This window comes from Kitasatospora sp. NPDC059160, from assembly GCF_042755465.1.
In the GTDB taxonomy this organism is placed as follows: domain Bacteria; phylum Actinomycetota; class Actinomycetes; order Streptomycetales; family Streptomycetaceae; genus Kitasatospora.
This window is the reverse complement of the sequence record NZ_JBHZCN010000009.1, coordinates 1-109504: the sequence shown is the minus strand read 5'-3', so window position 1 is coordinate 109504 and position 109504 is coordinate 1. Positions and strand designations below refer to the sequence as shown.

The following is a 109504-nucleotide window of genomic DNA, read 5'->3' as shown; positions in this document are numbered from 1 at the left end:
CGCGGCGAGTTACGCCCTGGTGGCGTCCACCGAGCACGGCTGGAGCAGCCCCGGCGTGCTCGCACCGTTCGCCGGCGGCGTGCTCCTGCTGCTCGCCTTCGCCGCCGCCGAACGCCGCACCGTCGACCCGCTGCTGCCGCCCGGCTTCCTCACCGACCGCCGCCGGGCCACCGCCCTGGTCGCCGTGATGGCGACCTCCGCGGGCACCGCCCTGGCCTTCGTGCTGCTCTCGCTCTACCTCCAGCAACTGCGCGGCTGGAGCGCGGCCGACACCTCCGCCGCGTTCGTGCCGTACGCGGTCGCCCTGCTGCTGTCCGGGCGGCTGGCCGGGCCGCTGACCGCCCGGTACGGTCCGGTGCCGGTCACCGCCGCGGGCCTCGCCCTGGAGGCGGCCGGACTCGCCCTGCTGGCCGGGCTCGACCCCGCCAGTGGCTACCCCGCCGGGTTGCTGCCCGGACTGCTCCTGCTGCCCGCCGGCGCCGCCGCGTCCTTCGCCGGGGCGGCCGTGCTCGCCACCGGCGGGGTGGCGCCCGAACGCACCGGCCTGGCGGCGGGCGTCCTCAACACCGCCATGGAGCTCGGCCCCACCGCCGGGCTGGCCGCCCTGATGGCCCTCGCCGCCACCCGCCCGACCGTCGTCGGCGGCTACGCGGCGGCCTTCGCCGCGGCCGCCGCCGGGCTGGCCCTGACCGCCGTCGCGGTCGCGGTCCTGCCCCGGGCCGGTGCCACCGGTGTCACCGGGGCCACCGGCGAGGTCACCACCGAGACCATCGCCGAGACCACCATCACGACCACCACCAAGAGCACCACCAAGACCACAACCAAGAGCACCACCCACACACCTGAATGCACCACTCGGACCAAGGAGTTCAGCTCATGAGCACGCGTTTCGCCGACAAGTCCGTCCTCATCACCGGCGGCGGCAGCGGCATCGGGCGGGGGATCGCGCTCGCCTTCGCCGGGGAGGGCGCCCGGGTCGCGGTCGCCGGGCGCAGCCTCGGCCCGCTGGCCGAGACCGTCGAGCTGATCGAGCGGGCCGGCGGCAAGGCCGTCGCGCTGACCGGCGACGTGACGAACGGCGAGGACGCCGCCCGGCTGGTCCGGGAGGTCGTCGAGCAGTTCGGCGGACTGGACGTCGCCGTCAACAACGCCGGGGTGTTCGGCGCGGCCGGTCCGGTCGCCGACATCGACGAGGACCAGTTCCGCTGGGTCTTCGAGGTCAACGTGACCGGCACCCTGCTGGCGATGAAGCACCAGATCGGCCACATGCGGGCCCACGGCGGCGGGGCCATCGTCAACGTCTCGTCCAACCTGGGCGTCCACAAGCGGGCCGAGGGCGCGGGCGCCTACAACGCCAGCAAGGCCGCCGTCACCGCGCTCACCCGCTCCGCCGCCCGTGACCACATCGGCGAGGGCGTGCGGATCAACACCGTCAGCCCGGGCCCGGTGGACACCCCGATGTCGACCCGCCCCGGCGAGAGCGACACCGCCAAGAGCGAGCGGATGAAGGCCGAGGTCCCGGTCGGCCGGGCCGGCGCGGTCGCCGAGATCGCCGCCGCCGTGCTGTACCTGGCCTCGGACGAGGCGGGCTACACCGTCGGTGCCGACCTGGTGCTGGACGGCGGCGTCACCGCCTGAGCCCGCCCGTGACGGCTCCGACGACCCCTTCGCCAAGGGGTCGTCGGAGCCGTTCGGCGTTCCTGGAGCGGCTGTTGCGCGCACGACCGGCCGAAATCTGACGCGAACGCGTAATCCCGGGGACACCGGTTGATCACCGCGGGGTTCCCGCGCCGTCGTTCGGGCAGGACACGGTTTCGGCCGGAACCAACACACGAAAGGCGGACGTGCCACCGATGCCGACCGCACCGCACCCCGTGCCCCTCGCGGGCCGTCGAAGCCGATGGGGCGAGCACGGGCTCGCCTGGGCCTTCCTGCTGCCCTCCCTGGTGGTCTTCGTCCTGTTCATCGGCTATCCGCTGGGACGGACGATCTACCTCAGCGGACACGCCAACGACCTCTTCGGCGCGCCCTCCCGCTACGTCGGCTTCAAGCACTACACCGACCTGCTGGCCTCCGCCGACTTCGGCCGGACGCTGGTCACCACCGCGCTGTTCACCCTGCTCACCGTGGTGCCCGGGGTGCTCGGCGCGCTGGTGCTGGTGCTGCTGCTGGAGAACCGGATCCGGGGCGTACGGCTGCTGCGCTCCGCCTTCGCGCTGCCCTTCGCCTTCTCGGTGGCCAGCGCCTCGGTGGTCTTCGCGGTGTTCTACAACCCGGCCAGCGGGGTGCTGAACGGCCTGCTGTCGCACCTCGGCCTTGGGCCGGTCGGCTGGTTGACCGAATCCCGGTACGCGCTGTTCTCGGTGGCCCTGACCACGGTCTGGATGAACCTCGGCTACAACGTACTGGTGCTCTCGGCGGGCATCGGCTCGATCCCCGGCGAGGTCGTCGAGGCGGCCCGGATCGACGGCGCCTCCGGCCTGCGGCTGGCCCGCTCGATCACCGTCCCGATGCTCGGCCCGAACCTGTTCTTCCTGACGGTGGTCTCCACCGTCCACGCACTGCAGAGTTTCGGCCAGATCCACATCCTCACCAAGGGTGGGCCGGACGGCTCCACCCGGACCCTGGTCTACTCCGTCTACGAGAAGGCCTTCGCCTACGGCTCCAGCGACTTCGGCACGGCGAGCGCCCAGGCCGTGGTGCTGCTGCTGGTCGTCCTCGCCTGCACGGCCGTCCAGTTCGGCGTCCTGGAGCGGAAGGTGCACTACGCATGAGCACGGTCGTCACCGAGGCCGAGGTCCGGGCCGATCCGCCCCGTCCGCGGGTCCGCCCCCTCGCCGGACGCTCCCCGCGCGACCTGCTGGGCCGCGCCGCCGTCTACCTGCTGCTCGCCGTCGCCGTGGTCACGGTGGCCTTCCCGGTGTACTACGCGGTGGTCGGCGCCTTCATGGAGCCGTCCGAACTCGCCTCCTACCCACCGGCGTTGGTGCCCCACTCGGTGACCGGCCGGAACTTCTCCGGCGCGGTGGACACCATCCCGCTGTTCCGGCAGTACGCCAACTCGGCGATCACCGCCACCGCCATCACCCTCGCCCAGCTGGTCACCTCGATCCTGGCCGCGTACGCCTTCGTCTTCCTGCCGATGAAGGCGCGGGCCGCGGTGTTCGGGCTGTTCCTGGCGACGCTGATGGTCCCCTGGGAGGCCATCATCATCCCCAACTACCTGACGCTGTCAGGCTGGGGCCTCGGCAACACCTACTTCGGCCTGGTGCTGCCGTTCCTCGCCTCCGGCTTCGGCACCTTCATGCTGCGCCAGGCCTTCCGCCAACTGCCCGGCGAACTGCGCGACGCGGCCCGGATCGACGGCGCCGGGCACTGGCGGTTCCTGTGGCGGATCGTCGTGCCGCTCAACAAGCCGGCCCTGGCCGCGCTGTCGATCTACGTCTTCCTGTCGGCCTGGAACCAGTACTTCTGGCCGCTCATCATCACCCGCACCGCCGAGATGCAGACCCTGCAGATCGGCCTCACCTCGCTGCGCGACGCCGAGATGGCCGACCCCGGCCTGATCCTGGCCGGCGTGGTGCTCTCCCTGCTGCCCACCCTCGCCCTGGTGGTCTTCGGCCAGCGCTTCATCGTCCGCGGCCTCACCGCGGGCGCCGTCCGCTGAGCCCGCACCCGCTCCGCCCGTACATCCCGCCGTACATCCCGCCCGTACATCCCGTTCGTCAACCGGAAAGAAGAAAACCCTCGTGAAGAAGAGTGCACGCGCGCTCGCGGCCCTGCTGGTGGCCGGCCTGTCCCTGACCGCCTGCAGCTCCAGCGGCTCGGACGCCGGCTCGGGCGGTTCCGCCGACGCCGGGGCGCCCGGTGCCCAGGCGCTCGACCAGGCCTCCGGCGTCACCACCGTCGAGTTCTGGCACTCGATGACCGGCAAGAACGCCGACGTGCTGAACGGCCTGGTGAAGGACTTCAACGCAGCCCACCAGGGCAAGATCGAGGTCAAGGCGCAGTTCCAGGGCAAGTACGACGAGCTGGTCACCAAGTACAAGGCCGCGGTGCAGCAGAAGGGCACCCCCGCCCTGGTGCAGGTCTACGACATCGGCACCCGCTTCATGATCGACTCCAAGCAGACCGTCCCCGCCCAGGCCTTCGCCGACAAGGACGGCTACTCGCTGGACGACCTCGACCCCAACATCCGCAACTACTACTCGGCCAACGGCAAGCTGGTCTCGATGCCGTTCAACTCCTCGATGCCGCTGCTCTACCTGAACACCGACGCCTTCAAGGAGGCCGGCCTCGACCCGGCGCAGCCGCCGAAGGACCTCAACGAGCTCGGTGACCTGGCCAAGAAGCTGACCAAGAAGGACGCCGACGGCAAGACCGTCCGCTACGGCTTCGGCGCCGCCATCTACGGCTGGTTCGTCGAGGAGCTGCTCGCCGAGTCCGGCACCATGTACTGCGACAACGACAACGGCCGCAGCAACAAGGCGGGCAAGGTCGTGTTCGACTCCGCCCAGGGCGCGCAGATCGTCCAGTGGTGGGCCGACCTCGTCAAGGGCGGCTACGCGGCCAACACCGGCCGGGTCACCGACGACGCCCAGGCCGCTTTCAAGTCCGGCACGGTCGCCATGCACCTGGAGTCCACCGGCGTGCTGCGCGGCTACACCGAGGCCGCCAAGTTCGGCGTCGGCACCGCGCCCTTCCCGAAGGTGACGGCCGCCGACCAGGGCGGCCCGGCGATCGGCGGCGCCTCGCTGTGGATCAGCGGCCCCGGCCACTCGGACGCGGAGAAGCGGGCCGCCTGGGAGTTCGAGAAGTTCGCCACCAGCCCGGAGCAGCAGGCCGTGTGGCACACCGGCACCGGCTACTTCCCGGTCAACAAGAAGTCCCTGGACGACCCCAAGGACAAGGAGTGGGTCGGCAAGTACCCGCAGTTCCAGACGGCCATCGACCAGTTGAAGGCCACCAAGCCCACCCCGGCCACCGCCGGCTGCCTGCTCGGCGTGATGCCGCAGGCCCGCAAGGGCGTGGAGACGGCCATCGAGCAGACCGTGGCCGGCAGCAAGACCGCCCAGCAGGCGCTCGCCGAAGCGGCCAAGGAGCTCCAGCCCGCGATCGAGAGCTACAACAGCTCGGTCGGCTGAGGCCGGTCACCCGCCCAGACCGACGGCCCGCCCGGCGCACCCCGCGCCCGGCGGGCCGTCCCCGTCCCGGGTCTGCTCCGGGGCGTGTCCTGCGGATCGGGCCCCAGGCCGGGACCGCGACGCCAGGGCCCGCCCTACGCCGAGAGCGCGGCGCCGTCCTCGGGCAGCACGCACGCGCCCGCCAGCTCGTCCAGCGACAGGTCCAGCGCGAACGCCAGCGCCGCGATGGTGAAGAACGACGGCGTCGGCGCCCGCCCGGTCTCGATCTTGCGCAGCGTCTCCGCCGAGACACCGGCCACCGCCGCCACCTCGACCATGCTGCGCTCGCCACGCGCCTCGCGCAGCAGCGCCCCGAAGCGCTCCCCACGCTCGCGCTCCCACGGGGTCAGCGGAGTCCTCACCATGCCGTCGAGTCTAGGGCCTGTCCGGCAGGCCCCGCCCGGCGCTCCCTAGTGCGACCACGGCTGCTGGTAGTCCATGGGCCAGTTGGGCAGGGGGACCGGGCCGCCCGGACGTGCGGTGTTGAGGGCGAGGCAGAGGATGACGACGGAGGTCGACCGCTTCTGGGTCCAGGAGCCGAAGACCTCGGGCCCCTCCGCTTCGCACGAGCCGTCCCGGGCGCTGTCCCGGATGACCTTCGCGACCTTGTACTGCGCATCGGTCTTGGAGCAGCCCACGATCTGTAGGTCCGGTCTGGAGGACACGCCGCGATCGTGCATGCAGTCGCCGACCTGGGCGACGTCGGCCTCGGTCTCCTCCAGCTGACCGGCGACGAGCACTCCGACGGTGGCCAGAGCGACAAAGATGAGCGGCGCCCGCACGGCCTTGCCGAACCGGCGGAGCCGCGAGGAGGGGGGCGGCTCGGAGGCCTGCAGGTGCGCATGGGCAGCGCGGAGCAGCGGCGAGGTCACGTCGGGTCCTTGTGATCAGTTCATCGGTATTGCGGCGCCGAACAGTAGCGGATCTTGTGCCGGGCGGTCGTGGCAATTTCCGCAGCCGTCCGTGCACCGGCCGCCAGCGGCGCCCGACGTCCATCGACCGTGATACAAATACCGGTATAAGAATTGGATCCAGGGGAGAGGTTCACCATGGTCGAACTCAAGTCGGACGCCGCCCTCGACGCGATGCGCGAGGCCGGGCGGGCGGTCGCCAACGCGCTGGCGGCCGTGCAGCGGGAGGCGGCGGCGGGCGTGAGCCTGCTGGAGCTGGACGAGGTGGCGCGGGGGGTGCTCACGGCCGCCGGGGCGACCTCGCCGTTCCTCGGGTACCGGCCGGCCTTCGCGCCGGTGCCCTTCCCCGCCGTCATCTGCGCCTCGGTGAACGACGCGGTCGTGCACGGCGTCCCGGACGGCTACCGGCTGCGCGACGGAGACCTGGTGAGCATCGACTGCGGGGCCGTCCTGGACGGCTGGTGCGGCGACTCCGCCGTCAGCTTCACCGTCGGCCCCGCCCGGCCCGAGGACGCCGAGCTGATCGATGCCACCCGGCGCGCCCTGGAGGCCGGGATCGCCGCCGCCGTGGTCGGCAACCGGATCGGCGACATCGCCCACGCCGTCGGAACGGTGGCCCGCGCCGGACGCTACGGGCTGCTCGACGGCTACGGCGGCCACGGCATCGGCCGCCGGATGCACGAGGACCCGCACGTCCCCAACGAGGGCCGCCCCGGCCGGGGTTACCCGCTGCGCCCGGGCCTGGTGCTGGCCATCGAGCCGATGCTGACGGCCGGCGGCCGCGACGACTACGACACCGACCCGGACGGCTGGACCCTGCGCACCACCGACGGCAGCCGGGCCGCGCACATCGAGCACACCGTCGCCGTCACCGAGGACGGTCCGCGGATCCTCACCCTGCCGTAGTCCCCGGCGGGTGACGGACGTTACGCCGTCCCGCCCGTCCCACCGGAGTAGCGTGCGGGGCATGACCGATCAGGACTTCACCACACGGGTCACCGTACGCGGGTACGAGACCGACACCCAGGGCCACCTGAACCAGGCCGTCTACCTGCAGTACGCCGAGCACGCCCGCTGGGAGTACCTCCACGCGGCCGGCATCCGCCAGGCCGAGCTGGTGGCCAAGGGCGTGGGCCCGGTCGTCCTGGAGACCACGGTGAAGTACCTGCGGGAGCTGCGCGCCGGGGACACGGTGGAGATCAGCTGCGCGTTCGTCTGGCGAGGGGGCAAGACCTTCCAGGTGGTGCAGCGGCTGACCCGCGAGGACGGCGTGCTGGCCGCGGAGGTCACCGGCGTGGGCGGCATCCTCGACCTGGTGGCCCGCCGGCTGGTCGCCGACCCGCGCGAGCCGCTGCGCGCCCTGGCCTCGGACCCGGGACTGCTCGGCCTCTGACCTCCCGTCCGCCCCGCCCCGCCCCGCCCCGTCCCGCCCCGCGCCGGGGCGTCAGGCGGGCCGGTGCCGCCCGGCGGGCACGGGTGCCGTCCGGGGGTGGTCGGCGGCGGCGATCAGCGCGGCCAGCCCGGTGGTGACCGGCACCGCCGCGACCAGTCCGATGCTGCCGACCAGGGTGCGGGCGATCTCCTCGGCCACCAGTTCGCTGGTGGCCACCGACACCAGCGTCCGGTGCGCGACGGAGAACAGCAGCAGCAGCGGCAACGCGGCCCCCGCGTAGGCGAGCACCAGGGTGTTGACGGTCGAGGCGATGTGGTCGCGGCCGATCCGCATGCCGGTCCGGTACAGCCGGCCGGCGCCCATCGTCGGGTCGGCCTCGTGCAGTTCCCAGATCGCCGAGGTCTGGGTGACCGTCACGTCGAACAGCACGCCGAGCGATCCGATCACGAACCCGGCGAGCAGCAGGCCGCGGATCTCGATGCCGGGGTAGAGGCCGTGGACCAGCCCGGTCTCCTCCGAGGTGTCGCCGGTCAGCCGCGCCCAGGCGGCGAAGACCAGGCTGAGCACCCCGATCAGGACCAGCGACGCCAGCGTTCCGAGCACCGCCACCGAGGTGCGCGCGGAGAGCCCGTGGCACAGGTAGAGGGCGATCAGCATGATCGCGCTGGCGCCGACGATCGCCACCAGCAGCGGGTCCGAACCCCGCAGGATGGCGGGCAGGATGAACAGCGACAGCACGGCGAAGCTGATCGCCAGCGCGAACAGCGCGGCGACCCCGCGCCAGCGGCCGATCACCACCACGACGACGGCGAACAGCCCGGCGAGCACGCCCATCGGCAGGTTCCGGTCCACGTCGACGACGCTGTAGCGCAGCTCCACGGGGGCGTTCGGCGCTGAGGTGAGGACGACCCGCTCGCCGACCTCGTGGCGCCGCGACTCGGACGGGTGGACGACCACCGTGAAGGTGCGGCCCCGGTCCGGGCCGTCGGTGACCTCGACGGTCTCCTGCCGGCAGGTGCCCCGGTCGGCGGGGCCGAGGTCGGCGCAGGGCAGTTCCTGGAGCCGGGTGACCAGGCCCTGCCGGATCTGCTGGTCGAAGCCGACCCCGGTGTGCTGGTGGGCCGGGACCCCGCCCGGCCAGAGCACCACCAGGCCGACGGCGACGGCGACCGCGAACGGGATCAGCACGGCCGCGACCACCGTGCGCAGACGGGCGGAGACCGGCGCGGCGGGCCCGTGGCCGTGGCCGTGGGCGTGGCCGTGCCCCACGGGCGCGGCGGGCCCCTCGTGCCGGTGCTGCTGCTCCTCGTGCGCGTGATCGTGATCGTGCTCGTGCACGAGCGCGTTCCCGTCGTGCGGGTTCCCTGCCGTCACCTCACGCCTCCTCAGTTCTCCTCCACAGCACCCGAAATCATCGGCGTCCGGCCCGCCGTCACCCCGCAGGACACGAACGGTCGGCGCGCCGCCGCCGGGTGCGGGACGGCCCCCGTCCGCCGTCGGGGGATTGCCCCACCCCCGATCGACCGGCTGGCGGCATGGGCCCGATTCCCCTGCCGCAGCAGACTCTTGGGCATGTCGAAGCTCACCGGTACCACTCTCGCCACGCTGGCCGTCACCGTGCTGACCGCCCTTCCCGCCGCCGCCGCCGTCCCGGAGCACTCCGGCGCGGGCGGCCTCGACTGGACCACCTGCCAGGGCCCGGTCGACCCCCGCCAGCAGTGCGCCGACCTCACCGTCCCCCTGGACTACAACGACCTGGACGGCCGACAGATCACGCTCGCCGTCTCCCGGATCGCCACCGCCAAGCCGGGCCTGCGCCGCGGTGTGCTGCTGACCGTTCCGGGCGGGCCGGGCGGTTCCGGGACCGGCCTCCCCACGAGCGCCGTCGGGCGCCTCCCGCAGTCCGTCCTGGACCGCTACGACCTGGTCGGCTTCGACCCGCGCGGCGTCGGCGGCTCCACCCCGGTCAGCTGCGGTCTGGACCACTCCGACCTGGCGATGGTCAAGCTGCGCCCCTGGCCGGCCGCCGACGGCTCGATCGACACCAACCTGGCCACCGCCCGCCGGGTCGCCGAGACCTGTGCGCGCAACGGGGGACCGGTGCTGCGCAGCATCTCCACCGCCAACGAGGCCCGCGACATCGACCGGATCCGCCAGGCCCTCGGCGAGCGCAAGCTCTCCGCCTGGGGCACCTCGTACGGCACCTACGCGGGCGCCGTCTACGCCACCATGTTCCCCGGGCACACCGACCGGATCGTGCTGGACAGCAACGACGACCCGGACCCGTCGAAGGTCGGCCGCGGCTGGCTGGCCGCCTTCGGCCAGGGCGCCGAGGACCGCTTCCCCGACTTCGCCGCGTGGGCCTCGGCGCCGGACAACCCGGACCGGGTCGCGGACACCCCCGAGCAGGTGCGCCCGCTGTTCCTGGACCTCGCCGCCCGGCTGGACGCGGCCCCGCTGCCCTGGCCCGGCGCCAACCCGGCCGAGCTGAGCGGCAACGTGCTGCGCGAGTCCATGCTGAACAGCCTGTACGCGGACGCCAAGTTCCCCGACCTGGCCCGGCTGATGCTGGCGGGCCTCGGCCGCCGCCCGCTGCCCGCCCCGGTGGTGCCGCCCGACGCGGCGGTGCAGAACACCCTCGCGGTCTCCGTCGGCACGCTCTGCAACGACGTTCGCTGGCCCGCCGACCCGGCGGCCTACGCCAAGGACACGGCGGCCGACCGGGCCGCCCGGCCGCTCACCGCGGGCATGCCGGTGAACGTGATGCCCTGCGCCTTCTGGCCGTTCGCGCCCGCCGAGCCGCCGGTGCGGGTGACCGGCCGGGGGCCGGCGAACGTCCTGCTGGCGCAGAACCTGCGCGACCCGGCCACCCCGTACTCCGGCGCGCTCAAACTGCGGGCGGCGTTCGGTGACCGGGCGCGGATGGTGACGGTCGACTCCGGCGGCCACGACGTCTACCTGGCGAACGGGAACGCCTGCGGCGACGCGGTGGTGACGGACTTCCTGGTGACGGGCCGCCGCCCGGCCGAGGACGTGTACTGCCCGGCCGCCGACTGACGCCGACTGACGCCGACGGGGGAGGAGCAACGGGCCGTGGACGAACGGCCCTTACTTCTGCGTGTACCCACGTTCGACCCTCACACATGAGTCGAACCTGTCGCGATTTTGTGACAATAGTTCGCCAACAGGCCCCCCACGGTGGGGATTCACGGCCGTAATGTTCGAACTATGTCACCGAAGAGCCGCATACCTGCCCCGGACCCGGGCGACACCTGGGTCCCGCGCCCGAGGCGCCGTGAGACCCCGCTCGGAATCCTGCGCCATGCGGCCACCTTCCTCGGCTCCAGCGTGCTGGGCGGCGTCCTGCTGGCGGGGCTGATCCTCCCGGGGGCGGGCGCGATGGGCCTGGGCGCCAAGAGCGGTGCCGAGGGCTTCGAGAGCATCCCCGACGACTTCAAGACCCCGCCGCTCACCCAGGCGACCCAGATCTTCGACGCCAAGGGCGGCCTGATCGCCAAGGTCTACGAGCGCGACCGCACCGTCCTGACCGCCGAGCAGATGTCGCCGCTGATCCGCAAGGCCCAGGTGGACATCGAGGACGCGCGCTTCTACGAGCACGGCGCCGTCGACCTCAAGGGCGTGCTGCGGGCGATCACCAAGAACGCGGAGAGCGGAGCCGCAGTACAGGGCGCCTCCACCCTCACCCAGCAGTACGTGAAGAACGTCAACGTCGAGATGGCCGGGGACGACCCGGTGGCGGTGCGCGAGGCGCAGCGCAAGACCCTGGGCCGCAAGATCCAGGAACTGCGGTACGCCATCAAGCTGGAGGAGGACCTCTCCAAGGAGCAGATCCTCACCAACTACCTGAACATCACCTTCTACGGACACCAGGCGTACGGCATCCAGGCCGCCTCCCAGCGGTACTTCAGCAAGGACGCCAAGGACCTCACCCTCCCCGAGGCGGCGATGCTCGCCGGGCTGGTGCAGAACCCCACCCAGTACGACCCGAAGCTGCACCCGGTGGCCGCGCAGAAGCGCCGGGACACCGTCATCGACAAGATGGTGGAGAACAAGCACATCACCGCCCAGCAGGCGGCCGAGGCGAAGGCGGCCCCGCTGGGCCTCAACTACAAGGACCCGCAGAACGGTTGCATCACCGCCCAGGCCGGCATGGGCTTCTTCTGCGACTACGTCCGCCACGTGGTCAAGCAGGACCCGGCCTACGGCAAGAGCGCCGCCGAGCGCAAGAAGCTGTGGGACACCGGCGGGTTGAACATCTACACCACGCTGGACCCGGAGAAGCAGGCCGCCGCCCAGCACGCCGTCTCCACCAAGGTGTACGTCACCGACCCGGTCTCGGCGGCGATGACGATGGTCGAGCCCGGCAGCGGCAAGATCCTGGCGATGGCCCAGACCCGCCCGTACGGCCTGGCGAAGGAGAAGAACCAGACCGTCGTCAACCTCAACGTGGACGCGGCGATGGGCGGGGGCATCGGGTTCCAGCCCGGCTCCAACTTCAAGCCGATCGTGGCCGCCGCCGCCCTGGAGGCCGGCCTGTCGCCGACCCAGCAGTACGACTCGCCGAACCGGATGGACTGGCCGACGATGAAGACCTGCGACGGCACCTGGAAGAACCTCAACAAGGGCAGGAAGGAAGGGACGATCCCCAACGAGAGCCCGAGCGAGAAGGGGCCGTACCAGCTCAAGCAGGCGATGGCGCTCTCGGTCAACACCTACTTCGTGCAGATGGAGCAGGAGATCGGGCTCTGCGCCGTCAAGCAGATGGCCAACAAGCTGGGCGTGACCGGCAAGGCGAGCGGCGACCCGTTGCAGGAGGTGCCCGCCCTCGGCCTGGGCACCCAGGAGGTCAGCCCGCTGACCATGGCCAACGTCTACGCGACCTTCGCCGCCCGGGGCTCCTACTGCGCGCCGGTGGCGATCAACCGGATCACCACGGTGGCCGGCAAGGACGTCCCGGTGGCCCCGGCCCGCTGCGACCAGGTGATGTCCCCGGACACCGCCGACGTGATCAACAGCGTGCTGCTCGGAGTGACCGAGAAGGGCGGCACCGCGCGGGACCTCCGGCTGGACGACGACCGCCAGATCGCGGGCAAGACCGGCACCACGGACGAGAAGAAGTCGGCCTGGTTCACCGGCTACACCGGCAACCTGGCCGGCTCGGTCTGGCTGGGCAGCCCGGGCGTCAAGGTGCCGATGCGCAACATCCGGATCGGCGGCCAGTACCAGCCCGAGGTGTTCGGGGCGACCGGCCCGGGGCCGATCTGGCAGCAGGCCATGAGCGACGCCGTGCGGTCCATGCCCGAGCAGGACTTCACCACGGTCCACATCCCGGACCCGGTCCGCCCGACCCCCGGGTGCGGCACCCCCACCGGCTCGCCGTCCTCGGCGACCTGCACGGGGGCGCCCGGCCCGGGCTCGACCGGCCGCCCGCGCGGCAACTCCCCGTCGGACGGCGGCGCGACCGGCCGCTCGGCCCCCACCACCCCGCCGGACTCCCCGGACCCGTCGGACCAGTGACGCCCGCGGCCCCGCATGAGTACCCGTACTCATGCGGGGCCGCGGCCCGTCGGCGGACGATGGGCGCCATGCCGCACAGCTTCCTCGGCGTCCCCGCCGTCCTCTGGCCCTCGATCGGCTACCTGGCCGGTTACCTGGTGATCGCCGTCGCCGCCGCCCGCGAACTGCGCGGCGGGGTGAGCGCGGCCAACGCCGTATGGCAGTGGACGGCGGTGGTGTGGACGATGCCGGGGTTCCTGCTCGCGATGGCCGCCAACCCGTTCCCGGACGGCACGGCGGCCCGCTTCCTGTCCGCCACCGCGCTCGGCGCGGCGGGCAACGCGGCCCTGCTGGCGCTCACCGCCCACGCCTTCGGGCTGCGCTGACACCTCCCGCCGAAGTCGGCGCTACCGCGCCTCGACCGGCTCGCCGGTGTCCTGGTCGAGGTTGAACACCCGCCGGTAGGAGTCGGTGACCACGGTGATCCGGGTGCGCCCCGTCCAACTCGCCGTCACCAGCCGGGCGTCGTCCGGGCCGCCGCCGACGTCCGCCAGCAGCCAGCGCCGGGCCGACCAGCCCTGCCCGCTCTCCAGCAGCACCTGCCAGTGCTCACCGGCCTGCGGCCCGGAGCCGTACGAGCGGTGCACCACCACCAGCGAGCGCTCCGCACCGGCCGGCGCGTCCTCCCGGCTGCGGCTCTCGGCCGCCGACACCTTGTGCGCGGCCAGCACGCCGAGCAGGAACACCACCCCGGCGGTCACCGTGACCGCCCGGGTGGCGGCCCGTACGGCGGTGCGGCGGTCGCTCAGCCAGGCGGCCGCGATCAGCGCGCCGAGCGCGCCGCCGAGCATCAGCTCCGGCCGGTTCAGCAGGTCGGCGACCAGCATCAGTCCGCCCGAGCGGCTCTCCCACTGGCCCTCGGTGTACAGCAGGACGGCCGCCGCCCCCGCGGCGAGCAGCAGTCGGGCCAGCAGCCGCCTGGCCCGCGGCGACCGGCGGCGCCGGTACCGTTCGGTCCACTCGTCCATCGTCCCCCCGGTCATGTGCTCACAGCTCCATGAGGAGTTTCCGGCCCTCCGGCCAGTCGCCCAGCCCGGAGTCCGCGTTGAGGTGCCCGTACGCGCCCGGCTCGACGTAACGTGAGCCCCAGGCCCGGGCGAACTCCCGGGCCCGCTCCGGGGTGATCCACGGGTCGTCGGTGGAGGAGACCACGACGGTCGGGAACGGGAGGCGCTCCAGCCTCACCGGCCGGAAGCCCGACACCTCCGGCACGTCGGCGTTGTCCACGTCGGCGGGGGCGACCAGCAGCGCGCCCCGCACGGCGGCGGTCCGCTCGGCGGCCGCACCGGCCGCCCAGTCGGCGGCGGTGACGCAGCCCAGGCTGTGCGCCACCAGCACCACCGGCCCGTCGGCGGCGGCCGCGGCCACCGCCGCGTCCACCCGCGCCACCCAGTCCGCCCGGTCCGGGTGGTCCCAGTCGGCCTGCTCGACCCGGCGGAAGGCCTCCGGGTCGGCGGCCTCCCAACGGGTCTGCCAGTGCTCCGGGCCCGAACTCTGGTACCCGGGGAGAACGAGGTAGGTCGTGCGATCGGTCATGAGCTCCTCCGGGGCGGTTCCGGCCGCGGCCGGTGGACGGCCGGTGGACGGGTCGTGGACGGTCGGTGGGCAGGCAGCACGAGAGTCTAGGCCTCGCCCGCAACCTCCCCACAGCCGGGCACCGCACCCACCGCCCCACCCACCCCCGCCCCGGCGCGCACGGCTTGCGGCCGGCGCGCGCGCCGGGTGGTGCGCCGCCGTACGCCTGGTGCGCCCTGTTGCCAACGGCGCGGCCGGTACGGGAGGTTGGTGCGGGCCCGGGTACACCTGGCCCGCCGACCTCGCCTTCGCCGACGTCGACCCGGCCGACTACGTCGCCCTGGTGATCCCCGGCGGCCGCGCGCCCGAGTACCTGCGCAACGACCCGGACGTGCAGCGGATCGCCCGGCACTTCTTCGCCGGGGACAAGCCCGTCGCGCAGATCTGCCACGGCCCGCTGATCACCGCCGCCGCCGGGGTGCTCGACGGCCGCCGCACCTCCGCCTACCCCGCGCTCGCCCCGGACATCAAGGCGGCGGGCGCCGAGTTCGTGGAGGGCGAGGCGGTGGTGGACGGCGTGGTCGTCTCGGCCCGCGCCTGGCCCGACCACCCGGCCTGGCTGCGCGCCTTCATCGAGGTCCTGCGCACCAAGGCCCCGGTGTCCTGACCCACCGCGAGGGCCCGTCCTGGGCCCGGCCCCCGGCCGTACCCCGAGACCTCTCGGGGTACGGCCCCGGGCCACGGTCGGGGTAGCGGGCCCTCCGGGAGGCTGACGACGGCTGCGGACCGGTCCTGCCATGGCGTCAAGGCCCATGGAAACAGTCGGAGTTGACGCTCCGGCGCCCTGACCCAGGGAGACCGGCATGACCGCCGATCCGACCGCCCCGGTCCGGAGGCTCCGTCGTCCGCTGCTGCGCGCCGCCGTCACGGCCACCGCGGCCGCGGGCCTGCTCGCCACCCTCGCCCCGGCAGCCCTCGCCGCACCCGCCGCACCGCGCCCGGCCGCCGACTGCCGCGGCGCCCTCCACCTCACCGCCGCCGACCCGGCCGACCGGACGGACTCCGCCGCCGGCCGGGCCGACTGGGCCGCCGCGGACGCGGCCCTGGCCGGCCTCACCGGCCCGGGCTACGCCACCTCCGCCCTGGCCGCCGTCTGGGAGGACGGCCGGCTGGAGTGGCGCAACGCCACCGGTGTCGCCGACCGCGGCAGCGGTGGCCCCGCCGACCCCGAGGGCCGGTTCCGGATCGGCAGCGCCACCAAGACCTTCGTCGCCACCACCCTGCTCCAACTCGTCGGCGAACACCGGCTGGACCTCGACGACCGGCTGGAGTGCCTGCTGCCCGGCGTGGTGCCCAACAGCGCCGCGATCACCGTCCGGCAACTGCTCGACCACACGAGCGGCGTCGCCAACTACACCCAGGACCCGGCCTTCGAGTCCACCGACGAGGGCTGGCTGAACGGCCGCCGCTTCCGGCCCTACTCCCTCCAGGACCTGGTCGACATCGCGAACACGTACCCGCCGGCCTTCCCGCCCGGCCAGGACTGGGCCTACTCCAACACCAACTACGTGCTGGTCGGGATGATCATCGAGAAGCTCACCGGACACAGCTGGCAGCAGGAGGTCACCCGCCGGATCATCCGCCCGCTGCACCTCACCGGCACCTCGATGCCCGGCAACTCGCCCTTCGTCCCGGGCCCGCACGCCCACGGCTACCTCAAGACCGCCGAAGGCCCGGTGGACGTCACCCTGCTCGACCCCTCGATGGCCGGGTCCGCCGGCGCCGGCATCTCCACCACCGCCGACCTCACCACCTTCCTCGGAGCGCTGCTCGGCGGCCGGTTGCTGCCCCCGGCCGAACTGGCCGAGATGCAGCGGACCACCGCGAGCGGCGGGGGCCGCGGCTACGGCCTCGGCCTCCAGCGGGTGGACACCCCGTGCGGCACCTTCTGGGGCCACGCCGGCGGCATCCCCGGGTACAACACCCTGATGCTCGGCTCGGCGGACGGCAGGCGCCAGTTCGCCTCGGTCGTCACCGCCTACGACGTCGGCGACGGGAGGGCCGCCACCGCCGCCTGGAACCGGCTGACCGCCACCGCCCTGTGCGGCCCGCAGCAGTCGCCCGCCGCTCCCGCCCCCGCCCCCGGCCTCGGTCCCGACCTCGCCCTCCCCGCGCCCTGACCGTCCCCCTACGCTGACCGGCGACAGTGCAGCCGATCACCACCAGGAGGACCAGTCATGGCAGAGCCGCTGATCGCCACCGTCGGGGGCAAGGTGCCCGCCGTCGACCCGGGCGCCTTCCTCGCGCCGAACGCCGTCGTGGTCGGGGACGTCAGCGTCGCCGCCGGGGCGAGCGTCTGGTACGGCGCGGTGCTGCGCGGCGACGCCGAGTCGATCGCCGTCGGCACGGGCAGCAACATCCAGGACAACTGCACCCTGCACGCCGACCCCGGCTTCCCGCTGGTGGTCGGCGAGCGGGTCTCGGTCGGCCACAACGCGGTGCTGCACGGCTGCACCGTCGAGGACGACGTCCTGGTCGGGATGAACGCCACCGTCCTCAACGGCGCCCGGATCGGCGGCGGTTCGCTGGTCGCGGCGGGCGCGGTGGTGACCCAGGGGATGGACGTCCCGCCCGGCTCGCTGGTCGCGGGGGTCCCGGCCAAGGTCCGTCGGGAGCTGACGGAGGAGGAGCGGGCCGGGATCAAGGCCAACGGCGAGGGCTACCTGCTCCTCGCCGAGGCGCACCGGGAGGTCTAGGCACGCCGGGTCGGCGGTCCGCCGCTACAGCCGGTCGTAGACGGCGGACAGCCGGCGCAGCACCTCGGCGGCCCGGTCCAGGGCCTCCTCGTCGTAGTCGTCGAGGTCGGCGTGCAGGGCCTCGGCCAGAGCGGCCTGGCGCTGCTCGTGCCGGGCCCGGCCGTCCTCGGTGAGGGCGACCAGGACGGACCGCTTGTCCTCGGGCGGGCGGGTGCGGGTGACGTAGCCGGCGGTGACCAGGCCGTTCACCAGCTGGGTGGTGGCCGGGCCGGTGGTCTCGGTGCCGGCGGCGAGCTGGGTGATGCTGAGCGGCCCCCGCTCGGCCAGGGTGCGCAGGGCGCGGGCGTGGGTGAGGGACAGGGCGCCCGGGGTGCGGGTGGCGCGCCCGCGCAGCCGGGAGTCCGCGGCGCTGAGCCGGTAGGCGGCGCGGGCCAGGCGGTCGAGTGCCTGGGCGCGTTCGGGCGTGGGCGGCGGTGCGGTCGTCATGGTGGGTTCCTCCTCGGCGGGTTGACAACAGACTAGCCTCAGTACTTAATAGATAAGTACTTACTCGCTAAGTACTTATCTACACCGCTCCAGGAGGAGACCGTCATGACCATTCGTTCGACCGGCCAGAACTGGGCCCTGGACATCGCCCTCGCCCAGGGCGGCTTCGACGCGCTGCACCCCGAGGCCGTCGGGACCATGGAGCAGCTCGGCCACGACCACACCGACTTCGCCAAGGTCTTCGCCCTGGTCAGGAGCGGTGCCATGCTGCCCAAGGCGTGGGCGACGGTGGCCGGCCAGGCCGAGGAGCGCGCCGCCCACCACGAGCGCGCGGGCTTCGCGCAGACCGCCGCCGACCTCTACCTGCGGGCCGCCGTCATGTGGGGCCGGGCGCAGTACTCGATCTTCGACGCCACCGACCCGCGCAAGGCGGTGCTGCGCGCCCACGCCGACCACTGCGTGGACCGCCTGGGCGCCCTGCGCGACGGCCGGGTCCGCCGGGTGGTGCTGGACTTCGAGGGCTCGACGATCCACGCCCTGCTGCACCTGCCCGCCGGGCGGGTCGAGAACGCGCCCGCCGTCATCCTCGGCCCCGGGATGGACATGATCAAGGAGGACTACATCTGGGCGGCCGAGCGCTACTACACCTCCCGCGGCATCGTCGCGCTCTCCATCGAGGGCCCCGGCCAGGGCCAGACCCGGGCCGGCGGGCTGACCGTCGAACTCGGCAACTACGAGCGGGCGATCGGCCGCTACCTCGACCACCTGGCCGAGCTCCCGGAGGTCGACGCCGAGCGGATCGGCATGTTCGGCATCTCGATGAGCGGCTACTGGGGCTCCCGGGCCGCCGCCACCGACCGCCGGATCGCCGCGCTCGCCGCCTTCGAGGCCGTCACCGGGGACTTCGCGACGATCTTCGAGCGGGCCCAGCCGACCTTCAAGAACAACTACATGTACATGGCCGGGTACACCGACGAGGAGGCCTTCGACCGCGACCTCGCCCACCGCATGCCGCTCGGCGACCTGGTGGCCGAGATCACCTGCCCGGTGCTCTACGGGATCGGCGAGTTCGACGAGCTCACCGACCTCACCCAGGCCCTGGCGAGCTTCGAGCGGGTCCGGGCCCCGAAGGAGCTGCGGGTCTACGAGGACGAGTTCCACCCGCTCGGCGGGGTGGCCGCCGAGGCCTTCCGCTTCGGCGCGGAGTGGCTGGAGCGCGCCCTGGCCGGCGAGTTCGCCGACCCGGGCCGCGACGTCCGGCACTACGTCCACCGCGACGGACGCACCACCGACGGCTCCGCCGACCCCACCTGGTGGCGCGGCGCCGCCCCGACGGAGCTCACCGCGCTGCGCCGCGGCTGACTCCTACGGGGTCGGCGCCGAGGCCGGGGTCGGGGCCGGCGTCAGTGGCACGCCCGTCCGCTCCGCCGACGGTTCCACCGGGACCGGGGCGGGCGGGCGCCGGTCGGCCGCCCAGGCCAGCACCGCGACCACGGCGCCGGCCGCCGCCAGGCCGGCGCCCACCAGGGTCGGCGAGGTCCAGCCGAGCCCGGCGGCCAGGGCCAGCCCGCCGAAGTAGGCCCCCTGGGCGTTGGCCAGGTTGAACGCGCCCTGCACCGTCGCCGAGGCCAGGGTGGGCGCGCTGCGCGCCTTCTGCAGCACCAGGGTCTGCACCGCCGGGACGATCGCGAAGCCGAACAGGCCGATCAGCACCACCGTGACGGCCGCCGACCAGCGGGCGTGCGCGGTCACCGCGAACAGCGCGAGCGTCGCCGAGAGCAGCAGGAAGGAGACGCAGACGGTCGGCCGCAGCGCCCGGTCGGCGGCGAACCCGCCGATCACGTTGCCGAGCGTCATCCCCACCCCGAACAGCGCCAGCACCCCGGTCACCGAACCGGTCGCGTACCCGGAGACCTCGGTGAGCAGCGGCGCGATGTAGCTGTAGCAGGCGAACATCCCGCCGCAGCCGACCATCACGGTGGCCAGCGCCAGCCACAACTGCCCGCTGCGGAAGGCCCGCAGCTCGTGCCGGAGCCCGGACTGGCCGGGGGAGGGGAGGGCCGGCACCAGCCGGGCGATGGCGAGCGTCCCGGCGGCGGCGATCACCACCACCACCAGCATGGTGGCCCGCCAGCCCAGGTGCTGGCCGAGCAGGGTCGCGGCCGGGACGCCGACGATGTTGGCGACGGTCAGCCCGGAGAACATCACCGCGACCGCCCGGGCCCGCCGGTCCGGCGCCACCAGCTCGGCGGCGGCCACCGCCCCGGCGCCGAAGAACGCGCCGTGCGGCAGCCCGGTGATCAGCCGCGCGGCGGCCAGCGTCCAGAAGTCGGGGGCCAGCGCGCACAGCAGGTTGCCGGTCGCGAACAGCCCGGCCAGCGCCACCAGCACCGCCTTGCGGGGCTTCCCGGCGGCCAGCGCGGTGAGCAGCGGCGCGCCGACCACCACCCCCAGCGCGTACGCGGAGATCAGCCAGCCCGCCTGCGGGATGGAGACGTGCAGACTGTCGGCGACCTGGGGGAGCAGCCCCATGGCGGCGAATTCGGTGGTCCCGATGGCGAAAGCGGTGACGGCCAGCGCGAACAGCGCGAGAGGCAAGGGGTGGCTCCGGGGTGATGCCCGCGCCCGGCGGGGTGCGCGGCGGGTGCGTGGCGAGGGAATTCGTTCGTCGAGAATCCTAATCGGCCCGGATGACGTCCCCGTGAGGCCCGTGTGACGAATCGGGGGCGTGCGGAGCAGGGGGCTCGCCTCGGCGGCCCCCGCGCGCAAGACTGGGTTCATGTGCCGCAACATCAAGACGCTGCGCCCGCCCGTCACGCCCGACGCCGGCGAGGAGGACTTCCACGCCGCCGCGCTGCAGTACGTCCGCAAGGTGTCCGGTTTCCGTGCGCCGGCGGCCCACAACCGGGAGGCCTTCGACCGGGCGGTGGACGCGGTCGCCGAGGCCACCACCCGGCTGCTCGACGAGCTGGAGGTGCGGGGCTCGCACGCCCGTGCCGCCGGGGCGACCGTCTGAGACGCGAGGAGCAGGATCCGCCGATGAAACCCGTCGACCGTTACGCCCTCACCTTCCCCGGCACACCCGGCACCCAGGCCCCGCAGGACGTGGTCGTGGTCGTCCGGACCAGCGCCAAGGGCCCGGGCGGGCACCCCGTCTACGAGGACGCCAGCGGGATCGTCCGGGCCGAGATCAGCGAGGCCGGGGAGGTCCGGATGCTCGCCAGCGGCGGCCACCAGACCCCGCACCTGCCGGTGCACGCCCACCCGCTGCCCTGAACCGCCTCGGACGTCCCGAGCCGCCGAGCCGCGCGATCCCCCCGAAGCGCGGGTCGCGGGCGCGCCCGTGCGGCACAATCGGCCCATGACCACAGCGATTTGGCAGGGCACCGTCGTCGCCGAGAGCGAGGACACCGTCCTCGTCGAGGGCAACCACTACTTCCCGTGGGAGGCGGTCCGGGCCGAGTTCCTGCGGCCCTCCGACACCACCACGGTGTGCAGCTGGAAGGGCACGGCGAACTACTACACGGTGGAGGTGGCCGGGCAGGCCAACCCGGACGCCGCCTGGTACTACGCGGACCCGAAGCCGGAGGCGGAGCACGTCCGGGGGCGGGTGGCCTTCTGGCGCGGGGTGGAGATCACCGAGTAGCGGCAGCCGCGCCCCCGCGTGTCCGAGCCCCGCGTCCGACCCGAGTGTCCGGCCCGAATGTCCGGCCCCCGTGCCCGGTCGGCCGGACGCGGGGGCCGCGCCGTTGCGCGCCGGGGGCCGTCCCGTTCCGTACGGGGGTGCGGTCAGCCGCCGAGGGCCGGTGGCGGGGCGACCGCTCCGTGCCCCGTCTTGACGCCGTTCACCATCGCCTGGTGGACGGCCCGCGCGGTGCTCTCGTCCGTCGCGGCGACCGGGCTGCCGGACACCGTGTACCAGTCCAGCGCCCCGGTGTACTGGACGGTCAGCCGCGCCTCGCCGTCCACCCACGTGGTGTGCACGGTGAGGTCGCCGGAGATGGGGCCGACCTCGGTGGTGGTGACCCCGCCGGGGCCGCTGATGATCGACTGGGTGGTCCAGGTCGCCCACGAGGTGCGCGGGTCCGCGGGCGGCCGGGTCTGCCGGTCGGTTTGATCGTGTTCGGTCATGCGCCTATCCTCCCCCGCCGGTGCGCCACCATCCGGGCAGCGACACCTGCGGTCACAAGGACCGCCCGGTACCGCCGGGCGGTCGGATCGGTGTGGCGGACGGTCAGGCCCGGTCCGGGCCCCTCGCGCCGGGTTCGTCCAGGATGGGGTCGCCCTCCGCCTGGGAGGTGTCCTGTGCGTGCAGGTTCTGCATCGAGGTGACGCCCTCCTCCGGATCGGCGGCCCGGACGTCCTCCTCGCGGTCGGTGCTCACTGCGGAGCGTTCGCTCATGTCGGTCATCGCGGGCTCCGTCTCCTCGGCCGGCCCCGGCGCTCCCGGAATCGGGCGCGGTCGGGCCGGGTCTGTCCCTCGCCCCTCCAGCCTGCCCCCGCCCCGGCGCCGGGGCCAGCCGGGTGACCCGCGCACCCGGCGGCCGGCGGCCGGGGGCCGCCGGGCGGCGGGCACCGGGGCGCCGGATCACCGGAGTGCAGGACCGCCGCCGCGCAGGATCACCAGGTCACGGGCAACGACCGCATCCCGTAGATGAACGACTCGGTGCGGAACGCGCGCTCCCCGGCCGGCCGCAGCCCCGGCAGCCGCCGGAACAGCGTCTCCAGGGCGATCTGCAGCTCGGCGCGGGCCAGCGGCTGGCCCAGGCACTGGTGCACGCCGAAGCCGAAGGCCAGGTGCCGCCGGGCGTCCCGGTCCAGGTCCAGCTCGTCCGTCGACCGGTGCCCGGCGCCGCCGAACACCGCCTCCTCCCGGTTGGCCGTGGACAGCATCGCGATCACGCCCTCCCCGGCCCGGACCGTGACCCCGCCCAGCTCCACGTCCTCCACCGCCACCCGGGGCAGCCCGGTGTGCACGATGGTCAGCAGCCGCAGCAGCTCCTCCACCGCGCCCGGCAGCGCGGCCGGGTCGGCGAGCCTGGCGACCTGCTCCGGGTGCTCCAGCAGCAGCGCGGTGGACAGCGCGATCATGTTCGCGGTGGTCTCGTGCCCGGCGACCAGCAGCAGCACGCCCGTGCCGGCCACGTCGTCCGGGCTCAGGTCGTCCCGCGCCGCGAGCCGGCTCAGGACGTCGTCCTCCGGTTGCGCGCGCTTGCGGGCCGTCAGGTCGCGCAGGTAGTCCTGGACCTCGTCCTGGGCCACCCGGAGCTCCTCCACGGTGCTGTCCCGGCTGAGCAGGGTGCGGCTCAGGCCCTGGAAGCGGTCGCGGTCCTGGTACGGCACGCCGAGCAGCTCGCAGATCACCAGCGAGGGCACCGGCAGCGCGAACTCGGTGACCAGGTCGGCCGTGGTCCGGCCCGCGGTCATCCGGTCCAGTGCCTCGTCCACGATCCGCTGGATCTCCGGGCGCAGCGCTTCCACCCGCTTGACCAGGAAGTCCCCGGTGACCATACGGCGCTGGCGGGCGTGCTCGGGGTCGTCGAGGCGCAGGAAGTTCGGCTTGCCCGTGACCAGCTCCTCGCGGGCGCCGGCGACCAGCAGCGGGAAGGCCGGGTGGCGCACGTCGGCGCTGAACCGGCGGTCGGACAGCACGGTGCGGACCTCGGCGTAGCCGGTGACCAGCCAGCAGGCGTCGCCGTCGGGGAGTTCGGCCCTGGTCATGGACGCGGTGGCGGCGGCCTCGGTGTACACGGGCGGCGGGCCGAACGGGCAGCCGCTGGAGTGCGGGGCCGGCAGCAGCGGGACGGCGGGGGCGGTGGGTGCGGCGGGGGCGGTGGGTACGGCGGTCAAGGCGGGGGTCTCCTCGTGTCGCGGGTGTCCTCGTTGGGTTGCCGGGTGCAGGGAGGCCTCCCGGCGGCCTGCGGGGCCGCAGGTGGGGACCGTCAGACCTCGGCCTCGGCGGGCCCGTCCTCGGTGACGCTGATCGCCCGGCCCGGGCAGAGCTCGGCGGCGAGTCTGACGTCGTCGAACTGCTCGGGCAGCAGCACGACCTGGCGAAGTGTCACAAGGCTGTCCCGCTCGTCCTGGTCGAAGACCGCGGGCACGTTCATCACACACATTCCGGAGCTGCAGCAACGGTCCCGGTCGACGCTCACCTGCATGTCGGCACCTCTCGCCAGGGCGCCGCCGGCTGCCCGGCGGCCGCCTCTCGTTGTCACGGTCAACCTAGCCGCCGCTGGTCCGCCTACGGAGCGGTAGGGCGGACGGATCGGCAAGAATGGCCGATTCGGCTCCTGCGTGAACGCCCTTGCCGCGCAATGCGTTTCAACCGGCGCCAGGCCGTCGGACGGGGCGGCGCGGACGGCCTCACAGGCCCTCGGCGGCGGCCAACTCCCTGACGGCGGCCACGGTGTCGGCCTCGGCGGCGCTCTTGTCCGGCCGGTACCGCACCACCCGGGCGAACCGCAGGGCCAGCCCGGCGGGGTAGCGGGGGCTGCGCTGGAGGCCGTCGAAGGCGATCTCGACGACCAGTTCCGGCCGCACCCGCACCGTGCGGGCGTCCCGGTCGACCTCCCGGGCGAGCAACTCGGCGGTCTGGCAGGCGAGCGTGGCGTCGGTCAGCCCCTTGAAGGTCTTCCCGAGCATCACCCACGGGCCGAGGCCCGGCTCGCCCGCCGCCCGCGCCCCCAGGTGCAGATTGCTCAGGAACCCCTGCCGCCGGCCGCTGCCCCACTCCGCCGCCAGCACCACCAGGTCCAGGGTGTGCCGGGGCTTCACCTTGATCCAGCCCGCCCCGCGCCGCCCGGCCGCGTACCCGGCCGCCGGGTCCTTCACCAGCACCCCCTCGTGGCCGAGCGCCAGCGCCCCGCGGAAGAACGCCGAGGCCTCCGCCCGGTCCTCCGTCTCGATCCGGGCCACCCGCAGACCCTCCGGCACCGCCCCGGCCAGCGCCGCCCAGCGCTCCCGGCCCGGCCGGTCCACCAGGTCCGCACCGTCCCGGTGCAACAGGTCGAAGAACCGTACGCTGAGCGGGACTTCGGCCCGCAACCGGTCCGGATCCCGCCGGGTGGCGGTACGCGCCGCGGTCTCCTGGAACGGACGCGGCCGCCCGTCCGCGCCCAGCGCGATCGCCTCGCCGTCCAGCACCGCCGACCGCAACGGCAACGCCAGCGCCGCCTCCGCGACCTCGGGGACGCGCGCCGTGATGTCCTCCAGGCCACGGGTGAACACCGCGACCTCCCCGCCGTCCCGGTGCACCTGCACCCGGATCCCGTCCAGCTTCCACTCCAGCGCCGCCGCACCCGTACGCTCCAGCGCCGCCACCACGTCCGGCGCGGACGCCGCCAGCATCGGCCGCACCGGCCGCCCCACCTCCAGGCGGAACCCCGTCAGGGCCTCCGCCCCACCGGCCAGCGCGGCCCGCGCCACCGCCCGCGCCGACCCCCGGAACATCAACGCCCGCCGCACCGCCGCCACCGGCACCCCGGCCGCCTGCGCCACCGCGTCCCCGACCAGCGCGTCCAGGGCCCCCTGCCGCAGGTCCCCGACCAGGACCGCCCGCAGGAACCTCTGCTCCACCTCCGTCGCCCGCCCGAACAGACCCGCGAGCAGCCGCCGCCGCTCGGCCTGCGCCCCCGCCCCGTGCACCCCGGCGATCCGCTCCAGCTCCCGCTCCACCTCCCGCACCCCCAGGGAGGCCTCCACCGCCGGCGCCGGCAACTCCCGCAGGGCCGCCCACCCCACCCCCGTCCGCAAGCGCTGCGCCTCACCCGACAGCAGCACCACCGCCGCCGCCCCCTCCTCGGCGCCCAGCTCCCGCAGGCACCCCGCCAACAGGCCCACCTTCGCCCGCCGCCCGGGCTCCGCCGCCACCTCCCGCGACACCTCCGCCAACCGCCGCAACCCCATCCGCCGCCACCTCCACCCCCAGCATCCGCGCGGCCCCCCGACCCCGCACCCCGACCGCCCGGGCACGTAGCCTTTCCCGTCCAGCAGTTGACCGGTGAGGGGGAGCGTCCGTGTCGATCGAGTTCGTGCGCCGGTCGGACGGCCTGGCCTACCGCTACCGCCGGGACGGCGAGTTCAACGGGCGGCCGTCCTTCAAGCGCCTGGACCTCGACGTGTGGTGCCGGTGGCTGCCCGAGCGGGGCTGGTGCACCGTGGACGCCGACGGGACCGCCAACGGCTGGCCGCTGTCCGGCCGTCCGGGCCAGGGGCCGTTCCCGCCGCTCGGCCCCTGGCGCAGCTGGAAGGCCGGCAAGTCCTACCTCTACGACCTGCGCCGCACCGAGGAGCTCGACGGGCCCCCGGCCACCGGACCGTTCGAGGACGGAAAACCCGAGGCGGACCGCCGCACCCCGCGGCCATAATGGCCGCGCCCGCCGCCGCCCCGTTCCGAGGGGCGAACCGTCGGCAGGGCGGGAGACGGGGGAGATCCTTGGCACGGCACGCCGCACGCACGGTACTGGTGGCCCTGGCGCTGCTCGCCCTCGCGGTGGGCTGCACGGCCGACCCGGGCGTTCGGCCCACCGCGTCCGCTCCGGTGCCCAAGGCGCCGGCCACCGTCCCGCCGGAGGCCGCGACGGCCTGGCGGCCGCTCGCCCCACTGTCCGGCGAGCAGCTGCGGGCGGCGCTGGCGCCCGTCGCCGAGCTGCCGCCGGGCACCACCACCGAGGACGAGGCGCCGCCGTCCGACGCCACGGTGGCGACGATCGCCAGGGCTGCCCAGCGGAAGCCGGCCTGTGCGCCGGTCCTCGACGCCATGATCGAGCAGTCGGCCGACTCCGCCCGGCTCACGTACGTCACCGGCGACAACATCCTGGGCAACCGGACGTCGGTCCAGCTGGCCGGCGTCCCCGGCGGCCGTGCGCGGGCGGACTTCGAGGCGCTGCGGGACGCCGTCCACGGGGGCGGCTGCACGAGCCTCCGGTTGAACGACCGGTCCGGCGCCGAGCCGCTGGAGGTCGAGCCGGTGGCCTTCCAGGCCTTGGAGGTGCCGGTCGTCGGCTTCCGTCTCCTGTCGCCCACCGGGGCGATGGACGGCCGGGGCGGGTTCACCCGGCTCTACCTGTACGCGGCGGTCGGCGACAACCGCGCGGTGTTCTACAAGGGCGACGACACCGCCCTCGCCCCTGCCCTGCCCACCGGTCTGGTGACCGCGCAGATCCATCGGCTCGTCACTGCCGGGGCGTCGCCGGAGCCGACGCCCATAGCCGTTACTCCTTGACAGGGTGCGTAATACTGTAACGCGCGCGGTCCCGAGGCGCCGTCGGAGCGGGCCGCGCGGCGTCCCTTCCCAGCAGCTCGGAGCACCGCATGCACCCCTTCCTCGACCACCCGGGGCCGCTGGCCTTCGCGCACCGGGGCGGTGAGCTCGGGCACCCGGAGAACTCGCTCGCCGCGTTCGAGGCCGCCGTGGCGCTGGGCTACCGCTACCTGGAGACGGATGTGCACGCCACCGCCGACGGTGTGCTGGTGGCCTTCCACGACTCCCGGCTGGACCGGGTGACCGACCGGGCCGGGGCGGTCGCCGAGCTGCCGTGGGAGACCGTCCGGCGGGCCCGGATCGGCGGCACCGAGCCGGTGCCGCTGCTGGAGGACCTGCTCGGGGCGTTCCCCGCGGCCCGGTTCAACGTGGACGTGAAGGCGGCGCCCGCCGTGCGGCCGCTGGTCGAGGCGATCCGCCGGACGAACGCCTGGGAGCGGGTCTGCGTCGGCGGCTTCTCCGACAGCCGGATCGCCGCCGTGCGCGCCGCCGCCGGCCCCCGGCTGGCGACCTCGCTGGGCCCGCGCGAGGTGGCCCGGCTCCGGCTGCGCTCGCTGGCGGGCCCGCTGGCGCGGGGCGGGGCGCCGTTCGCCGGGCTGTGCGCCCAGGTGCCGGAGCGGCACCGGGGGATCAGGGTGGTCGACCGGGCCTTCGTCCGGGCCGCCCACCGCCTCGGCCTGCAGGTCCACGTGTGGACTGTGGACGATGCCACACGGATCCGGTCTCTCCTCGACCTGGGTGTGGATGGCATCATGGCGGATCGCATCGACGTCCTGAAGGGCGTCCTCGGCGAGCGCGGCTGCTGGACGGACGGCAGCACCGGCTCCAGCACAGTGAAATAGGAGCCCATGAGCACCACGGACCACCTGCCGGACGACGTCTCGTCGCCGCCGGCGGCCGCCGACGACGGCCGTGCCCTGCGCCGGATGCAGTTCGGCTGGTACATCAACGACTGGGCCAACGCCGCCTTCTCGGCCACCGTCCTGACGGTCTTCCTGGGGCCGTACCTGACCGAGGTGGCGAAGAACGCCGCCGACGCGTCCGGCGACGTGCACCCGCTCGGCCTGGCGATCCGCGCCGGATCGTTCTTCCCGTACACGGTCTCCTTCTCGGTGCTGATCTCGGTCGCGGCGATGCTGCTGACCGGTACGGTCGCCGACCGCACCGGGCGGCACAAGGAGCTGATGTGCGGCTTCGCCTACGTGGGCGCGCTCGCCACGATGGGGATGTTCTTCCTCGACGGCGACCGCTACCTGCTCGGCGGCGCGCTGCTGGTGGTCGCCAACATCTCGTACGCGGTGTCCGTGGCGCTCTCCTACGCCTACCTCCCGGGCCTGGCCACCCCCGACGAGCGCGACGCCGTCTCCTCCAAGGGCTGGGCGTACGGCTACGCGGGCGGCGGGCTGCTGCTGATCGCCAACCTGGCGCTGTTCCAGGGCCACGAGGCGCTGGGCCTCTCCTCCGGCACCGCCGTGCGGATCTGCCTGGCCTCGGCCGGCCTGTGGTGGGCGCTGTTCACCCTCGTCCCGATGCTCCGGCTGCCCTCCCGGGCCGGCGTCGTCCGGGCGCGCGCCGAGGCCGCGCCGGACCAGCCGGCCGCCGGCAGCCTGCGCGAGCTCGGCCGCACCCTCAAGAGCATGCGCAAGCACCCGCTGACGCTGCTCTACCTGGCGGCCTTCCTCTGCTACAACGACGGCATCCAGACCGTCGTCTCGCAGGCCTCGCTGTACGGCAGCGAGGAACTCGGCATGGAGCAGGGCACCCTGGTCATCGCGGTGCTGATCGTCCAGATCGTGGCGATCGGCGGCGCCCTGCTGCTCGGCCGGATCGCCCAGCGGCACGGCGCCAAGAAGACCATCCTGGGCTCGCTGGTCGGCTGGGTGGTCACGCTGGCCCTCGGCTACTTCATGCCGGCCCATCAGCCGGTCTGGTTCTACGTCCTGGCCTGCATGATCGGCCTGGTGCTCGGCGGCAGCCAGGCGCTCTCGCGCTCGCTGTTCTCGCACCTGATCCCGGCCGGCCGGGAGGCCGAGTACTTCAGCCTCTACAAGGTCAGCGACCGCGGCACCAGCTGGATGGGCCCGCTGGTCTTCGGCCTCGCCTACCAGGTCACCGGCAGCTACCGCTCGGCGATCATCTCGCTGCTGATCTTCTTCGTGATCGGTTTCGCCGTCCTGGTGAAGGTCCCGGTCCGCCGGGCCATCGAGGCGGTCGGCAACCCCGTCCCCGAGCGGCTCTGAGTCCGTAGTCCGCTCCTCCGGGCGGCCGGGTGCTCGGCCCGGCCGCCCGGAGGAGCGGAGGAGCTCAGGGGCCCGCGATCAGCCGGCCGATTCCGTCGAGGAACTCCTCCAGGGTGGCGGCGGCGGGTTCGAAGGCGCCGTCGTGGGAGGCCGTGGTCGACCTCCAGACCCGTCCGGTGTGTCCGGTCGCGAACAGGTGGCCCGCGCCGTCGCTGCCGAAGACCAGCGCCAGGCGCTCGCCCTGGATGACGGGGACGCCGTACTCGCGGACGTGCCCCGTCACCGCGCCCGGCGGGTGGATGAAGTAGCCGTTGTCGAGATCGGGCAGGGAGGCCCGGTCGAGCACCCCGTAGAGCGTCGCCAGGTCGGGGGGCACCGGCAGCAGTTCGCCGAGCGCGGCCGCCGCCCGCCGACCGGACTCCGTCGCGTGGACCAGGGCGTTCTCGCCCGGCGGGAAGCCGTACCTGGCGGCGAAGGACCGGGTGAACCCGGCGAGGGCCGCGCCGGTCTCCTCGCACCAGGCCCGGAGCCACTGCGGGTCGAGCTGCGGACCGGGCAGCGGGGTGGGGTTCCTGAGGTCGATGGTGACGGACCGGCGCCACCCGGCTCCGGCCCGGGCGGTGCCCGGCCGCCCCGTTCCCGCCTCCTGCTCCTGTTCGGCCCCGAGGTCCTCCGATGCGCGGGCACCCAGGGCGCGCAGCCGCGCCTTGCCGGCCTCGTCGGCCTCCTCGGTGCCCGGGTAGAGGGCGGTGTACCGGCCTCCGTCCTCGTCCTGCCAGCTGTAGCTCTGGTACTGCTCCGTCGGTTCGTCCACCGCCGGAACCTCCGTTCCGTGCTGTCGGGATGACCCACCGTAGGCGATGGGGTCCGGTGCGGAGAAGCCCTTCACCCTCCCGGGTGGAACCGGGGAAACGGCCCGGGGATAACTGCCGGAGTGGAGTGTGCGGCGGGTGGTGTTGGCCGGGGTGGAGATCGGCGGGCGGGCGACGGGGCGGCATGCTGGCCCGAGCCGTTCGACCAGCGAGGAGACCGAGTTGAGCACCGCCGCCGTGAACCGTTGGAGCATCAGTGCGCCGCAGGAGGGGGACTACCCGCGCTGGCGCGAACTCTTCCGCGGGTACTGCGAGTTCTACCGGGTGCCGATGCCGGAGGAGAAGGCCGAGCTGGTGTGGTCCTGGCTCAACGACCCGGAGCACGAGGTGGAGGGGCTGCTGGTCCGGGACGGCGCGGGGACGCCGGTCGGCTTCGCGCACTTCCGGCCGTTCGCCCGGCCGCTGCACGGCACGGTCGCCGGGTTCCTGGACGACCTGTTCGTCGCGCCCGAGGTGCGCGGCGGCGGGGCGGTGGACGAACTGCTGGCCCGGCTGCGGGAGATCGCCGCCGAGCGCGGCTGGAGCACCGTGCGCTGGATCACCGCGGACGACAACCACCGGGCGCGCAGCAAGTACGACCAGGTCGCCACCCGGACGATGTTCGTCACCTACGACATGGCCCCGGACGGCCCGGGCCGCTGAGCCCGGCCCGCTGAGTCCGCTGAGTCCGCTGCGCCCGCTGCGCCTGTCGAGTCTGCTGCGCCCGGCCCGCTGCGCCCGCTCGGCCCGCCGGGGCGGCCGACCGGAGCGCTCGACCGGATCACGTGACCAAGTCGCCGGACATTCGTTCGGAGTTTCTGTTATCGGCGTTCCGCCGGGGGGTCTCCCAGGTGTCGGCACCCGACCAGCCGACCTGGACAGAAAGCAGTGGCCACGTGAACAGCGACGACAGGACGACCGTCATCCCGGCGAGCGGCGGCGGCGACGGCGGCGCCGACGGGAGCGGCGGCCCCGGCCGCCCGGGTGGCCGGGCCGCGCGGCGGGCCGCCCAGCGGCACACCGGCCACGGCCGCCGGGGACGTCGGCGCGGCGGGTTCGTGCCGGTGACCGCGGTCGTCGCCGCCGTGGCCGGGACGGGCCTGATCGCGGCGCTGGCCGGGGCGGGCTACGCGGCGTACGGCGGCAAGCAGAGCGACCGGGACCTCGCCGGGCAGGCCGCCGCGGCCGACTCGCTGGTCGCCGCCGAGGTGGGCACGCACGAGGGCATCCAGGTGCCGGGCGCCGGGGGAGCGGGCCTCGCGGGCGCGGTGCCGCCCTCGGGCAGTCCGACGGCGACGGGTCCGTCGGCCACCCCGAGCCCGTCGGCCACCGCGACGGCCACCGCCTCCCCGACGGCCCAGCCCACCGCGACGCCGACCCCGACGGCCACCGCCACCGCCACCGCCAAGCCGAGCCCGGCGACCACCCGCCCGAGCGCCAACGCCGCCGCGGGCACCGCCCAGCGGGCCGCCGCGGCCCCGGCGGGCGGCGGGTCGTCCCCCGCGTTCGCGCAGCAGGTCGTCGACCTGGTCAACGCCGAGCGGGCCAAGGCCGGGTGCGGCCCGGTCGCCGCCGAGCCCCGGCTGGCCAGCGCGGCCCAGTCGCACAGTGACGACATGGCCAACCGCAACTACTTCGACCACGCCAGCCCGGAGGGCTACCACGCCGACCACCGGATCGAGGCGGTCGGCTACCGCTGGAGCACCTGGGGCGAGAACATCGCCCGGGGCCAGAGCGATCCGGCGGCCGTGATGGAGTCCTGGATGAACAGCCCCGGCCACCGCGCCAACATCCTGAACTGCGACTTCAAGCAGCTCGGGGTGGGGGTGCGGACCGGCGCCAACGGCCCGTGGTGGACCCAGGTGTTCGCCGCCCCGGCCTGACCGGCCCCGCCCCTCGTTCCCGTTGCTCGCCCCTGAGCCCTGTCCCCTGACCCCTGCCTCCGCTCACCCCGCCTCCGCTCGCCCCCGGTGGCCGGTACCTCCGGCCACCGGGCAGTCCGATTTTCCGATTCCGCGCACATTGTTGTTATCTGATCACTCCCCACAGGTCTCCGAGGAGGCAGCGGCGGACGGAAACACGGCAAGACGGAGTGCGGACCATGAACGCTGATGTGCAGAACAGGACCGGGACGACCCTGGTACGCGCGGCGCAGGCAGGTGACCGGCAGGCCCAGGAGGCCCTGGTCGCCACCTGGCTGCCGCTCGTCTACAACGTGGCCGGCCGCGCCCTGCGCGGCCACGCCGACGTGGACGACGTGGCCCAGGAGACCATGATCCGCGCCCTGGACGGCCTGGACGGGCTCCGCGACCCGGAGTCCTTCCGCTCCTGGCTGGTCGCCATCACCATGAACCAGGTCCGCCGCCGGCATGCCGCCGGGCAGCAGCAGCCCACCGTCGGCGGCCTGGACGAGGCCTGGGAAGTCCCGGACCCCCGGGCCGACTTCACCGACCTCACCATCCTGCGCCTGGGCCTGTCCGGCCAGCGCCGCGAGGTGGCCGAGGCCACCCGCTGGCTGGATCCGGACGACCGTGAACTGCTCGCCCTGTGGTGGCTGGAGGCCGCCGGCGAACTCACCCGCGCCGAACTCGCGGAGGCCCTCGACCTGACCGTGCCGCACGCCGCCGTGCGGGTCCAGCGGATGAAGAAGCAGCTGGAGGCCGGGCGGGTCGTGGTCCGCGCTCTCGGCGCCTACCCGCGCTGCCCCGAACTCGTCGAGGTCACCGCCGGGTTCGACGGCACCCCGAACTCGGTCTGGCGCAAGCGGATCGCCCGGCACATCCGCGGCTGCGCCGGCTGCGACGGCCTGGGCCGCGACCTCTTCCCGGCCGAGGGCCTGCTGGCCGGCCTCGCGCTGGTCCCGATCCCGTCCGCCTCGCCCGCGCTGCTGCACCTCCAGCACACCGCCGCGACCGCCGCGGCGGGCGCCCACACGGCGGCGGCCGGTGCGGGATCGGGCGCGGGCGGTACGGCGGCCGGTGCGGCCACCGGCGGTGGCGCGCACGGCGGTTGGGCCGGCACCGCCGCCCGCAAGGCCGCACTGGCGGGCGGTACGGCCGCGGCGGTGGCCGTCACCACGCTGGCCCTGGTCTGGTCGAACCCCACCGAGCCGCCGCACCCGGCGGTGCCCGAGCCCACCGTCCCGGCCGCCGCCCTGGACACCCCGGTGGCCCTGCCGGCGACCGTCCCGGACACCCCGACCGCCACCCCCACGCCGACGCCGACCCCCACCGGGACCCCGACCCCGACCCCGACGCCCTCGCCCACCGCCACCCGGTCGACCCCGGCCGCGCCCCAGCCCAACCCGGAACGGCAGCTGGTGGACCTGGTCAACGCCGAACGCGCCAAGGCGGGTTGCGCCCCGCTGCGGATCGACCCCCGCCTGCACGCCTCGGCCCAGAAGCACTCCGACGACATGGCCGCCCGCGGCTTCTTCGACCACGTGAACCCGGACGGCGTCCGCACGGACGCCCGGATCACCGCGGCCGGCTACCGCTGGTCCCAGTGGGGCGAGAACCTCGACCGGGGCCCGACCACGGCGGCGAGCGTCTTCGCCCGCTGGATGGACGGCGGGATCCACCAGTCCAACATGCTCGACTGCGGCTTCAAGGACATCGGCGTCGGCGTCGCCACCAGCTCCGCCGGCACCCTGTGGACCCAGGACCTGGGCGCCCCGATGTCCTGACCGGCCCGCCCCCGCTCCGGCCCGGAGCGGCCCCGCCCGGGTCGGTCCGGGCGAGCGTTTCCGGCCAACCTTTGACGTGGGCATGCTGGCTGCTCTGGAACCCTCTTGGAGCGTTCCAATCCTTGCTACTGTCGCACCGGTTCCACCACCCCGGCGCCCGCACGGCCGCCGTGCGGGGCCCTACGGACCTGCCGACAGGACTGGTGTGAAGTGACAGAACTACGTGACCGACTGCTCGACCGTTCGTCGACCGCCGCCCTCCGAAGCCGACTCGCCGCCCTGGCCGGGGCGCTCGCGCTGCTGGTGGCCGTCCTGGTCGGAGCGGGTGCCGCACCCGCCTCCGCCGCACCCACCGGGGCCTCCGCCGCATCGGCCTCCGCCGCCAAGGCCGCTGCGGCCGGGCCCGGTTGGATCTGCCGGGGCGCGCCCGTCACCCCGGGCTACGTCCTCACCATGCACACCAACAACGGCTGCAACGGCGCCGGCATGTGGTACCAGCAGCCCGCACGGGACGGCATCTGGACCTGCGCCACCTCGCCGATCCCGGCCGGCTACGTGCTCTCCGGGCACAACCCCACCGGCTGCGACGGCTACGACTCCTGGTACATGCGCCTGCCGGTGGACGGTCTGTGGACCTGCGGCACCTCGCCCATCCCGCCGGGCTACGTCCTGACCGCCCACGTCGCCAACGGCAACGGCTGCACCAACATCGACGCCTGGTTCATGCAGCTCGCCAGGGACGGCATCTGGACCTGCGCGGGTTCTCCGATCCCGCCCGGCTACGTCAACACCGGCCACCAGGTGCCCGGTTGCGGCGGCATCGGCTCCTGGTTCCAGGTGGTCGCCCGGCCCGGACTCCAGGTCTGCCCGTACCAGCCCGTCCCGGCCGGCTACCGCCTCGGGGCCTACGTCAACACCGCCTGCAGCGGCCTGGGCGGCTGGTACCTCCTCCGCGCCTGACCCGACCCGGGCCCGGGGAGGGGAGCCGCACGACGGCCGCACCCACCCTTCCCCGGGCCCGCCCCGAGAGTCCGGGGAAGGGCTACGCGGGGGTGACCGGGGCCAGGCCGTCCGCCGAGCCGGTCACGTAGCCGGTGGCCTGGCCGACCACGCCACCCGCGTCCCCGACCTGCCCGGGCACCGCGTCCGGGGCGCTGGTCAGCGGACCGGGCAGGCCCTCCTGGCCGCCGATCTCGCTGGCGTGCGCACTCGGAGCGGTCAGGGAGGCCACCACGCCGACGGCGAGCGAGGCGACGGCGAGCATGCTGCGCTTCTTCATGGCCGGTCCAACGAAAGCGCGCCGCAAGGGTTACGGGCGGCCCCGGAGCGTCGCGGCCCGGGGAGGCGCCCGGGGCGTGCGGCCGGGATGCCGCGCACGGTGACCGAACGGATACTGGCCGCAGTGGTCCGTGTTCCGTCACGGCGCGCTACCGACGAAGGACGAAGGAGGACGTCATGGCCGGTAAGGCCAGCATCGTATTCGCCCACGGGCTCTGGGCCGACGGGTCGTGCTTCAACAAGCTCATCCCCACGCTCCAGGCCGAGGGCCACGAGGTCTACAGCTCGCAGCACGGGCTCGACTCACTCGCGGGCGACGTCGCGTGCGTCACCCGGGCCATCGAGCACGTGCCGGGCCCGGTGGTGCTGGTCGGCCACTCCTACGGCGGGACCCTGATCACCAAGGCCGGCGTCCACGACCGGGTGGGCGCCCTGGTCTACATCGCCGCGCTCGCCCCGGACGAGGACGAGACCTCGGTGGGCCAGCAGGAGAAGTTCCCCCCGACGCCCGTCTTCGCGCACGTCGGCGTCTCCGACGGGCGCCTCTGGCTGCTGGAGGCGGGCATCGGCGACTTCTGCGGCGACCTGCCGGCCGCCGAGCAGAAGCTGGTCCTCGCGACGGGCGCCGTCCCCGTCCCCGACCTGTTCGCCCAGCAGGTCCCCGGCACCGCCTGGCGCACCAAGCCGAGCTGGTACATCGTCGCGAACAACGACCGCACCGTGAACCCCGACCTGGAACGGGCCGCCGCCGAGCGGATGGGCGCGAAGACCTTCGACGTCGACAGCAGCCACGTCCCCATGCTGTCGCACCCCGACTTCGTCCTCGACGTCATCCGGGACGCCGCCAAGTCCCTGGAGTCCTAGGGCCCAGTGCCCATTGCCCGGGCCCCGGGGTCGAAATTCCCTGCTGGGACGGTCAGTTCGTCTGCACGAGGTCGGCGGCGAGGGCGGCCTCGCCGGCGGGCACGAGGTGGGAGTAGCGGCGGGTGGTCCTGCTCCACTCCAGGTAGCCGCTCATGGCCGTGCGCATGCAGTCGGTGATCAGGGCGGCGGCGCCGGCCTCCCGCGGCCCGACGCCGCTCGCCAGCCGCTGCTCCAGGACGAGGAACTCCTCGCACCAGGCGGTGACCATGCCCTGGATCTCCCGGATGCTGTCCGCGTGGTCCGGGGCCCCGTCCCGGCCGTGGTCCCGGCTGCGGTCCCGACTCCGGGCTCGGCCAGGGTCGTTCTCGATGACGAGGACGAGGTTGTGGACGTCGCCGCGCGACTCCTCCTTCTCGACGGAGTGGACGTCGTTGAGCGTGTCGACGACGTCCGCGGTGATGTCGGCCATCCGGCGCACCACGGGCTGGGTGTAGAGCCGGTCGGGGAGTTCGAAGCCGTAGGCCTTCTGGCTGAGGTCCAGCATGGCGTACACGAAGCCGGAGCGGCGGCGCAGTTCGGCGTACTCGGCGAGGGTCGGGACGCGTCGGTGGGCGCGGTTGCGGGCCTCCTGGGCGTACGCGCCGAGGTACCACTGCCAGTGCTGTCCGGTGCGTTCCAGCCAGGCGGGGGAGGCGCCGTCGGCGAGGCGCTGCCACACGTCGCCGAAGGCCCGCAGCAGCGGCCCGGCCCCGGCCGGGGGTCGGCCGCCTGCGGCGATGACGCGGGCGAAGTCCGCGCAGACGGCGCCCACCCGCTCCGGCCGGTCGGCCGGCGGGCCGTCCACGTGGTCGTCGAGGAAGGTGGCGACCACGACGGCGTCCACGGTCAGGTCCAGCCGGGCCCCGCTCGTCCGGGGGTTCCAGACGGCCATCAGCCCGGCGATGTCCCAGCGCAGGAAGCGCGCCTCGTCGACCGGGTCCGCGACGAGCCCCTGCCGCCGGCTCCAGAGCAGGCTGCGCCGCCGGGCCGCGTCGGCGTCCGGGCTGGTCGCGGTGTCGAAGGGGAGGGTGAACGCGGTGTCCTGAGGCATGGGGGGTGCCCTTTCGAAGGCATGGCTGTGCCGGCCGTCGCTCGTCCCAAGGGTCGCCGCGACGGCCCTCCGGCCGCAAGGGCGCACGGTGGGGGGCGTGTCGCCGTCCACGGCCGGGGCCGACGGCCACCTTGCCCGGTAGCCGCCGATCGCGGTGTGGTGGTGTCCGGCCACTTCCTCCTGACAGGAGCGACGAATGAGCACGAACGACCCGGATGCGCGGTTCGACGAACGGTTCAGCGACCCCGGTTCGGGCGCGACGCCGTGGGAGACCGTTCGTGGGGTGCTGGAATCGGCACAGCTGTTCTGGATCACCACGGTGCGGTCCGACGGACGCCCCCACGTCACGCCCCTGGTGGCCGTGTGGCTCGACGGGCAGCTGCACTTCACCACCGGCGCCGCGGAGCAGAAGGCCGTGAACCTGGGCGGGAACCGGCAGGTGGCGCTGACCACCGGCTGCGACCGCTGGGACCGGGGGCTCGACGTGGTGGTGGAGGGCGTGGCCGTGCGGGTCACCGCGCGCCCCGCGCTGGAACGTCTCGCGGCCGCCTGGGCGGCCAAGTGGAACGGCGAGTGGCGGTTCCGGGTGACGGCGGACGGCTTCGCCCACCAGGACGGGGGCGCGTCCCTGGTCTTCGGGGTGCGGCCGGCCAAGGTCCTCGCCTTCGCCAAGGGCGGGTTCGGCCAGACCGCCTACCGGTTCGACGGGGGCCGGACCGCCGAGCCGCGGACCTGACCGCAGCCCGCAGGGGCCCGCCCGGAACCCGCCGGGGCCCGCCCGGAGCCCGCGTCCGTGCTCAGCGGGCGAGGTTCCGGGCGTCCCCCATCACCACCACCGGGTGCAGCGCGGGGTCGAGCGCGAGCAGCAGCTCCCGCATCCGGTCGGCGGTCATGCTGACGCAGCCGTGGGTCGGCCCGCCGTGGTCGACGTGCAGCCAGATCCCGCCGCCGTACCCGGTGCCGCGTGGGCGGCGGGTGTCGAGCGGGGTCGAGCCGGGGACCCGGTTGTAGTCGATGGCGACCACGTAGTCGAAGGAGCCGGCCAGCGGTTCCCCCTCGAAGCCGGTGCCGCCCATCACGAAGTCCTCGGACCGGTGGTAGGGCAGCCGGGCGCCCGGGTCGGGCAGTCGGCCGCCCGCGTCGGTGAGCGTGAACACCCCGACGGGGGAGTGCAGATCGCCCTGGCGGTGGTCGGTGGTCCAGCCGTGCACGGCGTTGCGGGTCGGCCAGGTGGGCCCGGCGCGCCACCCGTCGCCGTCGTCGCGGTAGAGCACGGCGTGCCCGGTCGAGGCCTCGGGGCCGTCGCCGGTGACCACCAGCACCTGCCGGGTCCCGGCCGGTATCGCGCTGCGCAACTGCGGCCCGACGCCCGGGACTTGGCGCGGCAGCTCGGGAGGTGCGGGGCGCGCGGCGACGGCGACGGCCGGCTGCTCGGCCGGGAGGTCCGGGGCGGAGGTGCCGGGGGCGGTCGGGGCGGGGGTGGTCGCGGTGGACGGTCCGTGGGCCTCGGGGGCGCAGCTCACCAGGAGCAGCGCCAGCCCCACGAGGGCGCGACGGGGTAGGGACATGGCGGTTCCGTTTCGGGTGGGTGCGGGCGGCAGCGGCGACGACGGGGACAGGGACGGGGACAGGCCGGGACGGGGCGGGGCGGCCCGGGCGTCAGGGGATCAGCGGTCGGCCGTCCGGATCGAGTCGAGCACCTGCTGCACCTGCCGCAGGGTCCGTTCGGAGGGGTCGAGGGCGCAGGCCGTCACCTCGACCAGGGCGGGCCCCTTGAGGTCGACGCTCCGCCGGCCGACGAGCTCCCGGTTGCCGTTGCGGGTCGAGCACTCCTTGTCCAAGGGGGTCTCCGTCATCCCGGTGGTCGCTCCGTCGGGCTGCCCGGCCGTGTCCGGCGCGTTCACCAGCCGCAGGGTGAGCAGTACCCGGTCGGGGGCCGGCTGCGCGGCCGATGCGCCGCAGGGGACGGGCAGCCCGAAGCAGGGCCCGTTCGGATTGAACGGCCGGTTGGCCAGGTACCCGACGGCCTGGTGCGGGTCGCCGGTGACGGGTTCCGAGAACCAGCCCGGCGGCAGGGTCGCGAGGAGCCCGTCGACCTCGGGGAACCGGAGCGGGGCGCCCGTTGCGGTGGGGAGCGGGGAGGCGGTGGCGGTCGGCCGCCCCGCGGCCTCCTGCGCCGGCCCGGGGCTCGGGGCGATCGCCGGGGCGGCGGCCAGTACGGCGGCGACCAGCCCGCCGGTCAGGCCGAGCCCGAGGCCGGCGTTGCGCCGTCGCCGCCTGGTCCGGGCCGCTCGGGCGAACACCCGCTCCATCCGGTCCTTCGGCGCGGCCAGGGGCGGGACGGCCTCCTGCAGCAGGACGCGCAGCTCGTCCTCCTCCACCCCGGCGCCCTCGCGCGGATCAGACGCGTTCACGACGTCCCCCGTCCAGCAGCAGTTCCCTGGCCGGGAGCCGTCCGCGCAGGGCGGCCAGCGCCCGGTGCGACTGGCTCTTGACCGTTCCGGTGCTGCAGCGCAGCACCTCGGCGGTCTCCTCCACGCTGAGATCCTCGAAGAAGCGCAGCACCACCACGGCCCGCTGCCGCGGGGGCAGTGAGCGGACCGCCTCGGCGACCACCTGGCCGAGCAGTACGTCCTCGTAGGGGTCGGCCCGGGCGACCGCCGGTTCCGGCAGCTCCTCGTGCGGGAGTTCGCCGGTCCAGCGCCGCCGCCACCAGGAGACGTGGCAGTTGACCAGCACCTTCCGCAGGTACGCCTCGGGCCGCTCGCGGGCGATCAGCTCCCAGCGGGGCCAGACCTTGGCGAGTGCGGTCTGCAGCAGGTCCTCGGCCTGGTGCCGGTCCCCGGTGAGCAGCCAGGCCGTGCGCAGCATCTTGGGGCCGCAGGCGGCGACGAACTCCGTGAAGTCCGGTGTCGCGTCCGTCATCCTGCTGCCGCCCCTGCCCCTGCCATAGTTCCCGCACCGTTCCCGTCAGCCGTGGCGGCCCGGCGGGCCGCGTCCTCGTTCGTGTCGTTCTCACGGCTGCTGAACGCGATGGGCGGCGGACCGGGTTGCCTGCCCGTCGGAAGAATTTTCGCAGCTCCCCGGGCGGGTTCCGGGCGCGGCCCCGGTGGTGCGGGGAGGGAGGGCTTGGACGGCCCGCGTGCCGGCCGGGGCTAGGCCGGGCGGCAGGCGGGCCGTGGGGACCACCATGGCCCGTCCGTTCCCGGACGGCCAGGGGCGCACGGGGGCGCCCGGGCGTGCACGGTGGCGCGCCCGGGCGGGCGAACGGCGACGGAGCGTCCGAAAGCTCCGCAAGCCGCTCGGACGCCGCGAAGCGGGTCAGACCGTTCCCGAGTGCTCCGTCAGCCGTGGCGACCCGGCGGGGCGGGCGCCGGCGGGGTCCGGTGCGGTGGTCGCGGGCGCCACCGTCCAGTCCGGGTGGCCGGGCATCGGCGGGGTGCGCCGCCCGTACAGCCAATCGTCCAGGAAGCCGGTGAGGTCCTGCCCGGAGACCTCGGAGGCGGTGCGGACGTAGTCCCGGGTGGTGGCGGTGCCGTGGCGGTGCTCGCGCAGGAAGGTCCGCTCGATCCGGTCGAAGGCGGCGGCGCCGACCTTCTCCCGGAGGGCGAACAGCACCAGGGCGCCGCCGGTGTAGCGCTGGTCGTCGAAGAGCGTGTCGGCGGTGGGCGAGGCGACCGGGCCGGAGTCGTGCCGCCACTGGTCGCCGAGGCCGTACACCCGGCGCATCCGGGCGGTCAGGGTGGTGTCGCCCCAGGCGTCGGGCCAGCCGCGCTCGTAGCGGTAGGCGAGGCCGTAGTAGTCGGCGTGGCCCTCGTTGAGCCACAGGTCGGCCCAGGTGGCGGGGGTGACGCTGTCGCCGAACCAGGAGTGCACCAGCTCGTGCATCATGTGCGAGCCGATCGCCGGTTCGGCCTGGCGCAGGAAGCCCGGCTTGTAGAGGGTGAGGGTCTGGGTCTCCAGTCCGGTGAAGCCGAAGGCCGCCGGGTCGTCGCTGTCGACCGGCAGGATGCCGTAGGACTCGAACGGGAACGGTCCCAAGTGCTGCTCTGCCCAGCTGAGTTGGTCGGCGGTGAGGTCCAGGGCCGGGGCCAGCTCGGCGACCCGGGCGGTCGGTACGACGTCGCGCAGCGGCAGCCCGTGCGGGCCGGGGCGCTCGCGGACGGTGTAGTCGCCGACGGACACCTGGACGAGTTCGGTGGCCATCGGCTCGCGGGAGACGTACCGCCGGGTGGTGCGGCCGTCGCCGAGCGGCACGGTCTGCGCCAGCTCCCCGTTGGCGACGCCCAGCAGGGGATCCGGCGCGGTCACCGCGATGGTGAAGCGGGCCTTGTCGCTCGGGTGGTCGTTGCACGGGAAGACGGTGTGGGCACTGGCGGGCTGCCCGGCCACCGCGAAGCCGTTCGCGGTCGGCACCCAGCCGGTGTGCGGCAGGGCGGCGCGGGGGTCGGCGGTGTACTCGACGGTCAGCCGCGCGGTGCTGCCCCGGCGCAGCGGTTCCCCGGGGGTGACGGTCAGCTTCTCGTCGTGGACGGCGAACCGGGCCGCCCGCCCGTCGACCCGGACGGCGTGCACGTCCAGCCCGAGCGCGTCCAGCGACAGGGCGGCCGTGGTCCGGGTGGTCCGGGCGGTGATCACCGCGGTTCCGTCCACGGTCCGGGTGTCGGCCCGGTACTCGAAGGACAGGTCGTAGGCGAGCGCCCGGTACCCGGGGTTGCCGAGCGAGGGGAAGACCGGATCGCCCGGACCGTCCACGGCGGCGGCCGGCGGGGCGCTCGCGGACAGCAGCACCGCGCCGAGGGCGAGTGCCAGGGCGGAGGCGGCACGGGTCCTGGGCAAGGGGGATCACCACACTTCGGACGGGGCGGACGTGCGATGCGTGCGCGGCGCACCGGGCACGGACCCTACTGGACCGTCAGCCCCGCCGGGCGGGGACCGGCCGAGTCCCGCCGGATCCCGCCGGATCCGGCCACAACGGTGCCGACACGCGGGCGTCCCCCGGACGGACCACGGTGCTGGCGGCGCCCCCGGGCCGGGGCTAGCGTTCGTAGTGCTTCGTCCCCTGACGGACGGGGCCACGGCCGTCGGAGAACCTGGCCAGGTCCGGCGGCCGTACTCCTGTGCCCGGACGCCTTCCCGGACGCACCGCGTAGGGTGGCCCCCGGACGACGCCCGCGTACCGGATGCCAGGAGCCGCCGTGACCAGCCCCGCTTCACACCTTCTGGTGATCGGTGAGTGCGTCGCCGACATCGTCCGGACGGACGGCGCCCCCGACCGGGTCCACCCCGGCGGCAGCCCCGCGAACGTCGCGTACGGCCTGGCCCGGCTGGGCCGCCCGGCGGTGCTGCTCACCGAGCTGGGGCCGGACGCCGACGGGCGGCTGATCCGCCGCCACCTGGAGTCGGCCGGGGTGGTGGTCCGGGCGGCCGAGGTGGCCCGCACGCCCTCGGCGGTGGTGCGGCTGGACGGGCAGGGGCGGGCCGGGTACACCTTCGACATCGGCTGGACGCTGCCGCCGACCGAACTCCCCACCGCCCCCGCCGGGATCCACCTCGGCTCGATCGGCGCGGTCACCGAACCGGGCGCCGCCTCGGTGCTCGCCCTGGTGGAACGGTGGCGCGACCGGGCGCCGGTCAGTTACGACCCGAACGTGCGCCCCGCGCTGATGGGCGACCGGGCGGCGGCGGTGCGCCGGGTCGAGCGCTGCGTGGCGCTGAGCGGCCTGGTGAAGGCGAGCGACGAGGACCTCGCCTGGCTCTACCCGGGCGAGCCCGTGGAGGCGGTCGCCGAGCGCTGGCTCGCCCTGGGGCCCGACACGGTCGCGGTGACCCTCGGGGCGGAGGGCGCCCTGGCGCTCACCGCGGCGGGCCGCCGGGAGCGGGTGGCGGCCGTCCCGGTCGCGGTCGCGGACACCGTCGGCGCCGGTGACTCCTTCATGGCGGCCCTTCTGCACGCCCGCGCGGCCGGCACGGATCTGGCCGACTGCCTCGCCGAGGCCGCCACCGCCGCCGCGCTGACCGTCTCCCGCCCCGGCGCCAACCCGCCCTCGGCCGCCGAGCTGGCCGCGGCCCTGGCGGGCCGCCGGGCGGCCGGGGCGCGCTAGGGCGGGGCAGGGGCGCGGCAGGGCCGGTGCCGGTGGTCAACTCCCGTGGCGGCCCGGCTCGGTGAGGTCCTTGCCGTACCAGACCTCGGAGTACGGGCCGGTGTCGCCGTACGCCGGGATCTCCCGGTAGCCGTTGCGCAGGTAGAGGGCGCGGGCCTCGACCAGGTCGAGGCGGGTGTCCAGGACGATCCGCTCGGCGCCCATGGTGCGGGCGGCCCGGTCGACGGCGGCGAGCAGCTGGGCGCCGCCGCCGGTGCCGCGCAGGCCGGGGCGGACGAAGACCCGGGTGAGTTCGACGCTGGTGGCGTCGTGGCGGCGCAGGCCGGCGCAGGACTGGGGCGCGCCGTCGTAGCGGCCGAGCAGGAAGAGGCCGGTGGGGGCGGCCAGGTCGCCGCTGGGGGAGCCGGCGAGGCCGGACTCCAGTTCCTCCGGGGTGCCCTCGCGGCCCAGGTGCAGGCGGTAGTAGCGGTTGGCCACGTCGTAGTAGTACTCGCGCAGCAGGTCGGTGGCCTCGGGGGCGGTCACGTCGGCGGTGGTGACGGTCCAGCGGTCGGTCATGCGCGCATGATCCGTTTCCGGGTGCCGTGGGCGCAAAGGGTTTTCGTACCGGTTGTGGGGGATTCGGCAAAGGATCGGCAAGGCGGGCGGCGTGCCGTTGCCCCGGGCGGGTGACGGAGGGTTGGCGGGGGCGCCCGGCGGGGGAGCAGTAGCAGCTATGAACGGACCATCAGTTTGTCGCACGACTGGGGATCTGAGGAAAGGTCAGAAGCGGAGCGGCGCACGCACCGGACTGCTGGCCGCCGTCTGCCTCACCGCCGTGGTCACCGGCTGCGCCGGTCCCGCCGCCCAGCCCAAGCCCGCCCCGGCCGCCGGGGCGCCCGCCGCCGGAGCCGCGGCAGCGCCCGCCGGAGCCGACGCCGCCCCGGCGAGCCCCGGGGCGGCCCAACCCGCTCCGCCGCTGCTCCCCGGCCTGGCCCGGGAGCAGGAGGAGACCAGCAGCGAGGCGGCCGCCCGCCAGGCCGACGTGGCCCGCACCGCCCTGGAGACCGCCCAGCGCTGGGGCCTGGACCACCCGCCGTTGAAGGCCCCGGCCCGCCCCGCCGCCAAGGCCACCCTCACCCCGGTGCAGGGCGTCAAACTGAAGGACGGCCGCCCGCCCGTGGTGTTCCGGGTGCCGACCGAGGACAAGGTGGTTTTCCTGACCATCGACGACGGCTTCGAGAAGGACCCGGAGTTCTCCCGGATGGCGGCGGAACTGGGGATCCCGCTCAGCGCCTTCCTCTCCGACTACCTCGTCCGCGACAACTACGGCTACTTCCGGGACCTGCACAAGCAGGGCGTGGAGATCAACAACCACACGATCAACCACCGCAACCTCAAGGTCCTCGACTACGAGACCCAGCGCCGGGAGATCTGCGACCAGCAGGACCAGCTGGAGCAGCAGATCGGCGTGCGCCCCCGGCTGTTCCGCCCCCCGTACGGCGAGTACAACGACGACACCCTGCGCGCCGCGGCCTCCTGCGGGGTGCAGGCCGTCCCGCTGTGGAACGAGGAGGCCTTCCCGGACCACATGGAGTGGCGCTACGACGACCGGAAGCTCCACCCGGGCGACATCATCCTCACCCACTTCCGCGGCACCTCCGACTGGAAGGCCACCATGCCGGACCTGCTGCGCAAGGTGCTCAACGAGGTCACCGCGGCCGGCTACTCGCTGGGCCGCCTGGACGACTACCTGTAGGGCGGCGGCCCCGGCCGGCGGGTCCTCAGCCGAGCGAGAGGGCGTCGAGGTACACCCAGGCGCCCTCGTACCGGACGAAGCGGCTGTGCTCGCTGAGCACGCCCTGCTCGCCGCCCTCCGTCCAGTGCGCGCGGAAGGCGACCGTGCCCTCGGCGTGGAAGGCGCCGCCCTCGCTGGTGGAGAGCACCTCCAGCCCGGTCCAGCGCAGGGCCGGGTCGAAGTCGACCTCGTCGGGCCGGGTGTCCGGGTGCCAGGTGCGCAGCAGGTAGGCCTCGTCCTGGGCGGCGAAGGCGCTGAACCGGGAGCGCATCAGCGACTCGGCGGTGGTGGCCTTCGCCTGGCCGCGGTGCAGCCGGCCGCAGCAGTCGCCGTAGGCGGCGGGCAGGCCGCACGGGCACGGGGAGGACGGCAGCAGCCGGGGAGCGGCGGGGCGGGGCGCGGAACGACGTCGGGACATGCCGACCATTGTCCCCCACGGCCGGTCGGCGACCGCCGGGCCCGCCCCACCACCGGGGGAGGGGCGGGCCCGGCGGGCTACGCGGGCCGCCGGAACGAGTAGTTGAACGAGGCGTCGCCGAAGTGGCCCATCATCCGGAGCCAGAACGGCATCATCATCTCGGTCGCCCGGGCGCCGGTGATGTCCCCGAGGTCGACGATCCACTCGGCCGGCCAGCCGAACTCGCCCAGCAGGGCGACCGCCTCGGCCTTGGCGACGGCGTCGTTCCCGGCGATGAACAGGTTGTGCTCGCCGGCCAGCCTGCCCGGTGCGACCATCAGCTCGCAGTTCAGCGTGTTGAGGGCCTTTACCACCCGGGCCTCGGGGAACTCGCGCTGGATCTGCTCGCCGATGCTGTCGGTGTTGACCGGGGCGAGGGTGACGCCCCCGGGGCCGAACACCAGCGGGTTGGACACGTCGATCAGCAGCTTCCCGGCGAGGCGCTCCGCCCCGGCCGCGCGCAGCGCCGCCAGCGAGACCGTCCCGCCGGTGGCATTCAGCACCACCTCTCCGAAGGCCGCCGCCTCGGCGAAGGTCCCGCAGCTGCCCGCGGGGCCGGCCTTTCCGGCCCAGGCCAGCCCGTGCTCGTTGTCCTTGGTCCGGGAGCCCAGGGCCACCTGGTGGCCGAGCGAGACCAGCTTGTCCGCGAGGGTCTGCCCGACCACGCCGGTGCCGATGATTCCGATGCGCATGGTTCCCCGTTCGTCCGGTTCCCTCCGCCCGTCGAAGGGCGGCCGCGACGACCTTAAGGCCTGTCTCTTGGATTTTGTCGGATCAGGCCGCGGCGTCGGGGTGCGTGCATCGCAAGGCGGAGGAGGGAGCCGCTGCGGAGCATTGGTGACCGACGACAACGCGGCGAGGTGCGTGCCCCGGCGTCGCGGACCCGGCAAGGATCCAAGAGACAGGCCTCAGTTGACCTGGGGGCGGGCGCCGGGGTCACGCGCCGGGGCCGATGCTCAGGATGGCGAAGAACTCGACCGCGAGTGCGGCCGGCGGGACCAGGGAGACGGCCACCCGGGCCGGTCGGAACAGCCGGGCCGCGGGCCATTGGAGGACGACCGCGATCACCGCCGCGACCACGGAGGCCGAGGCGACCGCCAGGTGCGGCACGGCGGGGCACGGGCCCGTGGACGTACAGGGGTCGGTGGCCATTTCGCCGAGGCCCCGGAGCATGACCGCGGGCGGCAGCAGTGCCAGGGTCAGCGCCGTCGAGATCGACGGGGCCCGCCACCAGCGGTCCGGTGCGGTCCTGGTCGGGGCGGCTGCGGTGGGCAGGGATTCGCTCATGTGCCCAGTCTTCCGGCGGCTCCCGCCGCCCCGGCAGGGGTGGAGTACTCAGTCCGCCCGGGTGCCGGTACTCAGATCCGCGGTGCGCCGAACCAGCCGCGCAGCGCCCGGTCCAGTCCCGCCCGGTCGGCGTCGCCGGGGGCGCAGGCCCAGGCGACGTAGCCGTCCGGGCGCAGCAGCAGGGCTCCGGCGGGCGGTGGTGCCTGGGGGCAGTCGGCGGCGAGGACGTCGACCCGGTCCTTCCAGCCGGCCGCCCGGTCGGCGAGGCCGAGCGCGCCGCCGGTCAGGTCGAGCAGCAACGGCCTTCCGCTGTGGGTGAGTTCGGCCAGGCGGGTGCTCCCGGTCGGGGTGTCGAGGGCGAGCTCCGGGGCGAAGCCCCCGGCGAGCGGGTGCGGGCAGTCGGTGTCGTAGCGGACGTCGCTGCCCGCCATCAGGGCGGCTATCCGGGCGAGGTTGTCCTGGTGGGCGATCAGCTCGCCGACCAGGGCGCGCAGCGCGGTGATCCCGGGGCCGGGGGCCATCAGGGCCATCTGGGCCTGGGAGTGCATGAAGACCCGCTCGCCGACCGGCCGGCGTTCGTCCTGGTAGCTGTCCAGCAGGCCGGGCGGGGCCCAGCCCCGGAGTTCGGCGGCGAGCTTCCAGCCCAGGTTGGCGGCGTCCTGGAGGCCGAGGTTGAGGCCGGGGCCGCCGGTCGCGGCGTGGACGTGCGCGGCGTCGCCGACCAGCAGGACGCGGCCCTCGCGGTACCGCTCGGCGAGCCGGGTGTTGTGGCCGACGGTGCGGCGCGGGGTGAACGGTCCCGCCGTCCGGGCCGGGGCGAGCGGCAGGTCGGCGCCGGTGACCCGGCGGATGCTGGCGCGCAGCTCGTCCAGGGTGAGCGGGCCGGCCTCGTCGACGGGCGGGCCGCCCCACTCCATGGTGGCGATCATGGCGGCGTCCGGGCCGAACGGGGAGATGACGAACACGCCGTGCTCGGTGCGGGTGTGGGTCCACGGCCCGAACGGGGTCGGGCAGCCGGGCAGCAGGAGCTTGCCGTCGTCGGTGGTGCGCAGGCCCTCGGGCGGCAGCACGTGGGCGATCCGGGAGACCGGGTCGGGCGAGGTGACGCCGGGGAAGCCGATGCCGGCGCGCTTGCGGACGGTGCTGCGGCCGCCGTCCGCGCCGACCAGGTAGCGGGTGTGCAACTGCCCTGCGCCGTCCGGGCCGTGGAGGTCCACGGTGACCCCGTCCCGGTCCTGGGTGAAGCCGGTGACCTCGCACCGGCGCAGGACCGTGACGCCCAGCGCGAGGGCGTGTTCCTCCAGGACGGCCTCGATCCGGTGCTGCGGGATCGGCAGGGCGTGCAGCGGATTGCCGTCGAGCCGGTGCAGTTCCAGCGGGAAGGCCCCGAAGACGAACCGGGGTACGGGCCGCGGCGCACCGGCGGCGCCGCTGAGCGCCCGGTGGAGGCCGCGGTGGTCGAGCAGCCGGAGCACCTGCCCGACCAGGCCGTTGGCCTTCTGCTCGCCGGAGCGCTCGGGCAGCCGGTCCAGGACCACCGGCCGGACGCCGGCCAGGGTCAGTTCGCAGGCCAGGAACAGCCCGACCGGGCCGGCGCCGACGATGACGACCTCGTTGGTCATGTCAATTCCCCCAGGGGTGTGGTGGGTTCACCGGGCGGACGGATCGGGCAGCCCGGCCGCGAGCTGGCGCAGCGCCTCGGCGAACAGCGGCTTGAAGGGCACCGCCGGGTCGGCGACCAGGTAGTGCTCGTTGGTGACCTGCAGCGCGGAGAGCGCGGCCGCGGCCACCAGCTTCGGGTAGAGGTCCCGGTCCGGATCGGTGCCGGTGCGGGCGGCGATCGCGGCGGTGAGCCCGGCCCTGGTCTGCGCGCCGCCGCGGAACAGCTCGGCCTGGAGCGAGGGTTCGCGCAGGAGCCGTCGCACGGCGGCGACCCAGCCGGGGGCGGGTTCCTCCTCGGCGCCGTCGAAGGGTTCGACCAGGGCCTGGGACAGCGCCTCCCACAGCGGCTCCTCCGCCGGGCGGGTGGCCAGGGCCTCGGCGGCCCGCATGATCCGGTTGCGGTGCCGGAAGACGATCGCCTCGGCCTTGCTGGAGAAGTAGTTGTTGTAGGTGCGCGGGGACACCCCGGCCGCGGCCGCGATGTCCTCGACCCGGACGTTCTCCAGTCCCCGTTCCACCGCCAGGCTGAGCGCCGCCCAGCTGAGCGCCTCCCGCGTCGCGGCCTTCTTCCGTTCCCGCAGTCCGGGCTCTCCGTCCGTCATGGCACCACTGTCCCGCCAAAGGTGCGTGGTGCGCAATAGTGCGTGACACGCAAGTTTTCTCGGGCCCCCGGGGTCGTGGCGAGCCGCCCGCCACCTGCGGTTCGTCGCTGGTAGTAGTTGCGTGGTTGCGGAGCGACTCGGCGCCGGAGCCCGTCTGCGCAGGAATTCCGGCGGGACGACCCGACAGGACGTGAGGAGCGGTCATGAGCGGCAGACGGCGTCCACCGCGGGCGCGGACCCCGCGCCAGGGCGGGGCGGCCGGCGGCGGCCGGAGGAACTCCCGGGTGGGGATCGCCCGCATCGAGGGCTTCCTGGCCTGGGAGGCCGAGGTCGCGGCGGCCGAACGCGACGCCCGCGCCTTCGCCGCGCAGTTCCCCTGGCTGCCGGAGGCCGAACGGGAGGACCTGGAGCGGGCCTACGCCGCCGACCGCCTGCGCTACGCCGAGGAGGTCGTCGACCGCGCCGTCGACCGCTGCCGCCGGCTGGCCGCCCGCTACCGCGCGGAGTGCCGCCGGATCTGCACCCGCTGGGCGACGCTCTGCCTCTCCGTCACCCTGGCGGCGGCGCTGTTCGCCGTCGTCCCGGCCGCCCTGCGGGGCTGAACCGCCGGCCCGCCCGGGCGACTGCGCGGGGGGAGTCCGGCGACACCGAGGGCCCGCCGCACCGTTTCCGGTGCAGCGGGCCCTGGTCGTGCCGGGGGCGCCGTCAGTGGTGGCCGTGGCCGCTGGTGATCTCCTCGTGCTCCTCGACGGTGGGCTTGGCGATCTGGCTGCCCTCGCCGTAGAAGCCGCGGGACAGCTTGGCCCGGGTGCGGGTCCACAGGCCGGCCCGGCGGGCCACGCCGTTCTCGTCCACCTCGGGCGCCAGCTCGACCGGCTCGGGCTGCTCGTGCGAGGTGAGGGTGTACAGCCGGCCCTGCGGCAGCGGCGCGTGCACCTCGACGAACTCGCCGTGCTGCAGCCGGTTGATCACGCCGGTCTCCCGGCCGTGCAGCACCTTCTCCTTGTCCCGCCGCTGCAGGCCCAGGCACCAGCGCTTGGTGATCACGAACAGCGCCACCGGCAGGGCGAAGAAGCCGATCCGCACGGCGTAGGTGATCGCGTTGATCGACAGGTGGAAGTGGGTCGCCAGCAGGTCGTTGCCGCCGCCGGCCAGCAGGATCAGGTAGAGGCCCATCCAGGCCACGCCGAACGCGGTGCGGACCGGGTGGTTGCGCGGGCGGTCGGCGATGTGGTGCTCGCCGCGGTCCCCGGTGACCCAGGCCTCCAGGAACGGCCAGCACCAGATGGCCAGCAGCACGGTCGGGAAGACCATCAGCGGGATGAACACCCCGAGGTTCAGGGTGTGGCCGCCCCAGACGCTGATCTCCCAGCCCGGCATCACCCGGATCAGGCCCTCGGAGAAGCCCATGTACCAGTCCGGCTGGGCGTCGGTGGACACCTGGTCGGGCCGGTACGGGCCGTACGCCCAGATCGGGTTGATCGTGGCGATCGCCGACATGAACGAGATCACGCCGAAGACCAGGAAGAAGAAGCCGCCCGCCTTGCCCATGTAGACCGGCATCAGCGGCATGCCGACCACGTTCTCGTTGGTCCGGCCGGGCCCGGCGAACTGGGTGTGCTTGTGGTAGAAGACCAGGATCAGGTGCGCCGCGAGCAGGCCCACCATGATGCCCGGGATGAGCAGGATGTGGACGGTGAACAGCCGCGGGATGATGTCGGTGCCCGGGAACTCGCCGCCGTAGATGAAGAACTGCAGGTAGGTGCCGACGATCGGGACGGCCAGGACCGCGCCCTCCATGAAGCGGATGCCCGTGCCGGAGAGCAGGTCGTCCGGCAGCGAGTAGCCCATGAAGCCGTCGAACATGCCGAGGAACAGCAGCAGCGCGCCGAAGATCCAGTTGATCTCGCGGGGCTTGCGGAAGGCGCCGGTGAAGAACACCCGCAGCATGTGGGTCAGCATCGAGGCGATGAAGACGACGGCCGCCCAGTGGTGGATCTGGCGCATCAGCAGGCCGCCGCGGACCTCGAAGCTGATGTTGACGGTCGAGGCGTAGGCCTCGGACATCCGGATGCCCTTGAGCGGGACGTAGGAGCCGTCGTAGACGACCTCGCCCATGCTCGGGTTGAAGAAGAGGGTCAGCCAGACGCCGGTCAGGATGATGATGACGAAGGTGTAGAGCGCGATCTCGCCCAGCATGAAGGACCAGTGGTCCGGGAAGATCTTGCGCAGGTTGGCCTTGGCGAGGGAGTAGATGCCGAGTCGGCCGTCGGTCCAGTCGGCGAGGGCTTCGGCCTTGTTGGCCGGTTTGGCGCGGGTGCTGGTCACCGGTCCCGGCTGCGACTGCTGGTCGGTTCTCACGACGGGCTCCCCGGCGTTCTCGGCGTGCCGGCGTGGAGGCCCGTCGGCGAGGACGCCGGCCGGCGAAGTGTTGTGATCATGGGACCTCTCGATACGGGTCCGCCGGGCGGACCGGCGCGCGGACCTGGGCGGTTCACTGGACCCGTTGCTCAGGGTGATGGAGCGCTTACTCTGTCATGCTGTCGGCAGGGGGCCGACTGTGCACGTCCATCGGGCCGTCCGGCCGCTCGTGTCGGGCCGGACGGGGGTTCCTGACGCCCGATCGGGCTGGCCGCCGGTCGGGGCCGGGCGGGGGAGATGCTGCGCCCGGGTGCAGCTGAACCGTTTCGGCGCGTGCCGCGTCCGGGCGCCGCGCGGGGCCGGGCCTACGCTGCGCCAATGGTGGATCACCGTGAACTCCTCGCGTCCGTCACCGAGGCCCTGTCCCGCGCCGGGTTCGACACCGCACCGGGCACCTCGCCGCTGTCGATCGACCGTCACCCCGAGGGGGTGGCGGTCGGCTGGTCCCCGGGGGCGGAGGCGGACGGTCCGCCCTCCGGGTCGGCGCGGGCGGCGCTGAGCGGGGCGGCCGCGCTCGTCCTGCGGGAGCGGGGCTTCCTGGTCACCGGGACGGAGGAGGGGGAGCTGCTGGTGCGCTGCGCCGAACCGGTGACGGTTCCTCCGGAGCCCGGGCCCGAGGCGGCACCCGAGCAGTGGTGGGGGTGAACCGGCCCGCCCCTCGGCGGCCCCGATGGCTCCGACCTGCGGAGTTGCCCGGCGCATGGGTGTTCTCATACCGAACCCTTACCTGAACGGGGGGTGCAGTTGACCGCCGTCCCTCTAAGGTTTGCCTAAGCTAAGCGCAACGCCCTGGACCACGGTGTCCGGGGCGTTCGCCGTGCCGTGCCGCCGCTGCCGCGGCGGTGCGCTCCAGAACAGGTACGACCCGGGGCGGCCCGGGGGAGGAGCCCGCTGCATGTGGGATGAGGCGTTTCCCAGCTTTCTGATCGGGCTGCGCGAGGGACTCGAAGCGGGCCTGATCGTCTCGATCCTGGTCGCCACGCTGGTGAGGGCCGGTCAGAAGGGCCGGCTCCCCCAGGTCTGGACGGGCGTCGCGGCGGCCGTCGCACTCAGCCTCAGCTTCGGCGCGGTGCTCACCTTCACCGCCGCCAACCTCTCCGGCCACGCCCAGGAGGCGTTCGGCGGGGTGCTGAGCCTGATCGCGGTCGGCTTCGTCACCGCGATGGTGTTCTGGATGCGCCGCTCCGCGCGCACCCTCTCCGCCGACATCAAGGAGAAGGTCCAGGCCTCGCTGGCCATGGGCGCGGGCGCGCTGGTGCTCACCAGCTTCCTCGCCGTCGCCCGGGAGGGCCTGGAGACCTCGCTCTTCCTGTGGACCAACGCGCGCACCGCCGGGGAGTCCACCGGGCCGATCATCGGCGCCGCCGTCGGCCTGCTGCTCTCCGTCGCGCTCTGCTGGGGCCTGTACCGCCGGGCCCTCAAGATGAACCTCACCAAGTTCTTCACCCTCACCGGCGCCGGCCTGATCGTGGTCGCCGCGGGCGTGCTCGGCTACGGCCTGCGCGACCTCCAGGAGTCCGGGCTGGTCGGCGGCGGCAGCACGTACGCCTTCGACCTGAGCGGGCACCTGGACGCCTCGTCCTGGTACGCCACGCTGGTCCAGGGCACCCTCAACCTGACCGTCACCATGACGGTCCTCCAGGTCGTCGGCTACATCGCCTACCTGAGCATCGTGATGACCCTGTTCATCGAGGGCGTGCGCGGCGGCACGGCGGCTCCGGCCGCGGCCCCCGCCGCCCCCGCCGCTGCTGCGGCGGGCAAGCCGGACGCGGAGCAGGCCGAGCCGGTGCGCACCGAGCGGCCGCGTTGGGTGCTGCCGACCGCGCTGGTCGCCGTACCGGTCGTGGTGGCCGGCGCCGTGATCGCCGTCAGCGACGGCAAGCAGGACAGCTCGGCCACCGTCGCGGTCTCCGAGAAGGAGTGCGGCAAGGGCTTCGGCACCCCCCAGCCGGGCCAGCAGGTGTTCCAGATGCACAACAGCGGGGACAAGGTCTCCGAGGTCTACCTGGTCAACCCGGGCACCGGCGCGGTCTACGGCGAGATCGAGGGCCTGGCCCCCGGCACCACCCGGGCGCTGACCGCCACCATCGGCTCCGGCGACTACGCCTGGCGCTGCGTGCCCACCGGCGGCACCACCGCGACCTCCGCCACCGTGCACGTCTCCGGCGGTGCCGAGGTCAAGGCCGTCAAGCCGGTCTCCGAGGACGACCTCAAGGCCCCGCTGGACAGCTACAAGGACTACGTCACCAAGGGCCTCGCGACCCTGATGACGCAGACCCAGAAGATCCAGACCGACGTGCACGGCGGCGACCTCAACGCCGCCAAGGCCGACTGGCTCACCGCCCACCTCCAGTACGCCTCGCTCGGCGCCGCCTACGGCACCTTCGCCGACCTCGACAAGAAGATCGACGGCCGCGCCGACGGCTACGCCGACAAGGCCCAGGACCCGGGCTTCACCGGCTTCCTGCGCCTGGAGTACGGCCTCTGGCACGGCCAGTCCGCCGCCGACCTGACGCCGGTCGCCGACGAGCTCGCCCAGAACGTCGCCAAGCTGGTGCACGACTTCCCCACCCAGGACTTCGACCCGGGCGACCTCCCGCTGCGCGCCCACGAGATCCTGGAGAACACCCTCCAGTTCGAGCTGACCGGCGACACCGACATGGGCAGCGGCACCAACCTCGCCACCACCCAGGCCAACCTGGCCGGCACCCAGGAGCTGCTGACCCTGCTCCAGCCGCTGCTCGACGAGCGCGACCCGCAGGTGCTGGTCCGGGTCAACGCCGGGATGAAGCGGGTCGGGGACCTCGTCGCCGCGGCGCACACCGCCGACGGCTGGATCCCGCTCGACAAGCTGCCCGACGGCACCCGCCGCCAGCTGAACGGCGCCACCGGCCAGCTGCTCGAAGACCTCTCGCCCGTCCCCGCCCTGCTCGAGATCCGGAAGGCCGCCTGATGACCGACCACACCGCAGCCGCCGGCTCCTGCCCGTTCCCGCACGCCGCTGCCGCCGTCTCCGCCGCACCGGCCGCCGAGTCGGTCGCCGACCAGGGCGGCTGCCCGGCCGGTCCGGCCCGGCGCAGCTTCGTCCGGGCCGCGCTCGGCGCGGGCGCCGGGGCCGCCGTACTGGCCGGCGGGGCGTTCACCCTCGGGGCCGAACCGGCCGCCGCCGGGGACACCCACCAGCCCGCGAACGGGGCCGTCCCGTTCCACGGCGCCCACCAGGCCGGCGTCGTCACCCCGGCCCCCGGCTTCGCCGCCTTCGTCTCCTGCCAGGTCATCGCCCAGGACCGCAAGGGCCTGGAGGACCTGTGCAGGACCCTGACCGAGCGGATCCGCCTGCTCACCGCCGGCGGCACCCCGCCCGACCTCGGCGTCGGTGCCCCGCCCTCGGACAGCGGCATCCTCGGCCCCACCGTGCCCACCGACAACCTCACCGTCACGGTCGGCGTCGGCGCCTCGCTGTTCGACGACCGCTACGGGCTCGCCAAGGCCAAGCCCGTCAAGCTGACGCCGATGAAGACCTTCCCCAACGACAACCTCCAGCCCGGCGAGCTGCACGGCGACCTCTCGCTGCAGATCTGCGCCGACCAGCAGGACACGGTGCTGCACGCACTGCGCGACATCACCCGCCACACCCGCGGGGCGATGCAGATCCTCTGGCGGATCGACGGCTTCAAGAGCGCCTCCCGCCCGGACGGCGCCCCGCGCAACCTGCTCGGCTTCAAGGACGGCATCGCCAACCCGGACACCACCTCGGCCCGCGAGAGCGACCGGCTGATCTGGGTCACCGACGGCGCCGGCGAGCCCGCCTGGGCGACCGGCGGCAGCTACCAGGTGGTCCGGATCATCCGGATGCTGATCGAGTTCTGGGACCGGGTCAAGCTCAGCGAGCAGGAGAAGATGTTCGGCCGCCGCCGCGACACCGGCGCGCCGCTGGACGGGCACCAGGAGAACGACGCGCCGGACTACGGCAAGGACCCGGACGGCAAGGCGATCCCGCTCAACGCGCACATCCGGCTGGCCAACCCGCGCACCGCCGACACCGACAACTCGCGCATCCTGCGCCGCGGCTTCAACTACGACCGGGGCGTGGACAAGGCGGGCAACCTGGACATGGGCCTGGTGTTCTGCTGCTACCAGCAGGACGTGGTGCGGCAGTTCGAGGCCACCCAGACCCGGCTGATCGACGAGCCGCTGGTGGACTACATCTCGCCGACCGGTGGCGGGTACTTCTTCGTCCTGCCGGGCGTGAAGGACGACGCCGACTGGCTCGGGCGGGGACTGCTCGCCGCGGTCTGAGAGCCGACCCGTCCTCCGAACGGGCCCGGTGCGCCTGGTGCGCGCCGGGCCCGTTCGGCGTGCCGAGGCCGAGGGGGCTGAGCTGTGCCCGGGGGTGCTCGGGGGTGCTCAGCCGCCCAGGGTGAAGCCGATCACCGCGCCGCCGCCGGCCCGGTTGGCGGCGTAGGCGGTGCCGCCGTGCGAGCGGGCCACCTCGGCGACGATGGCCAGGCCCAGGCCCGAGCCGGGCAGGCTGCGGGCCGCGGTGGCCCGGTAGAAGCGGTCGAAGACCCGGTCGAGGTCGGTCGCGTCGATGCCCGGACCGCGGTCCCGGACCTCGACCCGGAGGCCGTGCGCGACCAGCTCGATCGGGGACGTCCCGGCCGGGTCGAACTTGGCCGCGTTGTCCAGCAGGTTGCCCACCGCGCGGGCCAGCGCGTCCGGGTGGGCGATGACGACGGTGTCGTCCGTGACCACGGTGATCTCCCGGTCGCTGCGCCGGCGGGCCTGGGCGGCGGCCGAGCGGACCACCTCCGCCAGCACCACCTCGACCGGGTCCTCGTCGGCCTTGCGGTCCGCCGCCAGCGCCACCAGCTCCTCCACCAGCTGGGTCAGCTCCCGGGCCTCCTCGGCCAGGTCGGCGAGCAGCGCGGTGCGCTCGGCGGGCGGCAGCCGGTCGATGCTGGGCAGCACCGAGAGGTTGGTGCGCAGGCTGGTCAGCGGGGTGCGCAGCTCGTGCCCGGCGTCCTGGACCAGCCGGCGCTGGTTCTCCTTGGCGGTGGCGAGGCGCACCAGCATCCGGTCGAAGGCGCGGCCGAGCCGGCCCACCTCGTCCCGGCCGGAGGCGGGCACCGGGACGTCCAGGCGGCCGCTGGCGGCGACCCGTTCGGCCGCGTCGGTGAGCCGGACCAGCCGGCCGGTGATCCGCCCGGCGACCAGCCAGCCGGATCCGCCCGCCACCAGCACGACGACGGCCACCACGGCCGCCATCTGGTGCCGCAGCACCTCCAACAGCTCCTCGATGTCGTCGAGTTGCAGCACGACCTGGACGGCGCCCCGGCCGCCGCCGAGCGAGACCACGCCCACCCGGCAGGTCCGGCCGCCGACCCGGCGCACGTCGATCACCGTGCGGGCGGGTGCGTCGGCGCGGGCGAGTTCGCGGTCGGTCGCGGTGGTCGGCAGGTCGAGGTGCGCGGTGCCCGGGAGGATCGCCCCGTGCGAGTCGAGGGCCTGGGCGGTCACCCTGATCGGGTGCAGCAGCTGCTCGCTCAGCCCGCTCGGGCTGTTGAAGTCCCCCGGGAACAGCTTCTGGCGGTCCACCTGGCCGCTGACCGCGTGGACGGCCGAGTTGAAGTCGTCCGACTCGTCGTCGCGGATCAGCGCGGCCGCCGCGTGGTAGCCGAGCGTGCCGATCACCACCGCGACCAGGGCCGCCATCACCGCGAAGGCGAGCGAGAGGGTGGTGCGCAGGCCGGGGCGCGGCAGCCGGGGGCGGCGGGCCGACGGGCCGGTCACGGCTCGCGCAGCGTGTAGCCGACGCCGCGGACGGTGTGGATCAGCGGGGTGAGGCCGGGGCGGTCGAGCTTGCGGCGCAGGTAGCCGATGAAGACCGCGAGGTTCTTCGAGCCCGGGCCGAAGTCGTAGCCCCAGATCCGCTCGTACAGGGTGGTCTGGTCGAGGACGGCGCCGGCGTTCCGGGCGAGCAGCTCCAGCAGGTCGAACTCGGTGCGGGAGAGCTCCAGTTCGGCGCCGCCGCGCCAGGCCCGGCGGGCAGGCGGCTCGACCCGCAGGTCGGCGACGGTCAGGACGTCCTCGGGGGTGTCGGCGGGCGGGTTGCGGCGCAGCAGGGCGCGCAGCCGGGCGAACAGCTCGTCCACGTCGAAGGGCTTGACCAGGTAGTCGTCGGCCCCGGCGTCCAGCCCGGCGATCCGGTCCGGGACCTCGACCCGGGCGGTGAGCATCAGCACCGGGGTGCGGTCGCCGGCCGCGCGCAGCCGGCGGCAGACCTCCAGGCCGTCCGGCGCGGGCATCATCACGTCGAGCACCAGGACGTCCGGCCGCTGCTCGGCGAGGACGGCCAGGGTCTGGGTGCCGTCCGCGGCTATCCGCACCCGGTAGCCCTCCAGCGTGAGGGCGCGGGTGAGCGAGTCGCGGATGGCGCGGTCGTCCTCGGCGATCAGCACGGTGTGGCTCATGCGGGAGATTCTCCCTGGCGTGCTCACGGCAGTGGAGAGCGGGGGCACGGATTCCCGGCCGGCGCGGGTGTCGCGCGCCGCTTCGTGGGCGTACGGTGGCCACACGGTGGCGTGCCGCCGGGTGGGCCGCCGGACCCTTTCGGTACGCCCCGCCGGAGGCCTCGATGGCAGAGCGGATGGCCTTCCTCACCACCCCGCGCGCGGAGCGGGCGCGCCGGGACGCCCGGGAGCGGCTGGGGGACCGGCGGGAGGTGTACCGGCCGGGGGCACTGCTGCCGCTGGTGGGCGGACAGGCGGAGCGCTGCATGGACTGCGGGCTGCCGTTCTGCCACGCGGCCTGTCCGCTGGGGAACCTGGTGCCGGAGTGGAACCGGCTGGTCGCGGACGCGGACTGGCGGGCCGCGGCCGCCCGGCTGCTGGCGACGAACAACTTCCCGGAGTTCACCGGGCGGCTCTGCCCGGCCCCGTGCGAGAGCGCCTGCGTGCTGGCGATCGACGGGGACGCGGTGACGATCAAGAACGTGGAACTGGCGATCGCCGACCGGGCCTGGGCCGAGGGTTGGGACGCGGCGCAGCCGCCCGAGCGGCCGGAACCGGGCGGGCGGGTGGCGGTGATCGGCTCCGGGCCGGCCGGGCTGGCCGCCGCCCAGCAGCTGACCCGGGCCGGCCACGCCACCACCGTCTACGAACGGGCCGACCGGGCGGGCGGGCTGCTGCGCTACGGGATCCCGCCGTTCCGGCTGGAGAAGCACCGGCTGGAACGGCGGCTGGCGCAGCTGCGGGCCGAGGGCACCGAGTTCCGCACCGGGGTGTGGGCCGGGCGGGACGTCACCGGGGAGCAGCTGCGGGCCGGGTACGACGCGGTGGTGGTCGCGGTGGGGGCCGGTGCCTGGCGGGTGCCGGCCGTGCCCGGGTGCGAGCTGGCCGGAGTGCACCCGGCGATGGAGTACCTGACCTGGGCGAACCGGGTGGACGAGGGGGACCGGGCGGTCTCGCCGCTGTCCGCGCGGGGGCGGCGGGTGGTCGTCGTCGGCGGCGGGGACACCGCCTCCGACTGCCTGGGGACGGCGCTGCGCGAGGGTGCGGCCTCGGTGACCCAGCTGGACATCAACCCGTGTCCGCCGGAGCGGCGCGGGCCGGGGCAGCCCTGGCCGGTCCACCCCAAGGTGTACCGGGAGACCACCTCGCACGAGGAGTTGGCGGGGCGGGCGGGGGCGTCGTCGCTGTCGCTGTCGTCGTCGGGTGAGGAGGGGGCGTCGTCGGGCGAGGAGCGGGCGACGTCGGGGGAGGAGGGCCGGTCGTCCTCGGCCGGCGGGCGGGTGTTCGCGGCGGTCACGGTCGGGTTCGAGCCGGGGCCGGACGGGCGGCTGGCGGCCGTCCGCTACGCCGAGGCGGAGCCGGGCGACCGCGGCCCCCGGGCGGGCACCGAGCGGGTGCTCCCGGCGCAGCTGGCGCTGCTCGCGCTGGGCTTCGTCGGGCCGGAGCCGGACCAGCCGCTGTACGCCCAACTCGGGCTGGGCATCGGGCCGGAGGGGACGCTGGAGCGGGACGACGGGTTCGGCACCGCCGCCGACGGGGTGTTCGTCGCGGGGGACGCCGGGCGGGGCCAGTCGCTGATCGTCTGGGCGATCGCGGAGGGCCGGGCGGCGGCCGCGGCGGTGGACCGCTACCTGCGCGGGCGGACCGAACTCCCGTCCCCGGTAAGGGCGTCGGCACGGGCCCTCACGCTGTGAGACGCGGGGCCCGCGCCGGACGGCCGGGCGTCAGCCCAGGCCGAGGACGGACAGCGCGGTGGTCCAGTTGGTGGCGATGGCCTGCTGGGCGGGCACCAGGGCGACCTGGTGGTTGCAGACCGCGCGGTAGAGCTTGTACTCCACGGTGTCCTTGTCGGTGGAGGTCAGGCCGCTGGAGTCGGTGGCGTAGTGGGGCTCCGGCCAGAGGTTGTTCGGGTCGGTGGGGTGGCCGCCGAGGGACAGCGGGATGAAGTGGTCCTCCTCGTAGTCGGCCGTGCTGGTGTCCTCGTAGCCGTACTGGGCGATCTGCTGGACCTTCAAGCGGTTGGTGTAGCTGGTGGAGGGGCGGATCGAGGTGCTGTAGCCCGGGACGCAGATGGTGGAGTCGATGGTGTCCTGGGTGACGTCCGGGTTGGTGGCGCCCGGGGTGCAGGCGGGGTCGGGCAGCGGGAGGTAGGCCTGCGAACAGGTGGCGTCGAGGGCGGCGCGGGCGTGCGCGGCGGAGGTGGAGGCGGGGGCGGCGTGCGCGGTGCCGGCGGTCGCGAGGGCGGCCGCGGCGAGCACCGCGGTGGCGACAGCGGGGGCGAGTCGGTGGGCGCGAAGCATGGGGGAGCTCCCTGTCACGGGCCCGGCACGGGCTGCCGGGCGGTGTGTGTCCATGTCAGCAGTGGCGGATCTATGCGGGTAGACAGGGGATGGTGAATTGTTGACAAAGCGTCAGTCAATGCGGGCGGGGCAAGAGTTCGCTTGACGTGGACCTGGTGGAGTCGGTGGGCGGGCCGGGCGCGCCCGGCACCCTCACGGCGCGGGGCGGGCCCCGGCCTCCGCCGTGGCAGGCGTGCGCTGGTCGTAGCGCCAGAGCGCCGGAAGTGCCGCGGCGAGCAGGGCGCTGCTGCCCAGGCAGAGCAGGCCGCCGGTGCCCAGTGCGGCCCGGATGCCCTGCCGGGCGGCGAGGCCGCCGGCCCGCAGGTCGCCGAGGGCCGGTCCGGCGGAGCCGATCAGCAGCTCCAGGCCGGCGGCGCGGCCGCGCAGCTCGTCCGGGATGGACCGGTTCCACAGGGCGCTGCGGAAGGTGTCGCCGATCCAGTGGGCGGCGCCCGCGACGGCCAGGCAGAGCAGCACGGCCCACAGGCCCGGGGCGACGGCGGCCGCGGCGGTGGCCGCGCCCACCAGGGCGGCGGAGAGCAGGACCGGCCGTCCGTACCGGTGCACCCGTTCCGTCCACCCGCCGGTGGTGGCGGCGAGCAGGCTCCCGGCGGCGGACGCCGAGTAGAGCAGGCCCAGCGCCCAGGTCGCGTCCAGCTCCCCGGCGAGGAAGGGGAACAGGGCGGTGGGCAGGGCGAACACGGTGGCGGCCAGGTCGGCCAGGTAGGTGCCCAGCAGGTCGGGCCGGCGGGCCGCGTACCGGACGCCCTCGGTGAGGTCGCGCAGCGGCGGCGCCTCGGCGTCCCGCTCCGAGGGGACGGGCCGCACCCGGGCGAGCAGGGCGATGGACAGCAGGAAGGTGGCCAGGTCGACCAAGTACGCGGCCGGGGCCCCGCTGGTCGCGATCAGCACTCCCGCGGCGGCCGGCGCGGCCACGCCGCCGATGCTCCAGCGCAGCGAGAGCAGCGCCCCGGCCGCCACCAGCTGCTCCGGCGGGACCAGCCGCGGGACCATCGCCTGCACCGAGGGCTGCTGGATGCCCTGGACGGCCGCCGCCAGGCCGGCGGCCAGGTAGAGCGGCCAGACGGCGGGTGCCCCGAGCAGCGCGTTGGCCAGTAGCAGGGTGCTCAGGACGGCCAGGGCGACTTCGCAGGCCAGGGCGACGCTGCGGCGGTCGGCGCGGTCGGCGAGCACGCCTCCGTAGAGGCCGAACAGGACGGTGGGCACGAGTTCGACCGCTCCGACGGCTCCGACGGCGAGCGGTGAGCCGGTGAGGTCGGCGATCTGGAGCGGGATCGCGGTCATGGTGAAGACCGAGCCGAGCAGGGTGACCGTGCCGGAGGTCCAGGTGAGGCGGAAGTCCCGGGAGGTGCGCCAGGGGGTGGTGTCGGGGAGCAGTCGGGACCGTCGGCGGTCCGTTCCTGGGGTCATGCGGGGTCCTTGGGTGTCGGGTGGGTGGGCGTCGCGGCAGTGGTCGTCGTAGCAGTGGTTGTCGCGGCAGTGGTTGTCGTGGCGGGCATTGCCTCCTTATCACTGATAAAGTCCGGGTCGGAACTTAGCGGCGATAAGGTGGCCCCGCAAGCGGATTACCGGGAGGCCGATCGGATGGCGCTGCAACGCGACGAAGTGGTGCGCACCGCGCTGCGCGTGCTCAACGAGGAGGGCATCGACGGGCTCAGTACCCGCCGGCTCGCCCGCGAGCTGGGCGTGCAGTCACCGGCGCTGTACTGGCACTTCAAGAACAAGCGGGAACTGCTCGACCTGATGGCCGAGGCGATGCTCGCCGAGGCCCTCCCGCCCGACCGCGAGCCGGACCCGGAGCACTGGCCCGACTGGATCACCGCCGACGCCCGGGCCAAGCGCAACGCCCTGCTGGCCTACCGTGACGGCGCCCGGGTGCACGCCGGCACCCTGCCGACCGAGGACGAACTCCCGGCCATCGAGGCCCAGTTGAGCGCGCTGTGCCGGGCCGGGCTGCGCCCGCGCACCGCACTGCGACTGCTGCTGACCGTCGACCGCTACATCATGGGCTGGGTCACCGAGGAACAGGCCTGGCGACAGGACGCCGCGCAGCGCACCCGGCCGCCGTTCCCCGACGAGGCGCTGCGCGAGCTGCCGCTGCTGAGCGAGGCCGCCGACGTGCTGCGGATGACCGACCACGACGCCGACTTCGACTACGGGCTGCGGGTGCTGGTGGAGGGGTTCCGGGCGGAGATCGCCCGGGAGGCGGCGGAGGGTTCGGGTGCCGTGGGCGATGGGCTAGCGTGAGCGCCATGACCACCCTTGATCCCCGTAGTACGGCCCTGGTCCTGATCGACCTGATGGACCGGATCGTCGCCAACCAGCTCGCGCCGCACTCCGGTCCGGAGGTCGTGGCGGCCTCGCTGCGCCTCGCCGAGGACTTCCGTGCGGCCGGCGCCCCGGTCGTCGCGGTGCGGGTCGAGCGGCCGGGCGTCGCCGAACAGCCGCCCGGCAGCGGGCTGGTGGCCGAGGTCGAGGCGGCGGCCGACGAGGTCGTGGTGAAGCGCACCATCGGCGCCTTCCAGGGCACCGGACTGCACGAACTGCTCCGGGCCCGGGGAGTGGAGACGCTCGTCCTCGCCGGGATCGCGACCAACCTCGGTGTGGAGTCGACCGCCCGCGCGGCCGCCGACCACGGCTACCGGCTGGTGTTCGTCGAGGACGCGATGGCCGGGCTGACGGAGGCGGAGCACCGGGCCTCGGTGGAGCTGGACTTCCCGCGCCTGGGAGAGGTCGTGGCGGCCGCGGACCTGCGGCTGGGGTAGTGCGGATTCGGGTTCCCGGCCCGGTTCCTGTGCTGATCGGGGGGTGAGCGGTGGAGGGTACCCACCGGTTGTCGCGCCAGACCGCTCGATGGTCGCGCTACGCCCAGGTGACCGTGCACGTCGCTGTGGCCGCCGGACCGGCGGTGCGGGTCGTCGCCGAGGTGTCCGGCGGGCGCGGAGCGTCCTTCGGGATCGCGGTGGGCGCCGGCTGCGCAGAGGCGGAACGGTTCCGGGAGGAGGCGCGGGACGGCGCCCGGTACGCGCTGATGCGGCTGCCCGAGGAGGCCCGTGGCGTCCTCGTCTCGGTCGTGGAGATCGTCACGGCCCCGGCGGACACCGGCCCCGGTGACGTGAAGTTCGCCGCCGCACACGCCGTCTGGCGGGCCCTCGGCCGGGAGCCGGACCGGTGGCCGTGGACCGGCGAGGACGGGGACCCCGTGTTCCCCGCGTGAGGTGGTCGTGGCCGCCCGGTCAGACCCTGCCGGGTTCCAGCGGGTCCGGGCCGGGCAACGGGCGCTGGCGGCGGGCGAGTTCGAGGGCGTCGCGGAGCCGTCCGGCCGAGGCCGTGAGGAGCCGGGCGGCGGTGGGTGCGTCCACGTCGGCGAGCAGCAGCAGGACGGCGTCCTTCGTCCGGCCGTCGGTGGCGGTGAGGGCGCGGTCGACCGTCGGGGCGTCGGCACCGGTGGCCTCCGCGACGATCCGGCGGGCGCGCTCGCGGAGTTTGACGTTGGTGGCCCGCAGATCGACCATCAGGTTTCCGTACGTCCGGCCGAGGCGGATCATCACCGACGTGGACAGCATGTTGAGCACCAGCTTCTGCGCGGTGCCCGCCTTCAACCGGGTGGAGCCGGCCAGCACCTCGGGGCCGACCTCCACCTCGATCCCCAGCTCCGCCGCCGCCACCAGCGCCGAGCCGCGGTTGCAGGCCAGCCCGACGGTCAGCGCCCCGGCCGCCCGGGCGGCGCCCACGGCGGCGAGCGCGTACGGGGTGCGACCCGAGGCGGAGACGCCCACCAGGGTGTCGTCCGGGGTCAGGGCGAGCGCCGCCACGTCGGCCTCGGCGAGGTCGGTGCGGTCCTCGGCGCCCTCGGCGGCCTCCGTCACGGCGCTCCGGCCGCCCGCGATCAGGCCCACCACCAGCCCGGGGTCGGTGCCGAAGGTCGGCGGGCACTCGGCGGCGTCCAGCACCCCGAGCCGCCCGGCCGTGCCCGCCCCGGCGTAGACCAGCCGCCCGCCGCGCGCCATCCTCGCCGCCGCCGCGTCGACCACGGCGGCGATCCGCGCCAGCTGCCCGGCGACGGTCACGGGGACGGCGCGGTCCTCGGCGTTCATCAGGCGGAGCAGGTCGGCGGTGGGCAGCCGGTCGATGGCGGCCCAGTCGGGGCGGACCGTCTCGGTGGGGGGTACGGCGTCGGGGTTCATGCGGGGAGCGTCCCCGGGCGGGCGCCGCTCGAACCGGTCCGCGGGGTCCCGGCCCGGCGTGGTCAGCCGGTCGGGCCAGCCATCAGGCCAGCCATCTGGCCATCCGTCGGGCCATCCGTCGGGCCAGCCATCAGGCCATCCGTCAGGCCATCCAGAAGAACACGGCGGTCATCCGGCGGTCCGCCAGCTCCGCGCCGTAGTAGTCGGTGGCGCTGTGGATCAGGTTGGCGTGGTAGAGGAGCAGTTGGTTGTAGCGGTTGGGGACTCGGACGTCCTCGGTGAAGTGGTCGGCGGGGACGTGCCGGGTGCCGAGCGCCTCGACCAGGTTGTTGTGCGGGGCGTTGACCAGGTTGCCCCCGAGGCGGCCGCCGGGGAACTGCTGGCGGTAGAAGCTGGTGCCGGCGTCCTTGGGGGCGCCGGGGCTCAGGTAGAGCACGGCGGCGTAGCGGCAGAGCGCGCGGGAGTCGGTGTGCGGGCGGGACTCCGACTCCCCGGCGCCGACGACCTGGACGCAGTTGTGGTTGAGCGTGCCGCCGCCGGGGGTGCTCTGCACCCAGAGCCGGGAGGCGCCGGTGGCCTTGCGGACCTGGGCCTCGACCCGGGCCAGCTCGTCCGGTTCCAGGCCGGGCATGGTGCGCAGGCCGGGCCAGGTCTCGGGGCGGTACGGGTAGCCCTCGGTCCAGTCGCCGCGGGCCAGGACGCGCTCGCGGACGGCGTCCGGGTCGGGCAGGACGTTGTCCAGGACCCAGTAGTCCCGGCCGCGGGTGGGCTTGCGGTAGGGGAGGACCGGCAGGGCGGTCGGCCTGATGGGCTGTGAGGGCATGGGCCGACCATAGGGGCGCCGGTCGTCAACTATCTGCCGTGAACAGGTCAACCTTTCGTCAAGTGCGCCGCAGGTGGGGAGGGGGGTGATGCCCGGCGCCGGGCGCTGTCGGAGTGGTGTCGCCGGGCTGCGGGAGGGCTACCGGCGGACGAGGCGGAAGGCGGCCGCCAGGGCGAGGGCGGTGAGCACCAACAGGATTCCGGCCTCGACGAGTTGGACCGGGACGAGGTGGGAGGAGGGGTGGTAGCTCAGCCAGGTGCCGGTGGCCCCGTCGCACCGGTGCGTCTCGATGCACGCGACGGAGTCGACCCGGCTGCCGTCGGGCAGGACGGTCTTCGTGTCGACCAGCCACGCGTTGGTGGGCTGCATGGCCCGGAGGGGGGCCACGACGTCGACGGTGGGGTAGAAGGACGGGCGCGCCCAGCGGACCAGGCTGTGGGTCACCGCGACCAGGGCGCCGGTGAGGAACATCGCGGGCAGCGTCCGGCGCAGCACCTGGCCGACCAGGACGCCCAGGGCCAGCGCGAACAGCGACCAGGCGACCGGCGCGATGCCGAGGGCCGGGTAGGTGAAGAACTGGAACGGCGGGTCGAAGGCCACCGGACCGTGCACGATGTCCGTCCACCACACCCAGGTCATCAGCGAGGCGAGCACGCCGGTGACGGCCAGCACCGCGAGTCCCGGCACCGCGAGGCGGGCGGCCAGCCAGCGCACGGGACCGACGGACTGGGCACGGATCAGGCGGATCGTGCCGCGCTCGTGCTCCTGGGCCAGCAGCGGAGCGCCGACGAACACGCCGATCAACAGCGGGACGGCGGTGACCACCGGCTGGAGCACGGAGACGAACCAGAAGTTTGGTCGGTTGATCGGCGAGAGGAGGATCCAGCACTTGTTGCTGTCCCAGCTCTCGGGGCTGTAGCAGCCCGTCCGCCGCAGCGCGCCCGTGATGTGCTGGGCGACGACGTGGATCCACAGGAGGTCGGCCGCCAGCAGGACCAGCAGTGCCGCCAGGACCCAGAGCAGAAGCCGATTCTGACGCCACGTCAGCCAGAGCAGGCCGCGCAGTCGGGGGGTTCCGGACCGGTCCGGGGTGGCGGACCCGGGGGCGGGAGCGGGCTTCGCGGGGTCGGTCAGGACGTCCGTGCTCATGCTGCCTTCTCGTCGTTCGCCGGGGCGGTGCCGGTGGTGTCCGGGGCGGGCTCGGCAGGTGCGGGCCTGGTCGGGGTCGGTTCGGCCGGGGCGCGGAGGTAGCCGAGCAGCAGCTCGTCCAGGCTGGGCCGTTCGCTCTCCCAGGGACCGTCCAGCGGCTCGCCGGTGCGCACGAGTGCGGTCAGCCGGCGGCCGGCGGACCGCTGCTCGACCACGAGGCCGGGCGGGAGGTCGGCGCCGTCGGCGGGGCCGGTGAGCAGCTGGTGCCCCGCGAGGATGTCGTCCAGGTCGCCGGAGAGCCGGATCCGTCCGCGCTGGACCAGCAGCAGGTGGTCGATCACGCCGTCCAGCTCCGGGAGGATGTGCGAGGACACCACGATGGTCGTGCCGCGCTCGGCGGCGGCCGACATCAGGGTGCCCATGAGCTGGTGCCGGGCGAGCGGGTCGAGGTCGGCCATCGGCTCGTCGAGCAGCAGCAGGTCGGGGCGCTTGCCGAGGGCGAGCGCCAGCGAGACCCGGGTGCGCTGGCCGCCGGACAGCGAGCCGATCCGGGCCCTGAGGCGCAACTCGCCCTGGTCGATGATCTGTTCGACGGTCTCCTCGTCCCAGACCGGATTGAGCTCGCGGCCCATCCGGAGGGTCTCGGCCACGGTGAGTCCCGGGTAGAGCGGCTTGTCCTGTGCCACGTAGGCGACCCGGGCGCGCTCCTCGCGGGTGTCGGCGGTCGCGCCGAACACTCGCAACTCACCCTCGGTCGGAGTGAGTTGGCGGGCAGCGAGGGAGAGCAGGGTGCTCTTGCCCGCGCCGTTGGGGCCGACCACCCCGCAGATCCGTCCGGTCGGGACGGTGAAGTCGCAGGCGTTCAGGGCCCATTCACCCCGGTACCGCCTGCCCAGCCCGACGGCCTCCAACGCCGGAGTCACGGTTGTCGGGTCGTTCACCCGGTCCCCCCACTGTTCTCGGTTCGGTGCTGCCGGGCGGCCCGGCGTACGGCTGTGGTGTGTGGCTGTTCGGTGCGGCCGGCCGCCCGTTTCCGACGCCTGTTTCCAGTGCCCGGTTCCGGTGTCCGGTTCGGGCGTGCATGTCGGGCGTGCTGTCCGGCGTGTGGTCCGGCGCGGGTCAGTTCGGTGGCGTCGGCGGAACCCCGGCGTCGAAGCGTTGCTCCAGCGCGGACGCCATCAGTGCGGCGATGTCCTCGCGTTCCAGCCCGGCCTCGCGGGCCCGGTCCACCCAGCTGACGAGGTCCGCGCGAAGCGGTCCGTCCGCCGCCGCCTCCGGCCGGGCGAGCGAACGCCGGACGAAGGTGCCGAGCCCCGGGCGGGGCTCGACCAGTCCCTCGCGTTCGAGTTCGCGGTAGGCCTTGAGCACGGTGTTGGGGTTGATGGCGGTCAGTTCGACCACCTCGCGGGCGGTCGGCAGCTTGTCCCCGGGCTCCAGCATCCCCAGTCGCAGGGCCTGCTTGGTCTGCTGCACGATCTGCTGGTACGTGGAGACCCCGCTGCGCCGATCGATGCGGTACTCGATCACACCCGTTGCGGCCTTTCACTAGTTCAATAGTGGAATGGTGGACCACGGTGGCCCGCGGGTCAAGCCGGGGCGGGGGTACGTCCGTGCGGGACCGTCGGGCCCCGGACCGCCTCGGCTCAGCCCAACGCGGCCATCAGGGCGGTGACGTAGGCGTCCAGCCGTTCCTCCACGGCTCGCGTCGTCAGTTCCGCCCTCCCCGCATCCCGCCATGCCCGCGCCACCGGCCGCACTTCCTCCGAGCAGGCGAGGGGGTCCCGAACCTGCCAGTACAGTCGCTCGCTCGCGGCCGAGGCCAGCACCCCGCCGGCCTCCTCGTACGCCTCGGCGAACCGCTGCCCCCAGGCCGGGCCGTGCAGCAGCGCGAGATTGGTGGAGCAGTGCGCCACATCGAGGTCCGCCGGACCCCAGGAGGCGGCGGCCCAGTCGACGACGCCGGTGATCCGCGTACCCGCTGACCTCGCGGGCGGCGCGTCGACGGGTGCGTTGGACGGGGTGTCGGACGGCACGTGGAACAGCGCGTTGCCGGGTTGGAAGTCCCGGTGCAGGAACCGCCCTTCGTAGCGCGGCGCGGGCCTGCGGATCACGTCGATCGCTGCGGCCCATGCCGCCGCGTCGGCGCCCTTCGGCACCACGACGGTGTCGGCGGTCGTCAACGCCTCGTACTCCCGGGGCCGCTCGGCGGGTCGCACGGCGTGGATCGCCACGAGCTGCCGGGCCAGCAGCGGGACGCGCGTCTCCAGTCCCTCGTCCTCAAGGACCGTTCGGCCCGCCAGATGTGTCATGAGGAGCGACGGGTACTCGCAGTGCGCGGCGGTCGGATCGACCGCGACCAGCCCGGGAGCCGTCACACCGGTCCCCACCAGCAGTGTCAGGGCGCCGGCCTCCCTGCGCAGCCAGTCCTCGGCGCGCTCCACGGAGAACGGGTCGACGAACGACCGCAGCACCAGATCGCGGGTGCCTCCGTCCCGGGTGGCGACGGTCAGCCTCCGGACGTCGGCGGTGATGCCGCCGTGCAGCACTTCGGTACCGACGATCCGTTCGCCCGCCGCCAGTTGCCGGTGAACCCAGGCGAGTGTCAACGGGCTGACAGCTTGGACGTCATGGTGGTTCATCACGGGTCCACCTCATCATCCGGACGGTAGCGGGCAAGGGCTTTCAGCGGCATGACGGCACCTTTCCATGGACCATCGTGATGCTGACCGACCGACCGACCCGCGGGCGAGCGGGCGGCGGGTCGATCAGGGGTGTTTGAGGAGCAGCAGGCCGTCCCGGTCGATCAGTCGGTGGTAGCCCTGGCTCTGGTAGGCGGCCAGCATGCGGGCGGTGGCGGCGGTGGCGCACGGGGACTGCACGCTCGGATCGCGCAGGTCGACGGCCACCCAGTCCGGGCCGGGGCCGACCGGGTCCTGGCACACCAGGGTGACCTCCGCCCGGCCGGTGAGCTGGGCGGCGAGCCGGTTGGAGGCGGCGACGGTGGTGTCGTCGGGTATCAGGCGGAGCATCGCCCGGGTCTCGGTGAGCCGGGGTGAGGTGCTCCAGGCCTCGGGCATCACCACCTCGTGCAGCGGGTAGAGCGGCAGCGTCACGACCGTCACCAGGGCGGTCACGGCGAGGGCGCGCCGGACCCGGCGGGGGGTGGCGGGTGCCGGGCCCGTGGCGGTGGCGGTGTCGGTTTCGGTGGCACGGGCATTGGCGCGGGCGCGCTGGACGGCGTCGACCAGGGCGGCGAACGCGATCGGCATCAGTACCGCGCTGTAGTGGTAACTGACGCCCCAGTAGTGCGGGTTGGTCGAGAGCAGCCGCCAGGCCAGGGTGGGTGCGCAGAGCAGGGCGAGCGGTGAGCGCAGGCCGAGGAAGCCGGTGGTGGCGGCCAGCAGGAACAGCAGCAGCCACTTGATCGGCGGCCAGCAGAGGCGGAGCGGGAGCGTCCAGAGCGGGGCCGCCTGCCCGCCGCCGGCGTCCAGTTGCTGCCAGTAGTCGAAGCCCCCGTTGGGGTTGAACGCGGGCAGGACGACGAGCAGGGTGAGCGCGGTCGCGGCGACACCGGTGAGGGCGAGGGCGAATCCGGGCAGCGGAGTGCGTCGGTCCTGCCGGGCCTGGTGGGCGATCAGCAGGCCGACGGCGGCCACCGTCAGCCCCAGGTCCTCCTTCACCAGCAGCAGCGGCAGTGACCAGAGTGCGGCGGCGCGTGGTCGGCGCCGGCCGAGCGCGGTGGCGGCGAAGGCGAGCAGCGGGACGGCGAACGCGATCTCGTGGAAGTCGTCCGCCGCGGCCCGGACGATCCCCCAGGAGGCCCCGGTGGCGCAGCCGACCAGCAGCGCCACCCGAGGCCCGGCCACCTGGTGCGCCCAGCGGGTGAGCGGGACGACGGCCAGCGCCATCAGCAGGGCCTGGGCGACCACCAGGGTGAGCGGGCTCGGGAACCCGCGGTAGGCGGGGGCGAGGACGGCGAGCAGCGGGTGGAAGTGATCGCCCAGGAGGTCGTAGCCGGGCGCCTTGAGCGGCACGATCGGCGCCCGGCCGTCGGCGTACGCCCGGACGGCCTGCTCGAAGATCCCCAGGTCGTAGGCCTTGGTGAGGCCTCGCCGGTGGCGGTTGACGCCGACGCAGGTGTAGAGCGTGGCGAAGACGGCGGCCAGGCCCCAGGCCAGGACGGCGGGGTGGTGGGGGAGCCGGACAACGTGCAGGAGGCGGGTGGGGCGAAGGCGTTGGCGCGGGCGGGGCGGGCTCTGCAGGCCCGGTGGGCTCGATGGGCTCGATGGGCTCGATGGGTCGAGCGGGGCGAAGGCGACAGGCATCGAGAAAGTACCCTTTCACTATTCGATTAGTGAAAGGGTGGTGGAAGGGCGCGCAGGCGTCAACTCCCGGTCCGGCAGCGCCGACCGGGCCTTCGTGCTGCCCGGAGGCGCCCGGCGGAGGCGCCCGGCGGAGGCGCCCGGCGGGGGTGTCAGGCGGTCGGCGGCGGGAGGAGTCGGTCCAGGCGCAGGGCTGAGGAACCTGGGGCCCGGGGGTCGGGAGGGGGCCTTGGGAGAGCTGGAACGGGCCTACCGGCACTGCCGGTTGGGGAGTTCGGGCGGGCGAGGCGACTGTTACATGACAGTGACGTTCCGCACACAACCGGTGGCGCCGGGTGGGACGTCCTCCTTGATGACAGCACCCGATCGCACCGACCGTGCTTCGGGTCGAACGACCACCTCCCCTGAAAGGGGTCCACCAGTGATCGTCTCCAAGCGGAACTCCCTGCGCCTGGCCGCCGTCGTCACCCTGGGCGCGCTGCTCGTCGGAACGGCGGGCACCGCCATGGCGGCCACGCCGGCCCTCCCCGCGACCGCGACCGCGGTTGTCGTCTCCACCTCCGCCTCCGACGCCGCGCCGGCGTCCGCCGCCGTGTCCGCGTCCGCCTCCATCACCGCCAAGTCGTCGGTCAGTTCGGTGAACGCCTGGGAGCTGTTCCGGGTCACCGGTACCACCAGCGGCCTCAAGGCCGGCAGCACGGTCACTCTCCAGCAGAAGCAGCACGGCAAGTGGGTCTCCCTGCCCGCCTCCGTGCAGACCAACCGCAACGGCGCCTACTCGCTCGGCGTCAAGCTCGGCATCAAGGGCCTGAACGAGCTGCGCATCGTCAGTGGGAACACCGCCTCGCCCGTGTTCACCGTGACCGTGCGCTGACCATCACTGCCCAACCTGCCCTGCCGGAGGGCGTGTTGACGGACCGGGCCTTCGGCTCCGAGTCGGCCGGTTCTGCGGTGGCAGGTGTGAGTGGGTGACGCGCGGGGCGGGGGCAGCCCGCCCGTACGGCGCGTTGTCGGCGGCCCGTTGCGTGCAACTTCCTTGCACGCGGCGGGCCGTCGTCATGCATCGATCCGATGGTTCGTCAATTTGTCGTGTGGAGCGGTGGGCCCGACCTCGGCTCGAGTCAGTGACCGGACCGGTAGCGGCCCGGGGTCGTGCCGACGAGGTCGGTGAACGCGGCGATGAAGCCGCTCGGGTTGGCCCAGCCGCAGGCATGCGCGGTGTGGGTGATGTCGTGGCCCTCGGCGAGGAGGACGAGCGCGTGGTGCACGCGCAACTGCGTCCGCCACTCGTAGAAGGTCATGCCGAGTTCGTCGCGCAGCAGCCGGCTCAGGGTGCGGGAGCTGGCGCCGACCTGTCGGCCGAGCCCGGCCAGCGTGGTGGCATCGGCGGGCGTTCCGGACAGGATCCGCTCGACCGCCCGCAGTCGGTCGTCGCGCGGGTGCGGCAGATGCAGTGGTTCTTCGTCCGCCTCGCGCAGTTCCTCGACCAGGACCCGCAGCAGGCGCTGACGCGCGGCGCGTCCGTAACCGGGCACCGCGCCGCCCTCGATGCCGCCCTCTTCGTCCTTGCCGTTGTCCCCGGCTTGGCCTCCGCTGTGGCCCCCGCTTCGGCTTCCGTCACCGCGTGGGCCGGTCAGGGCGAGCAGGACCTCCCGCGCCAGACCCGAGACGCAGAACACCGCCGGACGCCCCGGCACCAGCCGGGCCAGGGAGGGCGGCAGGAAGACGATCCGCATGTCCGTGTCCCCGTGGGCGCGGTGGCGGTGGGCGAATCCGGCCGGCGTCCAGGCGACCCGGTTGGCCGGGACGATCGACGTCCCGCTCTCGGTGTGCAGCACCAGCACGCCGCTGGCCGCGTACACCAGGTGCCCGCGCGCGTGCACCCGTTCCTCGCTGCTACCCCCGGAGGACCACAGGTGACGCCCGCCGGAGGGCCAGGTCAGGGACGTGGCGCCGGCTTCCGGGCGGGCTTGGCGGGGACCAGGCATCGATTGGCACTCTACCGGTAGCACGCCATGACGCGCCGCGACCAGACTTCTGGTCGTGAGCGGTGGCCTCCGGCGCCACGGCCGAGCAGTGTGAGAAGGAGAAGTCCCATGGCGACGTTCGTTCTGGTCCCCGGTGGTTGGCACGGCGCCTGGGCGTTCGAGGCGGTGGTTCCGCTGCTGGAGCGGGCCGGTCACGCCGTCCACGCCCTGACCCTGACCGGCCTGCACCCCCACGACGATCCCGCCGCGATCGCCGCCGCCAACCTGGACACCCATGCCGCCGACGTGCTCCGCCTGCTGGAGCGGGCCGACCTGGAGGACGTCACGCTGGTCGGTCACAGCTACGGCGGAATGGTGATCACGGCTGCCGCTGACCGCGCCGACGGCCGGGTCTCCCGCCTGGTGTACCTGGACGCCTGCGTGCCGCGCGACGGCGACTCCTGCTGGTCCCTCATGAACGAGGGCTACCGGCAGTCGTTCGTCGCCGGTGCCGCCGTCACCGGCTACGCCGTCCGCCCCCCGTGGCGGCCGGACGGCGACCCGCGCCGCCGCCCGCACCCGCTCGCCGCCTTCCTGCAGACGGTCCACCTGACGGGCGCCCACGCGGCCGTCCCCCGCCGCGAGTTCGTCTACTGCTCGGCATGGGAGGACCGTACGCCCTTCGCCGGGCAGCGCAGCCGGCTGCTCGCCGACCCGGGCTGGACCGTCCACGACCTGCCGACCGGCCACAACGCGATGCGCGAGGCCCCGGGGGCGGTCGCCGCGCTCCTGCTCGACGGCGCGGACGCACCCGCCGGGCCGGACGCACCCGCCGGGCCGGGCGGGCTCGGCGAAGGCACCGTCCCGGCCCCGGTCCGGATGGCGCGGTCGGGCGTGTGACGCGGCCTCGGCGGTCTAGTCCTGTGCGGGTTCCAGTACGAAGACGGGGATCTCGCGGTCGGTCTTCTCCTGGTACTCGGCGTACGGCGGGTACGCGGCGACCGCGCGTTCCCACCACTCGGCCTTCTCGACTCCCGTGACCTCACGGGCCGTCATGTCCTGCCGCACGGCACCGTCCTGGAGCTCCACGTGCGGGTCCGAGGTGACGTTGAAGTACCAGACCGGGTGGTGCGGGGAGCCGCCCTTCGAGGCCACGGCCGCGTACCGGCCCTCGTGTTCCACGCGCATCAGGGGGGTCTTGCGGATCTTGCCGCTCTTCGCGCCGCGCGTCGTGAGGATGATGACGGGCAGGCCCGTCTCCCAGAGCGTCGTCCCCTGTGTGCCGCCCGAACTCTCGTACAACTCGACCTGATCGCGTACCCACTGTGCTGGACTCGGCTCGTACTCGCCCTCAAGAGGCATCGCATTCACCCCATCGTCACGTCGCTGAATGTGGTCGGCGAAGCATATCGGGTGCCGTCCGGCCGGTGGCCGCACTCGTGCGGGTGTCAGGCCGAGGGTCGCTGCAGCCAGTCCGCTTCGACGGTCCAAAACATCTGGCGTGCACCGAGGTAGTCGTGTGCGAAGTCCGTGAACCGTTCGCGGGTGTACGGCTTTCCGGTCCTGGGGTCCTTGGCGTTGATGTCGGGTTCCTGGACGGCCATCGCGACGAGGGGGAGGGAGTTCCGGTATTCGTGGAGGAACTTGTAGGAGTTCTCCATCTGGTACGGCCGGTCCGGCAGGGTGTCCGGACCGCCGATGCCGATCCTCTTCTCCCTGGCGAGGTCGAACATCTCCTTCATGCGCTTGTGGTCGTCGTCGTCCGGAAGGAAGTTGACGTACTGGATGAACTGCGTCCTGGTGAAGACCTTCCTGCCGTAGCGCATGTTGTCGATCTCGGCATCGATGTAGGACGCCGAGGTGTAGCCGGTCCGGTCGTTCTCGGTGTCCACCTCGACGGCGGTCTCCGGAAGGTTCACCCCGGCGAGCCTGCCGTCGAACTTCTCCGCCATCGCCTTGAGCATGGCCTGGAAGTCCGCTCGCACCTCCGTGTTCCACTGTGCGGCCATGGCCCCGTGGGTGGTCGGGTTGTCGGGGTTCTCGTCGACCGTCGGGGTGACGCCGCCCTCGTCCTTCACGTACTGGGGGAGGTTGGCGTCCTGCACGGCCACGTCGAAGAACCGGTCCTGGATCTGGACGAACAACTTCTTGTGGCGTTGCTGGAGGTAGTCCAGCGCGCTCTCCAGTCGTGACCACTTGTACTCCCCCTTCCTTCCCTCCAGGGCCTTCCAGGGGGCCACCACCTGGACGCCGCCGATGTCCGCACGGTCGATCAGGGCCTTGACCTTCGGGTCCGCGCCGGACGTGGCGTCCTCGAAGGCGCCGAGCGACATGTACAGGTTGTCCGTCACCTTGCCGTGGTCGTGGCTGTGGGGCGCGGTGCTGGCGGCGGTGGTGGCGGCCTTGCCGGGGTCGGGAGCTGTGGAGCCCTCGCCGGGGGCGGCCGCCCCGAGGGTGGCCGTCAGGGTCACGGCCGTGAGGACCACGGCTCCGAATGCACTGTGTGGCGTCGTCATGAACGCGACGCTAGGGGGACGTTCTAAGGGAAGGATAAGAGCGTCCGTCATCTCCGCTGCCGGTGCTCAGCGCTGCCGGGGCCGATGACCCGTCGCAGCTCTGGCCGTCCTCTCCCGGCTCACCCCCGCTTCTCCGCGGCGCTCCCGCCGACCTGGCCCTCCCGCGTCTCGCGGACGGCGTACGAGCCGAGGGTGCCCTCCAGTCGGTCAAAGGCCCGGACGGCCGAGGGGCGGACGGCGGCGGCGATGGCGGCGTGGTCCTCGCCGGCCAGTGTGCGGCGGAAGACCTCGGCGAGCACGGCCCGGTCGACGGCGGCGAGCAGGGCGGCGGCGACCCGGCTCTCGAAGTCGACGGGTATCGCGTGCACGGCCTCGGCGAGCGCCTCGGCGAGTGCGGTCTCGCTCAGTTCGTGCAGTTCGCGCAGTCGTGCGCCGAGGGCGGGGCTCTCAGCGACGGTCCGGGCGAAGTCCGGGCCGGAGAAGCCGAGTCGGGGGTCGTGGCGGTCGAGCCCGGCCAGGCAGTCGCGGCGCAGCGCGGCGAGGGCGGACTCGCCGGGGGCGCGCTCGGCGACGGTCCGGGCGAGCCGGCCGGCGAGCTCCTCGTGTAGGTCGAAGAAGAGGTCCTCCTTGCGCGGGAAGTGGTTGGTGACGGTCATCTTGGCGACCCCGGCCGCGGTCGCCACCTCGGCGATGGTCGTGCGGTCGAAGCCGCGCTCGATGAAGAGCCTGGTCGCGGCGTGCGAGATCGCCTCGCGGGTGCGGCGCTTGTTGAGCTCGCGGAGGTTCGGGGCGGTCCCGGTGTCGGTCATGGCGGTGAGCCTAGCGCAGTTCGCTGGGTCCGCCACAGTAATTAGGCTTGACCTAATGGATGGGTCCGTCCTAAGTTCTTCCTCGGGCGGCCGGAGCGGCTGCCGAGGAACGAGCCTGGGGAGGGCGCATGACCGTCTCGGTCGCGAGGAAGAGCGGGTTGGGGGCGGCCCGGTCGACGAGGCCGGAGCCGTTGCCGCCGGGCCTGATGAGGACGGGGGTGGTGCTCGCGCTGGGCCCGGTCCTGGCGCTGCTGGACACCACGATCGTGAACGTCGGCATCGATGCCGTCACCCGTGAGCTGCACAGCTCGGTGGCGGCGGTGCAGTGGGTGGCGACGGGCTACCTGCTGGCGATATCGCTGACCATGCCGCTCTCGGGCTGGGCCGCCGGCCGGTTCGGCGCCCGCCGGGCCTGGCTGGCCTCGGTGGTGCTGTTCGTGCTCGGGTCCGCACTGTGCGGCCTCGCCTGGTCGACGGGGAGCCTGATCGCCTTCCGGGTGCTGCAGGGCGTCGGCGGTGGGATGATCCAGCCGCTCGGGCAGGCGATCATGGTGCAGGCGGCCGGGCCGTCCCGGATCGGCCGGGTGATGGGCACGCTGCTGCTTCCGATCAGTCTTGCTCCCGTCCTGGGGCCGATCCTCGGCGGGTTGGTGCTGGAGCAGCTGGACTGGCGCTGGATGTTCCTGCTCAACGTGCCGGTCGGGCTGGTGACAGTGCTGCTGGCGGCCCGGTGGCTCCCGGCCGCGGAGCGGTCCGAACTCCCGGCGCCCAGGCTGGACGTGACGGGCCTGGCGCTGCTGTCGCCCGGTCTGGCCGCCCTGGTCTACGGGCTCGCCACGATCGGCGGGGGCGGCGCGGCCGGCCGGGTGGCGGCCGCGGCGGGGGCGGTGCTGCTGGTGGCCTACGGGTGGCACGCGCTGCGGGTCGGGCGCGGTGCGGGCCGGGCCCCGCTGATCGACCTGCGGCTGTTCGCCCGGCGGGGCTTCGCGGTGGCGACGGCGAACAGCTTCCTGCAAGGGGCCGTGCTGTACAGCTCGATGTTCCTGGTGCCGCTCTACTACCAGCAGGTGGAGCACACCGGCGCCGTCGCGGCCGGGCTGCTGCTCGCGCCGCAGGCGCTCGGCACGGCGGTCACCTCGCTGCTCTCCGGCCGAATAGCCGACCGGGTCGCGCCGCGCCCGCTGATCCTGCTCGGCATCGGCTGCTCGCTGCTCGGCACCCTCGCCTTCACCCAGCTGGGGCGTGGCTCCGGCCCGGCGGACTGGCTGGTCGTCGGCTCGCTGGCGCTGCGCGGGGTGGGCATGGGCATCACCGTGATCCCCGGCATGGCGGCGGTGTACGGGAGCGTCGACAAGGCCCAGGTGCCCGCTGCCGCCGGCGCGGTGAACGTGCTCAACCGGCTCGGCGGAGCGCTCGGTACGGCGCTGCTGACGCTGGTCCTCCAGCGCGCACAGGCGGGGCAGCCGGGCCTTCCCGGCGCGGCCTTCGGCACGACCTTCTGGTGGGTGCTGGCCCTGTCCGCGCTCTCGATCGCGCCGGCCCTGCTCTACCCGGGCGCCGCCCGCAGGGCGGCCTGACCGAAGATCATTCCGCAGTTCCCTTCCGAACCACGACCTTGGAGGTACCCGTGTTCACCAAGCACCCCGGCGGCCTGCGTCTGCTCACCGTGCACGCCCACCCCGACGACGAGTCCAGCAAGGGGGCGGCCACCCTCGCCCGGTACGCCGCGGAGGGCGTGGACGTCCTGGTCGCCACCTTCACCGGAGGCGAGCGCGGGTCGGTGCTCAATCCGGAGCTGGACCGCCCGGAGGTCCGCGCCGACCTCACCCGGATCCGGCGCGAGGAGATGGCGGCCGCGCGCGACATCCTCGGCGTGCGGCAGCGGTTCCTCGGCTTCGTCGACTCCGGGATGCCGGGCCCGGACGAACCGCTGCCGGAGGGCTGCTTCGCCGCCCAGCCGGTGGAGGTCGCGGCGGCGCCGCTGGTCGGGCTGATCCGGGAGTTCCGTCCGCACGTCCTGATCACCTACGACGAGACCGGCGGGTACCCGCACCCGGACCACGTGATGACCCACCGGGCCGCCGTGGAGGCCTTCGAGGCCGCCGCCGATCCGAAGCGCCACCCGGAGGCCGGCGAACCCTGGCAGACGGCGAAGCTCTACTACCACCTGGCGCTCTCCCGGCCCTGGTTCCAGACGATCCACGACGCCATGACGGAGCGTGGCATCCCCTCGGCGATGGGCGAACTGCTCGCCGGGTGGCCCGATACCCCGCCCGCCCTCGCGACCACCACCCGGATCGCCTGTGCCGAGCAGTTCGCCGTCCGGGACGCGGCGATGCTGGCGCACGCCACCCAGGTCCAGCCCGGGGTGGCCTTCATGGCCCACTCGCGGGACGTCGAACGCGAGGTCTGGCCGACCGAGGACTACCACCTGGCGCGCAGCTTCGCGGCCGGTCCCGAAGGTGCCGTCGGGGTGGGCGGGGCCGGCCAGGCAGGCGCCGAGGGCGGGACGGGTGCGGTCGAGACCGACCTGTTCGCCGGGTTGCGGGTCGGTCGGAACGACGGGGAGGGGGAGTAGGGAAGCCGGGCAAGGGCCGCTCAGAGCGCGGCCAGCACCCCGCAGAGCGCGAGGAGGCCGCAGATGCCGAAGTTGACCAGCTTGTGCGAGAGGAAGACCGCCGCGAACTCGCGGATGGTCGCGCTCGGCCAGTAGTACCGGGCGGTGGGCGAGCCGAAGACGTGCCCGTTCACGCCGGTCCTGCGGGCGGTCAACGCGGCCCGGAAGGCGTGGAAGTTGTTGGTCACCACGACGCAGCGGTAGTCGGGCTTGGCCTGCTCCATGATGGCCCGGCTGAACAGCAGGTTCTCCTCGGTGGTGCGCGAGCGGTCCTCCCGCTCGATGTGCTCGGCGGGGAAGCCGCGTTCGACCAGGTAGTCGGCCATGGCGTGGGACTCCGGCAGCTTCTCGTCCGGGCCCTGGCCACCGGAGGTGATCAGCACCGGCGGGTTGCCGCGCGCTGCCTGGGCCTCGTACACCTCGCGGCCCCGGTTGAGCCGGCTGGCGAGCAGCGGCGGCACGCGTTCGCCGCCGATCAGCCCGGAGCCGAGGACGACCACGAAGTCGACGTCCCGGCGGGGCCGGTGGCGGCCGTACAGGAAGGCGTAGCCGACGAAGCAGACGAAGAGGAAGGAGATGTAGCCGACCACCAGGACGGCGGTCCCCGCCAGGATCGCGAGCCGCGGTGAGTGGGTGACGATGGCGGCGCCCAGCAGCGCGATCACGGCGATGATGCCGAGCCCGGCCAGCAGGGACAGCAGGTTGGCCGGACGGGTGCCCTCCTTGCGGATCATCGTCACGCCGTTGGAGAGCAGGAACCAGACCAGGGCCACCGTTCCGACGGTGGGCAGCAGGACGATCGCCACGGCCGCGAGCTCCGCCACCAGTGTGGGTGCTTTGCGGAGTTCGGCCAGCAGGGCGAGCGAGAGGAGCGAGACGGCGATGCCGAGCAGCACGGCGTTGCTGAACTGGCGTCGGTCGCGCAGTACCCCGATTCCGAACAGGAGGAAGAAAAGCGCGGCTGGAGCGTAGGCGAGCATGGTTCGTATCGTAGGGGGAGGGTTGGAGAGGTGGATCAGGCGAAGCGGTCGACCGCCGCGCGGAGGGCCTCGGCCATCTTCGGACTGCCGGTGTGTCCGGCCTCGTCGATCACCGTCAGCTTCGCCTCCGGCCAGGCCTCGGCCAGGTGCCAGGCGGTGTCGAGAGGGCCGCCGAGGTCGAGCCGTCCGTGGATCAGTTCGCCCGGGATCCCGGCCAGCCGGCCGGCGTCGCGCAGCAGTTGGTCGTCCGGGAGGAAGGCCCGGTGCGAGAAGTAGTGCGCCGCGATCCGGGTGAAGGCCATCAGGGCGTCGGAGGGGCGGTCCGAGTAGGCGTTCGGCTTGCCGAGCACCTCGTGCGAGATCACCGCGTCCTCCCAGGCGGCCCAGGCGCGGGCGGCGGCCCGACGGGTGCCCTCCTCCGGGCTGTTGAGCAGTCGGCTGTAGGCGGAGAGGAGGTCGAACACGTCGCCGTCCCGGTCGGCGGCGGGCAGGAAGTCGCGGAACTCCGCCCACGGGCCCGGCAGGAAGCGGCCGACGCCCTGGTACAGCCACTCGGTCTCGGCCGGGCGGGTCGTGGTCACCCCGCAGAGCACGATCGCGGAGACCCGCTCCGGGTGGGCCTGCGCGTACGCCAGGATCAGGGTGGAGCCCCAGGAGCCGCCGTACAGGAGCCACTTGTCGATGCCCAGGTGCTCGCGCAGCTGCTCCAGGTCGGCGACCAGGTGGGCGGTGGTGTTGTGCTCCAGCCCGGTCGATGGGTCGGCGGCGTGCGGCAGGCTGCGTCCGCAGCCGCGCTGGTCGTACTGGACGACGCGGTAGCGCTGCGGGTCGAAGTACCGTCGGCTGCCCGGGCTGTGGCCCGACCCTGGCCCACCGTGCACCACCACGGCGGGCTTCCCGCCCGGGGCGCCGGAGGTGTTCCAGTGGATCCGCTGCCCGTCGCCGACGTCCAACAGGCCCTGTGCGTGGGGTTCGTCGTGCTGGTACGGCTCGGACACCGGGGACTCCTCCGTGGACGTTCGGACGGGGCGCCGGGCGAGCCTACCCGCTGTCGGGCGGGGCGGAGTCCGAAATTCGGAGCCCGGGATTCGGAACCCGGTACTCGGGGCCCGGTATCCGGCGTCCGGTGTTCAGCGTCCGGAATCCAGCGTCCGGCGTTCAGAGTCCGATGTTCAGTCCGAAGGCGGTGTCGAAGGAGGCGTTGCCGACGCAGAGGATCAGCCAGAGGCCGAGCGCGCCCGCGATCCCGGCGGTGATCCGGCCGAACCGGGTGCGCTGCTCCTTCGGCCGGCGCCGGTGGCGGATGCCGTGGACGAGACCGTACAGGCCCGCCGCGGCGAGTGCGTAGGCGGCGGCCGGGCTGGTCCGGTGGAGCGTCTGGGCGAGGAAGAACGCGCCCGCCAGGGAACCCGTGGTGAGTGCGAGGAGCAGCACGCCGCCGACGGTTTCGAGGACGAACTCGCCGAGGCAGCCGGCCGAGTCGCGGGCCAGGCCGGTCGCGAGGCCGGTGGCCAGCCCGACCTGACCGCCGGGGACGGGGGTCGGGTCCCCGGGCTGGTGCCCGCCCGGCTCCGCGCCCAGCTCCACGCCCGCCGCCGCGCCAGGCTCCGCGCCCGACTCCGCCCTCGGCTCCTGTGCTGCCCGCTCCCCGGTCATGCCCCGCCCGCTCCTTTGCCCACCCTTTACCCGGTGGGTAGCGTAGCGGATCCCCGTGGCGGCGCCGCAGGTCAGCGGTGGTCCGGCGGCAGCAGGGCGGCCAGTCCGTCGAGGATGCGCTCGACGCAGAACTCGAACCGGACGTCGAGGTTCGGCTCGGTGAGGTCGGTGGCGAGTGCGACCAGGTTGGGGAAGTCCTCGACGGGCAGTGCGCGGAAGCGTTCCCGGACCTCGGTGACGACGTCCAGCCGGCTGGCGCCCTGGGCCTCGGCGGCCGACAGCGGCGACTGCTCCTGGAGGACGAAGCCCTGGACGAAGGAGCTCAGCAGGTAGGTGGTCAGGGCGGCGTGGGTGTCGGAGAACCCGGCCTCGCGCAGGCGGTCCAGCTGGTCGTCCAGCAGGCCGAGCATGTGCGGTCCCGGTGCGAGGCGTCCGGCCATGACCTTGGCGGCGTCGCGGTTCTCGTGCAGCAGCCGACGGTAGTTCCAACAGTAGCCGCGCATCTGGACCCGCCAGCCGCCTTCGCGGGGCGGAGGCTCGGCCGAGGCGATGATCGCGTCGTTGAGCAGGTCGAGCAGCTCGTCCTTGTTGCGGACGTGCCAGTACAGCGAGGCGGCCTTGACGCCGACCTCGGCGGCGACCTTGCGCATGGACAGTCCGGCCAGGCCGTCCCGTTCCAGCACGCGGAGCGCCGCCTGGGCGAGGGCTTCCCTGGTCAGGGCGGGGGGCGTGGCGTGGTGCGCCGGTGTGGCGCTGTCGTTCTCCGGCACGGCTGTGCGGACACCTCCGGGTGCGGCTGCGGAATCCCGTTTGCAATCTAACACCGTTAGGGGCACTCTGTGGGCACCGGACTCGCCCCTAACGGTGTTAGGGGCTCAGGTGTGGGAGGGAACCCATGGAAGGAACGAGCGCCCGCCGCAAGCGGCTCGCGCTACTGACGCTCTGCGTGGCCATGTTCATGGCCATGCTGGACAACGTCGTCGTCAACGTCGCCCTGCCCCGCATCGGGCAGGACCTGGACGCCGGGATCAGCGGCCTCCAGTGGGTCGCCGAGGGCTACAGCCTGGTCTACGCCGCCCTCGTGCTGACCGGCGGCGCCGTGGGCGACCGCTACGGCCGCACCCGGATGTTCGTGCTGGGGCTGGGCCTGTTCACGGCGGGCTCCGCGCTGGCCGCGCTCGCCGGGACGATCGAGGTGCTGGTCGGCGGCCGGATGGTCCAGGGCGTGGGCGCCGCGCTGCTCACCCCGGGCAGCCTCACCCTGCTGGGCCACGTGTTCACCGACGAGCGCGAGCGCACCAGGGCCATCGGCCTCTGGTCGGGGGTGTCCGCACTGGGCCTGTCGATCGGCCCGGTGATCGGCGGCCCCATGGTCGAACACCTCGGCTGGGCCAGCGTGTTCTGGATCAACGTGCCGATCGGCGTGGTCGGCGTGGTGCTCGCCGCCAAGGTCCTCCCGGGCATCCCGCCGCGGGCCCGGCGGATCGACTTCGGGGGCTTCGCGCTCTCCGCGGCGGGCCTCGGGCTGCTGGTGTACGCCCTGATCGAGGGGCCGTCACGGGGTTGGAGCGACTCCCTCGTGGTCGGCTGCGGTGCCGCCGCGCTCGCCCTGCTGGTCGCCTTCCTGCTGCTCGAACTACGCCTGGCCGAGCCGATGCTGGAGCTGAGGCTGTTCCGGGACAGTGCGCTGAACGGAGCGCTGCTGAGCGGCTTCATGGTCAGCTTCGGGATGTTCGGGGCGCTGTTCTTCCTGCCGCTGATGATGCAGGGCGTGCTCGGCTGGTCCCCCTCCGGCGCGGCCTACGGCGGGCTGCCGATGACCGCCATGCTGGTGGTGGCGGGCCCGCTGTCCGGCCGGCTGGCGGCCCGGTACGGCCCCCGGCTGCCGATGGTGCTCGGGCTCGCGCTCTGCGCGGTCGGCCTCGGCGGGCTGTCGCTGTACGGCGACCACGCCCACTACGTCGAGTACCTCTGGACGCTGTTCACGCTGGGCTTCGGGATGGGCCTGACCTTCACCCCGATCTCGATCGCGGTGCTCCGGCGGGTCGCTCCGGCCCGGACCGGGATGGCCTCGGCGACCGTCAACACCCTGCGTGAACTCGGCGGCGTGCTCGGGATCGCGGTGCTCGGCGCCGTCCTGACCAACCGGATGACGGACGAGCTGACCTCGGCCCTGCACCGGCTCGGTGTCCCGCCGGGGGCGGTGGGGCCGATCGCGGACGCGCCCACCGGTGCCGCGCACGGCGGTGGCGGCCCGGCCGGAGCGCTGCCCGCGCCGGTCCAGCAGGCGGTGGACGGCGCCTTCGTCGACGGCATCCACCTCGCACTGCGCTGCGGATCGGCCGCACTGGCCGTCACCGCCGTGCTGGTCGCGGTGCTGCTGGGCCGGGCCCGCCCGATCGCCCAGGCCGACCCCGGCGCAGCGCAGGCTGAGGAGCTGGCCGGGGCGAACCGGTAGCCCCGGTCGGCCGGGGCCCCGGTCGAGCAGCGCCTCGGTCGAGCAGCGCCCTGGTCGAGCGGTGTCCCGGTCGGGTGCTGCCGGACAGTTCTGACGCGCCCGGGCCCCACCGGTTCAGCGGATCCCCTCCACCGCGGCCTGGGCCGCCCGGGCCAGCTCCCGCCGGGCCCCCGCCCGGGTGGGCTGCGGTCCGGGCGGCGGGATCGGCGGCAGGAAGGTGACCTCGGCGACCAGCCCGCGCACCGCGACCACCCGGGCGAGCGAGGTGAGCAGCCCGTCGTCGCCGATGAAGGCGGGCGCGCTGGTCGGCCGTCCGTCCGCGAGCCGGTAGCGGATCGTCACCGGCTGGACGAAGGCGCCGGCCTCCACCGCGGCCTGGAACAGGGCGGGCCGGAAGCGCCCGCTCTCCCGCCCGCACCAGGTCGACCCCTCCGGGAAGACGATCACCGGGTGTCCGGAGCGCAGCACCTCGGTCACCGCCGCCACGGTGTCCGGGAGCGTGCGCAGCCGGTCGCGGTCCAGGAACACGGTGCCGCCCCAGGCGACCAGGGGCCCGAGCACCGGCCACCGCCGGACCTCGGTCTTGGCCAGCGACCGCCCCGGTCGACCGGCCGCGAGCAGCGGGATGTCCAGCCAGGAGACATGGTTGGCGACCACCAGCGCCCCGTCGGCGCCGACCGCCCGGCCGTCCCGGCTCCGGGCGGAGCCGCTCCGGAGGAAGCCGCCCGCGCCGGTCCGCCCGTCGGCCCCGTCCGTCCCGGTCCGCCCGTCCGCCCCGTCCGTCCCGCTCCGCCCGGCTGCCCCGGGCGCCCGGGCCGTGCCGAGGTGCACGGTCACCCCGAGGGAGCGCAGCACCACCCGCGCCCAGAGCCGGATCAGCCGGTCCCGGGCGCCGTAGGGCAGCAGCCGCACCGGCAGGGTGAGCAGCACGCCGACCGCCACCGCCACCAGGCAGGCGGTCAGCCGCAGCACGCGCCGGGGGTGCGAGACCTCCGGTGCGCGCTCGCCCAGGCAGGTCTCCGGCCGGCAGGGCGCGGTCGGCAGCCAGACGCTCATGACGACCTGCCCGGGGCGGTCGTTCCGGACAGGAAGTGCCGCAGGTAGCGCGGGTCGGTGCGCTCCAGCGACAGCAGGACGTACAGGTCGGCGCAGTCGAAGTCCGGGTCGTGGGCGGGCTCGCCGCAGACCCAGGCGCCGAGCCGCAGGTAGCCGCGGAGCAGGGCGGGCAGGGCGCCGCGCTCGGCGCGCGGCACGCCGGTGGCGTCCCAGCGGCGGTGCGGGGTGACCCGGTACTCCGCCGGGGCCAGGTACTTGGCGCTGACGGTGTCCCAGACCCGGGCCGCGGTGGCGCCGCCGTCCGCCAGGTCGATGGAGCAGCAGCCGCCGACCCAGGTGTTGCCGGTGTCGGCGAGGTAGCGGGCGATGCCGCCCCACATCAGGTTGATGACGGCGCCGTTGCCCCGGTGCTCGGGGCTGATGCAGGAGCGGCCGAGCTCGACCAGGCCGGGCCGGACGGGGGCCAGCGCGGAGAGGTCGAACTCGCCGTCGGAGTACAGCCGTCCGGCCCGGCGGGCGGCTTCGGGGCGGAGCAGCCGGTAGGTGCCGACGACGGGCCCGTCCTCGCCCTCGCGGACCAGCAGGTGGTCGCAGTACTCGTCGAAGGGGTCGACGTCGAGTCCGGCGACGGGGCTGTGCAGGACGGCGCCGAGCTCGGCGGCGAAGACCTGGTGGCGCAGCCGCTGGGCGGCGCGCACGTCGTCCTCGTCGCGGGCGAGGGAGACGGTGTAGGCGGTCGGCGCCGGGGCCGGCCGGGTGCGGGGCGCGGGGACCGCCGTGGTGTCGTGGGTGGGGGCGACTGCGGACGGAGCGTACGTGGGGACGGTGGTCATGGCGGACCCTCCAGGGCAGCACGATCGGCGGTGCCGTGGATCGCCAGGGCACCGTCCCGGCCCGCTGGGGTCGTGCATCGGGCGCGGACCGGTCCCCGTATGTGTCTCCAAGCCGGTTGGCATTCACGTTGCGGGCCGGAGGAGCGCAGATGTGCACCTGTTGAATGGGACCACCCAGGGCGGGCCTTGGCCTGTCGGTCATCTGCCCGGCACCGGGCGGTCGTTCGTCCGGGGTGGACAACGGGGGCGCGCACCTGATGCGTACGCGCCCCCAGGGGCCGCCCCCAGCCGGTGCGCCGAGGGTCGGCCCCAGGGCCGCCCCGAGGGTCAGAAGGCCCGCCAGCCCTCCGGGTCGACGCCGCCCGGGACGGCGTCGGCCGGCCCGTACGGTTCGCGGGTGTAGACGAAGGAGCCGACGTCCAGGTGGCTGACGGTGCCGTCGGGGTGCCGGACCACCCGCAGGGTCTCGCCCGCGTAGTAGCGGTCGAGGCCCAGCCAGGTGCCGTCCGGCTGCGGCCGGAAGCGGGAGCCCCGGCCCGCGCCGGTCAGCGGGGTCAGTTCCAGGACGCCCTCGGCGCGCAGCCGCAGGGCGTTGGGCGCGGCGCCCCAGTACCAGGGCCCGGTGAGGGCCAGCAGCTCCTCGTCGACCTCGGGCAGCGGACGCCAGGCCTCGGGCAGCCGGGGTTCGTGGGCGGCCGTGATGCCGATCAGCTCGGCGGTCAGCCGGCCGGTGCCGGCACCGGTGGCGTTGGACAGCGCGAAGGCGGCCAGGCCGTCCTCGGGGCTGATCCACAGGCAGGCCGTGAAGCCGGGCATCGAGCCGGTGTGCCCGTACAGCACCCGGCCCTCGTGGCGGGACAGTTGCACGCCGAGGCCGTAGGCGGAGGTCCACTCGGCGTCCTCCGGGCCGACTTCGGGGCGGCGCATCTCGGCGAGGGTGTCGGCCTTGAGCACCTTGTCGTCGCCGGCCGCGAGGAAGGCGGCCCAGCGGGCCAGGTCGGCACCGGTGGACCAGAGTTGACCGGCCGGGGCCATCAGCCCGGTGTCGGTGAGGGGTTCGGGGAGCATGACGTCGGCCCACGGGTGGACGGCGAAGCCCCCGGCGTGCGGGTGCTCGGGCAGCAGGGTGGTGCGGTCCATGCCGAGCGGGTTCAGCACCTCGCGGCGCAGCACCTCGCCCCAGGGCTCGCCGCGCAGCCGCTCGACCAGGGCGCCGAGCAGCGCGTAGCCGGGGTTGGAGTAGTGGTGGCGGCGCCCGGCCGGGTGCTTGAGCGGGCCGGACTCCTCCAGCAGGCCGCCGAGTTCGGGCCGCAGGCCGCCGTCGGTCCGCTCCCACCACGGCCCGGGCGTCTCGGCGGCGAGCCCGCCGGAGTGGGCGAGCAACTGGGCGACGGTGAGGTCGTCGGCCGGGGTGCCGGGCAGGTGGCGGCCGAGCGGGTCGGCGAGGTCGAGCAGGCCCTCGTCGCGCAGCCGCAGCACCAGTACCGCGGCGAAGGTCTTGGTGAGCGAGCCGATCCGGTACTGGACGTCCAGGTCCGGTGCGTGCCCCTCGATCATGCTGCGGGCACCGGTCCACACCAGCCGGCCGTCCCGCACCACGCCCGCCACCATCGAGGGCGTGCGGCCCTCGGCCTGGGCGACGGCGGTGCGGTGCAGCAGGGCGCGGGCGGTGGTGGGCAGCAGCGGGTCGGGCAGGTCGGGGAGATGATCACTGTTCGGCATGCCCGGACAGTAGCCCAGCCGGCCCGGGAACCCGGCCGAATATCCGCTCGGTCCGGCCCTACCCGCTCAGCCAGGCCTACCTGCTCGGTCCGGCCTACCCGCTCGGCCAGGCCGACTACCCGCTCAGCCCGGCAGCGGCGGCAGCTCCGGCCGCTCCAGCCACGCCTCGAACAGCGGGCCGAGCGGGGCCGTGGTGTACCGGGAGGCGTGCGCGAGGAGGTCGCCGGTGGTGACCACGCCGTGCCGGTTGACGCCGGCCCAGTCCCGCAGCATCGCGAAGAACGCGTCCTCGCCGAGCGCCCGCCGCAGCGCGTGCACCACCAGGCCGCCGCGCTGGTACAGCCGGTCGTCGAACATCAGCCGGCGGCCCGGGTCGCCGAGCCGGAGGTCCTGCGGCAGCCCGGCCAGCAGCCGGTGCGCGGCGGCGGCGTGCACGGCCGCGGCCGGGCCCCCGGCGTGCTCGGACCAGAGCCACTCCGCGTACTTGGCGAAGCCCTCGTTCAGCCAGATGTACCGCCAGTCGGCGATCGTGACGCTGTTGCCGAACCACTGGTGGGCCAGCTCGTGGGCGATCAGGCGCTCCCGCTCCCAGCCGCCGCCGAGGTGGTTGGTGCCGAAGGTGGCCACGCCCTGCGCCTCCACCGGGACGTCCAGTTCCTCGTCCGCGACCACCACCGCGTACTCGCCGAACGGGTACGGCCCGAAGACCTCGGCGAAGTGGGCCATCATCGCGGGCTGCCGGGCGAAGTCCCGGGTGAAGTCCCCGACCAGCCTTTCCGGCACGTACCCGGTCTGCGGCACCGACGGCCGGGCGGCCAGCGGCACCGCCCGGTAGTGGCCGATCGAGACCGTCACCAGGTACGGCGAGGTCGGCGCGCTCTGCTCGTACACCCAGGTGGTGCTGGACGCCCGGGTGGTCCGGGTGAGCAGCCGTCCGCCGCTCAGCACCGTGAACGGGGACGGCGTGGTGACCGCCACCTGGTACGTCGCCTTGTCCGCGGGCCGGTCGTTGCACGGGAACCAGGACGGCGCGCCGACCGGCTGGCTGGCCACCAGCGCACCCTCGGTCAGCTCCTCCCAGCCCAGGCCGCCCCACGGGCTGCGCACCGGGCGGGGGTTGCCGGTGTAGTGCACCTCGACGGTGAACGCCGCACCCGCCGTGAGCGCCTTCGCCGGGCGGATCCGCAGCTTGCCGCCGCGGTGGGTGTAGCGGGCGGCCTTGCCGTCCACCAGCACCCGGCCGATCCGGAACTCGGCCAGGTCGAGCGCGAACTCGGCCAGGGCCGCGTCCGCGACCGCGCTCAGCCGGGCCGAGGCGGCCAGCCGGTTGGGCCCGGGCCGGTAGTCCAGCGCGAGTTCGTAGCGGTGCACCCGGTAGCGGTGGTCGCCGCTGGCGGGGAAGTACGGGTCCGGACCGGCGGCGGTCGGCGGGGCGTGCTTGGGCTTCACGGGGGCGGGCGCTTCCTGCGGGCCGGGACGGGTGGGGGTGGTCGTACCAGCGGTCGTACCGGCGGTCGAACCAGCGGTCGAACCAGGGGGAGGGGTGGTCACGACGTGGTCTGCCACGCCTCGATGGGGTTGCCCAGCCACCGCGTGTCCGCGGGGACGGACTCGGCCCGCATCACCAGCGAGGCCGGGCCCAGCGTGCTGCGCTCGCCCACCGTGCTGCCGGGCAGCACGATCCCGCCCGGGCCCAGGGTGGCGCCCTCGCGGAGGACCACAGTATCCATCCGCATGATCCGGTCGTGGAAGAGGTGGGTCTGCACCACGCAGCCCCGGTTCACGCTGACCCCGTCGCCGAGGGTGACCAGGTCCGCCTCCGGCAGCCAGTAGCTCTCGCACCACACGCCGTGCCCGACCTTGGCGCCGAGCGCGCGCAGCCACAGGTTCAGCACCGGGGTGCCCGGCACCGCGCCGACCAGCCAGGGCACCGCCAGCACCTCGACGAAGGTGTCGGCGAGCTCGTTGCGCCACACGAAGCCGCTCCACAGCGGGTGCTCCACCGCCCGGAACCGGCCGACCAGCAGCCACTTCGCGGCCACCGCCACCAGGCAGGCCACCCCGCCCGCCGCCAGCAGCAGCAGGCCGGACAGCAGCGCCGCCGTCAGCGGGGAGCCGTCCGCCAGCCAGGACAGCGCCGCCACGGTCAGCAGGCCCAGCGCCCCCGAGGCGAGCACCGGCAGCAGCCGGGCCAGCTCGACCAGCCCGCGCGCCCAGCGCAGCCGGGCCGGCGGCTCGTAGGTCAGGCTCTGGTCCGCCCGGTCGGCCGCGCGCGGCAGCCGCACCGGCGGCATGCCCAGGTAGGAGCTGCCCTTCTTCGCCTTCGCCGGCGTCGCCGACAGCACGCCCACCAGGCCCCGCTTGGGCACCGAGCGGCCCGGCGCGGTCATCCCCGAGTTGCCGAGGAAGGCCCGGTCGCCGACCTTCGCCTCGCCCAGGCGCATCCAGCCGCCGCCCAGCTCGTACGGGGCGATCAGGGTGTCGTCGGCCAGGAACGCGCCGTCCCCGACCGTGGTCAGGCTGGGCAGCGCCAGCACCGTGGACACCTCGGCACCCCGGCCGACCCGCATCCCCAGTGCCCGCAGCCACAGCGGGGTGACCAGTCCGGCGTACAGCGGGAAGAGCACCTCGCGGGCCCGGTCCATCAGCTGGCTGACCGTCCACGCCTGCCAGCTGACCCGGCCGTGCAGCGGGTGCACCCCGGGCACCAGGCCGGTGCTCAGCACCCGGACCAGCACCACCAGCTGCGCCGCGTACAGCGCGCCGTACGCCAGGGTGGCGGGCAGCAGGCCGAGCAGGGCGCCGCCGAGCGCCGGGCCGAGGCCCGCGCCCTGCTCGACGAACCGGGAGAGCACGGCGAGGGCGGCCGCGGCGGGCAGGACCGGCAGCAGTCCGAGCAGGGCGTCGCCGGCGCCGTACAGCGCGGCCCAGACGGGCCGGCGCACGGGAGTCCCCGCCGGCCAGGACCACTCGGCCCGGCCCAGCTTGACGGCGGGCGCGCCGCCCCAGCGCTGGCCGGTCGGCACCTGGCCGGTGACGCTGGAACCGGGCAGCACCTGGGCGCGCTTGCCGACCCGGGCACCGGGCAGCAGCGTCGAACGGGTGCCGACCACCGCGTCGGCGCCGACCTTGATCTGGCCGACCTCCAGCCGGTCGCCGTCCAGCCAGTGACCGGACAGGTCGACCTCGGCCTCGACGGCGCAGCCCCGGCCCAGCTTGAGCATCCCGGTCACCGGCGGCAGCGAGTGGAGGTCCACCTCCTTCGCGACCTTGGCACCCAGCACCCGGGCGTAGGGGACCAGCCAGGCGCCGGACAGCGCGCTCGCGCCGCTCAGCTCGACGAGCCGCTCGGCCGCCCACAGCCGCAGGTGCACGGCGCCGCCGCGCGGGTAGCTGCCGGGACGCAGACCGCGCAGCAGCAGCCGGGCTCCGCCGGCCCCGATCGCCAGCCGGCCCGGCGAGCTGTACAGCAGCAGCGCGCCCGCACCGACCGCCCACCAGGAGGCGGTGGGCGCCCACGGGTAGTCGCCGACGTGCGCGAGCAGGTTCCCGGCGGCCAGCAGGGCGACCGTCCAGCGCAGGCCGACCACGGTGAACAGCGGGACCAGCAGGAGCAGCTGGAGCAGCTTGGCCCTGGTCGGCACCAGGGTGACGGTACGGGTCTCGCCGTCGGCGGTGGCCGTGCGCTCCAGGTGGCGGGCGAGCTTGCGCAGCGTCGGGTGCTGGTAGATGTCCAGCACCGCGGCGTTCGGGTAGCGGGTGCGCAGCAGGGTGGTCAGCCGGGCGGCGGCCAGGCTGCCGCCGCCGATGGCGAAGAAGTCGTCCCGGGCCCCGGCCACCTGCACGCCGAGGATCTCCGACCACTGCTCGGCCAGCCAGGCCTCGGTGCCGTACAGCCGCTCGCCCGGCCCGGCGGCCTCCAGCTCGGGCAGCGGCCAGGGCAGGGCGTTGCGGTCGACCTTGCCGGAGGTGCGGGTGGGCAGGGTCTCCACCGGGGCGAGCAGCGGCACCAGGGCGGCGGGCAGTTCGGCGCGCAGCCGCTCCACGGCCTGCTCGCGGTCGAAGCCGTCCTGGACCACCAGGTAGCCGACCAGCAGCTGGTTGCCGCCGCGCGCGGTCCGTACGGCCGCGGCCGCGCCGGCCACGCCGGGCAGTGCCTGCAGCGCGGCGTCCACCTCGCCGAGCTCGATCCGGCGCCCGCCGAGCTTGATCTGCTCGTCGGTGCGGCCGAGGAACAGCAGGCCGGCCGGGTCGGCCTGGACCAGGTCGCCGCTGCGGTAGGCGCGTTCCCAGCCCAGCGAGGGCAGCGGGGCGTACTTCTCGGCGTCCTTCTCCGGGTCGAGGTAGCGGGCCAGGCCGACCCCGCCGATCACCAGCTGCCCGGTGCCGCCGGGCGCGACCGGCTCCCCGGCCTCGTCGACCACGGCGAGGTCCCAGCCGTCCAGCGGCAGGCCGATCCGGACCGGGCCGTCACCGGTCAGCAGGGCGGCGCAGGCGACCACGGTGGCCTCGGTCGGGCCGTAGGTGTTCCACACCTCGCGGCCCTCGGTGACCAGGCGCTGCACCAGCTCGGGCGGGCAGGCCTCGCCGCCGAAGATCAGCAGCCGGACCTCGTTGAGCGCCTCCGCGGGCCACAGCGCCGCCAGGGTCGGGACGGTGGAGACCACGGTGATCTCCTGCTCGGCCAGCCACGGGCCCAGGTCGGCGCCGCTGCGCACCTGGGAGCGCGGGACGGGCACCAGGCAGGCGCCGTGCCGCCAGGCCAGCCACATCTCCTCGCAGGAGGCGTCGAAGGCGACCGACAGGCCGGCCATCACCCGGTCGCCGGGGCCGATCGGCTCCTCCTGGAGGAAGAGCGCGGCCTCGGCGTCGACGAAGGCGGCGGCGTTGCGGTGGGTGACCGCGACGCCCTTGGGCCTGCCGGTCGAGCCGGAGGTGAAGATGATCCAGGCGTCGTCGGCGGGGGAGGGGCGGCGCCCCGGGGCGGGCGGGCGCTCCGCGCTGCTGCTCAGGGCGCGCTCGGCGGTGCCGGTCAGGGCGCGCTCGGCGCCGAGCACGGCGGCGACGGCGGCCTCGCCGAAGACCAGCTGGGCGCGCTCGTCCGGGTCCTCGGCGTCCACCGGGACGTAGGCGGCGCCGGCCGCGAGCACGGCGAGGATCGAGACGTACAGGTCGTTGGTGCCGGAGGGCACCCGGACGCCGACCCGGTCGCCCGGGCCGATCCCGGCGGCGGCCAGGCGGCGGCGCAGCTGCTCCACCTCGGCGGCCAGGGCCCGGTAGCTGAGCACGGTGCGCCCGTCGTCGAGGGCCGGCTCGTCGGGGTGGGCGCGCACGGTGGCGTCCAGGACGTCGACCAGGGTGCGCGGGGCGGCGGCCGGGCGGCCGGGGAACAGGGCCCTGGGCGGCGCGGCGGGGGTCGGGGCGGAGTCCGTCCCCGGCTCCGTCCCCGGCCCCGTCCTGGGCCCTGGCGCGGGCTGCGGCGCGGGCCGCGGCGGCGTGGCGTTCTGCTTCGGGTGGCTCGGTTCAGCGGTCATGGCAGCCCGTGCGCTCCTCTGTCCTCGCCCCGTTCCTACCGATGTCCGGCCCCTGGGGCGGCGGGATCACCTGTTCGACGGGTGACCCCGCTCCGGGGCCGGAGCGGACAACCCGACCGATGGTAGCCCCGGGGCGGCGAACCGGCAGTGGGCAGCAGAAGGGTCAACTTCGCCTTGAGCGGCCGAATCTGATGTTCCATCAGCTGACAACTGATGCCCGTTCGTGTCGATGTGACGATTCGTCAGTCGAATTGACGGATCGTCAGGTCGATTTTCCGATCGTGACCCATGCCACAGGAAATGCTGCTCCGTTCGGGTGGCGGGCCGGGCCCGGCGGGCCGGATCCGGCCCGCCAGGGGGTCGGACGGTCAGCGGAAGAGGTGCAGGTGCTCGCTGAGGAAGGCCGCCAGGCTGCGCGGGGAGCGTCCGGTCAGGCGGATGAAGGTGTCGTCCGGCACCTCCTTGCGGACCACCGCGAGCTGCTGGATCTCCACCACGTGGGCGGCCAGCCAGTCCGGCATCCCGGCCCGGCCGACCAGGTGGGCGTGCAGCTCGCCGGGCGCCAGGTCGAGGTAGTGGACCGGCCGGCCCAGCAGCTCGCCCAGCAGTGCGGCGAGTTCCGGGTAGCTGTAGGCGCGCCCGCCGGTGAGCGGGTAGCTGCCGCCGGCCAGCTCCGGGCGGGTCAGGACCTCCGCCGCGGCGTCGCCGATGTCCCGGACGTCCACGTAGTTGCACCGGGCCTGCCCCATCGCGCCGTGCAGCACCCCGCCGGCCGCCACGCCGGGTGCCAGCAGCAGCAGCTTCTGCAGGAAGGCGTACGGCCGCAGGACGGTCGTGGTGACGCGCAGCGACCGCAGGTGCTCCTCGACCAGGTGGTGGCCCCGGGAGACGGCGACCGGGGAGTCCGGTTCGGCGGCGGGGGCGGACACCTTGACGATGTGCTCCACGCCGCAGTCGACGGCCGCCTCGATCGCGGCCAGTTCGTACTGCACCTGGCGCGGGCCGTTGGCCATGGTGAGAAACAGCTGGTGCGCGCCCTGGAACGCCCGGCGCAGCGAGGCCGGGTCGGCGGCGTCGGCCGGGAGGGTGGTGGTCCGGGCGAGGGTGTGGTCGTCCAGCGTGGCGGCCAGCCGGGCGGGGTCGCGGCTGAGGGCGCGGGTCGGTGCGCCCAGGGCGGCCAGGCTGCGCAGGGTGGCACCGCCGGTGGCGCCTCCGGCGCCCATGATGACGATCATGATGTCTGCCTTTCGGGTCGGGGGGTGGTCGTGTTGCCGGAGAGTCGGTGCTGCGGTTCCCGGGTGGGCCGGCTGCCGCGCCAGCGCCAGGTGGTGATGGTCCCGGCGATCGCCGAGGAGACCGGCAGGTCGACCGGAAGCCGCCGCAGCCAGGGGCTGTCGGCGAGCGCCGGCAGGTGCGGGAGGTGCGGCAGGTGTGGGAGCCAGCGCGCGGCGGCCAGGCCGGCGGCGAGGCCGAGTGCGGCGGCGAACAGCCCGGAGGCGGCGGCCGCGAGTGCCCGGGGTGTCCGGGGTGGCGCGGGCCGGGCCGGACGGCGGCGGAGCGCGGCGCCGAGCGCGGCGGCCACCAGGGCGGAGGTGCCGCCGATGGTGGTGAAGGCGGCGACGACCAGCTGGGGCTGCCGGGTGACGGCCCCACCGATCGCGGCGCTGACGGCGGGCATCGCGTAGGAGGTCAGCACCTCCCGCCACAGGATGAAGGGCGGGGGTGCCCCGGGGGCCTTCTTGCTCACGGTTGCTCCTCGATGGATGTGGTGAGGTGCCTAAGTATTTGTACTTAGGTGCCTAACTATTACGGTGTAGAGAAGGCGGACCGCTCGGCGGCCCGCCTCGGGCTCGGGTGGTGCTCGCTGCTCTCGGGTATCGGGTCTCGGGTGGTGCGGGGCGTCAGTCCTCGGTGAGGGCGTCGATGCCCGCGACGACCCGGGCCAGCAGGTCCAGGAAGGTCGCGCGCTCCTCGACGCTGAGGCCGCCGACCAGCGACTGCATCCGGGCGAAGTGCTCGGGAGCGAGTTCGCGCAGCCGGTCGGCGCCGCGCGCGGTCAGGATCACCACGTTGCCGCGGCCGTCCTCGGTCGACGGCCGGCGGACCACCAGCCCCTCCCGCTCCAGCCCGTCGACCAGGCCGGTCACGGTCGCCCGGGAGACCCCGAGGGTCGCCGCGAGCTGGGACGGCGACTTCTCGCCGCCGTGGTCCTCCAGGTCCGCCAGCAGCCGGTACCGGCCGGTCGAGAGGCCGAACCGCCCGAAGTGGACCTCCCCGGCCTGCCCGATCCGTGCCCCCGCCGCCATCAGCCGGGCCGCGACCAGGATCGCCTGCGGATCGGCCGACAGGCCGTAGCGGGCGATCTGCCGACGGGCCTGCTCGATGCTGGGGGCGGCGGGGCCGGTCTCGGGGTGCTGCGTCATGAAAGTAATATGGCGCCTCATCAGTTCCTGGTCAAGCCGCCCCGGTCACCCGTGCCCGGGAGGCAGGCCGGGCGACGGCACGCTACGGCCCCTCCGGGCGGTCGGTGCCCGGTCAGTGTCCGGTCAGGGCCCGGTCAGGGCTCGGCGCAGGCGGGTCAGCCAGTCCTGGGCCGCGCCCCGGACCCAGGGGTGCTGTGCCCGGAAGTCGTCCCAGGCCCCGGGTGGGAGGGAGAGGGTGTCCAGGTGCGGGGTGGTCGCGCTCGCCGAGGTGCCGGGTCCGTGGCGGAACACCCGGTGCAGCAGCTGCGGGGAGGGGCCGGAGCCGGCGGCCTCCGCGAGCAGGACGGCGTCGTAGAGGTCCTTGGGCTTGGCGCGGCCCTCCGCAGCGGAGTCGGCGTGCAGCCACAACAACTTCCAGGCGAGCGACAGCTCGCGGCTCGCGGTCCGCACGGGCGTCGGCGCAGCGCCGTCGCCCCGGGGGACGGCCGTCCACACGGGGGCCTCGGGCAACTGCTCGTCGCGGGCGAAGTCCAGTCGCACCTCGCCGGGCGGGAGGCCGTCGGCCCGCCAGGGGATGACCAGGCGGATGCCCGGGGTGTCGTACTCCGAGTAGGTCCAGTCGCCGTCGAGCCGGGCGGCGGCCGGGTCGAGGGTCAGCCCCGGGGCGGCCGTCGGCTGCTCGCGTACCAGGTCGAGCAGGGCCCGGTGGGGTGGGTCGGCCTCCGGCTCCGCCGCGTTGATCCAGTGCAGTCCTTCGGGTGCGACCACGGGTCGCAGGCCGGGTGTGTCGAACTCCTCGAAGGCCCAGATCTCGTACCGGGCGGCACCGTCGGCGGCTTCCGGCCACTGCTGGACGGTTGCCGGTTCCGCTACGTACGGGTACGGGTGCCCGGGATCGACGGGGATCAGCGGCGGCGGCGGGACGATCCAGTCGAGGTCGGCGGGCTCCCGTGCGTCGTCCCCCACCCAGGCCGGCATCACCATGCTTCCGCGCAGCACCAGGGTTTCCCCCAGGGGGGAGGCGGCGACCAGGGCGAGGAGGTGGTCGAGGGCGGCCCGGTGGGCTCGACGGTGCCCGGCGTGGTGCTCGAAGTCCCCCGTGAAACCCTTCATTTCCGCCGCTCCGCGCCTGCTCGTCCGTCCGGTCGTCGGTGGCCGACTGTAGCGGCGGGCACCGACAGCGTGCGGGCCGGCCGGGACCGCGGGGACGGGGAGGCCCGCGGTCCCGGCCGTGGGAGGCACCGGCCGACGTGGGGGCGTGGGCCGGTCTGCCCAGCAGCTCCGCAAGGGGGTGGTGGGGCTGCTGTGACCCGGAATGCTAGACCGGCCCGGGCTCCGTGAACAGACCTTTGACCTGCGAACTTTCGGCCGCGGACATGCCAGCGGGTCGGTGGTTCGCCGCCGGTGCGAGGCCGACCACGCCGAGCGCTGGGGCGCTCGACCGCCGTGCGGCCGGGGTCAGGAAGGGCGCCGCGGCGGGCGGTAGTTGGGCCTGGACCGCAACACCCGCAGCAGTTCGCCGAGTTCGTAGGGGTGGAACTCGCTCTTCGGTACGGCCACCGGGAGTTCACCGCGGGCGTAGAGGTACAGGTGGTCCCGGTCGTCCGTGATCCGGGTGAAGCGCGACCAGGAGAACGGCTGCCGGAAGTTCCCCGTCGTGAAGGCGCAGCCGCTGTCCTTGAAGGTGATGGTCAGCGGGCCGGGGTACTCCGCCCGGTGGCGGGCGACGCCGAGCCTGGTGACGAACGACTGCCAGAAGGCGAGCAGCGGCGCGACCACCACCAGCACCACGCCGAGCGCCGGCTGGCCACCTGTCACCAACAGGACGATGCCGCAGGCCACGAGCACCGCGCAGCAGGCCCGGACCACCGCGAAGCGGCGCCGGTACGCCCGCCGCACCCCGCGGTACTCCTCCTCGGCCGTCAGCTCGTAGCTGACGTGGATGCTCACAGTCCGCCCCCCGGTGGTTCGTCCACTGCCCCGTCGTCCCGGCATCCTGCCAGGAGCGGCGGCGGCCGCCAAGTGCTGCGGTCCGCAGGGGCGTTCGGCGCTCAAGGACGGGCGGGATCCCCGGGGTCGGACACGGCGGCGGCGAAGCGGGCGGCCAGAGGCGTGGTCCGGCTGACGGACCGACGCCGCTACCTGGTCCCGGTCGTGGTGGTCTGCCCGGAGTTCACCCCGTGGCAGGCCCGGGTGCGGATCGCCGCGGGTGAGGCCCCGGGACTCGCCCGGGCCGAGCACGTCGACTTCGTCGACATCGACTCCGGCCACAGGCCACTGGCCACTGGCCACTGGCCCATGGTCACCAGGCCCGCCGAACTCGTTCACCTCCTCGACGACATGACGCCCCGGGGCTGACCCTGCACGCGCTCCGGCTGCGGAACCGGGTCGGTGCCCCGTAGTCGGGATCACCCCACCCGCGGGGCGCGTTCTGCGGCAGGATGTCGGCGTCGTCCCGCCCCGAGCTCAGGAGCGCCCCTCCATGCGCCGTGCTTCCATGGCCGCCTCCGCCGTCACCTCCGCTTGCGTCGCTGCGGCTCTGGCGGCCGTCCCGACGTTGTCCGGCTGCTCCTCGTCGGTGGTGGATCGGGACCGCAGCGCGGACGTCGGACTCGTCCTGTGTGCATCCGAAGGCGCCGATCCCGCCCTGGGCGGTCGGATGCGAACGGAGCGGTGCGCGATATCGGTCGACAACCGTTCTCCCCGCATGCTGGCGTACACGATCGACCTCGCCTGCACCAGCACCGAGCGCCACGCCTTCGACGCCGGCCGCATGCTCTACTACGTGCCGCCCGGCCGGCACACCATCGCCGGTGCCGGGATTCTGGACAGCGTCACCGACCGTGATCTGACCTGTCACATCGGTTCGGCGAGCGCCCAGGAGCTGACTCCGGAGGACGGCAGGCCGGAGCCGGCGGAGTCCCCCGACGGCGTGCTGGCGGCCGCGCTGGCGGGGCAGGGAACCGGCGGTGGTCCCGGCCATGTCGGTGCGGGGGCGTCGTCGGCGGCGGCCGGCGGGGCGTCGGCCGCCGCGCGGGCCGGGGACCCTGCCGCGGCATCGGCGTCCGCGGCTGCCTCCGCTTCGGCCGCGGCGTCGGCCGCTGTCTCGGCGTCAGCCTCGGCTGCGGCAGAAGCCTCGGCTGCTGCCGCCAGGACGGCGGCAGCGCAGCGGAAGGCGTTCGCCCAGGCCTACACGGTCGGCGACTACAGCGTCAGGATGAGCGCGGCGAACCCCGTCAACACCACGACCGTCGACCTCCTCCTCGATGTGACCTCGCACGATCCGAACACCGGGCTCGCCAGGCAGTTCGGACTCGTCGTCACGCTGCTGAACGTGGACGGCTCCGTGAACGCCGAGGGCACGGTGTGCGCCGAACTGTTGGGCGGCGACTCCCAGCGGCTCGAATTCAGCCCTGGCAGGGGAACGCCGGACTGGACGACAGCGCACGTCACCCGTAGTCCCACTGTGCCCTGCTGATCGTCCGGACTGACGGCCCGGCCATGAGGGCTCCGCCCGGGCGGGGGGAGCCGGGGCGGGGGTGTGGTCAGGGCGGCTGGTGCGGGGGAGCGGGGGTGGTGGTGGAGGGCAGGAGCCAGTCGGTGGTGGTGTGCGGGGGGCGGTTCGCGGGGGCGGGGCGGGGGGTGCCGCGGTAGTTCAGGTACATGCCGGTCAGGGCGGTGACCTTGGCGCGCAGCAGCCAGGGGTCGAAGGGCTTGACGATGAAGTCGACCGCCCCCGCGTCGTAGCCGCGCAGGACGTTCTCCGGGTCGGAGCCGATCGCGGTGACGAAGATGATCGGGATGTCGCGGGTCTGGGCGCGGCCCTTGATCTGGGCCGCGGTCGCGTAGCCGTCCATGCCGGGCATCTGTACGTCCAGGACGATGACGGCGATGTCGTTGTGCTGGAGCAGCGCTTTGAGCGCGTCCGGGCCGGAGGTGACGGCCAGCACGTCCCAGTCGGCGGCCGCGAGGACGGCCTCCAGGGCCACCAGGTTCGAGGGCTGGTCGTCGACCACCAGAACCCTGGGCCGACCGGTGGCGGTGGGGGCTGCGGTGTCGGCGGTGTCGGCCGTGGCGGCAGCCTCGATCCGCAGCGGGTCCTCGCCGGCCTGCTGCTCCGCCGCGATCAGCTGGCGTTCCAGCAGTTCGCAGCGGGCCTCGGCGGCCAGCCGGCGCCGGAGCGCCTCGCCCAACTCGGTCTCCAGCCGGGCGACCTCCTTCTCCAGGTCCTGCTTCTCCAGGAGCAGGTCCGCGCGGTCGTCGGCGTAGACGGCGACCTCGTCCGCACGGGCGCGCTCCCGCGCCCAGTCGCTCTCCAGCTGGTTGAGGCGCAGTTCCAGGTCGGCGATGCGGTGGTTCTTGTCGAGCAGGGCGTCGCCCAGGACGTCGCTGTGGGCGGCCGAGCGCCGTGACAGCCGGTCGGCCTCGGCCAGTTGGAACTGCAGCTGCTGGACGGCGTGGCCCACCGAGGCACTGGTCCTCAGCGCGGCCGCGTGGAGGGAGCGGAGGAGTTCGACGGTCTCCAGGGTGGCGACGGTGCCCCGGTCGGCGCCCACGTCGGTGAGCAGGTCCTGGACGAACTGCCAGGACGGGATCCGCTGCCCGGACAGGTAGCGGGACAGCGCACCCGGGCTCAGGTGCCGGCGCGAGCTGTAGCGGCGCACCGACACCGTGGGCCACAACCCCGCGAACAGGCTGCGCAGGGCCTCGGCGAAGGCGCGGCACTCCTCGTTCAGATCGGGGCTCAGCGGTTGCAGGTTCCCCACCCGGTCACCCCCCGGCGTTCTACGGGCTGCACAACGGCACCATCCTCGCAGTATCGGTGGGTTGTTCTGGTCGCGCTGACGGTGCGTCACAGCATGGACGGTCCGGGCCCCGTTGCGCCGCCGTTTCCGGGGTGGCAACACCGATCGGCAACACGGGGCGGTGGCCCGGGTGAAGCGTTCGGGCCCGCGGTGCCGCCAGCGGTGCCCCCGGCGGTGCCGCCGGTGGTGTCGCTGCCGGTGATTCGGCGGCCGGAGACCGGTGATCGACATCTGCGATGCTTGCCGCCATGAGCGAGCTTCGAACGGTGGGAATCGTCGGCCTGGGCCGCATGGGCCGGACCTTGGCGGCGGCTTTCGGCCGGGCCGTCGGGCCGGGCGGCCTCCACGCCAGCGGGCGCTCCGCCGCGAGCGTCGAGCAGCTCCGGCGGGCCGTCCCCGGCGTGCGGATCACGCCCCTGCGGGAGCTGCCCGGCGCCGCGGCGCTGCTCGTCCTGTGCACGCCGCAGTCGGCCCTGTCCGCCGTCCTGGGCGACCTGCGACCCGGGCTGACCGCTGACCACGTCGTGGTCACCATCAGCAACCGGCAGCCGCTGTCGGTGCTGGCCGGGGCGGTGCCGGGCCCGGTGGCCAAGCTGATCCCCAGTGCGGGCAACGAGATCGGCGCCGGCGCGACGCTCCTGGTGCCCGGGCCCGGGATGACGGAGGCGGCGACCGAGAACCTCCTGGCGTTGCTGCGGTCGTTCTCCACCCCGTGCGTCATCGGCGAGGAGCAGGGCCGCGCCGCGACGGACCTGGCGTCCTGCGGCCCGGCCCTGCTGGCCGAGGCCGCGGTGTCGATGGCCCGGGCCCAGTGCGAGCGGGGCGCCCCGCTGCCGAGGGAGCTGGCGGAGCGGCTGGTCAGCTGCAGCCTGGAGGCGGCGGGCCGCCTGGTCGGCGGCGGCGCCACGCCGACCGAGGTGATCGAGCGGGTCGCGGTTCCCGGCGGCAACACCGCCGCCGGGATCGAGGCGGCCCGCGAGGGCCTCGACGCGGCGTGGCGCGCTGCCTTCCGGGCGACGCAGGACAACGAACGGTCCGACCGGCACCCGCACTGACGGCGGGGCGCGCGGGCCCGCCAGGCCCCTCGGCGTCCCGTTTCGGCGTTCCAGGGGCGCATCGTTCCCGCAGGTCAGAGGCCCTTTCGCTGTTCCAGTGTCCCCAACGGGGCGTTGGCTCTGGCGGCCGGGACGGACCGTTCCGCAGGCTTCGGTCATCCGGTCGACGTACGGTTCGACCGCTTGCCGAAGGGGCCCGAGCCCATGTCCGTCCGTACCTCCCGTACCTCCCGCACCCGGCTGGCCACCGCCGCCGTGGGTGTCGTGCTCGCCGCCCTGTCGGTCTCCGCCTGCACCGGCAACGGGGACACCGGGGACATCTCGACGACGACCGGCCCGACCCTCCGGGCCGCCGGTTCCGCCTCGCCCTCGCCCGCCTCGCCCTCGCCCGCCGCTCCGGCGGGCAGCGCCGGTACCACCGGGAAGCCCTCGGCCGCCGCAGCGGCGTCCACCGGTGCGAAGCCCGGGGCGAGCGCCCCCGCGTCCAAGTCGTCCGGCGGGCCGGCGCCGGAGGCGGCCAAGCCGGTCACCTGCACCGGCGACAACACCCGGACGACGGCCGCCCCGCTGAACCGCCCCGTGAACCACATGCTGCTCACGGTCACCAACACTGGTAGCGGCACCTGCTACCTGTACGGCTACCCGGCGGTCCGGTTCGGGGAGGCCCAGTCCGTGCCCCCGGTGATCACCGACTCCAAGCCGCAGGCCGTCGTCACGCTCAAGCCCGGCGAGTCCGGCTACGCCTCCGTGAACCTGTCCTCCACCGACGGCACCGACAGTGCCAACGGCCACACGGTGAACTCCCTGGTCGTCTACTTCCACGGCCCGTCCGGCAACGAGAGCGTCGGTGCCCGGTCCCAGCCCTCGCTGCCCGCGAAGGGCGTCTACGTGGACGACTCCCTCAAGGTCACCTACTGGCAGCAGTCGATGGACGACGCCACCTCCTGGTGACCCCCGGCAGCACCCTCCGGTGAGCGAACGAGTGAACGAGCGAACGAGAGAAAGGGACAACCACCATGCCCAGCACGCCCCGCAGGATCGCCCGGCTCCTGGTCGTCTACGTCGGCGCGGCCCTCCAGATCCTCGTCCTCGGCGCCCCGGAGGACCCCGACCTCTCCCGCGAGGCCGGCCTCGCCCGGCACTGATGCCCGGCACTGAAGCCCGGCACTGACGGTGCTGCGCGACGGTCGACGGGTGAGCGGCGGCACTTCGCAGGCGAACCGAACCGCGAAGAGTTCTTCGCGAATAACTCTTCGCAAAGAACTCTTTGCGGACTACCGTGTGTCGCATGGCTGATGCAGTGGAGGGGCCGGACGGCCCGCAGGGTGATGAGGACTCGGTCGTCCTGGATGCCAAGGGGCTGCGCGCCCTGGCGCATCCGGTGCGCGTGCAGTTGGTCGGGCTGCTGCGGAAGCACGGCCCGTCGACGGCCACCCGCCTCGCCGAGCGGCTGGGCGTGAATTCCGGTACGGCCAGCTACCACCTCCGGCAGCTCGGCGCGGCCGGTTTCGTCGAGGAGGACACCGAACGCGGCAACGCGCGCGAACGCTGGTGGCGTTCGGTGCACCGGACCACCTGGTTCAACGAACCGGAGCTGGCCGAGCGGGAGCCCGAGGCCGCACTGGCCTACCAGCAGTCCGTCGCCGCGATCTACACCCTGCGCACCCAGCAAGCCCTCAACGGGCTCCAGACGATGCCCCGCGCCTGGCGGAACACCTTCGACATGAGCGACTGGGCCTTGCGGCTCACGCCCGAGGAAGCCGCCGCCCTGTACCGGGAGCTGGCGGAGGTCATCGCGCGCTACCGGCGGGACACGCCGGAGACCGCGGCCGGTGCCCCCGAGGGGGCCGAACGGGTCGCCGTGATCACGCAGATCCTGCCCGAACCGGACGCGCCGGCCACGTCGTCGCTCCCCTCCGGCCCCCAGGAAGCGGAAGGAAGTCCGAGGTCATGACCGACGACGCCCCGGAGGCCGGCGGCATACCCGGCAAGAGGTCCTTACGGCCGCTGGGCGGGGTGCTGGCGGCCATGGTCGTGTCGCTGACCGGCACGCGGATCTCCGTCGTGGCACTGCCCTGGTTCGTCCTCGTCACCACCGGCAGCGCCACCCGGACCGGACTGGTGGCCTTCTGCGAGATGGCTCCCTACGTGGTGGTCAAGGCGTTCACCGGACCGCTGGTGGACCGGATCGGCCCGCGGGCCGTCTCCTGGACCACCGATCTGGCCAGCGCGACCGCCGCTGCCGCGGTTCCCCTGCTCCACGCCCTGGACCTGCTCTCCTTTCCCCTACTGCTGGTTCTCGTCGCGCTGATCGGCGCGGCCCGGGGCCCCGGCGACCTGGCCAAGGAGGTGATGGTCCCGGAGGCGGCCGAGCGCGGCCGGGTGCCGCTGGAACGGGCCACCGGTCTGGCCGGTGTGATCGAGCGGCTCGCCTCCACCGTCGGCCTGGCCGTCGGCGGATCCCTGGTGGCCCTGCTCGGTCCCCTGACCGGGCTCGCCGTCAACGCGGGCTGCTTCGCCCTCGGATCAGTGATCATCAAACTCGCGCTGCCCCGCGGCATGGGACACGCGGCCGAGGAAGCCCCCCTCGCCGGCCGGGGAGACGGGACCGGGCTACTGGCGGCGGTTCGGCGAGGGCTTCACCTTCCTGCGCGGCGAGCCGCTGCTGCTCACCGTCATCGTCATGGTCGGCATCACCAACCTGCTGGACGCGGCGTTCGGCTCGGTGCTCGTACCCGTCTGGGCCAGGGAGTCGGGCAACGGGCCGACCGCGATCGGCCTGATGGGCGGCGTGACGGGAGCCGCGGCGGTCGGCGGGAGCCTGATCGCCGCGGCCGTCGCGCACCGGCTGCGGCGGCGGGCGGTGCTTCTCACCGGATTCCTGCTCGCCGGGGCGCCGAGGTTCCTGGTCCTCGCCTCCGGCGCCCCGGTGGGGGTGGTACTGACCGTCTTCGCGGTCAGCGGGTTCGGTGCCGGCTTCGTCAACCCGGTGCTGGGGGCCGTCCTCGTCGAGCGGGTGCCGCGCCGGATGCTGGGCCGGGTCAACGCCCTCGGTGACTCGCTGGCCTGGGCCGGGATCCCTCTCGGCGGGCTGCTGGCCGGTGCGGCGGTGGCCGCCGTCGGGCTCCTTCCGGTGCTGCTCACCTGCGGCGCCGCGTACTTCCTCACCACGAATCTGGCCGGACTGCGGGCGGAATGGCGCGAGCTGGACCGTACGCGCGGGCAGGGCGACTCCGAGGAGGACGTCCCCCGAGGCAGTGCGAAGGTAGCGACATGACGTCGTCGCGCAGCGGCAGGTGGCGGGGGACGACAACGGTCCTCACGCTGGTCTGGACGCCGGACACCCACGGACGGAAGGCCGGGCCATGCGGAAACTGATCTACGGCATGAATCTGACCCTGGACGGTTACGTCGCCGCGGCCGGCGACGACATCGGCTGGAGCGGACCGCCGAGCCCCGAGCTCTTCCAGTACTGGCTCGACCACGAGCTGGCGAGCGGCCTGTCGCTGTACGGGCGCAAGCTGTGGGAGACGATGAGCTCCTACTGGCCGACCGGCGACCAGCGGCCCGACGCCACCCCGGCGGAGGTCGAGTTCGCGCGGAACTGGCGGGACACGCCGAAGGTGGTGTTCTCCTCGACGATCGACACGGTCGGCTGGAACGCCCGCCTGGTCACCGGCGACGCGCTCAGCGAGATCACCCGGCTCAAGGCCGAGGACGGCGGCCCGATGACCATCGGCGGCGCGACGCTCGCCGGGGCGGCCATGCGCGCCGGGCTGATCGACGAGTACGTGATCGCCACCCACCCGGTCCTGGTGGGCGGCGGCACGCCGTTCTTCACCGCGCTGGACGGCTGGGTGGACCTGAACCTGGTGGAGACGCGGACGTTTCCCGACGGCGTCCTCCTGACCAGGTACGAGAGGAGGCGCTGAGCAGTCCGAGCACCCCGCTCCGGGGCGGCGGATAGGGTGGCGGCATGGACGAGTACGCGGTTCCGGTCCTGCCGAGCCGGGACCTGGACGAGACCCAGGAGTTCTACGGCCGGCTCGGCTTCGAGCCCCGGGGCCGCTGGGACGGGCCGGACGGCTACCTGATCGTCGTCCGGGGCACGGTCGAGCTGCACTTCCGCCATGAACCGGGGGTGGATCCGCTGACGACGGCCAGCAGTTGCTACCTCCAGGTCCGGGACGCGGACGCGTGGCACCGGGAGTGGGAGCGGATCGGTGTCGAGGCCGACCCGGCCACCGGCAGCCGGCTGACGCCGGTGGGCGGCACCGACTACCGGATGCGGGAGTTCGCCCTCGTCGACCGCAGCGGCAACCTGCTGCGGGTCGGCAGCCCGGTGGCCGGCTGAGACCCGCGGTCGTCGTTCCACGGGGAGTGCGTCAAGGGCAGAGGGAAACGGGACCGCCCGGTCGCCCCGACTCGGCTGAGTCGCTGCGACCGGGCGGTCCGGAGTGTGGGCCCGGGGTGCGGGCCCGGGGTGCGGCCGGGGTCAGACGGTGACCTGGTCGGTCCGCTCGGTCCGCTCGGCCTGCTCGGCGGCCGACCGGTCGGGGGTGGCCGGGGTGGCCGGGGTGTTCTCCCGGGGCGTGGGGAGCGCGGCCATGATCGCGCCGGAGATCACGATGGTGGCGGCCCAGGCCAGGCCGTACTTGCCGACGGGGGTGTCGGAGAGCGGGCCGGCGAACCAGTCGCACTTGGTGAAGGCGAGCCCGAACAGCAGCGCGAGCACCCAGGAGACCATCGCCTGCCAGCAGAAACCGCCCGCGTACCAGTAGCGGCTGTTCCGGGTGGTGTCCATCAGGGCGGCGGCGTCGTAGCGCACCGCGCGCGTCCGGCGCCGGAACATGTCCACCGCGTAGACGCCGATCCAGGCGGAGAAGGAGACGGCGAGCAGGATCAGGAAGGTGATGAAGGAGCCCAGGAAGCTCTTCGCGACCAGCATCAGCAGCAGGCCGCCGACCAGCGAGATCACGGCGTTGATGCTGACGGCCAGGGCGCGCGGCAGCTTGACGCCCATGGTCTGCGCGGTGAAGCCGGCCGAGTACATGGACAGGCTGTTGATCAGCAGCATGCCCACGATCGCGGTCAGCAGGTAGGGCACGGCCAGCCAGGTCGGCAGCAGGTCGCCGAGGAAGGAGACCGGGTCCGCGGCCTGGGCCAGGCCGGGGGAGGCCACCGCCATCACGGCGCCCATCAGCACCATCGGCACCATGACCAGGCCGGCGCCGGAGACCGTCACGCCGACGATCTTCCTGCCGGAGGCGGAGTGCGGCAGGTAGCGGGCGAAGTCCGGGCCGGTGGGGACCCAGCTGATGCCGCCGGCGGCGATGGTCCCGATGCCGGCGACCACCATCGCGGTGGTGCCCGCGGGCTTGGAGAAGACCTCGCTCCAGTGCATGGTCGCGATCAGGTAGCCCAGCACCAGCACGCTGAACACGCCGAAGAGGTACGTCGACCAGGTGTTGCAGACGTTGAGCGCCTTCCGGCCCATGCCGGAGACCAGGAAGGTGCAGGCGACGAAGGCGAACAGGGTGATCACGATCAGCGCGGTGTTGCTCTTGACACCGAAGACCAGGTCGAGCACGGTCAGCACGGCGTAGGCGCCGGTGACGGCGTTGATCGTCTCCCAGCCGAACCGGGCGATCCAGAGGATCGCGCCGGGGAAGAGGTTCCCGCGCACCCCGAAGGTGGCCCGCGAGAGGGTCGCGCCCGGGGCCCCGCCCCACTTGCCGGAGACCGACAGCACGCCGACCAGGCCGAACGAGACGAGCGCGGCGCACGCGGCGACGATCAGGACCTGCCAGAAGTTGAGCTGGTTCAGCACCACCAGGGCGGCACCCATGGTGAGCAGCAGGACGCTGATGTTCGCCGCGACCCAGGTCGGGAAGAGCTCGCGGACTCTGCCCTGACGCTCGTGGTCGGGGACGGGTTCGATTCCGCGCGTCTCTATCGCGCCGGCGGCGGTGTCGGCGGTGGACGTGTTGTCCATGAGGGGGGCTCCGGGCGTGTGAAGCGGTGGTAAATCGGGCAAATGGAACATTTATGGAACTCTTCGCGCGTAGCGCGGGAGTTGAGTCATCCTACTTTGTTCCGGATGCATCCTGATTGCGCTACCCTGCCGCCCGCCGCAGGCCCGCCGCCGCCCCGCCGCCATCCCGCCGCCGCCCCGCCGTCCTGCCGCCCCGGAGCCTCCTGGGCCCGTCCGGCCGGCCCGTCCGGCCGACCCGGCGGGCGTCCCGGGCACGGGCCGGAGTCCACGGGGGAGTGGATGCGGCGCCCGGGCTCGGTCGAGGAGCGCCGCGTCGAGTGGATCAAGGACCTGGTCGGCCCGCCGACCCACGGCTCGGTCGGCGCTCGCCCGTCGTCCGATCGGGTGTGGTTGAACCACCGTCAGGTCAATCAACCGTCAAGTTGGTTCATTCACAGAATGTTTCCGGGGAGAGCGGCCGGAAGTCCGAAACAATTCCGCCGCTACGAGGTCTTCACAGGGAGATCTCAGACTGACAGGCTGGGGCCGCCCTTTCAGCACGGAGGAGGTTCCTTGTCCCGCATATCCACGTTGGCCGGAGCGGTCACTTGCGCGCTCGCCCTTGTCACCGGAACCGCTGTGGCCGCGTCGGCCGCGCCGATCGACCAGGCCCCGGGTGCGGCGGCCGCCGAAGCGAAGGTCGACCCCGTCGACTGGAAGCCTTGTAACCCCGACCCGACCAAGCCGGACCCGGGCGGCTTCGACTGCGCCGTCTACCCCGTGCCGCTGGACTACGACGACCCGTCGGGCCAGAAGGTCGGCATCGCCATGATGCGGCACCGTGCCAGTGACCCGGCCAAGCGGATCGGTTCGCTGTTCATGAACCCGGGCGGCCCCGGCGGCAGCGGTTACATGTGGGCGACCACCACCCGCTTCGGCGCCGAGGTGCAGGCCAAGTTCGACCTGGTCGGCTTCGACCCGCGCGGGGTGGCCCGGAGCAACCCGCTCAAGTGCTTCAAGACCCAGGAAGAGGCCGACGCGGTCAACAACCGCATGGTGGGCGTCCCCGTCACCAAGGCCGAGGTCGACGAGACCCTGGACGCCGACCAGGACTACACCGACGCCTGCAGCAAGAACGCCGGCCCGCTGATCGAGCACATGTCGACCATCAACGTGGTCCGTGACCTCGACCGGATGCGCCGCGCCGTCGGCGACTCCCAGCTGACCTTCGCCGGGTTCTCCTACGGCACGCTGATCGGGTCCACCTACGCGGCCATGTACCCGAACAAGGTGCGCGCGGTCATCGTCGACGGCAACGTCGACCCCGACCTGCGCCTGCACAACGGCCTGGAGTACGACCGCCAGCGGGCGGGCGGCTTCGAGATCGCCCTGGACGAGTTCCTCAAGCGCTGCCAGACCGCCGGCGCCCCGCGCTGCGCCTTCGGCGACGGCGACACCCGCGCCAAGTTCGACGAGCTCCGCGACCACCTGCGGACCAGCCCGATCACGCTGTCGAACGGCTCCAAGGTGACGCTGAGCAGCTTCACCAGCGAGGTGGCGAGCGCGCTGTACTCGCAGGCCAAGCTGGCTCCGCTGGCGAAGTCGCTGCAGGCCACCTACCAGGTGATGCAGAAGCCGGCCGCGGCCGCCCTGCTGGCGCCGAAGGCGGACGTCTCCGACGAGGCGGCCAACCAGCTCACGGTGAACGTCCCGCGGGCGCTGCGCGAGGCCCCGGCCGACTCCGAGTACGCCGGTGACGACTCCTACATGGGCGTCAACTGCCAGGACAAGCCGTACCCGTCGAACGACCGGGTGTTCGCCAACGTCGCCCGTGCGTGGGAGAAGGAGTCGCCGACCTTCGGCCGCTACCAGGCCTTCGACGCCCCGGCGTGCGCGAGCTGGCCCGCCCCGGCCCGGGACGCCGAGCGCTTCACCGGCCCCTGGAACAAGAAGACCTCCAACACCGTGATGGTGATCGGCAACCTCTACGACCCGGCCACCCAGTACAAGTTCGCCCAGCGGATGCAGCAGGAGCTGGGCAACGCCGTGCTGGTCAGCGTCGACTCCATCGAGCACTGCGCCGTCGGCCGCAGCAAGGCGCTGAACGCGCTGGTCACCCGCTACCTGGTGGACGGCACCGCGCCGAAGCCGGGCCAGCTGCTCAAGCCGGACGCTGAGATCTTCCCGGCGGTCTGAAGGATCTCCCCTCGAACGACCGGCCGTTGAGGCCGGGGCCGTGGGGGGGGGCGGAGGGCAACGGCGCCCCAACGGGCGGGGGTGATGTTTATGGGGGGTGTTGTTCGAGGAAAGAACTGAGAAGTGGGGAAATGAGTAGTGTAGAT

General features: G+C 74.0%; 108 protein-coding genes and 2 pseudogenes (1 of these 110 cut by a window edge). 53 read left to right on the top strand and 57 right to left on the bottom strand.

The window, feature by feature from the left end; translation table 11 throughout:
* From ACFXOZ_RS05935 to ACFXOZ_RS05915, 5 genes are all read left to right on the top strand, one after another.
* On the top strand, nt 1-880 hold the 3' portion of the coding sequence (locus tag ACFXOZ_RS05935) for an MFS transporter (RefSeq protein ID WP_380587777.1). Its footprint begins 674 nt before the window's first position; 880 of the gene's 1554 nt are visible here — the last part of the coding sequence; the start codon falls outside the window, past its left edge; the stop codon is at nt 878-880.
* Nucleotides 877-1638, top strand: a complete 762-nt coding sequence (locus ACFXOZ_RS05930) for an SDR family NAD(P)-dependent oxidoreductase (protein ID WP_380531225.1) — start codon at nt 877-879, stop codon at nt 1636-1638. Before ACFXOZ_RS05935 ends, ACFXOZ_RS05930 begins: the two co-directional genes overlap by 4 nt.
* A gap of 215 nt (nt 1639-1853) precedes the next feature.
* Nucleotides 1854-2774, top strand: a complete 921-nt coding sequence (locus ACFXOZ_RS05925) for a carbohydrate ABC transporter permease (RefSeq protein ID WP_380408295.1) — start codon at nt 1854-1856, stop codon at nt 2772-2774.
* On the top strand, nt 2771-3667 hold the full coding sequence (locus ACFXOZ_RS05920; RefSeq protein WP_380531221.1) for a carbohydrate ABC transporter permease: 897 nt from the start codon (nt 2771-2773) through the stop codon (nt 3665-3667). Before ACFXOZ_RS05925 ends, ACFXOZ_RS05920 begins: the two co-directional genes overlap by 4 nt.
* 82 nt (nt 3668-3749) lie before the next feature.
* On the top strand, nt 3750-5144 hold the full coding sequence (locus tag ACFXOZ_RS05915) for an ABC transporter substrate-binding protein (protein ID WP_380587774.1): 1395 nt from the start codon (nt 3750-3752) through the stop codon (nt 5142-5144).
* 134 nt (nt 5145-5278) lie between these two features.
* Here ACFXOZ_RS05915 and ACFXOZ_RS05910 read toward each other — a convergent pair whose 3' ends face one another.
* Nucleotides 5279-5548 carry a helix-turn-helix transcriptional regulator gene (locus ACFXOZ_RS05910; protein ID WP_359793523.1) on the bottom strand — a complete coding sequence of 90 codons (270 nt, stop codon included), beginning with the start codon at nt 5546-5548 and terminating at the stop codon, nt 5279-5281.
* Nucleotides 5549-5593: 45 nt separating this feature from the next.
* Nucleotides 5594-6055, bottom strand: coding sequence for a hypothetical protein (locus ACFXOZ_RS05905; protein ID WP_380587771.1), 462 nt, complete (start codon nt 6053-6055; stop codon nt 5594-5596).
* A gap of 177 nt (nt 6056-6232) precedes the next feature.
* On the opposite strand from ACFXOZ_RS05905, the gene map reads away from it, so the two are divergent.
* The gene (map, locus tag ACFXOZ_RS05900; RefSeq protein WP_380587768.1) at nt 6233-7000 is read left to right on the top strand and encodes a type I methionyl aminopeptidase; all 768 of its coding nucleotides are present in this window, start codon (nt 6233-6235) and stop codon (nt 6998-7000) included.
* 61 nt (nt 7001-7061) lie between these two features.
* A complete protein-coding gene (locus ACFXOZ_RS05895; RefSeq protein WP_380408287.1) occupies nt 7062-7487 on the top strand; it encodes an acyl-CoA thioesterase in 426 nt (141 codons plus the stop codon).
* Between the two features lie 51 nt (nt 7488-7538).
* Here the strand turns inward: ACFXOZ_RS05895 and ACFXOZ_RS05890 are convergent, their stop codons facing one another.
* Complete coding sequence (locus ACFXOZ_RS05890) at nt 7539-8861, bottom strand: YibE/F family protein (protein WP_380531212.1); 1323 nt, start codon at nt 8859-8861, stop codon at nt 7539-7541.
* A gap of 198 nt (nt 8862-9059) precedes the next feature.
* Here ACFXOZ_RS05890 and ACFXOZ_RS05885 point away from each other — a divergent pair, with 198 nt between their 5' ends.
* The 3 genes from ACFXOZ_RS05885 to ACFXOZ_RS05875 all read left to right on the top strand — a co-directional run bounded on the left by ACFXOZ_RS05885 (nt 9060) and on the right by ACFXOZ_RS05875 (nt 13390).
* Nucleotides 9060-10544, top strand: coding sequence for an alpha/beta hydrolase (locus ACFXOZ_RS05885; protein ID WP_380531209.1), 1485 nt, complete (start codon nt 9060-9062; stop codon nt 10542-10544).
* A 171-nt stretch (nt 10545-10715) separates the two neighbouring features.
* The gene (locus tag ACFXOZ_RS05880) at nt 10716-13025 is read left to right on the top strand and encodes a transglycosylase domain-containing protein (protein WP_380587765.1); all 2310 of its coding nucleotides are present in this window, start codon (nt 10716-10718) and stop codon (nt 13023-13025) included.
* Nucleotides 13026-13093: 68 nt separating this feature from the next.
* The gene (locus tag ACFXOZ_RS05875) at nt 13094-13390 is read left to right on the top strand and encodes a hypothetical protein (RefSeq protein WP_380587762.1); all 297 of its coding nucleotides are present in this window, start codon (nt 13094-13096) and stop codon (nt 13388-13390) included.
* A gap of 21 nt (nt 13391-13411) precedes the next feature.
* Here the strand turns inward: ACFXOZ_RS05875 and ACFXOZ_RS05870 are convergent, their stop codons facing one another.
* Together ACFXOZ_RS05870 and ACFXOZ_RS05865 are read right to left on the bottom strand one after the other, a co-directional pair.
* On the bottom strand, nt 13412-14047 hold the full coding sequence (locus ACFXOZ_RS05870; protein WP_380525029.1) for a hypothetical protein: 636 nt from the start codon (nt 14045-14047) through the stop codon (nt 13412-13414).
* 4 nt (nt 14048-14051) lie between these two features.
* The gene (locus ACFXOZ_RS05865; protein WP_380525030.1) at nt 14052-14600 is read right to left on the bottom strand and encodes an RBBP9/YdeN family alpha/beta hydrolase; all 549 of its coding nucleotides are present in this window, start codon (nt 14598-14600) and stop codon (nt 14052-14054) included.
* Nucleotides 14601-14808: 208 nt separating this feature from the next.
* Between ACFXOZ_RS05865 and ACFXOZ_RS05860 the strand changes: the two genes are divergently transcribed.
* The 3 genes from ACFXOZ_RS05860 to ACFXOZ_RS05850 all read left to right on the top strand — a co-directional run bounded on the left by ACFXOZ_RS05860 (nt 14809) and on the right by ACFXOZ_RS05850 (nt 17335).
* Nucleotides 14809-15246 carry a DJ-1/PfpI family protein gene (locus ACFXOZ_RS05860; RefSeq protein WP_380587759.1) on the top strand — a complete coding sequence of 146 codons (438 nt, stop codon included), beginning with the start codon at nt 14809-14811 and terminating at the stop codon, nt 15244-15246.
* A 196-nt stretch (nt 15247-15442) separates the two neighbouring features.
* Nucleotides 15443-16759 (top strand): serine hydrolase domain-containing protein, encoded by a 1317-nt coding sequence (locus ACFXOZ_RS05855; protein WP_380587757.1) that lies wholly within the window; start codon nt 15443-15445, stop codon nt 16757-16759.
* A gap of 57 nt (nt 16760-16816) precedes the next feature.
* Nucleotides 16817-17335 carry a gamma carbonic anhydrase family protein gene (locus ACFXOZ_RS05850; RefSeq protein WP_380525107.1) on the top strand — a complete coding sequence of 173 codons (519 nt, stop codon included), beginning with the start codon at nt 16817-16819 and terminating at the stop codon, nt 17333-17335.
* A gap of 24 nt (nt 17336-17359) precedes the next feature.
* Here ACFXOZ_RS05850 and ACFXOZ_RS05845 read toward each other — a convergent pair whose 3' ends face one another.
* Entirely contained in the window at nt 17360-17821 is a 462-nt protein-coding gene (locus ACFXOZ_RS05845) for a MarR family transcriptional regulator (protein ID WP_380587754.1), read from the bottom strand.
* A gap of 105 nt (nt 17822-17926) precedes the next feature.
* Between ACFXOZ_RS05845 and ACFXOZ_RS05840 the strand changes: the two genes are divergently transcribed.
* Nucleotides 17927-19183: an alpha/beta hydrolase gene (locus ACFXOZ_RS05840; RefSeq protein WP_380587751.1), complete on the top strand. Its 1257-nt coding sequence runs from the start codon at nt 17927-17929 to the stop codon at nt 19181-19183.
* A gap of 3 nt (nt 19184-19186) precedes the next feature.
* Here ACFXOZ_RS05840 and ACFXOZ_RS05835 read toward each other — a convergent pair whose 3' ends face one another.
* Complete coding sequence (locus ACFXOZ_RS05835) at nt 19187-20419, bottom strand: MFS transporter (protein ID WP_380587748.1); 1233 nt, start codon at nt 20417-20419, stop codon at nt 19187-19189.
* 181 nt (nt 20420-20600) lie between these two features.
* On the opposite strand from ACFXOZ_RS05835, the gene ACFXOZ_RS05830 reads away from it, so the two are divergent.
* The 3 genes from ACFXOZ_RS05830 (at nt 20601) to ACFXOZ_RS05820 (ending at nt 21467) form a co-directional block, all read left to right on the top strand.
* Nucleotides 20601-20837, top strand: coding sequence for a DUF2277 domain-containing protein (locus ACFXOZ_RS05830; RefSeq protein ID WP_380587745.1), 237 nt, complete (start codon nt 20601-20603; stop codon nt 20835-20837).
* 23 nt (nt 20838-20860) lie between these two features.
* Complete coding sequence (locus tag ACFXOZ_RS05825; RefSeq protein ID WP_360230768.1) at nt 20861-21097, top strand: DUF6296 family protein; 237 nt, start codon at nt 20861-20863, stop codon at nt 21095-21097.
* An 85-nt stretch (nt 21098-21182) separates the two neighbouring features.
* A complete protein-coding gene (locus ACFXOZ_RS05820) occupies nt 21183-21467 on the top strand; it encodes a DUF427 domain-containing protein (protein WP_380525112.1) in 285 nt (94 codons plus the stop codon).
* 143 nt (nt 21468-21610) lie between these two features.
* Here ACFXOZ_RS05820 and ACFXOZ_RS05815 read toward each other — a convergent pair whose 3' ends face one another.
* The 5 genes from ACFXOZ_RS05815 to ACFXOZ_RS05795 all read right to left on the bottom strand — a co-directional run bounded on the left by ACFXOZ_RS05815 (nt 21611) and on the right by ACFXOZ_RS05795 (nt 25729).
* The gene (locus tag ACFXOZ_RS05815; protein ID WP_380525113.1) at nt 21611-21952 is read right to left on the bottom strand and encodes a hypothetical protein; all 342 of its coding nucleotides are present in this window, start codon (nt 21950-21952) and stop codon (nt 21611-21613) included.
* Between the two features lie 103 nt (nt 21953-22055).
* Entirely contained in the window at nt 22056-22232 is a 177-nt protein-coding gene (locus tag ACFXOZ_RS05810; RefSeq protein ID WP_380402469.1) for a hypothetical protein, read from the bottom strand.
* Between the two features lie 209 nt (nt 22233-22441).
* Entirely contained in the window at nt 22442-23671 is a 1230-nt protein-coding gene (locus ACFXOZ_RS05805) for a cytochrome P450 (protein ID WP_380525114.1), read from the bottom strand.
* 92 nt (nt 23672-23763) lie between these two features.
* Nucleotides 23764-23982 (bottom strand): ferredoxin, encoded by a 219-nt coding sequence (locus ACFXOZ_RS05800; protein ID WP_380525115.1) that lies wholly within the window; start codon nt 23980-23982, stop codon nt 23764-23766.
* A gap of 205 nt (nt 23983-24187) precedes the next feature.
* Nucleotides 24188-25729, bottom strand: coding sequence for an ATP-dependent DNA ligase (locus ACFXOZ_RS05795; RefSeq protein WP_380587742.1), 1542 nt, complete (start codon nt 25727-25729; stop codon nt 24188-24190).
* 110 nt (nt 25730-25839) lie between these two features.
* Here ACFXOZ_RS05795 and ACFXOZ_RS05790 point away from each other — a divergent pair, with 110 nt between their 5' ends.
* The 4 genes from ACFXOZ_RS05790 to ACFXOZ_RS05775 all read left to right on the top strand — a co-directional run bounded on the left by ACFXOZ_RS05790 (nt 25840) and on the right by ACFXOZ_RS05775 (nt 29326).
* Nucleotides 25840-26190 carry a hypothetical protein gene (locus ACFXOZ_RS05790; RefSeq protein ID WP_380525118.1) on the top strand — a complete coding sequence of 117 codons (351 nt, stop codon included), beginning with the start codon at nt 25840-25842 and terminating at the stop codon, nt 26188-26190.
* A 68-nt stretch (nt 26191-26258) separates the two neighbouring features.
* Nucleotides 26259-27047, top strand: a complete 789-nt coding sequence (locus ACFXOZ_RS05785) for a hypothetical protein (protein ID WP_380587739.1) — start codon at nt 26259-26261, stop codon at nt 27045-27047.
* Nucleotides 27048-27136: 89 nt separating this feature from the next.
* Nucleotides 27137-27928, top strand: coding sequence for a glycerophosphodiester phosphodiesterase (locus tag ACFXOZ_RS05780; protein ID WP_380525122.1), 792 nt, complete (start codon nt 27137-27139; stop codon nt 27926-27928).
* Between the two features lie 6 nt (nt 27929-27934).
* Nucleotides 27935-29326 (top strand): MFS transporter, encoded by a 1392-nt coding sequence (locus ACFXOZ_RS05775; RefSeq protein WP_380525123.1) that lies wholly within the window; start codon nt 27935-27937, stop codon nt 29324-29326.
* A 64-nt stretch (nt 29327-29390) separates the two neighbouring features.
* Here ACFXOZ_RS05775 and ACFXOZ_RS05770 read toward each other — a convergent pair whose 3' ends face one another.
* Nucleotides 29391-30140: a hypothetical protein gene (locus ACFXOZ_RS05770; RefSeq protein WP_380587736.1), complete on the bottom strand. Its 750-nt coding sequence runs from the start codon at nt 30138-30140 to the stop codon at nt 29391-29393.
* A gap of 220 nt (nt 30141-30360) precedes the next feature.
* On the opposite strand from ACFXOZ_RS05770, the gene ACFXOZ_RS05765 reads away from it, so the two are divergent.
* The 4 genes from ACFXOZ_RS05765 to ACFXOZ_RS05750 all read left to right on the top strand — a co-directional run bounded on the left by ACFXOZ_RS05765 (nt 30361) and on the right by ACFXOZ_RS05750 (nt 34822).
* Complete coding sequence (locus ACFXOZ_RS05765; protein WP_380587733.1) at nt 30361-30840, top strand: GNAT family N-acetyltransferase; 480 nt, start codon at nt 30361-30363, stop codon at nt 30838-30840.
* A gap of 233 nt (nt 30841-31073) precedes the next feature.
* The gene (locus ACFXOZ_RS05760) at nt 31074-32060 is read left to right on the top strand and encodes a CAP domain-containing protein (RefSeq protein ID WP_380587730.1); all 987 of its coding nucleotides are present in this window, start codon (nt 31074-31076) and stop codon (nt 32058-32060) included.
* A 218-nt stretch (nt 32061-32278) separates the two neighbouring features.
* Nucleotides 32279-33862, top strand: coding sequence for a sigma-70 family RNA polymerase sigma factor (locus ACFXOZ_RS05755; RefSeq protein WP_380587727.1), 1584 nt, complete (start codon nt 32279-32281; stop codon nt 33860-33862).
* Nucleotides 33863-34072: 210 nt separating this feature from the next.
* Nucleotides 34073-34822 carry a hypothetical protein gene (locus ACFXOZ_RS05750; protein WP_380525571.1) on the top strand — a complete coding sequence of 250 codons (750 nt, stop codon included), beginning with the start codon at nt 34073-34075 and terminating at the stop codon, nt 34820-34822.
* 82 nt (nt 34823-34904) lie between these two features.
* Here ACFXOZ_RS05750 and ACFXOZ_RS05745 read toward each other — a convergent pair whose 3' ends face one another.
* Nucleotides 34905-35141 (bottom strand): hypothetical protein, encoded by a 237-nt coding sequence (locus ACFXOZ_RS05745; protein WP_380402434.1) that lies wholly within the window; start codon nt 35139-35141, stop codon nt 34905-34907.
* Nucleotides 35142-35317: 176 nt separating this feature from the next.
* On the opposite strand from ACFXOZ_RS05745, the gene ACFXOZ_RS05740 reads away from it, so the two are divergent.
* Entirely contained in the window at nt 35318-36004 is a 687-nt protein-coding gene (locus ACFXOZ_RS05740) for an alpha/beta fold hydrolase (protein ID WP_380525570.1), read from the top strand.
* Nucleotides 36005-36056: 52 nt separating this feature from the next.
* On the opposite strand, the gene ACFXOZ_RS05735 is transcribed toward ACFXOZ_RS05740, so the two are convergent.
* Complete coding sequence (locus tag ACFXOZ_RS05735; RefSeq protein WP_380587724.1) at nt 36057-37094, bottom strand: terpene synthase family protein; 1038 nt, start codon at nt 37092-37094, stop codon at nt 36057-36059.
* Nucleotides 37095-37290: 196 nt separating this feature from the next.
* Between ACFXOZ_RS05735 and ACFXOZ_RS05730 the strand changes: the two genes are divergently transcribed.
* A complete protein-coding gene (locus ACFXOZ_RS05730) occupies nt 37291-37830 on the top strand; it encodes a pyridoxamine 5'-phosphate oxidase family protein (RefSeq protein WP_380587721.1) in 540 nt (179 codons plus the stop codon).
* Between the two features lie 61 nt (nt 37831-37891).
* Here ACFXOZ_RS05730 and ACFXOZ_RS05725 read toward each other — a convergent pair whose 3' ends face one another.
* The 4 genes from ACFXOZ_RS05725 to ACFXOZ_RS05710 all read right to left on the bottom strand — a co-directional run bounded on the left by ACFXOZ_RS05725 (nt 37892) and on the right by ACFXOZ_RS05710 (nt 41933).
* Nucleotides 37892-38662: a L,D-transpeptidase family protein gene (locus tag ACFXOZ_RS05725; RefSeq protein ID WP_380587718.1), complete on the bottom strand. Its 771-nt coding sequence runs from the start codon at nt 38660-38662 to the stop codon at nt 37892-37894.
* Nucleotides 38663-38761: 99 nt separating this feature from the next.
* Nucleotides 38762-39508 (bottom strand): hypothetical protein, encoded by a 747-nt coding sequence (locus tag ACFXOZ_RS05720; RefSeq protein ID WP_380525566.1) that lies wholly within the window; start codon nt 39506-39508, stop codon nt 38762-38764.
* Nucleotides 39495-40019, bottom strand: a complete 525-nt coding sequence (locus tag ACFXOZ_RS05715; RefSeq protein ID WP_380525565.1) for a SigE family RNA polymerase sigma factor — start codon at nt 40017-40019, stop codon at nt 39495-39497. Before ACFXOZ_RS05715 ends, ACFXOZ_RS05720 begins: the two co-directional genes overlap by 14 nt.
* 396 nt (nt 40020-40415) lie before the next feature.
* The gene (locus ACFXOZ_RS05710; RefSeq protein WP_380587715.1) at nt 40416-41933 is read right to left on the bottom strand and encodes a M1 family metallopeptidase; all 1518 of its coding nucleotides are present in this window, start codon (nt 41931-41933) and stop codon (nt 40416-40418) included.
* 359 nt (nt 41934-42292) lie between these two features.
* Between ACFXOZ_RS05710 and ACFXOZ_RS05705 the strand changes: the two genes are divergently transcribed.
* Entirely contained in the window at nt 42293-43198 is a 906-nt protein-coding gene (locus tag ACFXOZ_RS05705) for a carbohydrate kinase (protein ID WP_380587712.1), read from the top strand.
* Between the two features lie 36 nt (nt 43199-43234).
* Here ACFXOZ_RS05705 and ACFXOZ_RS05700 read toward each other — a convergent pair whose 3' ends face one another.
* Complete coding sequence (locus ACFXOZ_RS05700) at nt 43235-43756, bottom strand: GNAT family N-acetyltransferase (RefSeq protein ID WP_380525562.1); 522 nt, start codon at nt 43754-43756, stop codon at nt 43235-43237.
* Nucleotides 43757-43913: 157 nt separating this feature from the next.
* Here ACFXOZ_RS05700 and ACFXOZ_RS05695 point away from each other — a divergent pair, with 157 nt between their 5' ends.
* Entirely contained in the window at nt 43914-44936 is a 1023-nt protein-coding gene (locus ACFXOZ_RS05695) for a polysaccharide deacetylase family protein (protein WP_380587709.1), read from the top strand.
* A 25-nt stretch (nt 44937-44961) separates the two neighbouring features.
* Here the strand turns inward: ACFXOZ_RS05695 and ACFXOZ_RS05690 are convergent, their stop codons facing one another.
* The 5 genes from ACFXOZ_RS05690 to ACFXOZ_RS05670 all read right to left on the bottom strand — a co-directional run bounded on the left by ACFXOZ_RS05690 (nt 44962) and on the right by ACFXOZ_RS05670 (nt 48983).
* Complete coding sequence (locus ACFXOZ_RS05690; RefSeq protein WP_380525560.1) at nt 44962-45393, bottom strand: YchJ family protein; 432 nt, start codon at nt 45391-45393, stop codon at nt 44962-44964.
* Nucleotides 45394-45470: 77 nt separating this feature from the next.
* On the bottom strand, nt 45471-46124 hold the full coding sequence (locus ACFXOZ_RS05685; protein WP_380587706.1) for an NADPH-dependent F420 reductase: 654 nt from the start codon (nt 46122-46124) through the stop codon (nt 45471-45473).
* A 244-nt stretch (nt 46125-46368) separates the two neighbouring features.
* Nucleotides 46369-46719, bottom strand: coding sequence for a hypothetical protein (locus ACFXOZ_RS05680; RefSeq protein WP_380587702.1), 351 nt, complete (start codon nt 46717-46719; stop codon nt 46369-46371).
* 71 nt (nt 46720-46790) lie between these two features.
* Nucleotides 46791-48341: an FAD-dependent monooxygenase gene (locus ACFXOZ_RS05675; protein ID WP_380587699.1), complete on the bottom strand. Its 1551-nt coding sequence runs from the start codon at nt 48339-48341 to the stop codon at nt 46791-46793.
* Nucleotides 48342-48368: 27 nt separating this feature from the next.
* Nucleotides 48369-48983: a TetR family transcriptional regulator gene (locus tag ACFXOZ_RS05670; protein WP_380525556.1), complete on the bottom strand. Its 615-nt coding sequence runs from the start codon at nt 48981-48983 to the stop codon at nt 48369-48371.
* A gap of 203 nt (nt 48984-49186) precedes the next feature.
* Here ACFXOZ_RS05670 and ACFXOZ_RS05665 point away from each other — a divergent pair, with 203 nt between their 5' ends.
* The gene (locus ACFXOZ_RS05665) at nt 49187-49585 is read left to right on the top strand and encodes a hypothetical protein (protein WP_380525555.1); all 399 of its coding nucleotides are present in this window, start codon (nt 49187-49189) and stop codon (nt 49583-49585) included.
* 103 nt (nt 49586-49688) lie between these two features.
* On the opposite strand, the gene ACFXOZ_RS05660 is transcribed toward ACFXOZ_RS05665, so the two are convergent.
* Nucleotides 49689-51311, bottom strand: coding sequence for a cytochrome bc complex cytochrome b subunit (locus ACFXOZ_RS05660; protein ID WP_380402498.1), 1623 nt, complete (start codon nt 51309-51311; stop codon nt 49689-49691).
* A 411-nt stretch (nt 51312-51722) separates the two neighbouring features.
* On the opposite strand from ACFXOZ_RS05660, the gene ACFXOZ_RS05655 reads away from it, so the two are divergent.
* The 3 genes from ACFXOZ_RS05655 (at nt 51723) to efeB (ending at nt 55703) form a co-directional block, all read left to right on the top strand.
* Complete coding sequence (locus ACFXOZ_RS05655; protein WP_380525554.1) at nt 51723-52049, top strand: hypothetical protein; 327 nt, start codon at nt 51723-51725, stop codon at nt 52047-52049.
* Between the two features lie 250 nt (nt 52050-52299).
* Entirely contained in the window at nt 52300-54357 is a 2058-nt protein-coding gene (gene efeU / locus ACFXOZ_RS05650) for an iron uptake transporter permease EfeU (RefSeq protein WP_380587696.1), read from the top strand.
* Nucleotides 54357-55703 (top strand): iron uptake transporter deferrochelatase/peroxidase subunit, encoded by a 1347-nt coding sequence (efeB, locus tag ACFXOZ_RS05645; protein WP_380587693.1) that lies wholly within the window; start codon nt 54357-54359, stop codon nt 55701-55703. The genes efeU and efeB overlap by 1 nt, the downstream gene beginning before the upstream one ends.
* Nucleotides 55704-55811: 108 nt before the next feature.
* Here the strand turns inward: efeB and ACFXOZ_RS05640 are convergent, their stop codons facing one another.
* Together ACFXOZ_RS05640 and ACFXOZ_RS05635 are read right to left on the bottom strand one after the other, a co-directional pair.
* Nucleotides 55812-57197: a sensor histidine kinase gene (locus tag ACFXOZ_RS05640; protein WP_380587690.1), complete on the bottom strand. Its 1386-nt coding sequence runs from the start codon at nt 57195-57197 to the stop codon at nt 55812-55814.
* Nucleotides 57194-57877 (bottom strand): response regulator transcription factor, encoded by a 684-nt coding sequence (locus tag ACFXOZ_RS05635; protein ID WP_380525550.1) that lies wholly within the window; start codon nt 57875-57877, stop codon nt 57194-57196. The genes ACFXOZ_RS05640 and ACFXOZ_RS05635 overlap by 4 nt, the downstream gene beginning before the upstream one ends.
* 164 nt (nt 57878-58041) lie before the next feature.
* Between ACFXOZ_RS05635 and ACFXOZ_RS05630 the strand changes: the two genes are divergently transcribed.
* Complete coding sequence (locus ACFXOZ_RS05630) at nt 58042-59610, top strand: glutamate synthase subunit beta (RefSeq protein ID WP_380587687.1); 1569 nt, start codon at nt 58042-58044, stop codon at nt 59608-59610.
* Nucleotides 59611-59640: 30 nt separating this feature from the next.
* Here ACFXOZ_RS05630 and ACFXOZ_RS05625 read toward each other — a convergent pair whose 3' ends face one another.
* Together ACFXOZ_RS05625 and ACFXOZ_RS05620 are read right to left on the bottom strand one after the other, a co-directional pair.
* Complete coding sequence (locus tag ACFXOZ_RS05625) at nt 59641-60216, bottom strand: hypothetical protein (protein ID WP_380525548.1); 576 nt, start codon at nt 60214-60216, stop codon at nt 59641-59643.
* 192 nt (nt 60217-60408) lie between these two features.
* The gene (locus ACFXOZ_RS05620; RefSeq protein ID WP_380525547.1) at nt 60409-61686 is read right to left on the bottom strand and encodes an MFS transporter; all 1278 of its coding nucleotides are present in this window, start codon (nt 61684-61686) and stop codon (nt 60409-60411) included.
* A 174-nt stretch (nt 61687-61860) separates the two neighbouring features.
* Here ACFXOZ_RS05620 and ACFXOZ_RS05615 point away from each other — a divergent pair, with 174 nt between their 5' ends.
* From ACFXOZ_RS05615 to ACFXOZ_RS05605, 3 genes are all read left to right on the top strand, one after another.
* On the top strand, nt 61861-62523 hold the full coding sequence (locus ACFXOZ_RS05615) for a TetR/AcrR family transcriptional regulator C-terminal domain-containing protein (protein WP_380587685.1): 663 nt from the start codon (nt 61861-61863) through the stop codon (nt 62521-62523).
* A gap of 5 nt (nt 62524-62528) precedes the next feature.
* Nucleotides 62529-63041: an isochorismatase family protein gene (locus ACFXOZ_RS05610; RefSeq protein WP_380525545.1), complete on the top strand. Its 513-nt coding sequence runs from the start codon at nt 62529-62531 to the stop codon at nt 63039-63041.
* Between the two features lie 113 nt (nt 63042-63154).
* Complete coding sequence (locus ACFXOZ_RS05605; protein ID WP_380525544.1) at nt 63155-63493, top strand: hypothetical protein; 339 nt, start codon at nt 63155-63157, stop codon at nt 63491-63493.
* Between the two features lie 19 nt (nt 63494-63512).
* On the opposite strand, the gene murQ is transcribed toward ACFXOZ_RS05605, so the two are convergent.
* Complete coding sequence (gene murQ / locus ACFXOZ_RS05600) at nt 63513-64463, bottom strand: N-acetylmuramic acid 6-phosphate etherase (protein ID WP_380525543.1); 951 nt, start codon at nt 64461-64463, stop codon at nt 63513-63515.
* On the opposite strand from murQ, the pseudogene ACFXOZ_RS05595 reads away from it, so the two are divergent.
* Nucleotides 64408-64581: pseudogene (locus ACFXOZ_RS05595) on the top strand (hypothetical protein); the annotation flags it as partial. The gene murQ and the pseudogene ACFXOZ_RS05595 sit on opposite strands and share 56 nt — an antisense overlap.
* A gap of 24 nt (nt 64582-64605) precedes the next feature.
* Here the strand turns inward: ACFXOZ_RS05595 and ACFXOZ_RS05590 are convergent.
* The 6 genes from ACFXOZ_RS05590 to ACFXOZ_RS05565 form a co-directional block, all read right to left on the bottom strand.
* Entirely contained in the window at nt 64606-65286 is a 681-nt protein-coding gene (locus ACFXOZ_RS05590) for a DUF6445 family protein (protein WP_380587683.1), read from the bottom strand.
* Between the two features lie 138 nt (nt 65287-65424).
* A complete protein-coding gene (locus ACFXOZ_RS05585; protein WP_380587680.1) occupies nt 65425-66435 on the bottom strand; it encodes a hypothetical protein in 1011 nt (336 codons plus the stop codon).
* Nucleotides 66432-67376 carry an ABC transporter ATP-binding protein gene (locus ACFXOZ_RS05580; protein ID WP_380587678.1) on the bottom strand — a complete coding sequence of 315 codons (945 nt, stop codon included), beginning with the start codon at nt 67374-67376 and terminating at the stop codon, nt 66432-66434. Before ACFXOZ_RS05580 ends, ACFXOZ_RS05585 begins: the two co-directional genes overlap by 4 nt.
* A gap of 178 nt (nt 67377-67554) precedes the next feature.
* Nucleotides 67555-67962: a GntR family transcriptional regulator gene (locus ACFXOZ_RS05575; RefSeq protein WP_380587675.1), complete on the bottom strand. Its 408-nt coding sequence runs from the start codon at nt 67960-67962 to the stop codon at nt 67555-67557.
* Nucleotides 67963-68078: 116 nt separating this feature from the next.
* Nucleotides 68079-69074, bottom strand: a complete 996-nt coding sequence (locus ACFXOZ_RS05570; RefSeq protein WP_380587672.1) for a phosphotransferase family protein — start codon at nt 69072-69074, stop codon at nt 68079-68081.
* 126 nt (nt 69075-69200) lie between these two features.
* Nucleotides 69201-70760: a DUF2079 domain-containing protein gene (locus tag ACFXOZ_RS05565; protein ID WP_380587669.1), complete on the bottom strand. Its 1560-nt coding sequence runs from the start codon at nt 70758-70760 to the stop codon at nt 69201-69203.
* Between the two features lie 421 nt (nt 70761-71181).
* Between ACFXOZ_RS05565 and ACFXOZ_RS05560 the strand changes: the two genes are divergently transcribed.
* Nucleotides 71182-71631, top strand: a complete 450-nt coding sequence (locus ACFXOZ_RS05560; protein WP_380525575.1) for a hypothetical protein — start codon at nt 71182-71184, stop codon at nt 71629-71631.
* Nucleotides 71632-71878: 247 nt separating this feature from the next.
* Here the strand turns inward: ACFXOZ_RS05560 and ACFXOZ_RS05555 are convergent, their stop codons facing one another.
* Nucleotides 71879-72745 carry an AraC family transcriptional regulator gene (locus ACFXOZ_RS05555; protein WP_380525538.1) on the bottom strand — a complete coding sequence of 289 codons (867 nt, stop codon included), beginning with the start codon at nt 72743-72745 and terminating at the stop codon, nt 71879-71881.
* Nucleotides 72746-72853: 108 nt separating this feature from the next.
* On the opposite strand from ACFXOZ_RS05555, the gene ACFXOZ_RS05550 reads away from it, so the two are divergent.
* Nucleotides 72854-73624, top strand: a complete 771-nt coding sequence (locus ACFXOZ_RS05550; protein WP_380587666.1) for an alpha/beta fold hydrolase — start codon at nt 72854-72856, stop codon at nt 73622-73624.
* Between the two features lie 15 nt (nt 73625-73639).
* On the opposite strand, the gene ACFXOZ_RS05545 is transcribed toward ACFXOZ_RS05550, so the two are convergent.
* From ACFXOZ_RS05545 to ACFXOZ_RS05535, 3 genes are all read right to left on the bottom strand, one after another.
* Entirely contained in the window at nt 73640-74086 is a 447-nt protein-coding gene (locus ACFXOZ_RS05545) for a nitroreductase family deazaflavin-dependent oxidoreductase (RefSeq protein ID WP_380525536.1), read from the bottom strand.
* 86 nt (nt 74087-74172) lie between these two features.
* Nucleotides 74173-75240, bottom strand: a complete 1068-nt coding sequence (locus tag ACFXOZ_RS05540) for a hypothetical protein (RefSeq protein ID WP_380587663.1) — start codon at nt 75238-75240, stop codon at nt 74173-74175.
* A gap of 119 nt (nt 75241-75359) precedes the next feature.
* Nucleotides 75360-76049, bottom strand: a complete 690-nt coding sequence (locus ACFXOZ_RS05535; protein WP_380587660.1) for a TetR/AcrR family transcriptional regulator — start codon at nt 76047-76049, stop codon at nt 75360-75362.
* A gap of 128 nt (nt 76050-76177) precedes the next feature.
* Here ACFXOZ_RS05535 and ACFXOZ_RS05530 point away from each other — a divergent pair, with 128 nt between their 5' ends.
* Together ACFXOZ_RS05530 and mca are read left to right on the top strand one after the other, a co-directional pair.
* Nucleotides 76178-77626: an MDR family MFS transporter gene (locus ACFXOZ_RS05530; protein ID WP_380587657.1), complete on the top strand. Its 1449-nt coding sequence runs from the start codon at nt 76178-76180 to the stop codon at nt 77624-77626.
* A gap of 50 nt (nt 77627-77676) precedes the next feature.
* Nucleotides 77677-78627 (top strand): mycothiol conjugate amidase Mca, encoded by a 951-nt coding sequence (mca, locus tag ACFXOZ_RS05525; protein WP_380587654.1) that lies wholly within the window; start codon nt 77677-77679, stop codon nt 78625-78627.
* Nucleotides 78628-78647: 20 nt separating this feature from the next.
* Here mca and ACFXOZ_RS05520 read toward each other — a convergent pair whose 3' ends face one another.
* The 4 genes from ACFXOZ_RS05520 to ACFXOZ_RS05505 form a co-directional block, all read right to left on the bottom strand.
* Nucleotides 78648-79646: a YdcF family protein gene (locus tag ACFXOZ_RS05520; protein ID WP_380587651.1), complete on the bottom strand. Its 999-nt coding sequence runs from the start codon at nt 79644-79646 to the stop codon at nt 78648-78650.
* A 35-nt stretch (nt 79647-79681) separates the two neighbouring features.
* The gene (gene pip, locus ACFXOZ_RS05515) at nt 79682-80644 is read right to left on the bottom strand and encodes a prolyl aminopeptidase (protein WP_380525530.1); all 963 of its coding nucleotides are present in this window, start codon (nt 80642-80644) and stop codon (nt 79682-79684) included.
* A gap of 160 nt (nt 80645-80804) precedes the next feature.
* Nucleotides 80805-81302 carry a hypothetical protein gene (locus ACFXOZ_RS05510; RefSeq protein ID WP_380587648.1) on the bottom strand — a complete coding sequence of 166 codons (498 nt, stop codon included), beginning with the start codon at nt 81300-81302 and terminating at the stop codon, nt 80805-80807.
* A 71-nt stretch (nt 81303-81373) separates the two neighbouring features.
* Complete coding sequence (locus ACFXOZ_RS05505; protein WP_380525528.1) at nt 81374-82072, bottom strand: TetR/AcrR family transcriptional regulator; 699 nt, start codon at nt 82070-82072, stop codon at nt 81374-81376.
* Between the two features lie 125 nt (nt 82073-82197).
* Here ACFXOZ_RS05505 and ACFXOZ_RS05500 point away from each other — a divergent pair, with 125 nt between their 5' ends.
* Complete coding sequence (locus ACFXOZ_RS05500) at nt 82198-83760, top strand: MFS transporter (RefSeq protein ID WP_380525527.1); 1563 nt, start codon at nt 82198-82200, stop codon at nt 83758-83760.
* Between the two features lie 114 nt (nt 83761-83874).
* Here the strand turns inward: ACFXOZ_RS05500 and ACFXOZ_RS05495 are convergent, their stop codons facing one another.
* From ACFXOZ_RS05495 to ACFXOZ_RS05450, 10 genes are all read right to left on the bottom strand, one after another.
* On the bottom strand, nt 83875-84816 hold the full coding sequence (locus ACFXOZ_RS05495; RefSeq protein WP_380587645.1) for a lysophospholipid acyltransferase family protein: 942 nt from the start codon (nt 84814-84816) through the stop codon (nt 83875-83877).
* Entirely contained in the window at nt 84813-85649 is an 837-nt protein-coding gene (locus ACFXOZ_RS05490) for a GNAT family N-acetyltransferase (RefSeq protein ID WP_380525525.1), read from the bottom strand. Before ACFXOZ_RS05490 ends, ACFXOZ_RS05495 begins: the two co-directional genes overlap by 4 nt.
* Nucleotides 85650-85976: 327 nt before the next feature.
* Nucleotides 85977-87371: a serine hydrolase domain-containing protein gene (locus ACFXOZ_RS05485; RefSeq protein WP_380587643.1), complete on the bottom strand. Its 1395-nt coding sequence runs from the start codon at nt 87369-87371 to the stop codon at nt 85977-85979.
* Nucleotides 87372-87494: 123 nt separating this feature from the next.
* On the bottom strand, nt 87495-88820 hold the full coding sequence (locus ACFXOZ_RS05480) for a M1 family metallopeptidase (RefSeq protein ID WP_380525523.1): 1326 nt from the start codon (nt 88818-88820) through the stop codon (nt 87495-87497).
* Between the two features lie 98 nt (nt 88821-88918).
* A complete protein-coding gene (locus tag ACFXOZ_RS05475; RefSeq protein WP_380587640.1) occupies nt 88919-92905 on the bottom strand; it encodes a Pls/PosA family non-ribosomal peptide synthetase in 3987 nt (1328 codons plus the stop codon).
* 368 nt (nt 92906-93273) lie between these two features.
* Nucleotides 93274-94140, bottom strand: coding sequence for an NmrA family NAD(P)-binding protein (locus tag ACFXOZ_RS05470; RefSeq protein WP_380587637.1), 867 nt, complete (start codon nt 94138-94140; stop codon nt 93274-93276).
* Complete coding sequence (locus ACFXOZ_RS05465; protein WP_380525520.1) at nt 94137-94652, bottom strand: hypothetical protein; 516 nt, start codon at nt 94650-94652, stop codon at nt 94137-94139. The genes ACFXOZ_RS05470 and ACFXOZ_RS05465 overlap by 4 nt, the downstream gene beginning before the upstream one ends.
* A 154-nt stretch (nt 94653-94806) precedes the next feature.
* The gene (locus ACFXOZ_RS05460) at nt 94807-95328 is read right to left on the bottom strand and encodes a MarR family winged helix-turn-helix transcriptional regulator (RefSeq protein ID WP_380587634.1); all 522 of its coding nucleotides are present in this window, start codon (nt 95326-95328) and stop codon (nt 94807-94809) included.
* 123 nt (nt 95329-95451) lie between these two features.
* Nucleotides 95452-96441, bottom strand: a complete 990-nt coding sequence (locus ACFXOZ_RS05455; RefSeq protein ID WP_380587632.1) for a nucleotidyl transferase AbiEii/AbiGii toxin family protein — start codon at nt 96439-96441, stop codon at nt 95452-95454.
* 345 nt (nt 96442-96786) lie between these two features.
* Nucleotides 96787-97278, bottom strand: a complete 492-nt coding sequence (locus ACFXOZ_RS05450; RefSeq protein ID WP_380587630.1) for a YcxB family protein — start codon at nt 97276-97278, stop codon at nt 96787-96789.
* 162 nt (nt 97279-97440) lie between these two features.
* On the opposite strand from ACFXOZ_RS05450, the gene ACFXOZ_RS05445 reads away from it, so the two are divergent.
* Nucleotides 97441-97686: a hypothetical protein gene (locus ACFXOZ_RS05445; RefSeq protein ID WP_380587627.1), complete on the top strand. Its 246-nt coding sequence runs from the start codon at nt 97441-97443 to the stop codon at nt 97684-97686.
* A gap of 124 nt (nt 97687-97810) precedes the next feature.
* Complete coding sequence (locus tag ACFXOZ_RS05440; RefSeq protein WP_380587624.1) at nt 97811-98806, top strand: hypothetical protein; 996 nt, start codon at nt 97811-97813, stop codon at nt 98804-98806.
* 67 nt (nt 98807-98873) lie between these two features.
* Here the strand turns inward: ACFXOZ_RS05440 and ACFXOZ_RS05435 are convergent, their stop codons facing one another.
* Nucleotides 98874-100094: a response regulator gene (locus ACFXOZ_RS05435; protein WP_380527584.1), complete on the bottom strand. Its 1221-nt coding sequence runs from the start codon at nt 100092-100094 to the stop codon at nt 98874-98876.
* A gap of 287 nt (nt 100095-100381) precedes the next feature.
* On the opposite strand from ACFXOZ_RS05435, the gene ACFXOZ_RS05430 reads away from it, so the two are divergent.
* From ACFXOZ_RS05430 to ACFXOZ_RS05400, 7 genes and pseudogenes are all read left to right on the top strand, one after another.
* A complete protein-coding gene (locus ACFXOZ_RS05430) occupies nt 100382-101188 on the top strand; it encodes a pyrroline-5-carboxylate reductase family protein (protein WP_380587621.1) in 807 nt (268 codons plus the stop codon).
* Between the two features lie 204 nt (nt 101189-101392).
* Nucleotides 101393-102139 carry a DUF4232 domain-containing protein gene (locus ACFXOZ_RS05425; protein WP_380587618.1) on the top strand — a complete coding sequence of 249 codons (747 nt, stop codon included), beginning with the start codon at nt 101393-101395 and terminating at the stop codon, nt 102137-102139.
* Nucleotides 102140-102204: 65 nt separating this feature from the next.
* The gene (locus tag ACFXOZ_RS05420) at nt 102205-102333 is read left to right on the top strand and encodes a hypothetical protein (RefSeq protein ID WP_380399460.1); all 129 of its coding nucleotides are present in this window, start codon (nt 102205-102207) and stop codon (nt 102331-102333) included.
* 143 nt (nt 102334-102476) lie between these two features.
* Nucleotides 102477-103142: an ArsR/SmtB family transcription factor gene (locus ACFXOZ_RS05415; protein ID WP_380587615.1), complete on the top strand. Its 666-nt coding sequence runs from the start codon at nt 102477-102479 to the stop codon at nt 103140-103142.
* Nucleotides 103139-104465: pseudogene (locus ACFXOZ_RS05410) on the top strand (MFS transporter). Before ACFXOZ_RS05415 ends, ACFXOZ_RS05410 begins: the two are co-directional and overlap by 4 nt.
* 88 nt (nt 104466-104553) lie before the next feature.
* The gene (locus tag ACFXOZ_RS05405) at nt 104554-105120 is read left to right on the top strand and encodes a dihydrofolate reductase family protein (protein ID WP_380587613.1); all 567 of its coding nucleotides are present in this window, start codon (nt 104554-104556) and stop codon (nt 105118-105120) included.
* A gap of 44 nt (nt 105121-105164) precedes the next feature.
* On the top strand, nt 105165-105542 hold the full coding sequence (locus tag ACFXOZ_RS05400; protein ID WP_380527601.1) for a bleomycin resistance protein: 378 nt from the start codon (nt 105165-105167) through the stop codon (nt 105540-105542).
* Nucleotides 105543-105683: 141 nt separating this feature from the next.
* Here the strand turns inward: ACFXOZ_RS05400 and ACFXOZ_RS05395 are convergent, their stop codons facing one another.
* Nucleotides 105684-107183 (bottom strand): purine-cytosine permease family protein, encoded by a 1500-nt coding sequence (locus tag ACFXOZ_RS05395; RefSeq protein ID WP_380587610.1) that lies wholly within the window; start codon nt 107181-107183, stop codon nt 105684-105686.
* Nucleotides 107184-107735: 552 nt separating this feature from the next.
* On the opposite strand from ACFXOZ_RS05395, the gene ACFXOZ_RS05390 reads away from it, so the two are divergent.
* A complete protein-coding gene (locus ACFXOZ_RS05390) occupies nt 107736-109358 on the top strand; it encodes an alpha/beta hydrolase (protein WP_380527605.1) in 1623 nt (540 codons plus the stop codon).
* Nucleotides 109359-109504: the final 146 nt, after the last annotated feature.

Excerpts from the sequence above, each read along its gene's own strand:
- ACFXOZ_RS05930 (WP_380531225.1), top strand. The coding sequence starts at position 877 with ATGAGCACGCGTTTCGCCGACAAGTCCGTCCTCATCACCGGCGGCGGC.
- ACFXOZ_RS05925 (WP_380408295.1), top strand. The coding sequence starts at position 1,854 with ATGCCGACCGCACCGCACCCCGTGCCCCTCGCGGGCCGTCGAAGCCGA.
- ACFXOZ_RS05920 (WP_380531221.1), top strand. The coding sequence starts at position 2,771 with ATGAGCACGGTCGTCACCGAGGCCGAGGTCCGGGCCGATCCGCCCCGT.
- ACFXOZ_RS05910 (WP_359793523.1), bottom strand. The coding sequence starts at position 5,548 with ATGGTGAGGACTCCGCTGACCCCGTGGGAGCGCGAGCGTGGGGAGCGC.
- map (WP_380587768.1), top strand. The coding sequence starts at position 6,233 with ATGGTCGAACTCAAGTCGGACGCCGCCCTCGACGCGATGCGCGAGGCC.
- ACFXOZ_RS05895 (WP_380408287.1), top strand. The coding sequence starts at position 7,062 with ATGACCGATCAGGACTTCACCACACGGGTCACCGTACGCGGGTACGAG.
- ACFXOZ_RS05885 (WP_380531209.1), top strand. The coding sequence starts at position 9,060 with ATGTCGAAGCTCACCGGTACCACTCTCGCCACGCTGGCCGTCACCGTG.
- ACFXOZ_RS05880 (WP_380587765.1), top strand. The coding sequence starts at position 10,716 with ATGTCACCGAAGAGCCGCATACCTGCCCCGGACCCGGGCGACACCTGG.
- ACFXOZ_RS05875 (WP_380587762.1), top strand. The coding sequence starts at position 13,094 with ATGCCGCACAGCTTCCTCGGCGTCCCCGCCGTCCTCTGGCCCTCGATC.
- ACFXOZ_RS05870 (WP_380525029.1), bottom strand. The coding sequence starts at position 14,047 with ATGACCGGGGGGACGATGGACGAGTGGACCGAACGGTACCGGCGCCGC.
- ACFXOZ_RS05865 (WP_380525030.1), bottom strand. The coding sequence starts at position 14,600 with ATGACCGATCGCACGACCTACCTCGTTCTCCCCGGGTACCAGAGTTCG.
- ACFXOZ_RS05855 (WP_380587757.1), top strand. The coding sequence starts at position 15,443 with ATGACCGCCGATCCGACCGCCCCGGTCCGGAGGCTCCGTCGTCCGCTG.
- ACFXOZ_RS05850 (WP_380525107.1), top strand. The coding sequence starts at position 16,817 with ATGGCAGAGCCGCTGATCGCCACCGTCGGGGGCAAGGTGCCCGCCGTC.
- ACFXOZ_RS05845 (WP_380587754.1), bottom strand. The coding sequence starts at position 17,821 with ATGACGACCGCACCGCCGCCCACGCCCGAACGCGCCCAGGCACTCGAC.
- ACFXOZ_RS05840 (WP_380587751.1), top strand. The coding sequence starts at position 17,927 with ATGACCATTCGTTCGACCGGCCAGAACTGGGCCCTGGACATCGCCCTC.
- ACFXOZ_RS05830 (WP_380587745.1), top strand. The coding sequence starts at position 20,601 with ATGTGCCGCAACATCAAGACGCTGCGCCCGCCCGTCACGCCCGACGCC.
- ACFXOZ_RS05825 (WP_360230768.1), top strand. The coding sequence starts at position 20,861 with ATGAAACCCGTCGACCGTTACGCCCTCACCTTCCCCGGCACACCCGGC.
- ACFXOZ_RS05820 (WP_380525112.1), top strand. The coding sequence starts at position 21,183 with ATGACCACAGCGATTTGGCAGGGCACCGTCGTCGCCGAGAGCGAGGAC.
- ACFXOZ_RS05815 (WP_380525113.1), bottom strand. The coding sequence starts at position 21,952 with ATGACCGAACACGATCAAACCGACCGGCAGACCCGGCCGCCCGCGGAC.
- ACFXOZ_RS05810 (WP_380402469.1), bottom strand. The coding sequence starts at position 22,232 with ATGACCGACATGAGCGAACGCTCCGCAGTGAGCACCGACCGCGAGGAG.
- ACFXOZ_RS05800 (WP_380525115.1), bottom strand. The coding sequence starts at position 23,982 with ATGCAGGTGAGCGTCGACCGGGACCGTTGCTGCAGCTCCGGAATGTGT.
- ACFXOZ_RS05795 (WP_380587742.1), bottom strand. The coding sequence starts at position 25,729 with ATGGGGTTGCGGCGGTTGGCGGAGGTGTCGCGGGAGGTGGCGGCGGAG.
- ACFXOZ_RS05780 (WP_380525122.1), top strand. The coding sequence starts at position 27,137 with ATGCACCCCTTCCTCGACCACCCGGGGCCGCTGGCCTTCGCGCACCGG.
- ACFXOZ_RS05775 (WP_380525123.1), top strand. The coding sequence starts at position 27,935 with ATGAGCACCACGGACCACCTGCCGGACGACGTCTCGTCGCCGCCGGCG.
- ACFXOZ_RS05755 (WP_380587727.1), top strand. The coding sequence starts at position 32,279 with ATGAACGCTGATGTGCAGAACAGGACCGGGACGACCCTGGTACGCGCG.
- ACFXOZ_RS05745 (WP_380402434.1), bottom strand. The coding sequence starts at position 35,141 with ATGAAGAAGCGCAGCATGCTCGCCGTCGCCTCGCTCGCCGTCGGCGTG.
- ACFXOZ_RS05740 (WP_380525570.1), top strand. The coding sequence starts at position 35,318 with ATGGCCGGTAAGGCCAGCATCGTATTCGCCCACGGGCTCTGGGCCGAC.
- ACFXOZ_RS05735 (WP_380587724.1), bottom strand. The coding sequence starts at position 37,094 with ATGCCTCAGGACACCGCGTTCACCCTCCCCTTCGACACCGCGACCAGC.
- ACFXOZ_RS05730 (WP_380587721.1), top strand. The coding sequence starts at position 37,291 with ATGAGCACGAACGACCCGGATGCGCGGTTCGACGAACGGTTCAGCGAC.
- ACFXOZ_RS05725 (WP_380587718.1), bottom strand. The coding sequence starts at position 38,662 with ATGTCCCTACCCCGTCGCGCCCTCGTGGGGCTGGCGCTGCTCCTGGTG.
- ACFXOZ_RS05715 (WP_380525565.1), bottom strand. The coding sequence starts at position 40,019 with ATGACGGACGCGACACCGGACTTCACGGAGTTCGTCGCCGCCTGCGGC.
- ACFXOZ_RS05700 (WP_380525562.1), bottom strand. The coding sequence starts at position 43,756 with ATGACCGACCGCTGGACCGTCACCACCGCCGACGTGACCGCCCCCGAG.
- ACFXOZ_RS05695 (WP_380587709.1), top strand. The coding sequence starts at position 43,914 with ATGAACGGACCATCAGTTTGTCGCACGACTGGGGATCTGAGGAAAGGT.
- ACFXOZ_RS05690 (WP_380525560.1), bottom strand. The coding sequence starts at position 45,393 with ATGTCCCGACGTCGTTCCGCGCCCCGCCCCGCCGCTCCCCGGCTGCTG.
- ACFXOZ_RS05685 (WP_380587706.1), bottom strand. The coding sequence starts at position 46,124 with ATGCGCATCGGAATCATCGGCACCGGCGTGGTCGGGCAGACCCTCGCG.
- ACFXOZ_RS05680 (WP_380587702.1), bottom strand. The coding sequence starts at position 46,719 with ATGAGCGAATCCCTGCCCACCGCAGCCGCCCCGACCAGGACCGCACCG.
- ACFXOZ_RS05675 (WP_380587699.1), bottom strand. The coding sequence starts at position 48,341 with ATGACCAACGAGGTCGTCATCGTCGGCGCCGGCCCGGTCGGGCTGTTC.
- ACFXOZ_RS05670 (WP_380525556.1), bottom strand. The coding sequence starts at position 48,983 with ATGACGGACGGAGAGCCCGGACTGCGGGAACGGAAGAAGGCCGCGACG.
- ACFXOZ_RS05665 (WP_380525555.1), top strand. The coding sequence starts at position 49,187 with ATGAGCGGCAGACGGCGTCCACCGCGGGCGCGGACCCCGCGCCAGGGC.
- ACFXOZ_RS05655 (WP_380525554.1), top strand. The coding sequence starts at position 51,723 with ATGGTGGATCACCGTGAACTCCTCGCGTCCGTCACCGAGGCCCTGTCC.
- efeU (WP_380587696.1), top strand. The coding sequence starts at position 52,300 with ATGTGGGATGAGGCGTTTCCCAGCTTTCTGATCGGGCTGCGCGAGGGA.
- efeB (WP_380587693.1), top strand. The coding sequence starts at position 54,357 with ATGACCGACCACACCGCAGCCGCCGGCTCCTGCCCGTTCCCGCACGCC.
- ACFXOZ_RS05635 (WP_380525550.1), bottom strand. The coding sequence starts at position 57,877 with ATGAGCCACACCGTGCTGATCGCCGAGGACGACCGCGCCATCCGCGAC.
- ACFXOZ_RS05630 (WP_380587687.1), top strand. The coding sequence starts at position 58,042 with ATGGCAGAGCGGATGGCCTTCCTCACCACCCCGCGCGCGGAGCGGGCG.
- ACFXOZ_RS05625 (WP_380525548.1), bottom strand. The coding sequence starts at position 60,216 with ATGCTTCGCGCCCACCGACTCGCCCCCGCTGTCGCCACCGCGGTGCTC.
- ACFXOZ_RS05620 (WP_380525547.1), bottom strand. The coding sequence starts at position 61,686 with ATGACCCCAGGAACGGACCGCCGACGGTCCCGACTGCTCCCCGACACC.
- ACFXOZ_RS05615 (WP_380587685.1), top strand. The coding sequence starts at position 61,861 with ATGGCGCTGCAACGCGACGAAGTGGTGCGCACCGCGCTGCGCGTGCTC.
- ACFXOZ_RS05610 (WP_380525545.1), top strand. The coding sequence starts at position 62,529 with ATGACCACCCTTGATCCCCGTAGTACGGCCCTGGTCCTGATCGACCTG.
- murQ (WP_380525543.1), bottom strand. The coding sequence starts at position 64,463 with ATGAACCCCGACGCCGTACCCCCCACCGAGACGGTCCGCCCCGACTGG.
- ACFXOZ_RS05590 (WP_380587683.1), bottom strand. The coding sequence starts at position 65,286 with ATGCCCTCACAGCCCATCAGGCCGACCGCCCTGCCGGTCCTCCCCTAC.
- ACFXOZ_RS05585 (WP_380587680.1), bottom strand. The coding sequence starts at position 66,435 with ATGAGCACGGACGTCCTGACCGACCCCGCGAAGCCCGCTCCCGCCCCC.
- ACFXOZ_RS05570 (WP_380587672.1), bottom strand. The coding sequence starts at position 69,074 with ATGAACCACCATGACGTCCAAGCTGTCAGCCCGTTGACACTCGCCTGG.
- ACFXOZ_RS05565 (WP_380587669.1), bottom strand. The coding sequence starts at position 70,760 with ATGCCTGTCGCCTTCGCCCCGCTCGACCCATCGAGCCCATCGAGCCCA.
- ACFXOZ_RS05555 (WP_380525538.1), bottom strand. The coding sequence starts at position 72,745 with ATGCCTGGTCCCCGCCAAGCCCGCCCGGAAGCCGGCGCCACGTCCCTG.
- ACFXOZ_RS05550 (WP_380587666.1), top strand. The coding sequence starts at position 72,854 with ATGGCGACGTTCGTTCTGGTCCCCGGTGGTTGGCACGGCGCCTGGGCG.
- ACFXOZ_RS05545 (WP_380525536.1), bottom strand. The coding sequence starts at position 74,086 with ATGCCTCTTGAGGGCGAGTACGAGCCGAGTCCAGCACAGTGGGTACGC.
- ACFXOZ_RS05540 (WP_380587663.1), bottom strand. The coding sequence starts at position 75,240 with ATGACGACGCCACACAGTGCATTCGGAGCCGTGGTCCTCACGGCCGTG.
- ACFXOZ_RS05535 (WP_380587660.1), bottom strand. The coding sequence starts at position 76,049 with ATGACCGACACCGGGACCGCCCCGAACCTCCGCGAGCTCAACAAGCGC.
- ACFXOZ_RS05530 (WP_380587657.1), top strand. The coding sequence starts at position 76,178 with ATGACCGTCTCGGTCGCGAGGAAGAGCGGGTTGGGGGCGGCCCGGTCG.
- ACFXOZ_RS05520 (WP_380587651.1), bottom strand. The coding sequence starts at position 79,646 with ATGCTCGCCTACGCTCCAGCCGCGCTTTTCTTCCTCCTGTTCGGAATC.
- ACFXOZ_RS05510 (WP_380587648.1), bottom strand. The coding sequence starts at position 81,302 with ATGACCGGGGAGCGGGCAGCACAGGAGCCGAGGGCGGAGTCGGGCGCG.
- ACFXOZ_RS05500 (WP_380525527.1), top strand. The coding sequence starts at position 82,198 with ATGGAAGGAACGAGCGCCCGCCGCAAGCGGCTCGCGCTACTGACGCTC.
- ACFXOZ_RS05495 (WP_380587645.1), bottom strand. The coding sequence starts at position 84,816 with ATGAGCGTCTGGCTGCCGACCGCGCCCTGCCGGCCGGAGACCTGCCTG.
- ACFXOZ_RS05490 (WP_380525525.1), bottom strand. The coding sequence starts at position 85,649 with ATGACCACCGTCCCCACGTACGCTCCGTCCGCAGTCGCCCCCACCCAC.
- ACFXOZ_RS05485 (WP_380587643.1), bottom strand. The coding sequence starts at position 87,371 with ATGCCGAACAGTGATCATCTCCCCGACCTGCCCGACCCGCTGCTGCCC.
- ACFXOZ_RS05475 (WP_380587640.1), bottom strand. The coding sequence starts at position 92,905 with ATGACCGCTGAACCGAGCCACCCGAAGCAGAACGCCACGCCGCCGCGG.
- ACFXOZ_RS05470 (WP_380587637.1), bottom strand. The coding sequence starts at position 94,140 with ATGATCGTCATCATGGGCGCCGGAGGCGCCACCGGCGGTGCCACCCTG.
- ACFXOZ_RS05460 (WP_380587634.1), bottom strand. The coding sequence starts at position 95,328 with ATGACGCAGCACCCCGAGACCGGCCCCGCCGCCCCCAGCATCGAGCAG.
- ACFXOZ_RS05455 (WP_380587632.1), bottom strand. The coding sequence starts at position 96,441 with ATGAAGGGTTTCACGGGGGACTTCGAGCACCACGCCGGGCACCGTCGA.
- ACFXOZ_RS05440 (WP_380587624.1), top strand. The coding sequence starts at position 97,811 with ATGCGCCGTGCTTCCATGGCCGCCTCCGCCGTCACCTCCGCTTGCGTC.
- ACFXOZ_RS05430 (WP_380587621.1), top strand. The coding sequence starts at position 100,382 with ATGAGCGAGCTTCGAACGGTGGGAATCGTCGGCCTGGGCCGCATGGGC.
- ACFXOZ_RS05425 (WP_380587618.1), top strand. The coding sequence starts at position 101,393 with ATGTCCGTCCGTACCTCCCGTACCTCCCGCACCCGGCTGGCCACCGCC.
- ACFXOZ_RS05420 (WP_380399460.1), top strand. The coding sequence starts at position 102,205 with ATGCCCAGCACGCCCCGCAGGATCGCCCGGCTCCTGGTCGTCTACGTC.
- ACFXOZ_RS05415 (WP_380587615.1), top strand. The coding sequence starts at position 102,477 with ATGGCTGATGCAGTGGAGGGGCCGGACGGCCCGCAGGGTGATGAGGAC.
- ACFXOZ_RS05405 (WP_380587613.1), top strand. The coding sequence starts at position 104,554 with ATGCGGAAACTGATCTACGGCATGAATCTGACCCTGGACGGTTACGTC.
- ACFXOZ_RS05400 (WP_380527601.1), top strand. The coding sequence starts at position 105,165 with ATGGACGAGTACGCGGTTCCGGTCCTGCCGAGCCGGGACCTGGACGAG.
- ACFXOZ_RS05395 (WP_380587610.1), bottom strand. The coding sequence starts at position 107,183 with ATGGACAACACGTCCACCGCCGACACCGCCGCCGGCGCGATAGAGACG.